Annotated in this window: 105 protein-coding genes, 1 tRNA gene, 14 pseudogenes and 1 other annotated feature (2 of these 121 cut by a window edge); of the genes and pseudogenes, 47 read left to right on the top strand and 73 right to left on the bottom strand. The window is 67.6% G+C overall.

Features of this window, described 5'->3' with window-relative positions; all coding sequences use genetic code 11:
- The 3 genes and pseudogenes from nudC to QP165_RS08760 form a co-directional block, all read right to left on the bottom strand.
- Positions 1-715, bottom strand: a pseudogene (gene nudC / locus QP165_RS08750) (NAD(+) diphosphatase); it reaches 180 nt to the left of the window's first position.
- Positions 712-2,154 carry a serine hydrolase domain-containing protein gene (locus QP165_RS08755; RefSeq protein ID WP_333995212.1) on the bottom strand — a complete coding sequence of 481 codons (1,443 nt, stop codon included), beginning with the start codon at positions 2,152-2,154 and terminating at the stop codon, positions 712-714. Before QP165_RS08755 ends, nudC begins: the two are co-directional and overlap by 4 nt.
- Positions 2,155-2,165: 11 nt before the next feature.
- On the bottom strand, positions 2,166-3,197 hold the full coding sequence (locus QP165_RS08760; RefSeq protein WP_443019274.1) for an A/G-specific adenine glycosylase: 1,032 nt from the start codon (positions 3,195-3,197) through the stop codon (positions 2,166-2,168).
- A gap of 26 nt (positions 3,198-3,223) precedes the next feature.
- Here QP165_RS08760 and QP165_RS08765 point away from each other — a divergent pair, with 26 nt between their 5' ends.
- The 6 genes from QP165_RS08765 (at position 3,224) to QP165_RS08790 (ending at position 10,413) form a co-directional block, all read left to right on the top strand.
- Positions 3,224-3,814 (top strand): DUF721 domain-containing protein, encoded by a 591-nt coding sequence (locus QP165_RS08765; protein WP_056018983.1) that lies wholly within the window; start codon positions 3,224-3,226, stop codon positions 3,812-3,814.
- Positions 3,815-4,477, top strand: coding sequence for a DsbA family protein (locus tag QP165_RS08770; protein WP_333995214.1), 663 nt, complete (start codon positions 3,815-3,817; stop codon positions 4,475-4,477). It abuts the gene before it with no gap.
- A 20-nt stretch (positions 4,478-4,497) separates the two neighbouring features.
- Positions 4,498-5,232 (top strand): thioredoxin domain-containing protein, encoded by a 735-nt coding sequence (locus QP165_RS08775; RefSeq protein WP_056017388.1) that lies wholly within the window; start codon positions 4,498-4,500, stop codon positions 5,230-5,232.
- Positions 5,233-5,454: 222 nt separating this feature from the next.
- On the top strand, positions 5,455-8,853 hold the full coding sequence (locus tag QP165_RS08780; protein ID WP_333995216.1) for a chromosome segregation SMC family protein: 3,399 nt from the start codon (positions 5,455-5,457) through the stop codon (positions 8,851-8,853).
- A gap of 70 nt (positions 8,854-8,923) precedes the next feature.
- Positions 8,924-9,109, top strand: a complete 186-nt coding sequence (locus tag QP165_RS08785; protein ID WP_056017394.1) for a hypothetical protein — start codon at positions 8,924-8,926, stop codon at positions 9,107-9,109.
- Between the two features lie 59 nt (positions 9,110-9,168).
- The gene (locus tag QP165_RS08790; RefSeq protein WP_056017397.1) at positions 9,169-10,413 is read left to right on the top strand and encodes a putative DNA modification/repair radical SAM protein; all 1,245 of its coding nucleotides are present in this window, start codon (positions 9,169-9,171) and stop codon (positions 10,411-10,413) included.
- Between the two features lie 122 nt (positions 10,414-10,535).
- Here the strand turns inward: QP165_RS08790 and QP165_RS08795 are convergent, their stop codons facing one another.
- Positions 10,536-10,658: a hypothetical protein gene (locus tag QP165_RS08795; RefSeq protein ID WP_333995219.1), complete on the bottom strand. Its 123-nt coding sequence runs from the start codon at positions 10,656-10,658 to the stop codon at positions 10,536-10,538.
- Between the two features lie 57 nt (positions 10,659-10,715).
- Between QP165_RS08795 and QP165_RS08800 the strand changes: the two genes are divergently transcribed.
- Complete coding sequence (locus QP165_RS08800; protein WP_333995221.1) at positions 10,716-11,309, top strand: glutamine amidotransferase-related protein; 594 nt, start codon at positions 10,716-10,718, stop codon at positions 11,307-11,309.
- Here the strand turns inward: QP165_RS08800 and QP165_RS08805 are convergent.
- From QP165_RS08805 to QP165_RS08815, 3 genes are all read right to left on the bottom strand, one after another.
- On the bottom strand, positions 11,306-11,656 hold the full coding sequence (locus QP165_RS08805; protein ID WP_056017403.1) for a response regulator: 351 nt from the start codon (positions 11,654-11,656) through the stop codon (positions 11,306-11,308). The two genes, QP165_RS08800 and QP165_RS08805, sit on opposite strands and share 4 nt — an antisense overlap.
- A 110-nt stretch (positions 11,657-11,766) precedes the next feature.
- The gene (locus QP165_RS08810; protein ID WP_333995222.1) at positions 11,767-12,114 is read right to left on the bottom strand and encodes a hypothetical protein; all 348 of its coding nucleotides are present in this window, start codon (positions 12,112-12,114) and stop codon (positions 11,767-11,769) included.
- On the bottom strand, positions 12,115-13,602 hold the full coding sequence (locus QP165_RS08815; protein WP_333995224.1) for a PAS domain-containing protein: 1,488 nt from the start codon (positions 13,600-13,602) through the stop codon (positions 12,115-12,117).
- Positions 13,603-13,792: 190 nt separating this feature from the next.
- On the opposite strand from QP165_RS08815, the gene QP165_RS08820 reads away from it, so the two are divergent.
- Positions 13,793-15,445: a L,D-transpeptidase family protein gene (locus QP165_RS08820; protein WP_333995226.1), complete on the top strand. Its 1,653-nt coding sequence runs from the start codon at positions 13,793-13,795 to the stop codon at positions 15,443-15,445.
- 27 nt (positions 15,446-15,472) lie between these two features.
- On the opposite strand, the gene uxuA is transcribed toward QP165_RS08820, so the two are convergent.
- Together uxuA and QP165_RS08830 are read right to left on the bottom strand one after the other, a co-directional pair.
- A complete protein-coding gene (gene uxuA, locus QP165_RS08825; RefSeq protein WP_333995228.1) occupies positions 15,473-16,627 on the bottom strand; it encodes a mannonate dehydratase in 1,155 nt (384 codons plus the stop codon).
- A gap of 220 nt (positions 16,628-16,847) precedes the next feature.
- On the bottom strand, positions 16,848-19,868 hold the full coding sequence (locus QP165_RS08830; protein ID WP_333995230.1) for a TonB-dependent receptor: 3,021 nt from the start codon (positions 19,866-19,868) through the stop codon (positions 16,848-16,850).
- A 671-nt stretch (positions 19,869-20,539) separates the two neighbouring features.
- Here QP165_RS08830 and QP165_RS08835 point away from each other — a divergent pair.
- Positions 20,540-22,519 carry a beta-L-arabinofuranosidase domain-containing protein gene (locus QP165_RS08835; protein WP_333995232.1) on the top strand — a complete coding sequence of 660 codons (1,980 nt, stop codon included), beginning with the start codon at positions 20,540-20,542 and terminating at the stop codon, positions 22,517-22,519.
- Positions 22,520-22,593: 74 nt separating this feature from the next.
- On the top strand, positions 22,594-23,253 hold the full coding sequence (gene bluB, locus QP165_RS08840) for a 5,6-dimethylbenzimidazole synthase (protein WP_333995234.1): 660 nt from the start codon (positions 22,594-22,596) through the stop codon (positions 23,251-23,253).
- A 46-nt stretch (positions 23,254-23,299) separates the two neighbouring features.
- Here the strand turns inward: bluB and QP165_RS08845 are convergent, their stop codons facing one another.
- The 10 genes from QP165_RS08845 to QP165_RS08890 all read right to left on the bottom strand — a co-directional run bounded on the left by QP165_RS08845 (position 23,300) and on the right by QP165_RS08890 (position 32,199).
- Positions 23,300-23,950: an SOS response-associated peptidase family protein gene (locus QP165_RS08845; protein WP_056017415.1), complete on the bottom strand. Its 651-nt coding sequence runs from the start codon at positions 23,948-23,950 to the stop codon at positions 23,300-23,302.
- A gap of 3 nt (positions 23,951-23,953) precedes the next feature.
- Positions 23,954-24,301: a hypothetical protein gene (locus QP165_RS08850; protein ID WP_333995236.1), complete on the bottom strand. Its 348-nt coding sequence runs from the start codon at positions 24,299-24,301 to the stop codon at positions 23,954-23,956.
- Positions 24,302-24,337: 36 nt separating this feature from the next.
- Complete coding sequence (locus QP165_RS08855; protein ID WP_333995238.1) at positions 24,338-24,832, bottom strand: GAF domain-containing protein; 495 nt, start codon at positions 24,830-24,832, stop codon at positions 24,338-24,340.
- 83 nt (positions 24,833-24,915) lie between these two features.
- On the bottom strand, positions 24,916-25,086 hold the full coding sequence (locus QP165_RS08860; protein ID WP_200916162.1) for a hypothetical protein: 171 nt from the start codon (positions 25,084-25,086) through the stop codon (positions 24,916-24,918).
- 191 nt (positions 25,087-25,277) lie between these two features.
- Positions 25,278-25,781, bottom strand: coding sequence for a TIGR02594 family protein (locus QP165_RS08865; protein ID WP_333995241.1), 504 nt, complete (start codon positions 25,779-25,781; stop codon positions 25,278-25,280).
- Positions 25,782-26,099: 318 nt separating this feature from the next.
- The gene (locus tag QP165_RS08870) at positions 26,100-26,876 is read right to left on the bottom strand and encodes a winged helix-turn-helix domain-containing protein (RefSeq protein WP_333995243.1); all 777 of its coding nucleotides are present in this window, start codon (positions 26,874-26,876) and stop codon (positions 26,100-26,102) included.
- A gap of 123 nt (positions 26,877-26,999) precedes the next feature.
- Positions 27,000-27,962, bottom strand: coding sequence for a GMC family oxidoreductase (locus QP165_RS08875; protein ID WP_333995245.1), 963 nt, complete (start codon positions 27,960-27,962; stop codon positions 27,000-27,002).
- A gap of 11 nt (positions 27,963-27,973) precedes the next feature.
- Positions 27,974-28,615, bottom strand: a complete 642-nt coding sequence (locus QP165_RS08880) for a GMC family oxidoreductase N-terminal domain-containing protein (protein WP_333995247.1) — start codon at positions 28,613-28,615, stop codon at positions 27,974-27,976.
- Positions 28,616-28,837: 222 nt separating this feature from the next.
- Positions 28,838-29,461 carry a response regulator transcription factor gene (locus tag QP165_RS08885; RefSeq protein ID WP_333995249.1) on the bottom strand — a complete coding sequence of 208 codons (624 nt, stop codon included), beginning with the start codon at positions 29,459-29,461 and terminating at the stop codon, positions 28,838-28,840.
- Positions 29,458-32,199, bottom strand: a complete 2,742-nt coding sequence (locus tag QP165_RS08890) for a sensor histidine kinase (protein WP_333995251.1) — start codon at positions 32,197-32,199, stop codon at positions 29,458-29,460. The genes QP165_RS08885 and QP165_RS08890 overlap by 4 nt, the downstream gene beginning before the upstream one ends.
- A gap of 485 nt (positions 32,200-32,684) precedes the next feature.
- On the opposite strand from QP165_RS08890, the gene QP165_RS08895 reads away from it, so the two are divergent.
- From QP165_RS08895 to QP165_RS08935, 10 genes and pseudogenes are all read left to right on the top strand, one after another.
- On the top strand, positions 32,685-33,041 hold the full coding sequence (locus tag QP165_RS08895) for a hypothetical protein (RefSeq protein WP_333995252.1): 357 nt from the start codon (positions 32,685-32,687) through the stop codon (positions 33,039-33,041).
- A gap of 292 nt (positions 33,042-33,333) precedes the next feature.
- The gene (locus QP165_RS08900; protein ID WP_333995253.1) at positions 33,334-33,951 is read left to right on the top strand and encodes a response regulator transcription factor; all 618 of its coding nucleotides are present in this window, start codon (positions 33,334-33,336) and stop codon (positions 33,949-33,951) included.
- Positions 33,952-34,089: 138 nt separating this feature from the next.
- The gene (locus QP165_RS08905; RefSeq protein WP_333995254.1) at positions 34,090-34,656 is read left to right on the top strand and encodes a VOC family protein; all 567 of its coding nucleotides are present in this window, start codon (positions 34,090-34,092) and stop codon (positions 34,654-34,656) included.
- A 140-nt stretch (positions 34,657-34,796) separates the two neighbouring features.
- Entirely contained in the window at positions 34,797-35,540 is a 744-nt protein-coding gene (locus tag QP165_RS08910) for a DoxX family protein (RefSeq protein WP_333995256.1), read from the top strand.
- 63 nt (positions 35,541-35,603) lie between these two features.
- Positions 35,604-35,798 carry a hypothetical protein gene (locus tag QP165_RS08915; RefSeq protein ID WP_333995257.1) on the top strand — a complete coding sequence of 65 codons (195 nt, stop codon included), beginning with the start codon at positions 35,604-35,606 and terminating at the stop codon, positions 35,796-35,798.
- A gap of 93 nt (positions 35,799-35,891) precedes the next feature.
- Positions 35,892-36,785, top strand: coding sequence for a LysR family transcriptional regulator (locus QP165_RS08920; protein ID WP_333995259.1), 894 nt, complete (start codon positions 35,892-35,894; stop codon positions 36,783-36,785).
- A gap of 172 nt (positions 36,786-36,957) precedes the next feature.
- On the top strand, positions 36,958-38,019 hold the full coding sequence (locus QP165_RS08925; RefSeq protein ID WP_333995260.1) for a class I SAM-dependent methyltransferase: 1,062 nt from the start codon (positions 36,958-36,960) through the stop codon (positions 38,017-38,019).
- A 246-nt stretch (positions 38,020-38,265) separates the two neighbouring features.
- Positions 38,266-38,559 (top strand): annotated as a pseudogene (locus tag QP165_RS19995) (LysE family translocator); the annotation flags it as partial.
- A gap of 103 nt (positions 38,560-38,662) precedes the next feature.
- Positions 38,663-38,821 carry a hypothetical protein gene (locus QP165_RS08930; protein ID WP_333995262.1) on the top strand — a complete coding sequence of 53 codons (159 nt, stop codon included), beginning with the start codon at positions 38,663-38,665 and terminating at the stop codon, positions 38,819-38,821.
- A 17-nt stretch (positions 38,822-38,838) separates the two neighbouring features.
- A complete protein-coding gene (locus QP165_RS08935) occupies positions 38,839-40,191 on the top strand; it encodes a DUF418 domain-containing protein (protein ID WP_333995264.1) in 1,353 nt (450 codons plus the stop codon).
- 83 nt (positions 40,192-40,274) lie between these two features.
- Here QP165_RS08935 and QP165_RS08940 read toward each other — a convergent pair whose 3' ends face one another.
- Together QP165_RS08940 and QP165_RS08945 are read right to left on the bottom strand one after the other, a co-directional pair.
- Entirely contained in the window at positions 40,275-41,624 is a 1,350-nt protein-coding gene (locus tag QP165_RS08940; RefSeq protein ID WP_333995266.1) for a cytochrome P450, read from the bottom strand.
- A 261-nt stretch (positions 41,625-41,885) separates the two neighbouring features.
- Positions 41,886-42,311: an Ohr family peroxiredoxin gene (locus tag QP165_RS08945; RefSeq protein WP_333995268.1), complete on the bottom strand. Its 426-nt coding sequence runs from the start codon at positions 42,309-42,311 to the stop codon at positions 41,886-41,888.
- A 310-nt stretch (positions 42,312-42,621) separates the two neighbouring features.
- Here QP165_RS08945 and QP165_RS20000 point away from each other — a divergent pair, with 310 nt between their 5' ends.
- Together QP165_RS20000 and QP165_RS08950 are read left to right on the top strand one after the other, a co-directional pair.
- Complete coding sequence (locus QP165_RS20000; RefSeq protein WP_443019275.1) at positions 42,622-42,984, top strand: UrcA family protein; 363 nt, start codon at positions 42,622-42,624, stop codon at positions 42,982-42,984.
- A gap of 125 nt (positions 42,985-43,109) precedes the next feature.
- Positions 43,110-43,643 (top strand): MerR family transcriptional regulator, encoded by a 534-nt coding sequence (locus QP165_RS08950; RefSeq protein ID WP_333995269.1) that lies wholly within the window; start codon positions 43,110-43,112, stop codon positions 43,641-43,643.
- On the opposite strand, the pseudogene QP165_RS08955 reads toward QP165_RS08950, so the two are convergent.
- The 4 genes and pseudogenes from QP165_RS08955 to QP165_RS08970 all read right to left on the bottom strand — a co-directional run.
- A pseudogene (locus QP165_RS08955) lies at positions 43,572-44,401 on the bottom strand (alpha/beta fold hydrolase). The gene QP165_RS08950 and the pseudogene QP165_RS08955 sit on opposite strands and share 72 nt — an antisense overlap.
- Before the next feature lie 160 nt (positions 44,402-44,561).
- Positions 44,562-45,329 (bottom strand): response regulator transcription factor, encoded by a 768-nt coding sequence (locus QP165_RS08960; protein WP_333995270.1) that lies wholly within the window; start codon positions 45,327-45,329, stop codon positions 44,562-44,564.
- Positions 45,330-45,388: 59 nt separating this feature from the next.
- A complete protein-coding gene (locus QP165_RS20005; RefSeq protein WP_443019361.1) occupies positions 45,389-45,847 on the bottom strand; it encodes a GMC oxidoreductase in 459 nt (152 codons plus the stop codon).
- Between the two features lie 243 nt (positions 45,848-46,090).
- Positions 46,091-47,010 (bottom strand): annotated as a pseudogene (locus QP165_RS08970) (GMC family oxidoreductase); the annotation flags it as partial.
- Between the two features lie 113 nt (positions 47,011-47,123).
- Here QP165_RS08970 and QP165_RS08975 point away from each other — a divergent pair.
- On the top strand, positions 47,124-48,212 hold the full coding sequence (locus tag QP165_RS08975; protein ID WP_333995276.1) for a GAF domain-containing protein: 1,089 nt from the start codon (positions 47,124-47,126) through the stop codon (positions 48,210-48,212).
- Between the two features lie 102 nt (positions 48,213-48,314).
- A complete protein-coding gene (locus QP165_RS08980; protein WP_333995277.1) occupies positions 48,315-49,190 on the top strand; it encodes an alpha/beta fold hydrolase in 876 nt (291 codons plus the stop codon).
- Here the strand turns inward: QP165_RS08980 and QP165_RS08985 are convergent.
- On the bottom strand, positions 49,172-49,687 hold the full coding sequence (locus QP165_RS08985) for a MarR family winged helix-turn-helix transcriptional regulator (protein WP_333995278.1): 516 nt from the start codon (positions 49,685-49,687) through the stop codon (positions 49,172-49,174). The two genes, QP165_RS08980 and QP165_RS08985, sit on opposite strands and share 19 nt — an antisense overlap.
- Positions 49,688-49,807: 120 nt before the next feature.
- On the opposite strand from QP165_RS08985, the gene QP165_RS08990 reads away from it, so the two are divergent.
- The 3 genes from QP165_RS08990 to QP165_RS09000 all read left to right on the top strand — a co-directional run bounded on the left by QP165_RS08990 (position 49,808) and on the right by QP165_RS09000 (position 51,529).
- Entirely contained in the window at positions 49,808-50,233 is a 426-nt protein-coding gene (locus tag QP165_RS08990) for an Ohr family peroxiredoxin (RefSeq protein ID WP_333995279.1), read from the top strand.
- Between the two features lie 190 nt (positions 50,234-50,423).
- Positions 50,424-50,753: a nuclear transport factor 2 family protein gene (locus QP165_RS08995; protein WP_333995281.1), complete on the top strand. Its 330-nt coding sequence runs from the start codon at positions 50,424-50,426 to the stop codon at positions 50,751-50,753.
- A complete protein-coding gene (locus QP165_RS09000) occupies positions 50,750-51,529 on the top strand; it encodes an SDR family oxidoreductase (protein ID WP_333995282.1) in 780 nt (259 codons plus the stop codon). Before QP165_RS08995 ends, QP165_RS09000 begins: the two co-directional genes overlap by 4 nt.
- Before the next feature lie 55 nt (positions 51,530-51,584).
- Here the strand turns inward: QP165_RS09000 and QP165_RS09005 are convergent, their stop codons facing one another.
- Positions 51,585-51,980 (bottom strand): winged helix-turn-helix transcriptional regulator, encoded by a 396-nt coding sequence (locus QP165_RS09005; protein ID WP_333995283.1) that lies wholly within the window; start codon positions 51,978-51,980, stop codon positions 51,585-51,587.
- Positions 51,981-52,067: 87 nt separating this feature from the next.
- Between QP165_RS09005 and QP165_RS09010 the strand changes: the two genes are divergently transcribed.
- Complete coding sequence (locus QP165_RS09010; RefSeq protein ID WP_333995284.1) at positions 52,068-52,643, top strand: FMN-dependent NADH-azoreductase; 576 nt, start codon at positions 52,068-52,070, stop codon at positions 52,641-52,643.
- Positions 52,644-52,720: 77 nt separating this feature from the next.
- Here QP165_RS09010 and QP165_RS09015 read toward each other — a convergent pair whose 3' ends face one another.
- Complete coding sequence (locus QP165_RS09015) at positions 52,721-53,500, bottom strand: alpha/beta fold hydrolase (protein ID WP_333995286.1); 780 nt, start codon at positions 53,498-53,500, stop codon at positions 52,721-52,723.
- Positions 53,501-53,788: 288 nt separating this feature from the next.
- Between QP165_RS09015 and QP165_RS09020 the strand changes: the two genes are divergently transcribed.
- The 4 genes and pseudogenes from QP165_RS09020 (at position 53,789) to QP165_RS09035 (ending at position 57,780) form a co-directional block, all read left to right on the top strand.
- Positions 53,789-54,757 (top strand): alpha/beta fold hydrolase, encoded by a 969-nt coding sequence (locus tag QP165_RS09020; protein WP_333995288.1) that lies wholly within the window; start codon positions 53,789-53,791, stop codon positions 54,755-54,757.
- Positions 54,758-54,962: 205 nt separating this feature from the next.
- A pseudogene (locus QP165_RS09025) lies at positions 54,963-56,164 on the top strand (N-acetyltransferase).
- Between the two features lie 864 nt (positions 56,165-57,028).
- Positions 57,029-57,250, top strand: a complete 222-nt coding sequence (locus tag QP165_RS09030) for a phage integrase central domain-containing protein (RefSeq protein WP_333995289.1) — start codon at positions 57,029-57,031, stop codon at positions 57,248-57,250.
- A gap of 293 nt (positions 57,251-57,543) precedes the next feature.
- Positions 57,544-57,780, top strand: coding sequence for a hypothetical protein (locus QP165_RS09035; protein WP_333995290.1), 237 nt, complete (start codon positions 57,544-57,546; stop codon positions 57,778-57,780).
- A gap of 235 nt (positions 57,781-58,015) precedes the next feature.
- On the opposite strand, the gene QP165_RS09040 is transcribed toward QP165_RS09035, so the two are convergent.
- Both QP165_RS09040 and QP165_RS09045 read right to left on the bottom strand, forming a co-directional pair.
- Positions 58,016-58,654, bottom strand: coding sequence for an NUDIX hydrolase (locus QP165_RS09040; RefSeq protein ID WP_333995291.1), 639 nt, complete (start codon positions 58,652-58,654; stop codon positions 58,016-58,018).
- Positions 58,647-60,206 carry a hypothetical protein gene (locus QP165_RS09045; protein WP_333995293.1) on the bottom strand — a complete coding sequence of 520 codons (1,560 nt, stop codon included), beginning with the start codon at positions 60,204-60,206 and terminating at the stop codon, positions 58,647-58,649. The genes QP165_RS09040 and QP165_RS09045 overlap by 8 nt, the downstream gene beginning before the upstream one ends.
- A 495-nt stretch (positions 60,207-60,701) precedes the next feature.
- Here QP165_RS09045 and QP165_RS09050 point away from each other — a divergent pair.
- Both QP165_RS09050 and QP165_RS09055 read left to right on the top strand, forming a co-directional pair.
- A pseudogene (locus QP165_RS09050) lies at positions 60,702-61,250 on the top strand (IS3 family transposase); the annotation flags it as partial.
- Positions 60,863-60,979, top strand: a sequence feature (AL1L pseudoknot). Its footprint overlaps the pseudogene before it by 117 nt.
- A 642-nt stretch (positions 61,251-61,892) precedes the next feature.
- The gene (locus QP165_RS09055) at positions 61,893-63,689 is read left to right on the top strand and encodes a calcium-binding protein (RefSeq protein ID WP_333995295.1); all 1,797 of its coding nucleotides are present in this window, start codon (positions 61,893-61,895) and stop codon (positions 63,687-63,689) included.
- A 695-nt stretch (positions 63,690-64,384) separates the two neighbouring features.
- Here QP165_RS09055 and QP165_RS09060 read toward each other — a convergent pair.
- Positions 64,385-64,585, bottom strand: a complete 201-nt coding sequence (locus QP165_RS09060) for a hypothetical protein (protein ID WP_333995297.1) — start codon at positions 64,583-64,585, stop codon at positions 64,385-64,387.
- An 86-nt stretch (positions 64,586-64,671) separates the two neighbouring features.
- Between QP165_RS09060 and QP165_RS09065 the strand changes: the two genes are divergently transcribed.
- On the top strand, positions 64,672-64,932 hold the full coding sequence (locus QP165_RS09065; RefSeq protein ID WP_333995299.1) for a hypothetical protein: 261 nt from the start codon (positions 64,672-64,674) through the stop codon (positions 64,930-64,932).
- 82 nt (positions 64,933-65,014) lie between these two features.
- Here the strand turns inward: QP165_RS09065 and QP165_RS09070 are convergent.
- Positions 65,015-65,107 (bottom strand) — tRNA-Ser (locus QP165_RS09070).
- 158 nt (positions 65,108-65,265) lie between these two features.
- Between QP165_RS09070 and QP165_RS09075 the strand changes: the two are divergent.
- Both QP165_RS09075 and QP165_RS09080 read left to right on the top strand, forming a co-directional pair.
- Positions 65,266-66,016 (top strand): annotated as a pseudogene (locus QP165_RS09075) (DUF1134 domain-containing protein).
- Positions 66,017-66,258: 242 nt separating this feature from the next.
- The gene (locus tag QP165_RS09080) at positions 66,259-66,609 is read left to right on the top strand and encodes a hypothetical protein (RefSeq protein ID WP_333995301.1); all 351 of its coding nucleotides are present in this window, start codon (positions 66,259-66,261) and stop codon (positions 66,607-66,609) included.
- Between the two features lie 236 nt (positions 66,610-66,845).
- On the opposite strand, the pseudogene pyrC reads toward QP165_RS09080, so the two are convergent.
- A pseudogene (pyrC, locus tag QP165_RS09085) lies at positions 66,846-67,879 on the bottom strand (dihydroorotase).
- Positions 67,880-67,961: 82 nt separating this feature from the next.
- Here pyrC and ygfZ point away from each other — a divergent pair.
- On the top strand, positions 67,962-68,711 hold the full coding sequence (ygfZ, locus tag QP165_RS09090; protein ID WP_333995302.1) for a CAF17-like 4Fe-4S cluster assembly/insertion protein YgfZ: 750 nt from the start codon (positions 67,962-67,964) through the stop codon (positions 68,709-68,711).
- A gap of 551 nt (positions 68,712-69,262) precedes the next feature.
- On the opposite strand, the gene QP165_RS09095 is transcribed toward ygfZ, so the two are convergent.
- From QP165_RS09095 to QP165_RS09185, 19 genes and pseudogenes are all read right to left on the bottom strand, one after another.
- Entirely contained in the window at positions 69,263-70,384 is a 1,122-nt protein-coding gene (locus tag QP165_RS09095) for an OmpA family protein (protein ID WP_333995304.1), read from the bottom strand.
- A 118-nt stretch (positions 70,385-70,502) separates the two neighbouring features.
- Complete coding sequence (locus QP165_RS09100; RefSeq protein WP_333995306.1) at positions 70,503-71,024, bottom strand: DUF2793 domain-containing protein; 522 nt, start codon at positions 71,022-71,024, stop codon at positions 70,503-70,505.
- Positions 71,021-73,258 carry a GTA baseplate fiber-binding domain-containing protein gene (locus QP165_RS09105; protein WP_333995308.1) on the bottom strand — a complete coding sequence of 746 codons (2,238 nt, stop codon included), beginning with the start codon at positions 73,256-73,258 and terminating at the stop codon, positions 71,021-71,023. Before QP165_RS09105 ends, QP165_RS09100 begins: the two co-directional genes overlap by 4 nt.
- A gap of 1 nt (position 73,259) precedes the next feature.
- Positions 73,260-73,685 carry a peptidoglycan endopeptidase gene (locus tag QP165_RS09110; RefSeq protein WP_333995310.1) on the bottom strand — a complete coding sequence of 142 codons (426 nt, stop codon included), beginning with the start codon at positions 73,683-73,685 and terminating at the stop codon, positions 73,260-73,262.
- Positions 73,682-74,491 (bottom strand): DUF2163 domain-containing protein, encoded by an 810-nt coding sequence (locus QP165_RS09115; protein ID WP_333995312.1) that lies wholly within the window; start codon positions 74,489-74,491, stop codon positions 73,682-73,684. The genes QP165_RS09110 and QP165_RS09115 overlap by 4 nt, the downstream gene beginning before the upstream one ends.
- A gap of 201 nt (positions 74,492-74,692) precedes the next feature.
- A pseudogene (locus QP165_RS09120) lies at positions 74,693-76,983 on the bottom strand (DUF2460 domain-containing protein).
- A 129-nt stretch (positions 76,984-77,112) separates the two neighbouring features.
- On the bottom strand, positions 77,113-77,676 hold the full coding sequence (locus QP165_RS09125; protein ID WP_333995314.1) for a tail tape measure protein: 564 nt from the start codon (positions 77,674-77,676) through the stop codon (positions 77,113-77,115).
- Complete coding sequence (locus QP165_RS09130) at positions 77,669-77,863, bottom strand: phage tail assembly chaperone (RefSeq protein WP_333995316.1); 195 nt, start codon at positions 77,861-77,863, stop codon at positions 77,669-77,671. The genes QP165_RS09125 and QP165_RS09130 overlap by 8 nt, the downstream gene beginning before the upstream one ends.
- A complete protein-coding gene (locus QP165_RS09135) occupies positions 77,863-78,177 on the bottom strand; it encodes a gene transfer agent family protein (protein ID WP_333995318.1) in 315 nt (104 codons plus the stop codon). The genes QP165_RS09130 and QP165_RS09135 overlap by 1 nt, the downstream gene beginning before the upstream one ends.
- 249 nt (positions 78,178-78,426) lie before the next feature.
- Positions 78,427-78,834, bottom strand: coding sequence for a phage tail protein (locus QP165_RS09140; protein ID WP_333995319.1), 408 nt, complete (start codon positions 78,832-78,834; stop codon positions 78,427-78,429).
- Positions 78,835-78,848: 14 nt separating this feature from the next.
- Entirely contained in the window at positions 78,849-79,232 is a 384-nt protein-coding gene (gene gp17, locus QP165_RS09145; protein ID WP_333995320.1) for a tail completion protein gp17, read from the bottom strand.
- Positions 79,229-79,576: a head-tail connector protein gene (locus QP165_RS09150; RefSeq protein WP_333995321.1), complete on the bottom strand. Its 348-nt coding sequence runs from the start codon at positions 79,574-79,576 to the stop codon at positions 79,229-79,231. Before QP165_RS09150 ends, gp17 begins: the two co-directional genes overlap by 4 nt.
- Before the next feature lie 109 nt (positions 79,577-79,685).
- Positions 79,686-80,699: a phage major capsid protein gene (locus tag QP165_RS09155; protein ID WP_333995322.1), complete on the bottom strand. Its 1,014-nt coding sequence runs from the start codon at positions 80,697-80,699 to the stop codon at positions 79,686-79,688.
- Between the two features lie 236 nt (positions 80,700-80,935).
- Positions 80,936-81,273: pseudogene (locus QP165_RS09160) on the bottom strand (HK97 family phage prohead protease).
- A gap of 113 nt (positions 81,274-81,386) precedes the next feature.
- Positions 81,387-81,704 (bottom strand): DUF6127 family protein, encoded by a 318-nt coding sequence (locus QP165_RS09165; protein WP_333995323.1) that lies wholly within the window; start codon positions 81,702-81,704, stop codon positions 81,387-81,389.
- Positions 81,704-82,824 (bottom strand): annotated as a pseudogene (locus QP165_RS09170) (phage portal protein). The gene QP165_RS09165 and the pseudogene QP165_RS09170 overlap by 1 nt, the downstream one beginning before the upstream one ends.
- Before the next feature lie 360 nt (positions 82,825-83,184).
- Complete coding sequence (locus QP165_RS09175) at positions 83,185-84,507, bottom strand: DNA-packaging protein (protein WP_333995324.1); 1,323 nt, start codon at positions 84,505-84,507, stop codon at positions 83,185-83,187.
- A gap of 10 nt (positions 84,508-84,517) precedes the next feature.
- On the bottom strand, positions 84,518-85,042 hold the full coding sequence (locus tag QP165_RS09180; protein WP_333995325.1) for a hypothetical protein: 525 nt from the start codon (positions 85,040-85,042) through the stop codon (positions 84,518-84,520).
- Between the two features lie 139 nt (positions 85,043-85,181).
- Positions 85,182-86,051, bottom strand: coding sequence for a 3-hydroxyacyl-CoA dehydrogenase NAD-binding domain-containing protein (locus QP165_RS09185; protein ID WP_333995326.1), 870 nt, complete (start codon positions 86,049-86,051; stop codon positions 85,182-85,184).
- 90 nt (positions 86,052-86,141) lie between these two features.
- On the opposite strand from QP165_RS09185, the gene QP165_RS09190 reads away from it, so the two are divergent.
- Positions 86,142-87,278, top strand: a complete 1,137-nt coding sequence (locus QP165_RS09190) for a DUF1176 domain-containing protein (RefSeq protein WP_333995327.1) — start codon at positions 86,142-86,144, stop codon at positions 87,276-87,278.
- 129 nt (positions 87,279-87,407) lie between these two features.
- Here the strand turns inward: QP165_RS09190 and QP165_RS09195 are convergent, their stop codons facing one another.
- From QP165_RS09195 to ispG, 4 genes are all read right to left on the bottom strand, one after another.
- The gene (locus QP165_RS09195; RefSeq protein WP_333995328.1) at positions 87,408-87,884 is read right to left on the bottom strand and encodes a GNAT family N-acetyltransferase; all 477 of its coding nucleotides are present in this window, start codon (positions 87,882-87,884) and stop codon (positions 87,408-87,410) included.
- A complete protein-coding gene (locus tag QP165_RS09200) occupies positions 87,881-88,549 on the bottom strand; it encodes a DMT family transporter (protein WP_333995329.1) in 669 nt (222 codons plus the stop codon). Before QP165_RS09200 ends, QP165_RS09195 begins: the two co-directional genes overlap by 4 nt.
- Positions 88,546-88,782 (bottom strand): hypothetical protein, encoded by a 237-nt coding sequence (locus QP165_RS09205; protein WP_333995330.1) that lies wholly within the window; start codon positions 88,780-88,782, stop codon positions 88,546-88,548. The genes QP165_RS09200 and QP165_RS09205 overlap by 4 nt, the downstream gene beginning before the upstream one ends.
- Before the next feature lie 528 nt (positions 88,783-89,310).
- Positions 89,311-90,450: a flavodoxin-dependent (E)-4-hydroxy-3-methylbut-2-enyl-diphosphate synthase gene (gene ispG, locus QP165_RS09210; protein WP_333995332.1), complete on the bottom strand. Its 1,140-nt coding sequence runs from the start codon at positions 90,448-90,450 to the stop codon at positions 89,311-89,313.
- Positions 90,451-90,565: 115 nt separating this feature from the next.
- Between ispG and QP165_RS09215 the strand changes: the two genes are divergently transcribed.
- The 4 genes and pseudogenes from QP165_RS09215 (at position 90,566) to QP165_RS09230 (ending at position 94,307) form a co-directional block, all read left to right on the top strand.
- Complete coding sequence (locus tag QP165_RS09215; protein WP_333995333.1) at positions 90,566-91,087, top strand: DUF1993 domain-containing protein; 522 nt, start codon at positions 90,566-90,568, stop codon at positions 91,085-91,087.
- A 238-nt stretch (positions 91,088-91,325) separates the two neighbouring features.
- Positions 91,326-92,507, top strand: a complete 1,182-nt coding sequence (locus QP165_RS09220; RefSeq protein ID WP_333995334.1) for an acyltransferase family protein — start codon at positions 91,326-91,328, stop codon at positions 92,505-92,507.
- 8 nt (positions 92,508-92,515) lie between these two features.
- Positions 92,516-93,445, top strand: coding sequence for an isoaspartyl peptidase/L-asparaginase family protein (locus QP165_RS09225; RefSeq protein WP_333995335.1), 930 nt, complete (start codon positions 92,516-92,518; stop codon positions 93,443-93,445).
- Positions 93,442-94,307, top strand: a pseudogene (locus tag QP165_RS09230) (S1/P1 nuclease). Before QP165_RS09225 ends, QP165_RS09230 begins: the two are co-directional and overlap by 4 nt.
- Before the next feature lie 158 nt (positions 94,308-94,465).
- Here the strand turns inward: QP165_RS09230 and pal are convergent.
- The 9 genes and pseudogenes from pal to QP165_RS09275 form a co-directional block, all read right to left on the bottom strand.
- Positions 94,466-94,994, bottom strand: a pseudogene (gene pal / locus QP165_RS09235) (peptidoglycan-associated lipoprotein Pal).
- A 52-nt stretch (positions 94,995-95,046) separates the two neighbouring features.
- Positions 95,047-96,432 (bottom strand): Tol-Pal system beta propeller repeat protein TolB, encoded by a 1,386-nt coding sequence (gene tolB, locus QP165_RS09240; protein WP_443019276.1) that lies wholly within the window; start codon positions 96,430-96,432, stop codon positions 95,047-95,049.
- A gap of 182 nt (positions 96,433-96,614) precedes the next feature.
- Entirely contained in the window at positions 96,615-97,679 is a 1,065-nt protein-coding gene (locus QP165_RS09245) for a cell envelope biogenesis protein TolA (protein ID WP_333995337.1), read from the bottom strand.
- A 22-nt stretch (positions 97,680-97,701) separates the two neighbouring features.
- Positions 97,702-98,139, bottom strand: a complete 438-nt coding sequence (gene tolR, locus QP165_RS09250) for a protein TolR (protein WP_056017509.1) — start codon at positions 98,137-98,139, stop codon at positions 97,702-97,704.
- A 42-nt stretch (positions 98,140-98,181) separates the two neighbouring features.
- Positions 98,182-98,874, bottom strand: a complete 693-nt coding sequence (gene tolQ, locus QP165_RS09255; RefSeq protein ID WP_056017512.1) for a protein TolQ — start codon at positions 98,872-98,874, stop codon at positions 98,182-98,184.
- The gene (locus QP165_RS09260) at positions 98,871-99,332 is read right to left on the bottom strand and encodes a YbgC/FadM family acyl-CoA thioesterase (RefSeq protein ID WP_333995338.1); all 462 of its coding nucleotides are present in this window, start codon (positions 99,330-99,332) and stop codon (positions 98,871-98,873) included. The genes tolQ and QP165_RS09260 overlap by 4 nt, the downstream gene beginning before the upstream one ends.
- A gap of 147 nt (positions 99,333-99,479) precedes the next feature.
- Entirely contained in the window at positions 99,480-100,298 is an 819-nt protein-coding gene (locus QP165_RS09265; RefSeq protein WP_333995339.1) for a hypothetical protein, read from the bottom strand.
- Positions 100,299-100,453: 155 nt separating this feature from the next.
- Positions 100,454-101,473 carry an NAD(P)H-dependent flavin oxidoreductase gene (locus tag QP165_RS09270; RefSeq protein ID WP_333995340.1) on the bottom strand — a complete coding sequence of 340 codons (1,020 nt, stop codon included), beginning with the start codon at positions 101,471-101,473 and terminating at the stop codon, positions 100,454-100,456.
- Between the two features lie 221 nt (positions 101,474-101,694).
- Positions 101,695-102,948 (bottom strand): aspartate kinase, encoded by a 1,254-nt coding sequence (locus QP165_RS09275; protein ID WP_333995342.1) that lies wholly within the window; start codon positions 102,946-102,948, stop codon positions 101,695-101,697.
- Between the two features lie 52 nt (positions 102,949-103,000).
- On the opposite strand from QP165_RS09275, the gene ubiG reads away from it, so the two are divergent.
- Together ubiG and QP165_RS09285 are read left to right on the top strand one after the other, a co-directional pair.
- The gene (gene ubiG / locus QP165_RS09280) at positions 103,001-103,741 is read left to right on the top strand and encodes a bifunctional 2-polyprenyl-6-hydroxyphenol methylase/3-demethylubiquinol 3-O-methyltransferase UbiG (protein WP_333995343.1); all 741 of its coding nucleotides are present in this window, start codon (positions 103,001-103,003) and stop codon (positions 103,739-103,741) included.
- A 200-nt stretch (positions 103,742-103,941) separates the two neighbouring features.
- Positions 103,942-105,438 carry a DUF2029 domain-containing protein gene (locus QP165_RS09285; protein ID WP_333995344.1) on the top strand — a complete coding sequence of 499 codons (1,497 nt, stop codon included), beginning with the start codon at positions 103,942-103,944 and terminating at the stop codon, positions 105,436-105,438.
- Here the strand turns inward: QP165_RS09285 and QP165_RS20010 are convergent.
- The 3 genes and pseudogenes from QP165_RS20010 to QP165_RS09305 all read right to left on the bottom strand — a co-directional run bounded on the left by QP165_RS20010 (position 105,323) and on the right by QP165_RS09305 (position 107,985).
- Positions 105,323-106,510 (bottom strand): annotated as a pseudogene (locus tag QP165_RS20010) (glycosyltransferase). The gene QP165_RS09285 and the pseudogene QP165_RS20010 sit on opposite strands and share 116 nt — an antisense overlap.
- 18 nt (positions 106,511-106,528) lie before the next feature.
- Positions 106,529-107,074 (bottom strand): DUF2141 domain-containing protein, encoded by a 546-nt coding sequence (locus QP165_RS09300; RefSeq protein ID WP_056017524.1) that lies wholly within the window; start codon positions 107,072-107,074, stop codon positions 106,529-106,531.
- On the bottom strand, positions 107,071-107,985 hold the full coding sequence (locus QP165_RS09305) for a hypothetical protein (protein ID WP_056019022.1): 915 nt from the start codon (positions 107,983-107,985) through the stop codon (positions 107,071-107,073). The genes QP165_RS09300 and QP165_RS09305 overlap by 4 nt, the downstream gene beginning before the upstream one ends.
- A 298-nt stretch (positions 107,986-108,283) precedes the next feature.
- Between QP165_RS09305 and QP165_RS09310 the strand changes: the two genes are divergently transcribed.
- Positions 108,284-109,357 (top strand): glycosyltransferase, encoded by a 1,074-nt coding sequence (locus tag QP165_RS09310; RefSeq protein WP_333995347.1) that lies wholly within the window; start codon positions 108,284-108,286, stop codon positions 109,355-109,357.
- On the opposite strand, the gene QP165_RS09315 is transcribed toward QP165_RS09310, so the two are convergent.
- The 5 genes from QP165_RS09315 to pyrE form a co-directional block, all read right to left on the bottom strand.
- Complete coding sequence (locus QP165_RS09315; protein ID WP_333995349.1) at positions 109,320-110,426, bottom strand: AI-2E family transporter; 1,107 nt, start codon at positions 110,424-110,426, stop codon at positions 109,320-109,322. The two genes, QP165_RS09310 and QP165_RS09315, sit on opposite strands and share 38 nt — an antisense overlap.
- A gap of 1 nt (position 110,427) precedes the next feature.
- On the bottom strand, positions 110,428-111,411 hold the full coding sequence (lepB, locus tag QP165_RS09320; RefSeq protein ID WP_082445792.1) for a signal peptidase I: 984 nt from the start codon (positions 111,409-111,411) through the stop codon (positions 110,428-110,430).
- On the bottom strand, positions 111,408-111,830 hold the full coding sequence (acpS, locus tag QP165_RS09325; RefSeq protein WP_333995351.1) for a holo-ACP synthase: 423 nt from the start codon (positions 111,828-111,830) through the stop codon (positions 111,408-111,410). Before acpS ends, lepB begins: the two co-directional genes overlap by 4 nt.
- 138 nt (positions 111,831-111,968) lie before the next feature.
- Complete coding sequence (locus tag QP165_RS09330) at positions 111,969-112,697, bottom strand: pyridoxine 5'-phosphate synthase (RefSeq protein WP_056017535.1); 729 nt, start codon at positions 112,695-112,697, stop codon at positions 111,969-111,971.
- Positions 112,694-113,278, bottom strand: coding sequence for an orotate phosphoribosyltransferase (gene pyrE / locus QP165_RS09335; RefSeq protein WP_333995353.1), 585 nt, complete (start codon positions 113,276-113,278; stop codon positions 112,694-112,696). The genes QP165_RS09330 and pyrE overlap by 4 nt, the downstream gene beginning before the upstream one ends.
- A gap of 343 nt (positions 113,279-113,621) precedes the next feature.
- On the opposite strand from pyrE, the gene coxB reads away from it, so the two are divergent.
- A protein-coding gene (gene coxB, locus QP165_RS09340) for a cytochrome c oxidase subunit II (protein ID WP_333995354.1) crosses the window boundary here: on the top strand, positions 113,622-113,665 show its 5' portion. Its footprint extends 1,165 nt past the window's final position; 44 of the gene's 1,209 nt are visible here — the first part of the coding sequence; the start codon lies at positions 113,622-113,624; its stop codon lies off the right edge, out of view.

Consider the following 113,665-nt stretch of genomic DNA (forward strand, 5'->3'; position numbering starts at 1 on the left):
GATCATCAGCGACGACGGGAACGGCCAGGGCTGGCTCGCGACATAGCGGACGCGCCCGACGCGCACGCCGGCTTCCTCGGCGATCTCGCGCGCGACCGCCTCCTCGATCGATCTCGCCGGGTTCGAGAAACCCCGCCAGCGCCGAATAGCGTCCCGGCGGCCAGCCCTTGCCGCGCCCGAGCAGCGCACGCCCGTCATGCTCGGCGATCATGATCACGACCGGATCGACGCGCGGGAAATGCTCGGCGCCGCATGCCGGGCATTTGCGCGCCCAGCCGCCGCGGAAGACCGCGGTCGCGCTGCCGCATTTCGCGCAGAAGCCATGCCGGACATGCCAGTCGATCACGCTGCGCGCCGCGGCATAGGTCGCGGCCTCGCCCGGCGCGAGGCTGCCCAGCACCGCCATCAGCGCGGGCGACCGCATCGCCGGTGCGGTATCGACGCGCATCCCGGCAAGCAGCGCGGTGAAATGGGGCCGCCCGCTCTCGTCGAGCCCGAGCAGGATCGGCTCGGCATCGTCGGGCAGATGCGCGAGCGACGTCCATTCGAGCCGGCCATCGTCGGTCACCGCAGGCATCAACCCGTCGAGCACCAGCAGCCGCGCCCGCCAGTCGCCGCGCGCCGCCGCGAGCGCTTCGGCATCGTGACGCAGCGCATCCGCCCGATCGAGGGTCCCGCCGGTGAAACCCGGTATCACGTCACTCGCCAGACTCATCGTTGCGTTCCTGCCCTCATTCCAGCTCCCATCGCAGACCTCGGTCCCGCCGCCCGGTCAGCGGCCGCGGCGCGTACCGCGACATCGCTGAACAATGCTGCGACGACCTCGTTGCGCAGCGGCCATCGCTCGCCGGGAAAATAATTGACCATCACGGTGCCGCGGACGTGCCGCACCGGATCGACCCAGCCGATCGTCCCCGCCGCGCCGCCCCAGCCATAGGTGCCCTTCGACGCGCCGCCCGGCACGTCCGCAAGATAGACCGAGCCGCCCGCGCCGAAGCCCATCGCATTGCCCGCCGCGCTTGCGCCGTTGCCGGTGCCGATCCCCCCGAAGCGCACGCCCTTGGGCAACAGGTTCGACATGCCGAGCGCGACGGTCTCGGGCTTCATCACGCGGACGCCGTCGAGCGTGCCCCGTGCGTCGAGCATGTGCAGGAACCGGTCGTAATCGCGCGCCGACATCACCAGCCCCGCACCGCCATAGGGAAAGCTCGGCGCCTGGAGGAACACCGACGTCGCGGCGGGGTCGAGCGGCGTGCGCGTGTCGCCGACGAACGCATAGTTGGTGGCCAGCCGCTTCACCTGCCCCGGCGGGACCCTGAAGAAGGTCGAGGTCATCTTGAGCGGCGTGAACATCCGCGTCTGGAGGAACCGCTCGAACGGCATCCCGCTCGCCACCTCGATCACCCGGCCCATCACGTCGAGCCCGATCGAATAGCTCCACCGGGTCCCCGGTTCGGCGACCAGCGGCAGCGTCGCCGCGCGGTTGGCGAACTCCTCGAGCGAGGTCGGCCGGACCTGCGCCATCTGCGTCTCCATTGCCGCATTGACCGACATCGGCAGGACCCCGCGCCGCTCATATTCCTTGAGCAGCGGCCCCTTCACGTTGATGCTGTAGCCAAGCCCGGCGGTATGCGTCAGCAGCATCCGGATCGTGATCGGCGTCGTCGCGGGCCGTGTCGCCAGCGACGTGTCGGGGCTCGTCGCGACGGTCATCGTTTTAAACGCAGGGATATATTTGCTCAACGGGTCGTCGAGCCCGAGCTTGCCGTCCTCGACGAGCATCATCGCGGCCATGCCCGTGATCGGCTTGGTCATCGAATAGACGCGCCACAGCGAATCGGCGTCGGCGACGGGCTGCCCCGTCCCGTCCGCGATCGCGCCGCTCGCGGGGAACAGCGTCGGCCGGTCGCCGATCCCGAACGCACCGACGATCCCGGGCATCTTGCCGTCGCGGACATAGCCGTCGAACAGCCGCTCGACCTTGGGCAGCACCACGCGTGCAGGGTCGCCGGCGCGTCCGGTCACGGCGACGTCGCTGCGGCTGGCGGTACGCGCGGCCTGCGTCTGGCCCGCCATCTGACCCTGCCCCGCATACAGCGCGGTCGTTGCCACCACGGCGAGTCCGCCCGCCGGGATCCAGTGCGAAAGCTTCATTGCCGCCCTCCCTATCGTGTCCGTACCGCCTTGGCGGCCTTCAAGAAAACGGTCGGCAACCCGGCTGTGTCCAGCGCGTCGATGCTCCACCATTCGCCGGGTTGATGCGCCTCGACCTGCGCCACCGCAAGCGCGAGTTCGAGGTCGAAATGCGTGAAGCCGTGCACGACGCGCTGCTCGAGCATCTGCCAGTCCGCCTGCGCCGGCGCCTCCTCAAACCCCGGCGGCGCGTCCGCCCAGGGCCCCGTCGGCAGCGCGCGCATCCCGCCGAGCAACCCCGTATCGGGCCGCCGCACGAGCAGCACCTGCCCCGCGCGCTCGAGCCAGAAGATCGTTCCGTAACGCTGCGGCTTGGCCGCCTTCTTCGCCTTGACCGGCAACCGCTCGGGCGTGCCCTGCGCATAGCCGTCGCAATCGGCGCGCAGCGGGCACAACAGGCATTTCGGGCTGCGCGTCGTGCAGATCGACGAGCCGAGGTCCATCATCGCCTGCGCGAAGTCGCCCGCGCGCGCATCGGGCGTGATCGTGTCCGCGGCCGCGCGGATCGCGGGCCGTGCCGCGGGTAGCGGCGTCTCGATCGCGAACAGCCGCGCGACGACGCGCTCGACATTGGCGTCGACCACCACCGCACGCTCGCCGAACGCGATCGCCGCCACCGCCGCCGCGGTATAGGCGCCGAGCCCGGGCAGCGTGCGCAATTCGGCCTCGGTCCGCGGAAACACGCCGCCATGCTCGGCGACCACCACCTTGGCCGCGGCGACCAGGTTGCGCGCGCGTGCATAATAGCCAAGCCCTGCCCATGCGGCCATCACGTCGGCGTCCTCCGCGGCTGCCAGGCTCGCGAAATCGGGCCAGCGCGCGGTCCAGGCGAGGAACCGCGGCGTGACCGCGGCGACCGTGGTCTGCTGGAGCATCACCTCGGACAGCCACACGCGGTACGGATCGACCGGGTCGCCCGGCCTCGCGCGCCACGGCAGCTCGCGGCGATGCCGGTCGTACCAGTCGAGCAGGGCGTCGGCGACGGAAGAGCGCTTGGCGTTCACGCGCCGCCTATGGCATGGGGATTGCGATGAGCAACCCGTCCGGCACCAGCATCGACGAAAACGGCCCGGCGGCGACCGGCGCGCGCGCCGCGCCCAAGCGCAAGGCCGCGCCGCGCAAGCCCAAGATCGACGCCGATGCCCCCCGCGCCAACCGCTCGCGCGCGGTCGCCGAGCTGCTGCCCGCGATCGGCGGCGCCGCGTTCCGCCGCTTCGGCTTCGTCCAGTCCTCGGTCGTCAGCCGCTGGCCCGAGATCGTCGGCGAACGATTCGCCGGCGTCAGCACGCCCGAATCGATCCGCTTCCCGATGGGGCAGAAACAGGACGGCGTCCTCACGCTGACCGTCCGCGGCGCGCATGCGCCGATGATGCAGCACGTCATCCCCGAGATCACCGAGCGCGTGAACCGCTTCTTCGGCTATGCCGCGGTCGCGCGCATCACGATCCGCCAGGGGGAGGTCGCCCGCCCCCGCGTCAAGGCCGCGCCGCCCGCGATCAGGACGGTGCCCGCCGACCTCGGACAGAGCCTGAAGGGGATCGCGGATCCCGAGCTGCGCGCGGTCCTCGAATCACTAGCCGCCGGCGTCGCCTCGACGAACGGCCTTCCCAGGATCAGCTGAATGCGCCTTCTCTTCGCGTTTCTCGGTTTCGTTCTCCTCACCGCCGCCACGCCAGCGCAGAAGGCGCCCCCCGTCGCCAGGACCGCGAGCGGCACCTATGTGCTCGGCAGCCCGACCGCGCGCGTGAAGCTCGTCGAATATGCGAGCTACACCTGTTCGCACTGCGCCGATTTCTCGACGCAGTCGCAGGCGGTGCTCAAGGGCCGGATGATCGCCTCGGGTTCGACCAGCCTCGAATTCCGCCACATGATCCGCGACCGGCTCGATCTCGCCGCGGCGGTGCTCGCGCGCTGCACCGGCCCGCGCGGCTTCTTCCCGACCTCCGCCGCGATCTTCGCCGCGCAGCCCGTCTGGCTCAAGCGCGGGATCGAGTTCCAGGAGGTGAACGCCGCGCGCATCGGCCTCTACCCGCGTCCCGCGCAGCTCAGGGCCTATGCCGATGGCGCGGGGCTGACCGATCTGGTCAAGGCGCGCGGGCTGTCGTCCGCCGCGATCGACGCGTGCTTCGCGGACGGTGCGGAGGTCGACCGGATCCTCGCGATCACCGCCGCCGCGCCCGCCGAAGTCGATTCGACGCCGTCCTTCTTCATCAATGGCAAGATCGTGCCGCATGGCGGCTGGGCCCAGCTCGAACCCGCGCTGCGCACCGCCGGCGCCCGTTAATTTCGTTGGAGTATCACCGCATGAAGCTCGTATCCGCCCTCGCCGTCCTGCCGCTCGCGCTCGCCGCATGTTCGGGTGGCGACACGTCGAACACCACGCAGGCCGCAGCCCCCGTCGCCGCGGCGACCGCACCCGCCGGCCAGAACTGGGCCGAGACCGTCGTCAAGACGCCCGAAGGCTATTTGATGGGCAACCCCAACGCCCCGATCAAGCTCGTCGAATATGGCGCGCGCTCGTGCCCGACCTGCGGCGCGTTTGGCCGCGAGGCGTACAAGCCGCTCACCGAGACCTATGTCTCGACCGGCAAGGTCAGCTTCGAATTCCGCGACTTCCTCGTCCACGGCGCGCCCGACGTCGCGCTGACATTGCTCGGCCAGTGCGGCGGCACCGCGCCGTTCTTCCCGATCCTCGAGCAGATGTACCAGAACCAGAACGCGTTCCTCGACAAGCTCCAGACGATGCCCGCCGCGCTGCAGCAGAGCCTCGCCAACCTGCCCCCGACCGCGGTCGCCACCAAGCTCGCCGAGCACATGGGCGCGATCGACTTCGTCAAGCAGCGCGGCATCCCCGAGGCCAAGGCGCGCGCCTGCCTCGCCGACCAGAAGCAGCTCGAGGTCATGGCCAAGCCGACCGAAGACGCGATGCAGTCGGGCACGGTCACCGGCACGCCGACCTTCCTGCTCAACGGCAAGAAGCTCGAGAACGTGCTGTCGTGGAGCGAGATGGAAAAGGCGCTCAAGGCCGCCGGCGCCTGACCCCGATACTGCGCTGACGATCCTCCCCCGCCAGGGGGAGGTGGCAGGCGCAGCCTGACGGAGGGGGCGGACGCGGAACAAGGGTTTTCCTTCCCTCCCCTTCGTCACTCTCGCCCCCCGGCGGGGAACGATCGCCAGGACCCAAAACCTCCACCGCAGATATCCCCTCGGCACAACCCGCCGGCTGAGCTACCGTCGCCACCCCAGGGGAGAGCGCGCGCCGTGCAGATCAAACGCCTCCGCATCACCGGGTTCAAGAGCTTCGTCGAACCCGCCGACCTCCGGATCGAACCCGGGCTGACCGGCGTCGTCGGGCCGAACGGCTGCGGCAAGTCGAACCTGCTCGAGGCGCTCCGCTGGACGATGGGCGAGGCCAGCGCCAAGTCGCTGCGCGGATCGGGGATGGAGGACGTCATCTTCGCGGGCACCGCGACGCGCCCGCCGCGCGATTTCGCCGAGGTCTCGATCCTCGCCGAGATCGCCGGGCCGACGGGGGTCGACGAATGCGAGGTGGTCCGCCGGATCGAACGCGGCGCGGGTTCCGCCTACCGGATCGACGGCCGCGACGTCCGCGCGAAGGATGTCGGCCTGCTCTTCGCCGATGCCGCGACCGGCGCGCACAGCCCCGCGCTGGTCAGCCAGGGCCGGATCGGCGCGGTGATCGCCGCCAAACCCGCCGATCGCCGTGCGATGCTCGAGGATGCGGCGGGGATCGCCGGGCTGCACGTCCGCCGCAAGGACGCCGAGGCCAGGCTGCGCGCGACCGAGGCCAATCTCGCCAGGCTCGACGCGGTGATCGCCGACCAGGACGCGCGCGTCGCCGCGCTCAGGCGCCAGGCGCGCGCCGCCGACCGCTATCGACAGCTTTCCACGCAGATCCGCGTCGCCGAAGCCAGGCTGGTCTTCGCGCGCTGGCACGAGGCCGCGGCCGCCGCGGATGCCGCGCGGCTGGCCGCGGCGGTCGCCGATGCGCGCGTGTCCGACGCCGCGGCGGTCGAGCGGACCACCGCCGCAAACCGGCTCGACGCGGCCGCGGCGGTCGCCTCCGCGCGCAGCGCAGCGCTCGCCGCGCGCGACACCGCCACCGAGACGGGGCACGCGCTCGCAAGCCTGCGCACCGAACGCGCCGCGATCGACCGGCAGCTGACCGGGCTTGCCGACGCACGCCGCCGGATCGCGGAGGACCGCGCGCGCGAGGGCAGTCTCGCGCGCGATGCCGCCGATGCGCTCGCGCGGCTCGCGGACGAGACCACCGCACTCGATGCCGCGATCACGCAGGCTACCGCTGCGGTGCCCGCGCTCGACGCCGCGCAGGTCGAGGCCGAACGGCGCGCGCGCGATGCCGAGGTCGCGCTCGCGCAGGCGATGACGCGTCATGCGGGCGACGCCGCCGAGACGCGCGTCGCCGCCGCCGCGCTCGCCGCCGCCGGCGCGCGCGCCGATCGTGCGGCACGCGACGCGGCGCAACTCGGCGCAGCGCGCGCCGCGCTCGGCGATGCCGCCCCGATCGAGGCCGAGCGCGACGCCGCCGCCGCTGCGCGTCTGGCGGCAATCGAGGAGGCCGCCGCGGCGCGTCACGCGCTCGGGCAGGCGGAAACCGACGAGCGCGACGCGATCGCCGCGCGCGATGCCGCCGAGTCCGCGCGCGCGACCGCCCGCGCGGACCTCACCGCGATCGACAGCGAGGCGGCCGCGCTCACCCGTGCGACGCAGCGCAGCGGTCGCGACCGCCTGCTCGACCACGTCACCGCCACCCCCGGCCACGAACGCGCGCTCGCCGCTGCGCTCGGCGACGATCTCGACACGCCGCACGCCGCGTGGACGGGCGCCACGCCGCGCGCCGACGACCCGACCGCACCCCCGGGTGCGACGCCGCTCGCCACCCAGGTCGACGCGCCCGCGGTGCTCGCGCGACGGCTCGCGCAGGTCTTCGTCACCGAAGTCGACGAGGGCGGCCCGCTCGCGGTCGGCCAGCGGCTCGTCACGCGCGACGGCACGCTGCGGCGCTGGGACGGGTTCGTCGCGACCGGCAGCGGCGCCGCCGCGGCCGAGCGGCTCGAACGGCTCAACCGGCTGCACGCCCTGCAGGCCGCGCGCCCCGCCGCGGCCGACGCGGTCGCGACGCGCGACGCCGAACGGAGCGCGATCGATCATGACATCGCCGCCGCCCGCCGCGCCGCGCAGGACGCGCGGACGCGTCTTGGCGCGGCGGAGACGCGCGTCCGCGATGCGCAACGCACCGAGGACCGCGCCGCCGCCGCGCTCGAACGGCTCGTCGGGCAGCGCGCCGATCTCGACCTGCGCGCGCACCGCATCGACACCGAACAGGACGCCGCGCGCGCCGAACAGCGCGCGGCCGACGCCGCGGTCGCCGCGCTGCCCGACGCCCGCGCCAGCGCCGACGCGGTCGCCGGGCTCCACCGCACCGCCGAGGCGTGCCGCACCGCGGTCGCGCAGGCGCGCGGCGCACGCGGCGCGCTCGACCGCAGCCGCGCTACCGACCGCGAACGCCTCGCCGCGGCGCAGGCCGACATCCGCAGCTGGCGCGCACGCGCCGGCGAGGCGGCCAAGCGGATCGGCGCGATGGACGGGCGCGAGGTCGACCTCGCGCGCGATGCCGACCGGATCGCGGATCGCCCCGCCGCGCTCGATCGCCAGCTCGCCGCGCTCGATGCGGACAATGCCGCCGCGCGCGCGACCGCCGATACGCTTCACGCCGCCGAACAGGCCGCAGACGCCGCGCTGCGCACCGCCGAGGACGGCCAGCGTCTCGCCGCCGAGACGCTCGCCACCGCGCGCGAGAACCGTGTCGCCGCGGCCACGCGCGCGGACAATCACGAGCAGCGCCGGATCGAGGCGGGACGCGTCTCGGGTCAACGGTTCGAATGCCCCGCGCCGCTGCTTCCCGAGCGTCTCGGCTTCGCCGCCGCCGATGTCCGATCGCCGGAGGACGAGACGCGCGGGTTCGAACGGCTCACGACCGAGCGCGAGCGGATCGGCGCGGTCAACCTCATGGCCGATCGCGAACTGGCAGAGCTCGAATCCGCATCGGGCGGCAACGCCGCCGAACGCGCCGAGCTGGGCGAGGCGGTCCAGCGGTTGCGCGGCTCGATCGGCACGCTCAACCGTGAAGGCCGCCAGCGGCTGCTGACCGCCTTCGCCGCGGTCAACGATCATTTCCAGCGGCTGTTCGGGACGTTGTTCGACGGCGGCGCGGCGCATCTCGACCTTGTCGATTCGGACGATCCGCTCGAGGCGGGTCTCGAGATCCTCGCGCAGCCGCCCGGCAAGCGGCTGCAATCGCTGACATTGCTGTCGGGTGGCGAACAGGCGCTCACCGCCGTCGCGCTGATCTTCGCGCTGTTCCTCACCAATCCCGCGCCGATCTGCGTGCTCGACGAGGTCGACGCCCCGCTCGACGACGCCAATATCGACCGGTTCTGCGCGCTGCTCGACCGGATGGCGCGCGACACCGCGACGCGGTACCTCGTCGTCACGCACAACGCCGTCACGATGAGCCGCATGCACCGGCTGTTCGGCGTCACGATGATCGAGCCCGGCGTCAGCCGCCTCGTCTCGGTCGACCTCCAGGCCGCGACCGGTCTCGTCGCGGTGGCGTGATCGCGGTGGCGTGATTGCGGCCGCACCCGGATTCTTCCCAAACCCCGCCGACCTGCGATATGCTCGCGCGATGTTCCTCGACGACTCGACGATCTGGCCGCGCAAGGACGACCTGCCGCCGCGCAAGCCGGTCTTTCGCCATGAACGCGCGCTCAGCCGCCTGCTGCTCGGCTATGCACTCGCGTTGCTGCTCCTGCCGATCAGCCTTGGCAGTTTCGTCGATGCGATCCGCTATGTGATCGGGTTATTCGACTAATCACAATAGGTTGATCCCGATCAATCGACAGCGTGCCTTCCGGAACGTAATGCGAACGGATGGCGCAGCTCGACACCCGCGAGAAACTCGAGATCCTCGCCGATGCGGCGAAATACGATGCGTCCTGCGCCTCGTCGGGCACCGCCAAGCGCAATTCGAAGGACGGCAAGGGGCTCGGCTCGACCGAGGGGATGGGGATCTGCCACGCCTATGCGCCCGACGGCCGCTGTATCTCGCTGCTCAAGATCCTGCTGACCAACAGCTGCATCTTCGACTGCCATTACTGCATCAACCGCAAGAGCTCGAACGTCCGCCGCGCGCGCTTCACCGCGAAGGAGGTCGTCGACCTGACGATCGCCTTCTACAAGCGCAACTACATCGAGGGGCTGTTCCTCTCCTCGGGGATCATCGCCTCGTCCAACTACACGATGGAGCAGATGGTCGAGGTCGCGCGCAGCTTGCGCGAGGATCATCATTTCCGCGGCTATATTCACCTCAAGACGATCCCCGACGCCGATCCCGAGCTCGTCCACCAGGCGGGGCTCTATGCCGATCGCCTGTCGATCAACGTCGAGCTGCCGACCGCCGGCGGATTGAAGCGGCTCGCCCCCGAAAAGGACGGCGTCCGGATCGAGACCGCGATGCGCGAGGTCAAGGCATCGATCGTCGACGGCAAGGACGCCAAGGCCAAGTACAAGTCCGCGCCACGCTATGCCCCCGCGGGCCAGTCGACGCAGATGATCGTCGGCGCCGACGCCGCGACCGATGGCGACATCGTGCGCAAGGCCTCGACGCTCTACGACCGGTTCGGTCTGCGCCGCGTCTATTATTCGGCGTTCAGCCCGATCCCCGATGCGAGCGCGGTGCTCCCGCTGCAACGCCCGCCGCTGATGCGCGAGCATCGGCTCTACCAGTCCGACTGGCTGATGCGCTTCTACGAGTTCCAGCCGCACGAGGTGGTCGCCGCCGCGGACGATGCGACGGGCATGCTCCCGCTCGACATCGACCCCAAGCTTGCCTGGGCGCTCAAGTTCCGCGGCGCGTTCCCCGTCGACGTCAACCGCGCGCCGCGCGAGATGCTGCTCCGCGTCCCCGGGCTTGGCGTGAAGGCGGTCAACGGCATCCTCACCAGCCGCCGCTGGCGCCGGCTCCATCTCGCCGACGTCGCGCGGCTGACGGTGTCGGTCGCCAAGCTGCGCCCGTTCATCATCGCCGAAGACTGGCGTCCGGTCGCGCTGTCGGACCGCGCCGAGCTTCGCCCGATCGTCGCGCCGAAGCCGCGCCAGATGGAAATGTTCGGCTGACGCCGCCGTCCACCGCGCTCGCGAGAAGGATTCCGATTGCCCCATTTCCTCGTCGCCGAAAGCGAGACCGCGGATCAGCGCGACGCGCGTCGCCGTCACGCGGGCAAGAGCTCGGGCGAAACCTACGCCGCGACGCTCGAACAGCTTCGTCCCGATGCGCGGATCACGATCGTCGCGCCCGCCGACGATGATGCGGGCCAGTTCGACGCGGCGGCGTTGCGCGCGTTCGATGCGGTGTTCGTCACCGGATCGCCGCTCCACGTCTATGACGACACCCCCCGGTCCGCCGCCAGCTCGCGTTCATGCGCGCGGTATTCGCTTCGGGCACGCCGTCGTTCGGATCCTGCGCCGGGCTGCAGCTCGCGGTCGCCGCGGCGGGCGGCCGCGTGCGCAAGATGCCCGAGCGGATCGAGGCGGGCGTCGCGCGCCGGATCACCGCCACCGCCGACGGCCGTACGCACCCGCTGCTCGCGGGTCGGGCACCGAGCTGGGATGCGCCCGCAATTCACGGCGACGAGGTCGAGCAGCTTCCCGACGACGCGACCTTGCTCGCGAGCAATGCGGTGACCAGCATCCAGGCGGCGGAGATCCGCCATGACGGCGGCGTCTTCTGGGGTGTCCAATATCACCCCGAGCTCGCCCCGCGCGAGATCGCGATCGCGTTGCGGCGGCAGGCCGACGATCTCATCGAAGCGGGGTTGGCCGAAACGTCGGACGATGTCGAACGCCGCGCCGCCGAGCTCGACGCGCTGCATGACTCGCCCGACCGCCGGTCGCTGCTATGGGCGCTGGGGGTCGACCGCGAATTCGCGCACGAGGCCAGCCGCCGCCTCGAACTGACCAATTTTCTCGATCATTTCACGCCGAGCCGCGCGCGCGACGCGGGAGCGGATTAACGCGGCGCGAGCCGCCGGAACGTGTCGACCACTACAGCGTCGTTCACCGGCTTGTTGAGGATGACCATCGGCGGCGCAAACGGAATGCAATCCTCGGGCGTCCCCGTCACGAAGATCACGGGCAGGTCGCCATACTGCGACAGGATGCGTTGAACGGCGGCGGGACCGGTGCCCTCGAGCAGCTTGACGTCGGACACGATGATGTCCGGACGGCGGTGCCGCGCCTGCTCGATCGCGGCATCCTGCGTATCCGCCTGCGCGATCGAGGTCGCACCAGCCTGCTCGATCAGGCAGATGATATGATCGGCGATCAGCCAGTCATCTTCGATTACGAGCGCATGGCACATTGGTGTTTCCCGGCATTACAGAGGCTTCCAACGAAGCGCCGCTCGCAACGGGCCCGATAAAAGCGGACCGGTCCTGTAAATAAGTTCATTCGGGCGTCACGCCCCTCCGTTCAGCGCACCGCGCCCCCCGCATCGGGGGCGATCGATGCGAACCAGTCGGCATAGGGCGTCGTACGTGCAAGATGCCGGTTCAGGTCGGGCGCGCCGTCGTGCCACCAGACGGGCCCGCGCTCGCCGAGCTGGCGCTTGGCCGCATCGACCGCGGCATGCGCGGCGCGCTCGCCCTCCGCATCGCCTGCCTTGCGCGTACGCGCCACGTCGCGGCGCGCGTCCATCAGCGCCGCGACAAATTCGCTTCGCGCCGCCTCGGACAGATCCGGGTTCGCCGTACGCCACAGCCGGCCTCGAACGACGATATAGCGGCCGTCGGGCGTCGAGAGCGGCGCGGGCTTCGCCATTCAGAGCGGCGCGTCGATCGTGAAGACGACGCCCGCCGGCGCATAGTCGATCTTCGCCGCGCCGCGCAGGTGCTGCGCCAGCACGCGTTCGATCATCCGCGACCCGAACCCCGTCCGCGTTGGCGGCGTCACGACGGGGCCGTTCTCCTCCTCCCACCGGAAGGCCAGCCGCCGGCCCTGGTCGCCGACCACGATCCGCCATGCGATCGTCACATGCCCGCTCGCGACCGACAGCGCGCCATATTTGCTCGCATTGGTCGCGAGCTCGTGAAGCGCCATCGACAGCGCGAGCGTCACGCGCGGCTCGAGCGACACCACCGGCCCCGCGATCGTGAACAGCCGCCCCCGGCCATCGTCGAACGGCGCCATCACCCCCGCGACGATGTCGCCCATCGTCGCGCCCGCCACCTCGTCGCGCAGCAACAGGTCGTGCGCGACCGCGAGCGACCCGATCCGTGCGCCGATCGTGTCGCGCGCCTCGTCCATCGATCCGGCATCGCGCAGCGTCTGATTGACGATCGCGCTGACCGTCGCGAGCGTATTCTTGACGCGGTGTGTCAGCTCCCCCGCGAGCAGCGCGCGGTGCTCCTCGACGCGCTTGCGCTCGGTGATGTCGGTCGAGAAGCCCGTCATCGACAACGGCGTCCCGTCCGCGCGCTGCAACAGCTCGCCGCGGATCGCAACCCAGCGAACCTCGTCGCCGGGCGTCACGATCCGGTATTCGATGTCATAGTCGCTGCCGTCGCGCAGCGTCGCCGCGATCGCATCCAGCACGCGCGCCAGGTCCTCGGGATGGATCGCCGCCTGGAACTCGTCATAGCCGAATACCGCATCGGCATCGCGACCGAACACCGCCTTGCATCCCGCAGACGCGTTGAGCAGCTGCGCGCGCGGTTCGAACGTCCATGCGCCCAGCCGCCCCGCACGGAGCGCGAACGCGAGTTGCGCCGCGCTGTCCGCCAGCCGCGCCTGTGCGTCCGCGGCATCCGCCTCGAGCGCCTTGTGCTCGGCGATCAGCTGGACGAGCCGGTCGCGTTCGAGCGTCACGTCGTGCTGCGACGCGATGAAATACCGCGCCGTGCCCGCAGCATCGAACACCGGCGCGACCAGCAGCCGGTTCCAGAACGCGCTGCCGTCCTTGCGGTGGTTGAGCAGGTCGATCTCGATCCGCGTCTCGCACGCCACCGCGTCGCGCAGTGCGCCGACATCGCGCGGATCGGTGAGCGGGCCCTGCAGGAACCGGCAATTGCGCCCGACCACCTCGTCGCGGCGATAGCCGGTCAGTCGCTCGAACGCCGCGTTGACGTAGATGATCGGATTGTCGTCGAGCGCAGGATCGCTGATCGCCATCGCAAGGTTCGAATCCTCGAACCCCGCGACGAACGGATCGGTCCGGTCGAGCGACTGCTCGAACGCGGCAACGGCGCACGCATGCACCATCGCGCCATCGGCCTGCCGCAGCGGCGAACGGTTCTCACTCTGTTCCAAATCGATCCGATTGCTACCGATAGTGTCCGCGCGTCGCAAGTCCCTGATACCGTACAGAGCTTTGGTCGGACGCCCGCGCGTACCGTGCGCAGGCGACGATGCGGGGCGCGACACCGGGCGAGACAGGGGCACGACAGCGAAATCTGGGCGTGGATCTGACCCGATGCGCGATGTCGCACGTTCAATAGGTATGACATCACGACCCTTACGCGCCCGGCCCTCGCTTGCCCGGCATGCGCTTGGTGCCGCCGCGGTGCTGCTGCTCGTCCCGACGGCCCCCGCCCCGGCAGCCATCGCCGCGGCGACTGCCCAGAAAAAGGCGACCGCGCGCGCCAAACCGCCCGCCGCCAAGAGCAGTGCGCCAAGCCTCCCCGCGATCGAGGGCGGAACCGCGGTGATCGACAAGCAGGCGGTCACCGACGCACCCGCGCGCGCGCTTTATGCGAAGACGGGCTGGCACGCTCTCTGGTCGGCGGGCAACGCCGCGGCGCTCGACCGGATCCTCGCCGACCGCGCGCGTCACGGGCTCGACCGCGTCGCGTTCCTGCCCGAGCAGGACTCGGGCGTTTCCGGCGGCAGCGCGGCGGCGGACGAGGATATCGCGCGGACGCGCGCCGCGCTCGACTATGCCGCGGCGCTCGCACAGGGGCGCGTCGATCCGGCGACGCTGCACGACGTCTACACGCTGCCGCGTCCCAAGGTCGATCTCGTCGCGGGCCTCGCGCGCGCACTGGCGGCGAACGCGCTGCCCGCCTGGTTCGACGGCCTCGCGCCGCAGGATGCGGACTATGCCGCGCTGTCCGCCGCCTATCTCGCGTTCAGCGCAAAGGCTGCGGTCGCCTCCCCCACCATCGCGATCCCGTCGGGCGTGATCCGCGTCGGCATGCGCGATCCGCGCGTCGCGACGATCGTCGAGCAGCTGGTCGAGAGCGGCTACACGATCGCCGCGCCCGATATCGCCGCGCCCCCGCCGCCCGGCCAGACCGCCGCCCCGACGCTCTACACGCAGGCACTCGCCGACGCGGTGAAGGGGTTGCAGACCGATTACGGCATTGCCGCCGACGGCGTCGTCGGTCCCGACACGCTCAAGGTCCTCAACCTCGGCGCGGGCGACCGGGCACGCTCGCTCGCGGTCGGGCTCGAGCGGCGGCGCTGGCTCGCACGCACCGCGCCCGCGACGCGGATCGACGTCAACACCGCCTCGGCGCAGCTTCGCTACTACCGCGACGGCGTGCTCGTCGATCAGCGCAAGGTCATCGTTGGCGAACCCGGCCGCGAGACTCCCGGGCTCTCGTCCCCGATCTATCGCCTCGTCGCCAACCCGACCTGGACCGTGCCCAAGTCGATCCAGAACGGCGAAATGGCCAATGTCGGTCCCGACTATCTGGCCGAGCACAACATGGTGATCCGCGACGGCTGGATCGTCCAGCAGCCGGGGCCGAGCAACGCGCTGGGGCTCGTCAAGTTCGACATGGCGAACGACCAGGCGATCTATCTCCATGACACGTCGGCGCCCGGGCTGTTCGATCGCAGCCAGCGACATCTCAGCCACGGCTGCGTCCGCGTCGAGGATGCGTCGGGATTCGCACAGATGCTCGCGGACGATGCGGGTGTCGCCGACGCATGGCAGACCGCGCAGATGTCGGGCGAGATGACGTTCGTCCCGCTGCCGACGCGCATCCCTGTCCGGCTGCTCTATCACAACGTCTATGTCGGCGATGACGGCCGCGTCGCGTTCCGCACCGATCCTTACGGCTGGAACGACCCGGTCGCCGAACGTCTGGGCTTCGCGCGCGCCGCCGCCAATCGTGCCGAGGCCAAGGCGATCGATATCGGCCCGTGAGCGTGCGCCCCTGAGGCTCCGGCGACCCTAGCGATAGGTCATCCCGCGTTCGAGCCCGCGCAGCTCGGCCAGCCCGCGCAACCGGCCGATCAGCGAATAGCCCGGGTTGGTCGTCTTGGTCAGGTCGTCGACCATCTGGTGGCCGTGATCGGGGCGCATCGGCAGCGACTGCCCGGTGCGCGCCTGCAACGCGACGATCTCGGCCATGATCGCGGGCATGTCGGCATCGCCCTCGAGGTGCGGCGCCTCGTGGAACGCGCCATCGGGCTCGCGCTGGACCGAGCGGAGGTGGAGGAAGCCGATCCGGTCGCCGAGCCGTCGGACCATCCCGGGCAGGTCGTTGTCCGCGCGCACGCCGAACGATCCGCTGCAGAAGCACAGCCCGTTCGCGGGCGACGGCACCGCGTCGAACAGCGCGGCGACGTCCGCCTCGGTGCTGACGACGCGCGGCAGTCCGAACAGCGGAAAGGGCGGATCGTCGGGATGGACGACCAGCCGGATCCCCTCCGCCTCCGCGACCGGGCACACCGCCTCGAGAAACGCGACATGGCTCGCGCGCAGCCGCTCGCTGTCGATATCCGCATAGGTCGCGATACAGTCGAGCAGTTCGGGCGAGCTGAAACTCTCCTCGCTGCCCGGCAGCCCGGCGATGATCGTCCGCTCGAGCGTGACGCGCGCGGCCTCGTCCATCGCGGCGAAGCGCTGCTCCGCCCTTGCGACGACGGCCGCGTCATAGTCGCTCGCCGCACCGGGACGCCGCAGCATGTGGATGTCGTACGCCGCCAGCGCCTCGAGCTCGAACCGCAACGCGCGCGCGCCGTCGGGCAGCGACCACGCCAGATCGGTCCGCGTCCAGTCGAGCAGCGGCATGAAATTATACGTGACGACGTCGATCCCGTGCGCTGCCAAGTTGCGCAAGCTCGCGACATAGGCCTCGATCAGCCGATCCCAGTCGCGACCGCGCGTCTTGAGCCCTTCGTCGACCGGCAGGCTTTCGACGACCTTCCAGTCGAGCCCCGCCGCTTCGATGATCCGGCGCCGCTCGGCGATCGCCGCCTCGCTCCAGACCGCGCCGTTCGGCACCTCGTGCAGCGCGGTGACGACGCCGGTCGCACCCGCCTGCCGTATCGCGCCGAGCCCGACCGGGTCGTTCGGGCCGAACCACCGCATGGTCTGGGTCATTCTCATTGATCGTCTTCCTGCTGTCGATGCGCGCCTGTCGCCATGCGCGTCTTATAGCATAGCAGGCTGATTTGGCATGACACTTGTCAATTTTCTGACTGGCCAATTTGTTATCTTGATTGACTCCGCGTCGGCGGGCCCCTCCCCCGCTGATCCCCGCCGCACGCTTGCCGATACGGTCGTCGGGCCGCCACCGGCCGCCCGACGACATCGCGCTCGCCTAGAAGGTCCCGCGCAGGCCGATCAGGAACTGGCGTCCCGGCTTGTACTGCGTGAACGTCGCGTTCTCGAACTGGAAATAGGAGCGCAGCGTCGCATCGGTGAAGTTCGCCACGTTGATCGTCAGCTGCGGCGCGCCCGCAATCCCGAAGATCTTGTCGAGGTCGAACGACGACGAGAAGTCGTAGGTCGTATAGTCCGTCCCGAACAATGCCGCCGACGGGATGCCGTTCTGCGCCGCGCCGCTGTTCTGCGCACCCTCCCGCGACGTCGTCGCGACGCGCAGCATCACGCCGTTCTTTTCGTAGAAGCCGGTGATGTTGTACGTGAACGGCGACACGCCGAACGCGGTGGCGGGGCCGTCGCTGCGCTGGTCGACGATCGTCGCGTTGGCGTTGAAGCCGAAGCCCGTGACGCCGATCATCCGCGTCAGGAAATCGAGCGGCTGGACCCACTGGAATTCCAGCCCGTTGATCGTCAGCTTGTTGGGGACGTTGACCTGCGACGTCACCTGCACCTGCGCGACGGTCGGACCGCCACGCGAGTTCAGCGCGATCTGCTGCGTCGGGTTCAGCGTGTCGTAGGTGATGCCGTATTGCGCGAGTTCGGCGAACGCGACCGTGTTGATCGCGGTGTTGGTGAAGCCCTCGATCGACTTGCGGAACGCGTTGAAGCTGATCACGCCCTCGCGGCCGGTATAATATTCGAAACCGAGGTCGAGGTTGGTCGACAGATAGGGCTCGAGCGCGGGGTTGCCGATGCTCGCCTGATCCGCCGAGGGTGCGCCGAAATTGACGCCGGGCAGCTGTGCCGACGGATCGGGGCGCGTCAGCGTCCGCGACCCGGCGACGCGAACGACCGCCTGCTCGCTCAGATCATAGGCGAAGGTCGCCGCGGGCAGCCATTCGGAATAGGCGTTGCGCGTCGACACCATGCTGACGATGTTGGGATAGCGGCTGCCATCGGGCAGGCTGCCGCCGGCCGCGGGCGTGTTGCGCGGATCGGGAAGCGAGACGCGCCCGGTGATCTGCTGGATCGTGTTGACGTAACGCAGCCCGAGGTTGAAGCGCAGCATGTTGCCGCCCAGCTCCTGCGCGCCGTTGACCGTGGCGAACGCCGACTTGACGATCTCGCGGATCAGGCCGCCGCTCGCACCCGTGTTGGCGCCGCCGCTGTCAGGCGCGCTGTCGTGGAAGGACTGATAGTTGGTCGCCGCGGCGAACGCCGGCCAGTCGACCGTGACGAACCCCGCAGGCCCCGGCGTCAGATAGCCCGGCGCTGCGGCATTGGGCACGAGCGACCCGCCATAGGACAAAGGACCGGCGACGTCCGTGGTCGCCCCCGTCCCCAGACCCGGATAGGTCGGATACCCCGCGGGCACGACGCCCGGCGCGTTCAGCCCTTCGCAGGGCGGCTGCGTATTGGGCGACGGGACGAACACGCTCGGATTGTTGCCGCAGACCGCATTCTGCCACGCCTGGCTGTTGTCGAACCCGCGGATCCGCCGCGACACGTCGTCGAACGCGCCGCCGACCTTGATGTTGAGCGCCTTGTCGCCCCAGGTCAGGTCGCCGCGCGCGCCCTTGCTCTTGTTGAGCCGGCGCTCGTCGGAGATGTTGACGCGGCTCCCGGGATTCCACCCGAAATTCGCCGGATCGTTGAGGTCGAGGCCGCTCGTGATCGTCGGCATCCCGCCGGTGTTCGAATAGGTCACCGTATTGCCCACGCCCAGCGGGGTCGTCATGCCGACCGTCGGGCTTTCGCGGTGGAAGGTCGATCGCGCATAATTGCCCTGCAGCGAGGCCTTGAGCGTCGGCGAGATTTCCCATTCGCCCCCCGGATTGACGCTGAACAGCTTGGTCGTCTCGGTATAGGGGCGGAATTCGTTGAAGAACTGCGCGTTGGCGAACGTGCCGCCGGTCACCACGCATCCGACCGTGCAATCGGCCTTGTCGAACGTCAGGTTGGTCGGGATCACCGCGCCGTTGCGCACGATCCACGCCATGTTCTCGCGGATCAGCTCGTTCTTCTTGTAGCCGTACAGACCGTCGATGTAGAAATGCAGCGTGTCGGTCGGCTGCCATTCGGTGCTGACGATCGCGTTGATGCGGTCGCGCGGGCCGCGGATGCTGGTGGTGCGCCCGAGGCGCGGCAGCAGCGCGTTGTCGATCTGCTGGATCGTCGCGCCGGGATTGTTCGCGAGCAGGAACGCGCGGTCGATCGGCGTGCCCGCGACCAGCCCGCCGCCGGCGCCCGCCGGCACTACCGCCGGGATCGTCCAGTTGCCGCCGCCCGTCGTGTTGCACCCGCTTGCGGCGCCGCACTGCGCCGCGGTCAGCGCGGGGTTGGTATAGCCGATCGTCTCGAACCCGCGCGTATCGGTGAACAGCCGCTGCGCCGACACGCCCGCCAGGATGCCGAAGCGTTCGGTGCGCCAGCTGCCGATCAGCGCGCCGCGCGCGCCGATCCGGTCCTCGGGCGACTGGCGCGTGCCCTGGACGTTATAGTTCAGGAACCCCGTCGCGCGGTCGAACGGCCGCGCCGACCGCAAGTCGATGTTACCCGCCGCGCCGCCTTCGAGAAGATCCGCGGTATAGCTCTTGTTGACCGTTAGCTTGGTGAACAATTCGGTCGGGAAGAAGCTGAGGTCGACCGAGCGGTCGGTGCCTTGCGCATCCGTCGCGCCCGACGATGCGACCGCGATCGTCGCGCCGTTCAGCGTCACGTTGGTGAAGTTCGACCCCAGCCCGCGGATCGCGACGTTGGTGCCCTCGCCCGTCACGTCGCGCGTGATCGTGATGCCGGGGATGCGGTTGAACGATTCGGCGATGTTCGTGTCGGGGAACTTGCCGATATCCTCGGCGAAGATCGAGATCGGTGAACCCCGTCGACGCGCGCTTCGCGTCGGTCGACTTGGCCAGGCTCGAGCGATAGCCGGTGACCACGATGTCCTCGGTGGGCGTCCCCTGCGTCGTGTCGGTCTGCGGCGCGGGCGGCGTCGCGGGGCCGTTGTCCTGACCATTTTCCGGCACCTGCTCCTGCGGCGGCGGGACCGTCTGCGCGCTCGCGGCCGACACGCACAGCGCGGCCAGCGTCGTCGCGCACAACAGCGCGCCGCGGGACAGATGCGGCAATGTCTTGCGGGCGGGCTTCGACTTGGACGTCATGATCGGGATCCTCTCTGGAACCTCGCTGCCGTGCGTTGGACAGGAGGCAAAATCGTCGGCGGCTGGTCGGAAAGTTCAGGGTAAGCGGGGTGGACGGCCGGGGGGCTGCACGAACCGATCAGGCCGCGCGCCGACGGTCATGACGCGGTCGCCCGGGGGCCCCGGGGGAATCGTCACGACACGCGGGCAACCGGCAGGAGCGATGCGCTCCCGCGTTGCGACTAGAAGAATTGCGTAGCACCCAAGTCATCCATCCCTCGTCATGCCTGCTTCACACAGATCGTTGATAGCGCTACCTCGGCGATAGTTGTCAGCAAGTCAATATGCTTTGGTTAGGCCAATTCGCCCCGACCTGTGAGGGCGCCTGCCGATGTGCGCGCTACCGTTTTGAGCGTCGTTACCATCCGGCAATCGCGTCCGGATCGAACACGGTCGCGTCGACGCGCCGAACGACCGCGGTGGATCGGCGCCCTTCCCTCTCGCCCGCATCCTGCTATCACTCCGACAAAAGCGTTGGAGAATGCAGATGATCGACACCCGAGTTGCAGGGCGAAAAGCAGGGCGACCCGCAGGCGGATCGCGTCGCGCCTTCCTCGTCAGCGCAGGCGCGCACGCGCTGATGGCGGGAACGATGCTGTCGACCGCGCGCCCTGCAGCGGCATTTGTCGCGGACAGTAGGGCGGCCATCCCGGCGGCCAGGCTGCGCGCCTTCGACCTCGCCGACGTTACCTTGTCAGACAGCCCGTTCCTGCATGCGCAGCACAAGACCGAGGCGTATCTGCTCGCGCTGCAACCCGACCGGCTGCTGCACAATTTCCGCGTCAACGCCGGGCTGAAACCGAAGGCGCCCGTCTATGGCGGGTGGGAATCCGATCCGCTCTGGGCGGACATCAACTGCCACGGCCACACGCTGGGGCATTATCTGTCGGGGTGTGCGCTCGCCTATCGCTCGACCGGCAAGCGCGAATACAAGCGCCGGATCGATCATATCGCGCGCGAACTCGCCGAATGTCAGCAGGCCGCGGGGTCGGGGCTCGTCTGCGCGTTCCCCGACGGCGCCGCCTTGCTCGCGACGCATCTGCGCGGCGATCCGATCACGGGCGTGCCCTGGTACACGCTGCACAAGGTCTTTGCGGGCCTCCGCGACGGCGCTTTGCTCGCGGACAGCGCACCGTCGCGCGCGGCGCTGTTGCGGTTCGCCGACTGGGCGGTGGTCGCGACGCGGTCGCTCGACGACGCGCAGTTCGAGACCATGCTCGAGACCGAACATGGCGGGATGAGCGAGATCTTCGCCGACCTCTACGTCATGACCGGCAACGCTGACTATCGCCGGACCGCGGAACGCTTCGCGCAGAAGGCGGTGCTGGCGCCGCTCGCCAAGGGTCGCGACACGCTCGACGGGCTGCACGCCAACACGCAACTGCCCAAGATCATCGGCTATCAGCGGCTGTGGGAGGTCACCGGAAAATCCGACTACCACGACGCGTCGCGCTTCTTCTGGCGGACGGTCGCGCTCACCCGGTCGTTCGCGACGGGCGGGCACGGCGACAACGAACATTTCTTCCCGGTCGCCGACTTCGCGTCGCATGTCTTCTCCGCCAAGGGATCGGAGACCTGCTGCCAGCACAACATGCTCAAGCTCACGCGCGCGCTGTTCCTGCACGATCCGCAGGTCGCCTATGCCGATTATTACGAGCGCACGCTCTACAACGGGATCCTCGCGTCGCAGGACCCCGACAGCGGGATGACCACCTATTTCCAGGGCGCGCGGCCGGGCTATATGAAGCTCTATCACAGCCCCGAAGACTCGTTCTGGTGCTGCACCGGCACGGGCATGGAAAACCACGTCAAATACCGCGACTCGATCTATTTCCACGACGACGACGCGCTCTACGTCAACCTGTTCATCCCCTCCGCGGTGACGTGGAAGGACAAGGCGGCGCGCGTCACGCAGACGACGCTGTTTCCCGACGTTCCGACGACGAGCTTGCGCTGGACATCCGCCCGCCCGACCGTCGCGACGATCAAGCTGCGCCATCCGCGATGGAGCCGCACCGCGATCGTCCTCGTCAACGGCACCGAGGCCGCGCGCTCGACCCGGCCCGGCAGCTATGTCGACGTCGCGCGCACCTGGCGCAGCGGCGACACGGTGGAACTACGGCTGGCGATGGACGTCGCGGTCCAGCGCAACCCGGTCGCCCCCGACATCGTCGCGTTCACCTATGGCCCGCTGGTCCTTGCCGGCGCGCTCGGTCGCGAGGGGCTGGCCCCAGGCGCAGACATCATCGTCAACGAACGCAAATACGGCGCGTATAACGACACCCCGTTCACCGCGCCGACGCTTCCCGCCATGCCGAACGACACCCCCGGCACGCTCACGCCCGGCACGCGTCCGCTCGAATTCACGACGCGATCCGCCGACAACCAGCCGGTCCGCCTGATCCCCTATCACCGCATCGCGCACGAACGCTACGCGACCTACTGGCAGCTCACCCCGCCCGTCTGACCGCGACCGGTCCGCGCGCGACCGGCGCGGCGGTGGATTGGATGCGTCGCGCCATCCCGCTAGACCGGCACGCCATGCCCCCCGCCCCGCCTCCCGCCCCTCTCGCCGCCCCCGAGTTCGATGCCGGTTTCCGCCATCAGCTCGACACATTGTTCGCGTGGCGGCGGGATGTGCGCCGCTTCCGTCGCGTGCCCCTGCCGCCCGGCGCGCTCGATCGCGTGCTGGGCGCAGCCGCAACCGCGCCGTCGGTCGGGCTCAGCCAGCCCTGGCGCTTCGTCACGGTGGAATCCCTCGACCGCCGCGCGGCGGTGCGCGCGGATTTCGTCGCATGCAACGCCGCCGCCCTGTCCGCGCAGGACGACGCACGCAGCGCACGCTATGCCCGCCTCAAGCTCGCAGGCCTCGATCAGGCGCCCTGCCATGTCGCGGTGTTCGTCGAACCCGATCCGGAACAGGGCCACGGGCTCGGTCGCGCGACGATGCCCGAAAGCGTCGCCTTCTCGGCGGTCATCGCGATCCACACGATCTGGCTGGCGGCGCGCGCCGAGGGCATCGGGCTCGGCTGGGTATCGATCCTCGACCCCGCGCGCATGACGCACATCCTCGACGTGCCCTCCGCGTGGCAGCTCGTCGGCTATCTCTGCATCGGCTATCCCGAAACCGACGGCGTGACACCCGAGCTCGAAACGGCGGGATGGGAAACGCGACGCGCGCTCAGGGTCATCGCGCGCTAGGTCGCGTAGCGGGTGACCGCACCGACCGACCGCGACACCGCGCGGGTTACGCCGCCAGCGTCCGCGTCGGAAAGACCGGACCGCGCACCTGCATCCGATCCGCACGATACGGCCGTTGCAGCGCCAGCACGTCGTCATAGCTGCCCGTCAGCCAGCGGTCGTGATCGTCGGGCCGCAGGATCGTGATCATCGCCTTGGGATGGATCGGCGCGACCAGTTCGTTCGCGTCGCACGTCACCATCGCGAAATAGCGCTGCTCACCGACCTGCCGCCAGAACCCGGCGATCGCGAACACCGGCTGATCGGTGACCGAGAACCACATCTCGCCCTTGATCGGCTTCTTGCCGTCGCCGAGGTCGGTCGGCTCGCGCGCCCATTCGCAGAATTCGGTCAGCGGGATCAGGCACCGGTTGGCAGGATCGCTCACCAGCGAACGCCATTGCGGCAAATGGAGCGTGCGGACGTTGGTCTGCGCGACCTTGCGCCCCGCCTGCTTGGCCTGCCCCGCAAGGACGTCCCACTCCATCACGTCGACACCGCGCCGCGCGCCCTCGTCGCGCACGACATAGGCGCGGCCGAACGGCCGAAGCTCTTTCGGATCGAAGCGGTTGTCCATCGGCTTGTCGGTCAGCCATTCGCCGCCGAACCGTTCGAAGATCGTATCCGGCTCGCCGCTGAACCGCGCGCGGTTGCACATCGATCAGTTGCCGGGGCTGCGGCGCTTGATCTCGCCGAGCAGCGCCTCGGCGACGGGATGCCCGATGTCGCCGCCGGTCTGCTGATACGCACTCGCCAGCTCGGTGTCCGACGCGGCGCTCAGCAGCGCCTCGACGCGCGCGCTGTACGCGTCGGCTTCGCCCGCCGCCGCATCGGCCGCGTCCTCGCTGGTCACGCCGGCCGCGTCAGCGGGCGCGTCACCGGGCGCGGGCGCGTGCGCCATCACCGCATTCTCCTTGAAGATGTCGAACGCGTCGGCCGCCTCGCTGCGCTGCTCCAGCGCGATTTCGAGAAGCGTGAACAGGTCGAGCGGGGATGTGGTGTTTTCCATGCGCCGACCTAAGCCGGTTTTGCGACGTCAGGCAAATTACGCGTCGGTCGACGGCGCGGCGGCGGGGCGCCGCTGCGACACGATCTGCGCGACGCGGTCGGCAAATTGCTTGAGCGTCGGCACGATGTCCGCGCGCGCCAGCTTGCGCGGATGCGGATCGATCGCGCACAGCGTCCCGTAGAACGAGTTGTCCGACAGGACGATCGGCAGCGAGACATAGCTCTTGAAGCCATAGAGCGCGGGCGCCGGATGGCTGTTCCACCGCGGATCGGCGGAGACGTCGTCGATGACGACCGCATTGCCGGACTCGCGGATGTCGTTGCAGATCGTCGTCGAGATGCGCAGCTCGTCCCCCGGCGACATGCCGAAGTCGATCTGGTCGAGCACTTGGCACGCGATCCAGCGCGCCTCGGTCACGCGCGCGACCGCGACGAATCCCATCCCCGTGAGCGCCGCCACCTCCTCAAGGATGCGGCGTATCTCGTCATCGTCGCCAAAGCGCGCGGCATCCGCGGCCAGTTCGTCGAACATAAGCTGGTCCCCCGCGCCGACCATAGCCCAGCCCGCGGGTTCTGACGACTCTTGGCGCACCCGGGCGCCGCCGCGAGCGGACGTCAGCGGCGGCGATACCGGGGATCGGGCGTGATCGCCTCGATCTTGTCGAGTTCCGCGATCAGATCCGCAAACCCGTCATCCGCGTCTTCGTCCGCGGCGACCGAGAACAGGCGATGAAACCCCGACCCCAGGACGTCGAGATCGCGTTGGGTCAGGAGACCAACAGCCACGATACGGTCTTTCGTCAAAATCCATCTCCCGGCGTAGATGAAGGCAACGGGCGACCGACGATTAAGTGCCTTCCCTATGTGGCGCGCGCCGACAATGCACGCGCACAGGCCGGCGTACGCAACAGACGTGTTCCCCAAGGCGCGGGCCGGCAGCTGCGACAAGTCGTAACTTTTACTTGCAGCACATGCCCTCACACTTCGTCGGTGGAGATCGGCTTCCGCGCGACCATCTGCACCGGTTTGCCAATGACAGGGCGGCCGTGTGGCCACCGCCGCGCGATGCACCGGTCTTTCGCGACCCTCGCAATCGTGACGGCATCGCCCTGATTGCCACCAAGGACATGATACGCAGCGGCATCCTCACCAACGTAGAACCCCACATGGCCACCGCCTGGACGCGCGAACACGAGCACTGCGCCCGGTGACAGGCGGTCAGGACGAAGGGCCTGCCCCCATGTCGACCACGACGTCGCGCGGACCGCGATCGCGACCGGTTCGATACCGTCTTCTTGCAGGCAGTAGGCGACGAACACGCCACACCACGGCACGCTGTCCGCGTTGTACACTAGGCCGAGGACCTTTGTGCCAAGTCGCTTCGCCCATCCAAGGATCGTTGCATTGTTGGCTGCCCCAGCAGCCTCCTTGGTCCCGAGCTTGGCTCGAGCTGCCTTCAGCCACTTCGGCTCTGTCGCCACACTATTCGCCTCTGATACTTACGCATGCGCAAGGAGCCCACCGCGACGGTTGAACGCACGGCGTTACAGCATTCGTTCCACCACAGGCCGCATCGCTGCCGCCAAGCCGTTTGCCGACCATCAGCCGAGCCAGCCGCCAACATCCGAAGACGAAAGACGTGCCCGCCCCACGCATGCTGGCGTGGTGCACGGGCGGCCACACCCCAGGCCATGCCACTAAATGACCGGTGCCCGTTTTTCTCGATAAAGCAGCCTGCCAGTGCTGATCGCTGCACGACCCTCGTGGCACCATGAAACGCGGCCCGCATGCTCATGATCTCAATGCAGGTTCTCGACATGAGCATCCAGCGTATAGCCGAGGCCGCGATCGGTTTTGATCAACCCTGTCCCGCTTGGATCCGCCGCGAGCTTGCGTCTCAACCTGAGTATCTGAACGTCGATGCTGCGGTCGTAGATATCTTCGTGCGCCCTCGTCGCGCGCATGAGCTGAAGCCTTGAAAGGGTACGCCCCGGCATTTCCAATAGCGCGACCAACAGTGCGTATTCTTTCTTGGTGAGCCCCACCAGAACCGCGTCCGGCGACGTCAGCTCGCGTGTGGCGTGCAGCAGCTCCCAGCCGTTGAACCTGTAGCCGCCGCGCAGCGACCGCGCACCAAGCCGCCCGAGTTCCTGGCGGCGAAGGACTGCCCGTGCCCTGACGAGCAACTCATGAAGGCTCAGCGGCCCGCTGAGAAAATCGTCCGCACCAAGCTCGAGACCGATAATCCGGTCGGCATCGACCTGATGGCCGTCGGCGTACAATATCACCGGGACGTTGGAGCGTCGGCGGATCTGGTTCAGGATGTCCAGGCCGTTGAACGTTCCGAGCCGTGAATCGAGCATGACGAGGCTCAGCGATTGCGCCTGGATGTGGCGCGTGACTTCGAGAGCACCGCAGCCGAGCGCGGTGCAGCGCTGGTCGACCAGATACGAAACGATGGCGTGACGACGCGCCGTATCCTCCTCGACGACGAGGACGCGACCCATCTGGGCCGATGGAGCCGGCAACGGCCCCGGTCGCGGGCCGAAGTCGGGCGTGGTGGGCGAGCGGTACATCGGGCAAACTCCCTCTCGTGCAAATGCCAGCCCTCGCGATTGGCGTTGCGCAGCAGCGGCGCGAGGGCGGGATAGCCATCCCCTTTTGCCGGGATCCGGAAAACGGCGTCGGCGAGCGGCGCATTACAACTGGTGCAGTGCCCGTATCATCTCGGCGGCACGCTCACCGATGATCGCGCACGGGGCTTGGGTGTTGCCCGTCGTGATACGCGGCATGATCGAGCCATCGGCGATGCGCAGCCCTTCAATCCCGTAGACCTTGAGCGAAGCGTCGACGACGGACATCGCGTCGCGGCCCATTTTGGCGGTGCAGCTCTGGTGCCAGTAGGTCACCGCCGCATCGCGGATGTACGCTTGCATTGCGCCGCCGTGCAGGTTTCCCGGCATGACCTCGTGCTTGACGAAGGGTCGAAACGCCTGCGCGTTGCCAAGCTCGCGACACAGCGCGACGCAGTTGGCGGCGGCCTGCACATCGCGCGGATCGGACATCATGTTCGCATCGATGTCGAGCGGCGCCAGCGGATCTGCGTTGCGCAGCCTCAGTCGCCCGCGGCTCTTGGGCTGGGCGAGGCCGGCGAACATCGTCCAGCCATGGTCCGGGACGCCGAGCGCCGCAGTCCGCTCGCTTGGTACTGGGAACTCGACCTGGCAGAACAGCAGGTCCGGCGCATCGAGGCGCGGATCGCTTTTCCAGTAGAGCGACGCCTCGCTCCCGCTGTTCCGCGGCGCGATCGGTTCGTTATATTCCCAGGTGCAGCCGAACGACACGTGATCCTGGAAATTCTGTCCGACCCCGGGCAGGTGCTCCACGACCGGAATGCCGACGCGGCTCAGTTCGGCCTGGTCGCCGATGCCGGAATGCATCAGCACCTTCGGCGTCTGTATCGCGCCCAGCGACAGCACCACCTCGAGCCGCGCGCCGATCACCAGGCGTTCGCCGCCGCGTTCGAGTTCGACGCCCGTTGCGCTTTTGCGATCCAGGATGACGCGTCGCACGATCGTATCGGTCAGCACCGTCAGGTTGGGACGATCCAGCATGGGCCGGACATACGCACGGAAAAGCGAATGGCGGCGCCCTTCGCGCACCAGAACGTCGGTTATCGCGGCGCCCCCGCGCCTTCCATCATGCGCCCGTTCGCGCTGTCGAACGTCGGGATGCCGAGCTCGCTGGCGGCGCTCAGCATCGCCTGTGCGACCGGGCTGGGGTCTGGGGAAGGCTGGACCCAGACCGGCCCGTCAGTGCCGCGATAGGCGGGATCCGGCGTGCCTTGCCAGTTCTCGATGCGCCGATAGATGTCGAGGACGTTGGCGTACTCCGAGTCGCTGTCGCCCGCCTCGGACGCGAAATGATCCCAGTCGCTGCGATGGCCACGCGCCCACAACGTCACGTTGACGCTGGATCCGCCGCCAAGGACCTTGCCCATCGGCATCGCCAGCGAACGCCCGTTCAGATGCGGGTTCGGGCTCGCCTGAAAGTCCCAGACCCGGTCGCTCGTCAGATTGGTCGGCCACAACCCGGGATCCAGCACCGCCTCGAGCTCGTCGCTCCCGCCGGCTTCGACGAGCAGGACCTGGACGTCGGGATTTTCGGCCAGCCGGGCCGCGACGACCGAGCCCGATGCGCCGGCGCCGCAGACGATGAAGTCATAGGCCGGCTTCAGCTTGGCCGTCAGGTGCGCCTGGTTGGCGTTCGCGCGTTCCTGAAATGCACGGTCTTCGTGATGCGTCGCGGTCGCCATTGCGTCACTCCCTTGAATCCATCGGCTCGCGACGATGATTGTGAGCGGGAGCGAGTTGGCGGCCAATCGTGCCGGACGTGTCGGTAGGGCACCTGAACAGGAGGGATAATGGGCGTGGTTCGCTGCTGGGACGGGGTTACCCTGTCCCTGGGTATAGGCTGATCGATCGCCGACCGCCTGGTCCGGCTGCGCTTCGCGGCGACCGGTGCGACCGGGGGCCTGCTATAAGCGGATAATCCCGCGCCTGAGCGCCGTCGTCACGGCCTGGGTCCGATCGCCGACGCCCAGTTTCTGAAATATCGTGCGGAGATGGGCCTTTACGGTCTGTTCGGACACCGACAGTTCCCGCGCCACGACCTTGTTGGCCTGCCCGGCGGCGACGAGCGCCAAAATGTCGATTTCGCGCGGGGTCAATGAGTCTTCGGCAGCGTGCATCGCGATGTCCTGCGCGACGTCGGCGGGTATGTAGCGCCGGCCGGCATGCACCGTGCGAATTGCCGTGAGCATTTCGTCGATCAGCGAGCTCTTGAGCAGATAGCCGCGCGCGCCGGCCTTCAAGGCTCTCACCGCCTGAACGTCGCCGTGATAGGTCGTGAGCACGACAATATGTGCATCGGGCGCCCGGGCCCGGATCAGCGCGATCGCCTCGATCCCGTCCATCACGGGCATTTGCAGATCCATCAGCGTGACGTCCGGGCGCAGGCGGTCGAACTGCGCGATCGCGTCGGCCCCATGCTCCGCCTCCCCGACGATCTCCATGTCCTGCTCGGGCGCCACGATCCCGGCAATACCCTGACGCAGCAGGATGTGATCGTCGACGACGAGGATGCGGATCGACGCCGTCACGAGAAGCGCTTTCGCGCGGCACGCAGAATGGCGCGAGGACGCTTCAAGTACCGCACCGGATCATCGCGATAGGCCGCGCGTCGCGGCACGACGAGCGCCACTTCGGTCCCGTCGCCCGCGCGGCTTGTAACCGTGAGCCGGCCACCGATCCGCTCGGCGCGCTCCCGCATGCCGCGCAAGCCGAAATGTCCCGGTCGCTCGCCGTGATCGAGTATATCCCCGGGGATCCCGACCCCGTCATCGCGAATGGCCAGGCTCACGCCCCCGCGGTCCCAGACCAGCAGGACGTCGACCAGATTTGCCGCCGCATGCTGCTTGATGTTGCGCATGGCCTCTTCGCCTATCCGGTGTATCTCCTCGAGCACGAGCGGGTGGATCTCGCGTGGAGTCCCTTCCACGTTCATCTGTATCCGGGGGCCGCGATGATCCGCAATGCCGGCGGCGCTTTCGAACACCGCACGTGCCAGATCGCTCGCCGCGCCCTGCGACCGCAGGTCGAGGACCCGGTCCCGACCCTCCACCAACACCGCTTGGGCGCGCTTCAGGGCTTCGTCGAGTGGTTGTCGCGCGGCCGGATCGGGCACGCGGTTCACCCCTGCCTTGATCTGCAGCATCAGACCCTGGAACCCCTGCAGCAAGGTATCGTGCAGCTCGCGCGCGATACGCTCCCGCTCGGCGATGCGGACGTTAAAACGATTTTGCAGCTGTGCCGTCACTTGCTTCAGCCGCAGGAGATAGAGCACGACGAGGATGCCGACCACGCCGAGGCCGATAAGCAGTTTGAACCAGACCGATTGGACGAATGTAGGTGGGATGGTGAAGTCGAGCGTTGCGCCGTCCCTGTTCCACACGCCGTCGTTGTTCGCCGCCATCACCCGGAAGCGATAGCTCCCTGGCCCCAAATTGGTGTAGAACGCCTCGCGCCGCGTCCCGGCGTCAATCCAGTCTTCGTCCATGCCTTCCAGCCGATAACGGAACCGGACCCTGCTCGGTATCGACAGGCTGAGGCCGGCATATTGGATCGCCAGTCGCGACGTGCCGCTGGCCAACGTCATAGTGGTAGGATCGCGATATCGCGCTGCTCCCACGGTGATGGCCCGGATCGAGACCGGCGGCGGCAACGGGTTTCGCAGCAGCCGGGCGGGATCGATCGACACCACGCCGCCCGTCGTCGCAAACCAGAGCCGCCCGTCGCCGCCCCGCGCCGCATCCCTGTATCCATCGCGGACATAGACATTGGGAACGCCGTCCTCGAGATTCAGGATTGTCGCGCGCAACGGCGCCCGGGGATCGGTGAACGCGCGATCAAGGTCCGACGACGACACACCGGCTAGGCCGGCTCTTCCGATCAGCCATGTCTGACCAGCGGAAGTCTCCACGATCCCAGAAGGCGCTATCAGCCACGGAAACCGGGCCGCGTCCACCGTCTGCAGGCGTCCATCGACCACGCGTGAGATGCCGAACTCTCCCCCGAGCAAGGTGCGACGAGCGCCGGAATAGGCGGTGCTCAGATCGTCGAGGCCCGCACGAAGGATGGTCGCCGCGTCTCTGCCCGAACGGTCCAGCCGGACGAGGCCGCCCGAGGCAAGCACGGCAAGCGGGCGCCACGCCTGGTCGGGAACGAGGAACCGCCGCGATCGATCGGGTCGCGTGGGGAGAAGATGGTCCCATCGGCCGGAGGAGTGCCGAATGCGCAACCCCGTGCGGCTCGCCAGAAGCAGGCTGTCGGCGTAGTCGACCACGCAACCCTGCCAATCCCGTTCCGCGGGAACCGCGACACGCGCGATGCCGTTCGCCCCGATACGGAGTGCCGCGCCTGTCTGGATGGCCCAGATGGTGCCGTCGGGTCCTTCGCACAGATCGTGCGTCTCGCCGCCCGCGCCCGCAATGCGCTGCGGCCCGCCGCCTGGCGCGATCGAGAACACGCCGTCGGCGGCGCCGACATACACATTGCCGTTCCGCACGCCCAATAGCGCGTATCCCCAGGGGCCCGGAACGCCCACTTCCGACGAAACGGCCACGTTGGCGCTGCGAAACCGATCGAGACCCAGGCTGGTCCCGACCCAGATATTGCCTTCACGGTCCTCCAGAACCGACTGGCTGGCGTCAGAGCTCAGCCCATCCTTTGCCGTGAAACGTTCGATGCGTTCGGTGTCGCGCTGCTCGCCCCGTGCCGCCGGCGCCCGCATGCGAAAGATGCCGGCAGCGTTCACGCCCCACAGATTGCCGTCCCGGTCGAAGCCCGTATCGAACCCGCGACGCGCGCCGGGCGTCGGTACCGTGCTTCGGGACGCGGCTGGCGACGCCGTCAGTATCCGGCTTCCGCCGTCGTCGGAAAGCCATATCCGTCCGCTCCGGTCTTCACTCACCGCTGCGTGCCCGGCAGGCGTGCCCATCCTTTCGAAGCGTCTCGATCCCTTGCGGAGCAGCAGGATCGCATCCAGCGTCGTGACCCAGAGTGCCCCGTCTCTCGCCGCCGTTACGTCGATCACCCAGTCGTCGGGCAACCCCCAGTTCGCACCGATTTCCGCCCAGCGTCCATCCGCACGGCGGAGCAAGGCGTTGCCCTTCCGGCCGGCGGCCACCCAGATCGCGCCGTCTCGCGTCTGTGCGAAGCGCATCGTGAACGCGTCGGTCTTGGGGACATTGGCCTCCAGACGCAGCGCACCGTCTCGATAGGTCGCGAGGGCACCGTTCTCATACCCGACCCAGATCGTCCCGTCCCGCGCGCGGAGCAACGCGGTGGCGCGCCAGCTGTCGGCGCGCGGTGCGCGCAACGGGATGTGTTCGAAGCTGACCCCGTCGAAGCGATAGACGCCGGACGTACTGGCGATCCACAGATAGCCGTCAATGCTCTGCGCCAGCGCGTAGATGCTCTGCGGGGCACCCTCCGCGATCGTCCAGCGTGTATGTTTGTACTGATGCAGGTCCCGTGCGGGATCGAGAGCGACCGCCGCTCCAGGTACGAGCATGACCAACGCAGCGGCAAAGCCCCATCGCCGGGCCGCCGCGGTTCCACTCGCTCTCCGCATGACCGGCCCGTCGACACGCCCCATCGTTTTGCCCCCGCCTGTTTTGTCCCGCCCGCTTCGATCCGCCCGCTTCGGTCCGCCCGCCAATCGGATACCCCGACCGCAGGACGCTTCCACTCCCCAAATGGCGCAGCGAACTATAACCCATATCGGGATGCCGGGCAGCCAATAGCTCGACTACTGCCCAGCGGATGCGATCAATACTTTCCAAATTCCCCGATGGCCGCGTCGGCGCGGGGCTCTTGCTGCTGCGACTGTCGGCGGCGATTTCGATCCTCGCCACGCCGGTACTCATCGAGGCAACTGCCCGCTCCTGGATCGTCACGCTCCTTGCAGTCGGCCTCCTCATCGGACTGTGGACGCGGATGGCGGCGGTCCTGTGTCTCGCACTGCTGATAGTCGTCCTGCTGAGGAGCCCAACGCCAACCGGCGTCGCGGCACAGGTCCTGCAGATGGCGGCGATAATGCTGTCGGGTGCCGGTGCGTATTCCACGGATGCGATCATGTTCGGCCGCCGAACGATCGTTCTAGGCAGCGGGCAGGACTAGGTTTGCCGACTGCAGGTAGCACGAGCGCGTCCCCCAGATGGGGAACGCGTCGATAGATGCGCTGGGGATTTGGCGGTCCGGCACCGCGTGCGACAATGCCGGTCGGCAGGAGGCTGCTGCAGGGAGTGATGGGATGAGCCAGGCAATCGCATGGTCGAAGGTGGAGACGAGGCCAGGACCCCGCCTGCCCTTCGGGAACGGCGCAGGGACCGGATGCGGGCCGTTCGGCATGTCCGCCGTCTCGGAGCAATCGCTCGCGCCCGAGACGGAAGAAGACGCCGAGGCTCTTGTCGTGGTCGTCGATGACGATCCGGTGATCCGCGAACGCATCGTCCTGCTTCTGGGGTCGGTCGATATCGAGGCCGTCGCCTTCGCGTCGGGCCGCGCGATGTTGCAGGCGGCCCTTCCCGATCGCCCCGGATGCTTCATCCTCGATGTCCGCATGCCCGGGCTCAGCGGCCTCGACCTCCAGCAGATCCTCATCGCCAACGACGTCGGCCGGCCGGTCGTCTTCCTTACCGGTCACGCGGATATCGCGATGGGCGTGCAGGCCATGAAGCTCGGCGCCGTCGATTTCCTCACCAAGCCATGCCGCGATCAGACCCTGCTGGATGCGGTCGCCCTGGCCACGGGCCACGACCGTCGGCGCCGCGCGGCGGACAAGGTTGCGCGGCGGCAGGCAGACCTCGTTGCGACGCTGACCCCGCGGGAACGGCAGGTCCTGCAGGCGGTGGCGATCGGGCGGCTCAACAAGCAGATCGCGCATGAGCTTGGCATCAGCGAGATCACCGTGAAGCTGCATCGCGGCAATGTCATGCGCAAGCTCAGTGCCTCTTCGGTCGGCGACCTGGTTCGCCTGTGGGAATGGCTCCCCCGGCAGGTCCGCGAGGCGTCGCTCGCCACGGCCTGATCGCATCAAGTCCGAACGAGGATGTCGCCGCAAGCGCTGACTACCGCCGTAGGCATTCGCCGTACCGCCGTGACCGTGCCGTAGCGCGGTGCCGATACGCCGGGCCGACCGGCAATCACGCCGACACGGGAGTTTCTCATGAATACGGACCTTCTCGACAGGCGGGCACCGTCGGAGCCGGCGATCGCCTTCTCCACGCGCTTGCACCACACGGCCTATGTTTCCGCCGATCAGGAGCGCACGCGTCACTTCTACGAAGACGTGATCGGCATTCCGCTGACCGGCTTCTGGATCGAACGCGAGACGCTCGGTGGCGTCGTGCATGAGTTCAGTCTGGCGCTCTATGCCCTGGCCGACGGCTGCGCGCTGTCCTTCTTTAATTTTACCGATGCCGAGCTTCAGGCGCGCAATGCGGCGAAGAGGCAGGGGCTGTTCGTCCATCTTGCGTTGCAGGCCAGCCGGTCCGAACAGGATGCGCTTCGCGAACGGCTAGAGCAGGCCGGCTTTCAGGCGATGGACTTCAACCATGGCTATGCGCGTTCGCTCTACGTCGAAGACCCCGACGGACAGATGCTCGAATTCTGCGAGGAACCCGACGGTATGGACGGCGTCACCGCGCAGCAGCGGACGGTCGCGCATCAGACACTGCGTCGCTGGCAGGCGGGCGACCGAGCGGTCAACAATGTCCTGATCCGTCAGGATTGACGATGTGGCAGGCGGCTACGGGCCGCCTGCCACGCCCCGGTGGATCGTGGCGCCGCGATCACGGGCTTGGCCCTGCGGCTATACCGGAGCGTCGGCGGTGATGGGCGGCCTGGCGTTTCAAACGTAGTCGATCGCCACCCATGCGTCGTTTCGCCGTCGCGACCGAAACGCATGACGGCGCGATGACCACGGATCCACAGCCTGCCCGTACCGAGCGGTGCACGATCTTGAGCTTCCTGATCGATTCCCTGGCGCTCTACGCCGCCGCCCAATACCCGACCGCGGAATCGGTGGAGCTGGCATCGCTCATCCGCACCCGTCACGCGCAGCAGGCGACTGACCGAAACCGGCAACCAGCCGTCAAGCGGTGCAGCCATCGAGCCCCCGCCCTCTGGAGATCGTCAATGAACAATGAGATGAAACGGTTTTTACATCATCCTGCGCTTGCACTATTGGCAAGAGTCGCTCTGACTTTCCCATTTTGGGGAAGCGGCGTTACCAAGATTCTATATTTCGATTCCGCCATCGCAGAAATGACGCAATTCGACCTGCGCCCCGCAATAGTGTTCAGTGTCGCCACGATAGCCGTCCAGCTACTCGGATCGATCCTGATCATTGCAACCCGGCTCGCCTGGCTGGGTGCGGGCGCACTTGCCGTATTTACGGGCCTGACGGTCATACTGGTCCACCACTTCTGGTCGCTGACCGAGGAGCCGTTTCGGACGATCGCCTTCCATACCGCGACGGAGCATGTCGGGATCATCGGCGGGCTGATTGCGATCTCGATCCTCGGGGCTCGTCGCCCCCGGCCAAGCGGAATTCGCACGGAAGCACGGTACCAAGCCGCCTCGACTACCGATGAAACCCCATGCACCTTGCATTGAAGCACGATGTGAACACCATCGATGCAGGACATCGCTACTAGCGTATCAGATACGAGGCGTAGCATGACCAACAAAGCAAAGATTGCCTTTTTCGTATTGGCATCATTGACAATGATGATGCTTTTAATGTCGTTGCTGTCGGCTTTCCCGAGGCATGTACTCGCTAATTCCTCTGCGCGGATCGTTTGCTATTTCTGGCATCAGATGCAGACCGATGAGGATCGCTACCTTCAAACCTGCTCCACGACGACGCCGTGAACGTACCGGAGAAGTAAGTCGCGTGCGCGATACACAAACGTCAGGTGCAGGCGCGGACTTGATCGGCATCGCAAAGCCGCCGAAGATGGCAAGATGTATCGGGAAGGGCTGACAGATCTGACGGCGATCATCGCAATCGCCAAGCGCGGATCATTCCGCGCCGCAGCCCGCGATCTGGAAATGTCAGCCACGGCGCTGAGCAGTGCCGTGGCAAAGCTCGAGGCCAGTCTTGGCGTTCGACTGTTCAATCGAACGACGCGCAGCGTGTCGCTTACCGATGCCGGACGCCGCTTCGTCGAGCAAGTCGGGCCTGCGCTGCAGGAGATCGCGCACGCCATGGAGACCGTCCGCTCGCAGCAAACGGTCCCCGCCGGTACGATCAGGATCAATGCCTTTCCGACCGCGGCGCGTGCGATCATGGCGCCGCTGATCGTCGCGTTCGTCCGCCGCTACCCGCAGGTTCACGTCGATATCGTCACCGAGGGGCGCCTCGTGGACATCGTCGCCGACGGCTTCGACCTCGGCGTCCGTGAATCCGCGCTGATCCCCAGCGACATGATCGCGCTGTCGCTGCGCCACCCGCAGAGGTTCGCCGTGGTGGCCGCTCCCGGCTATCTCGACCACCATAGTGCGCCGCAGGTTCCTGCGGATCTGCTCGAGCACCGCTGCGTTCGCGTGCGCCTGCCCGACGGCTCGCTCTACCGGTGGCAGTTCCGGCAAGGGGACGCGATCGCCCAGATCGACGTCGAGGGCCCCGTCACCGTCGACGAGGCAAGCATCGCCCGCATGGCGGTCATCGAGGGTCTTGGCCTCGGCTTCCTGATGGAACAGGACGTCCACGACGATCTGGAATCGGGCCGCTTGATCCGCGTCCTGGAAGACTGGACGCCCCCGTTCGGCGGGCTCTGCCTGTACTATCCCGGGCGCCGCAACCCGTCCGCCGCCTTCAGGGCGTTTCTCGATCTGGCTCGGGAACTTTGCGTATGACGACGTGGCGGAGGCGTCACTGCGTTCCTGCCGTACCGAGCCCTGCTACGGATAAACGGTAACAGGCAGCACCCGGTATTTCGACCGTAACGTCGCATGCGTATTGTGAAGCCCGTCGGTGACACGTCTCCCCGCATGACGGCGATGACAATCAGATCATCCGAGGCTTGCAATGTACGAACGCGTCATGGAACCGGAGCCGGGCATCGGTCCGGCCCGTTGCGATTTACGGCGACATCGTGCGGACACCATGGCCGCCACGCCGCCGATGATGGAGGCCTATCTCAGCATGATGCGGGCGTCGGCACTCATCGCCGCCGAACGCATTGGCCTGTTCGAAGCGCTTGCAGGGGGATTCATGGCGCCGGACGCGCTTGCGCACAGGTTGGACGTCAGCGAGATCGGCCTCGGGCGCTTGGCGGATCTGCTCGTCGAGACCGGCCATCTCGAGCGGCGCGGCACTTCTCTGGGCAATACGCCCGCGACCATGCGCTGGTTCACGAGCCGTGGCGAAGTGGATTTCAGCGCCGGGCTTGGCTGGACGGCGGACGCGTGGACGATCATGAGCGAACTCCCCGATGCCGTACGACGCGGGGCGCCGGTGCAACTGCTGTGGGACAGGATGGACGCGGATCCCGCGCTCGGGATGCGCTTCTCGCGCTACATGCGCGCCTTCGCCGAGCATCTGACGCCTGACCTGCTGCGCCTGGTCGACCTGCCCGCCAACGCGGCACGGCTGCTGGATCTCGGCGGTTCGCACGGGATCCACGCAACGTCACTGTGCCAGCAATATCCACAACTTCACTCCGTCATCATCGATCTCGAAAGCGCGCTACGGGATACGGGGACGAGCATCGATGCGATGGGATTTGGTGACCGCATCTCAGTTCGCCCTGCCGATATCCGCGCGTGCGATTGGGGCGGAGAGTATGACGCCATCCTCTACCTCTCGGTGGCGCACAACCTGTACGCGCACGAGAACCAACGTATCTTCCGGCACGCGCGGTCGGTGCTGCGGCCCGGCGGCAAGCTGATCATCCACGATTATCCGCGGGAGACGACGCCCGCCCTGTTCGGCGCTGCATTCGGCCTCACGCTTATGGTCGAAACGGGCACGCGTGCTTTCACTTACGCGGAGCTGTGGGACATGCTCACGAAGTCCGGATTCTCCACCATCGCACGGCATGTTCTCCTCCCGGCGGAAAAGGGAACGATCATCATCGCGCAGGCCTGATCGGTCGACGTCTACGGCGGTTTCCACACCGGCTCGTGGCGCCCGGCACTCTTAACGCCGGTTACACCTGCAGTCTGCCAAGACGCCAGTGAAGCACATCTGACACGTAGCGATGCCAATTCACGCACGACACCGACGGCCCAACCTGGGCCCCGAACGTGAGAAGTGGCGATGTCGACGCAAACCTACGCAGCCTTCCTGGTGACGGCGACCCTCCTGACCATGGTGCCCGGGCTGGACACCGCGATGGTGCTACGCTCCGCGACGGCCGATGGTTCTCGCGCCGGAATGGCGACCGGGCTCGGTATCGCCATCGGATGCCTGTGCTGGGGCGCGACTGCGGCTTTCGGGTTGACGGCGTTGCTCGATGCCTGGCCGCTCGCGTTCGAGGGGCTCCGGTGGACCGGTGCGATCTATCTCGGCTGGCTCGGTGCCCAATTCCTGCTGCATCCCCGGATCGCGCTTGCGACCGATGAGGAGGTCGGCCGGGCCGCGACGATCTTCGGCGCGACCCGCCGAGGCTTCACCACGAATATCCTCAATCCCAAGGTCGGCGCATTTTATCTGACGCTGCTGCCGCAATTCGTACCCGCCGGCGATGCGAACCAGGCTCGCGCGCTCGTCTCTGGCCGCGATTCACGCCGTGATCGTCATCATCTGGTTCTCGATACTCGCGGTCGTCACCGGCGGCATCCGCCCGTGGCTCCGACGCCCCGGCGTCGTCCCCACGCTCGACCGCGTCACCGGCGGCATCCTGGTGCTGCTCGGGATCCAGCTCGCGGTCCTGCGCCCACAAATTTAGGAAGGTCCACGCTCCCGATGGCAAGCATCACGAGTCCACCACGTTTCGCCAAGGACCAGCCAGGGCCGTCCCCCGCTCCTATTGCGACGGCCGATCGCCTTGCCTCGCTGGACGTGCTGCGCGGGGTCGCCCTGCTCGGTATTCTGGTCGTCAACGTCCAGCTCTTCTCGGGCTCACCCAGCGTCACGTTCAACATGCCGCTGCGCGTGGTTGCACAGACCGGCACGCACCCCCTTGCCGATACGCTGGCGATGGCACTGCAATGGCTGTTCTTCGAGGGGAAGATGCGCGCGCTCTTCTCGATGCTGTACGGGGCGGGTTCGATGCTTCTTCTGGACAGGCTCGAAAAACGCCGCGGCACCGGACGCGCCGCTGATATCTTCCATCGACGGAACATGTGGCTGCTGCTGCTTGGCATGGTCCATGGCGCGCTGATCTGGAGCGGCGACGTCCTCCTCTTCTACGCCTCCCTGTCGTTGCTGGCGCTCTATCCGCTTCGCCATCTGAGCAGCCGGCGGCTAGTACAGATCGGGTTGCCGCTGGCGCTGGCAGGCGGGACGTTCGGCATCTACACCCTGCTGGACGTCGGGACATCGGCGACGACCGCACGACTGGAGCAAAGCGCGCAGGACGCCATCGGCAAGGGGGTGAGCCCCGGCCCCGCCGAGACCGCGGCGCTTGCCAATGCGCGCATCGCGCGCGTCCGGCAGCTGAAGTCCCTCTCCAAGCCTTCGGATGCACCCTCGTCCTATCTCGCCAACCTCCCGGCGAACGCCGCCGGCTATCGCGGGTTCGTCACGGCAATCTTCGGCTCGGGGTGGATCCTTGAAACGCTGGGACTGCTGATCGCCGGCATGGGCCTTCTCAAATCCGGCTTCCTGACGGGCCGTCTGTCGACCGCGTCCTATGTCAGGATAGCGGTAGCTGGATACGCGATCGCGATTCCGATCGTCCTTGTCGGGCTGCTCCAGTCGAGCCGCTATGGGTTCAGCAGCAGCGTCACCACCGTCTGGATGATGCTGCCCTATGAATGCCAGACGATCGCAGCCGCGCTGGCGCATGCCTCCGTCATCGTCCTGATCGTCAAGCACGACAGGGTCCGGCCGCTCCAGCGCGGACTGGCAGCAGTGGGCCGGATGGCCTTGACCAACTATGTCCTCACCAGCGTCGTCTGCCAGGCGCTATTCGTCTGGTTCGGCCTTCTCCCCTATGGCGGCCTCGAACACTATCAGTTGCTTCTCGTCGCATTCGGCGTGTGGGCACTGAACATCGTGGTCAGCCTCGTCTGGCTCCGGGTCTTCGCCTTCGGTCCGCTTGAGTGGCTTTGGAGATCGCTGACCTATTGGAAGCCACAGCCTTTCCTCGCCTAGGGGCGGACAGCAACCGCATCCCGCCCACCCCTACCTCACGCCCGACCCGGGCCAGATCCCAGGCGCCCGCGTACGGCGTGGCCTCAGCGCCCAGCGCCGCGTTCGGGGATACGCACCAGCAGTTCGGGGTAGCCGTGAATGAAGGTGGAAAGCGTCCTTACCGGCGGCTGCACGACATCGATCCGGGGGAAGCGCAAGAGGATTTCCTCCCACAATGTCCTGATCTGCAGGTCCGCGAGCCGCGCGCCGATACACCGGTGGACGCCGAGGCCGAAGGCCAGCTGGCGCCGCGCATTGGGGCGTCCCAGGATGAAATCGTCGGGATCGGGGAAAACCGCGTCGTCGCGATTGGCCGACAGATACCAGAGAATGACCTTGTCGCCTTTCCTGATACGCTGCCCCCCAGCGACACGTCCCGCATCGCGGTTCGCCGCATATGCGCGAGCGGAGTCTGCCAGCGCAACACCTCCGGGGAGAGGCCTGCCACCGCGCCCGGCAGCCGGAGCTTGTCCAGTTCCCCGGGAAATCGGTCGAACGCAACGACGCTGCCGCTGATGCTGCTGCGGGTCGTGTCGTTTCCCCCGACGATGAGCAGCACGATATTGCCGTAAAGTTCCGCGCGCGGCATGCCGCGTGTTTCCGGGCGCGTCGCGAGCATCGAGATAAGGTCGTTGCCGGCGGGAGCACGCAGCCGCGCCTCCCAGATCGAGATCGAACGTGTCGAAGCATTCCTTCATCACGCCCAGCTTGCTCTCCATCGTCGGAAAACCGGGGCTGCCGGGCAATGCCACCATCGCCTCCGACCAGCGGATCAGGTCGCGGGATCGCTCGAGCGGATATCCCAGCAACGACGCCAGGGTACGCGCCGTGAGTTCCACCGAAACCCGGTCGACCCAGTCGAACGGCTCGCCGATCGGCAGACCGTCCAGTATCTCCTGCGACCAGGCTCGCACCTGCGGCGCCATCTCGGTCAGCCGCTGCGGCGAAAAGGCCGGTGCGACCACTTTTCTCTGCGGGCCATGCCGTGGCGGGTCCATCGCGATGAAGGACGGAAAGAATTGCGGGTCGTTCGGATGCGCGGCGATCGTCACCCCGCCATTGAAATGATCCGAAGAGAATGTTTCGGTGTCGAGTTCCACCCGTTCCACATCGCGATGCCGGGTGATCGACCAATAGGGCCCGTACACGCCGTCGGAGCAGTAATGAACCGGGGCCTCGCGGCGCAACCGCTCGAAGTATTTCGGCGCCAGCCCGAGCTGGAACAGCTGCGGTCTTGCGACGTCGATCCGTTCGATCGGCAACGTCGCGAGCTCCTGTTCATAGATGCCGGCGTCGTCCAGTTTCCCGCGGTCCAGATACATGCGTGATCTCCCAAAATTGGGGGTCAGGCATGTGAGGGAGCCGCTACGTGACGATGTCGTCACGATGTGCATCTGTTACGCCGGCAGCCGATCCTTCCTTGAATACAAGGACAGGCACTGCCCCGATCAACGGGGAACGGGAGGGCACGCCGGGATTTTGGTCACCGGCGCGCCTGTCGCGCCTTTTGGCGTCGACACCCCATCCAGCACCGTCCTGCGGAGATGGGCCTCCCGATCACTCCTGTGGCACTGGTCCGCGGCGCGCTGACTTCAATCCCGCGCGATCAGGTTACGGCCGTCGCAGACTAGCCGACCTTGGCCGATTCTGCGGGATCAGGCTGCGAGCGAGACGCGAACGTCGAGGCCGTTCCGGGCGAGGTGCGAATAGGGGCACACGATGTGCGCCTGTTCGATCAAGCCATGCGCAACGTTCGCCGGCACGTCGGGGAGGCTGACGGTAAGCGCCACGTCGAGACCAAAGCCCTCGCCGTCATCGCGCTTCCGGATACCGACCGCCGCCGCAACACTGCTTTGTTCGTCGAGCGGAATTCTATGCTCGCCGGCGACGAACCTGAGCGTGCTCAGAAAGCACGCGGAATATCCCGCAGCGAACAGTTGCTCGGGACTGGCGCCTTCGCCACCCGTCCCGCCCAGCGCCGCCGGGACCACGAGCCCCACGCTGAAGCTACCGTCTGAATCGGACGTGACATCGGCCCGGTCTTTCGTCGAAATTGCCTTGGCACGATACAAAATGCTCATCGCAACACCCTTGGTTCAACACGATGATCTAGATGCGGAATGCGATCCGTTGTCGACGCGGGTTTGACTGCAATTGTAGTCGAGCGGCGTCATCTCTGACGATACCGCTTATGCCTTGGCGTGCTTCGGAACGTCGAAATCCGATTGCCCAAAGATGGCTTCTCCAGGTCCGGTTTGAGGAGAAAACGGGAGCCAACGCAGGCGCGTTCAACGGTAACATATCTGCGCGATCGTGTAGCCACCATGAAAGACTAGGCCGGCACTGTCTGCCTGCTGCCCGAGACGGCAGCGGGGAACGACAAGGTGCTCCATGCATAGGTACACGATCAGGTCATGCGTACATTGGCCCTTTTTACTCCTGCTTTACGTCTCCATCGTCATGTTTGGCGGGCAATCCGCCGCGATCGGGCGGGGCGTCGATCCTTCGCGGCGGGTCTCGACCGATGATCTCGACCTGACTTCTCGTCAGAGCCGGATCGAACTGGACCACCGCATTCGGGCGGCGGCGCGCGACGTCTGCCGCGACCGGCCAGCCCCGTTATCCGCAATGCAAAGTATGGAAGTCCAGAGATGTACGCGGGACGCTATCGGCGGTGCCGAAGCGGCGCGGATGCGGCTTATCGCGCGCGCGCACGCGGGTTTACCCGCCGGGGCAGACGTGCATCGGGGCTGAAGCACTCGCTAGGCATCGGGTATGACCCGCCCCGGAAGTCGCTGTGTCTCGATCAGCCGACGCCTGCTCAACCAGATGCGCGCACTCCTCGCCCGCTACCAATATTGCACCGACGAGCTTTGATCATGGACGATAGTGTCGATCTGAAAGGAATCCAGGAGGTTGCCGACCTGTTGTCGGTAACGCCGAGAACGTTGCGGTTCTATGAGGAGAAGGGGCTGATAAGACCGCTCCGCATCGGCGCCGTCCGCGTCTATCGACGGTGTGAGATCGTCCGGATCCGGCTGGTCCTCCGCGGCAGATCAATGGGGTTTTCGTTGACCGAGACCGCCCGGTTCCTCGACCTGTACGACGCAGATCCGCGGCATCCGGAGCAGGTGCGCACGCTGACGGGAAACATAGGGCATCGCATCGCGGAGTTGCGGCAGCAGCGCGAGGCGATCGATCAGACGCTGACGGAACTGGCGGCGCTCGAAGACGGGGCGCTCAAACGCCTCCATTCGCCCGCCGCGGAGAGATGCGCACCGACGTCCAGCGCTGTGGCGATGGAAGGGGCGGACCCTGGCCCGCCCCTTCCGACGGCAAGTTCAGCGACGCACGAAGGCGAGCAGATCGGCGTTGATGACGTCCGGATGCGTCGCGGCCATGCCGTGCGATAGTCCGTCATAGGTCTTCAGCGTTCCGTGCTTGAGAAGCGCAAGCATTCTCGGCGCATGGTTCGCAAAGGGGACGAGCTGGTCGTCGGTGCCGTGCATCACCAGCACCGGAACGTCGATCGCCTTGAGATCCTCGGTGAAATCGGTCGCGGAGAAGGCGGTGATGCAATCATAGTGCGCCTTTGCGCCGCCCATCAGACCCTGACGCGACCAATTGTCGATCAAGCCCTGGCTGACCTTGGCACCGTCCCCGTTGAAGCCATAAAAGGGACCCGACGCGATCTCGCGGTAGAATTCCGCGCGGTTGGCGATCAACGCCGCGCGAAACCCGTCGAACAGTTCGGCGGGCAGCCCCCAGGATTGGTGTCGGATCGCAGCATCATCGGCGGCACGGCGCCCAGCAGGACCGCCTTCGACACGCGGCCTGCATCGGCTCGGGCGACGTAGCGCGCGACCTCGCCACCGCCGGTCGAGTGGCCGACATGCACCGCGTTCTTCAAGTCCAGCGCGTCCGCAAGGCTGATCACGTCTGCGGCATAGGTGTCCATCTCGTTGCCGACGTCCGTCTGGCTCGATCGGCCATGGCCACGACGGTCGTGCGCGATCACCCGATACCCTTCGGCGAGGAAGACCAGCATTTGATTGTCCCAATCGTCGCTCGAAAGCGGCCAGCCGTGGTGAAACATGATCGGCTGCGCATCCTTGCTGCCCCAGTCCTTGTAGAAAATCTGCGTGCCATCCGTCGTGGTGATCGTCGCCATCTTGCGTCTCCTGCGTTCCGCCCGGCCTCGTGCCGCTCCCTCGCCGGTGTAGAGGAATGGTCGCAGGCGATCGCTCGGCGAAACCGACAAATGGTTAAGGCTGAAACACGTTTCGGGCTTGTCTTACCGCAGTGCAGTCCGTCGATCGGATGAGGCGCGGCTAGAATAGCGGCTCGACGGCTGCATCGAAGATATAGCCGAAATTGCGGTCCGTGCGGATCAGCTGCGATTGACCCGCCACGGATTCCAGCTTCCGTCTCAGCCGCAGGACCTGGACGTCGATGCTCCGATCGAAAATGTCTTCGTGGGGCCGGGTCGCGCGCATCAATTGCAGGCGCGACAGCGGGCGGCGCGGCGCACCGAGAAAGGCGAGCAGCAGCGCGTAATCGTTCTTGCTGAACGCTACCGGTTGCCCTTCCGGGTCGATCACGGTTCGCGTGCGACGGCGCAATTCCCAGCCATCGAAGCGATACCCGCCGCGCTGATCCGCGGAGAAATCGTGCGCCGCGCCATGACGCCGGAGAATGGCCCGGCCCCGCGCCAGCAACTCGCGCGGGTTCAACGGCTCTCCGACGAAGTCGTCGGCGCCCAGTTCCAGGCTCATCACGCAGTCATAATCGTCTCTCGGCCCGCTGCTCATCATGATGATGGGAATGTCCGACTGCGCGCGGATACGACGGAGCACCTCGAATCCGTCGATCGGCTCGAGCTGCACGTCCAGCAGGAGCAGGTTGTAGCGGTCGGTTTTGAGCAGAGCCGGTGGCGGCATCTCGCTCATCGCCACGGCACGGCATCGCTGACGGCCCAGATGCGCGACGAGCCGCTCGCGCCGCTCGCGATCGCACGTCACGATCAGGATTTCCAACGGCTGCGTGGCCTGGATCGGCGGAGCGCTGCTCGCCCAGCTTGCAATGTTCGTATGAAGCACGGGAAGACTCCCTATGAGCCGCCGGGTCCATCGTCGCGATGGACCCGGCGCGGTTATGTTCAGAGACCGTGCGCTCGGCGTAGGACTTCGCCCGCGCGTTCACCGATGATGGCACAGGGGGCCTGGATGTTGCCCGTCGCGACCCGCGGCATGACCGAGGCATCCGCGATCCGCAGCCCCTCCACGCCGTAGACCTTCAGATCGGCATCGACGACCGACATGGAGTCGCGCCCCATCTTCGCCGTGCAGCTCTGGTGCCAATAGGTCACCGCGGACTCGCGGATGAACTGCGTCATCGCCTCGCCCTTGAGCGGTCCTGGCAGCGACTCGCCGACGACATAAGGCCGGAAGGCGTCGGCATTGCCGAGGTCGCGGCACAGTTCGACGCACGCCCGCGCCGCATCCATGTCGGCAGGATGCGAGAGCACGTTCGCGTCGATCTCGACAGGCGCATTCGGGTCGGCACCGGTCAGCCGGATGCGGCCCCGGCTTTCGGGTTGGGCGAGGCCGGCAAACATCGTCCAGCCATTGGCGGGCACGCCCCGCGCCGCGGTCCGCTCGCTCGGCACCGGAAACTCGACCTGGCAGAACAGGAGATCGGGCGACTCCAGTTCCGGCCGCGTCTTCCAGTACAGTTTCGCCTCGTTGCCGCTGGCGCGCGGAGCGATCGGCTCGCGATATTCCCAGATGCAGCAGAACGCGGTGTGGTCCTGCAGATTGGCGCCCACGCCCGGCAGGTGTTGCACCACTGGCAGGCCGAACCGCGTCAGTTCCGCCTGGTCGCCGATACCCGAATGCATCAGCACCTTGGGCGTGTGGATTGCGCCGAGCGACAGGACGACCTCGGACCGCGCGCGGATCATGACGATGCGGCCGTCGCGTTCGATCTCCACGCCGGCCGCGCGGCGCCCCTCGAAGACGACGCGGCGCACGATCGCGCGGGTCAGGACGGTCAAGTTGGGCCGGTCCATGAACGGGCGGAGATAGGCGCGAAACAGCGAGTGGCGACGCCCGTCGCGCACCAGCATGTCGGTGAGCGCCGCGCCGCCGGGCCCCTCCATCATCGCGCCATTGGGATTGTCGAAGCGGGGGATGCCGATTTCGCCCGCGGCGTCGAGCATCGCAAGCGCGATCGGGCTGGGATCGGTCGCGGGCTGCACCCAGACTGGCCCCCGGTGCCGCGATATTTGGGATCGGGCGCGCCCTGCCAGTTCTCGATCCGGCGATAGATGCCGAGCACCGACTCGTAACCCCAGGCGGCATCGCCGGATTCGGCCGCGAAATGATCCCAGTCGCTGCGGTGTCCGCGCGCCCAGACCATGACGTTGATGCTGGAACCACCCCCCAGCCCCTTGCCCATCGACATCGGCATCGTCCGGCCGTCGATATGCGGGTTCGGTACCGCCTGAAAGCCCCAGTCGCGCTCGCTGCCCAGGTTGGTCGGCCACTGCGCGGGATCGAGCACGCTCTCCGCCTCATCGTCGCCGCCGGCCTCGATCAGCAGGACGTGCGCATTCGGGTTCTCCGCAAGCCGCCGCGCGACGACCGAGCCGGATGAACCGCCACCGCAGACGATGAAATCATAGTCCGCGCGCAAGCCGGCGGTCAGCCGTGCCTGATTCTCCTGCACCCGCCGGCCGAACGCGACCGGATCCTCAACATCGATATCGCTCATGGTCATTCCTCCATCGTGGAAAACGCCATGTATCAATTCTATCAGATTTATCAATTCTATCTTTAATAGATAATTTCGGATGTTTGCGCTACGATGGTTGCCCGCTAGCTGGACTCATGATGAGCAAGACCGACAAGGACATTCTGACCACCGCGGACACGGCAAAACTCCTGGGCGTTTCGGTGCGCACGGCGCAGTTGCTGATCGAGGGTGGGACGGTTTCGTCGTGGAAGACCCCGGGCGGGCACCGGCGGGTCTATCGCGCGGACGTGATGGCGCTGATCGAAAGCGGGGAGCGGACCGAACCGCCGTCCCGATCCGCGACCGTGGTCGTGATCGGCGCCGCCAGCCGCTTGCCAATCTACGCCGGACAGTTCGCGCAGGTGCCCGAATGCACGACCGAAATGTATGAGGACGTGCTCGCGGCGCTGGTCGCCGTCGGCTCGATCCGGCCGCACATGGTCGTCGTCGATGCGGGTTCGGAGGGCGCACTGCGCAGTGCGTTGCTGCACAGCCTGGCCAGCAACCCCTTGCTCGCGACCAGCAAGATCATCGTCGTGGCGACACCGCCGGGCCTTTCGTCCCTTCCCGATCGGGTGGCACAGGTGCCCGATGTCGCCAGCGCCGTCGCGGCGGTGCGCGCGTCACTGCGCGACGACCAGAGCTTCACGCTGGACGATGGTGAACTGGGTTTCCCGATTGCGCTCAACGAGCGGCAGCGGCTGGTCGCGCTCGAGCGCGCGGGGCTGGTCGACACGCTGCCCGAAGAGGCGTTCGATCGACTGACGTGGCTCGCAGCACAAAGCCTCGACGCCCCGATCGCGCTGCTGACGCTGCTCACGCCCACGCGGCAATGGTTCAAGTCCAAGATCGGCCTCGATTTGACCGAGACGCCGCGCAGCTGGGGGTTCTGCAATCACACGATCCTGCAGAAACAGGTGTTCAGCGTCCCTAACCTCGCGGAGGATCCGCGATTTGCCGATAATCCTGCGGTGAAGGGCGAGGGTGGCTTTCGATTTTATGCCGGCGCCCCGGTCCTTGACCAGGACGGTTTCGTGGTCGGATCGCTTTGCGTCATCGACCGCAGTCCCCGCGTGATCGACGAACGCGGAGAGCGTATCATCATGGCGCTGGCGGCGCTCGCGTCGGACGAGGTGCGGCTACGCGCGCTCGACCGAAAGCTGCGGACGACGCACGCGCGACCATGAGCGCACCCGACTTGCTACCGGCGTAACCCGTCCGGCGTGCCGGGCAACGCGATTGCAGCGCTGGCGGCTCACCTCGCTCCTCCCGAAAAGCAGGAGGTTGGCGTGGGTGGATTGGTAAGCGCGCATCCGGACAGCAAGGCGGTGCAGCTGTCCAGCGGTCGCATGTCCGTGATAGATCAGGGGCACGGACTCCCCGTCCTGCTCGGTCACGGGTTGCTTTGGGGCCCCGCAATGTGCGTCCCGCAGATCTGCGCGCTCCGCCCGCATTGCCGGGTGCTCGTGCCGGAACTGTGGGGCCATGGCGGATCCGGTGCGCTGCCTCCCTCGACGCGCAGCCTGGCCGATATCGCCGACCACATGATCGAACTCCTCGACGCACTGCACATCGAGCGCTGCGTCGTCGTGGGATCGTCGATCGGAGGGATGTGGGGCGCACATCTGGCCGCGCGTGCGCCGCAACGCGTCGCCGGGCTGGCGATCATGAACAGTTTCCTCGGCCCGGAGCCGAAGGCGCAGCGGACTGTCTATGCGGCGCTCCTGGATCGCGTGGCCGAAGAGGGCGCGATCAGCAGCCACGTCGCCGACCTGATCGTGCCGCTCTTCTTCGGTTCCGACATCGCGCGGCGCGCGCCCGAGCTACCACACGAATTCCGGCGCCGATTGTCCGGCTTCACACCCGACCAGCTGCGCCGCTCGATCGTCCCGCTAGGACGGCTTCTCGTCGACCGGCGGGATGCATTGCCGATCCTTTCACAGATCGAAGCGCCGACGCTCGTCCTCGCCGGCGCGAACGATCGGGTGCATCCTGTCCATGAGAGCAGGATCATGACGGCCCTGCTGGAGTGCGGCCTGACGGTCGTGGCGGACTGCGGGCACACGGCGACGCTTGAGCAACCCGGGCGCGTCAACGCCGCACTGCTCGACTTTCTCGGTCGCCTGGCCTGGACGCAGGAAATCGATCAGCGTGCGGCCGGCTGATCGGCGACGACCGCTCCGTCTTCGACTGGCTCGACTGCTGTCCCCCACCGTCCGATCTGTTCGTAAAGCGTGTCGCGCAGATGCCGGATCTGCTGATTGAGCGCGTCGAGCTCGGACGGGGTTCGACCCGAGGCTTTCAGCAACCCGGCGTTGAGGCAAACCGCCTGGGTCCGCAGCTTCGTCCCTTGCGACGTCAACGAGATGATCACCTGTCGCTCGTTGTCCGGGTTGCGCAACCGCTTCACGAGCTCGGCCGTCTCGAGTCGCTTCAGCAGTGGCGTCAGCGTGCTCGACTCGAGCGCGAGGTGTTGCGCAATCGTGCCAACGGTCTGCGCATCTTCCCGCCACAGGACGTTCATGACCAGATACTGCGGATAGGTCAGGCCCAGTTCGTCCAGCAACGGCCTATAGAGTCGCTGAATCGCCATGCTCGCCGAGTAGAGACCGTAGCACAGCTGATCTTCCAGTTGCTGGGGGCTTGGCGCGTGCTCGGTCATCGTAGACTCCGTTGTTCAAACCACTGACATATATCGTGATAATGTTTTTCTGGACAAGACGCCTGGCCTTGCATATTTATGTATCGCGATAACGGTTGCCGCAATTTCTGGAGATAGACGATGAAGACGCTTTACCGCACGCGCGCAAACGTCACCGGCGGCCGGACCGGCATTGCCACGGTGGCCGACGGTTCGCTGAGCCTTGCCATCGCAACGCCAAAGGAACTGGGCGGGGCGGGAGGGCCTGGCGCCAATCCTGAACAGCTGTTTGCTGCCGGCTATGCCGCCTGCTTCCTCAGCGCGATCCGCTATGTCGCGGCTGGCCGCAAGCTGCGCATCACCGATGAAGCGCGCGTCTCTGCCGATGTCGGCATCGGGTCCCGGGAAGACGGTCGCGGTTTCGGGCTCGAGATCGCACTGGAAATTTCACTCCCCGATATCGATGCCGCGACCGCCGCCGACCTGGTCGAGGAAGCGCACGTGGTTTGCCCCTATTCGCACCTCGCCCGCAACGGGGTCGACGTTCGTCTCTCCATGGCCGCCTGAGCCTCGCGCTTAGGGGAGGATCTGACGATCCCCCAAATGCAGAAGATTATCCCGCCTTACGCGATGTGACGTCCCGTTTCGTCCCGATTATCAAGACGGCGGTCAGTCCCTAATTTCCAGTCATAGCGAGTGCCGGCAAAGCGATCGGCAGAGCACGTTTGGATCAACGGGACCGGACAAGGAACACGCCATGACAATATATCTTCCAGCGCCAATCGCCGGCTATTTCGATGCGGACAAGGCCGGCAATGCCGATGCGGTCGCAGGCTGGTTCACCGAGGACGCCGTCGTCAAGGATGAAGGCAAGGACCATCACGGACGCGATGCCGTGCGCGCCTGGAAAACCGGCGCCTCGAAAGCGTTCACTTACACCGTCGAACCGTTCGCGATGCTAAGCGACGGCGACCGAACGATCGTGACCGGCCATCTGACCGGCGACTTTCCCGGCAGTCCCGTCGATTTGCGCTATGTCTTCACGCTGTCGGGCGACCGGATCGCCGCACTGGAGATTCGGGCATGAGCGCGTTCCTCGATCTCGGCGGCAAGCGCGCCCTCGTCACCTCGGGCACCCGCGGAGCCGGCGCCGCGACGGTCGCCCTCCTCCGCGAGCTGGGCGCGCGCGTTCTGACGACCGCCCGCGCCCGCCCCGACGACCTGCCCGCCGAACTGTTCGTGGCGTCGGATCTGACCACCGCCGAAGGCTGCGCCGCGCTGGCGGCGGCCGCGCAGGAGCGACTGGGCGCGATCGACATCATCGTCCACATGCTCGGCGGCTCATCGGCGCCCGGCGGTGGGTTCGCGGCGCTCGGCGATCGGGATTGGGAAACCGAGCTTGCCATGAACCTGATGCCGGCGGTCCGTCTGGACCGTGCGCTCGTGCCAGCCATGGTCGCGCGTGGCCAGGGCGTGGTCGTGCATGTGACGTCGATCCAGAACCGGCTGCCGCTGCCCGAGGCGACGACCGCCTATGCGGCGGCCAAGGCCGCGCTCTCGACCTACAGTAAGAGCCTGTCGAAGGAGGTGGCCCCCCGCGGCGTTCGCGTCGTGCGCGTGTCGCCCGGCTGGATCGAGACCGAGGCCTCGGTGCAGCTCGCCGAGCGGCTGGGCACACAATATGGCGGCGGCGTGGAGGCGGGCAAGCAGCGCATCATGGAGTCGCTCGGCGGCATCCCCCTCGGCCGCCCCGCGCATCCGGACGAGGTCGCCAGCCTGATCGCGTTCCTCGCGTCCGATCGCGCCGGGAGCATCACGGGCACCGAATATGTGATCGATGGCGGCACCATCCCGACCGTCTGAAAGTCAGGTCGCCTCCGCCATGCGCGGCACGAGCGTTGAGCCGGAGGCGACCGGATCATGCCCGCAAATCGCGCGCGTCGAAGGCGGCCCGGTTCGCGTCGAAGGTGGCTAGGTTCGCGTGAACCCATTCTCCCAGCGCCATCCCCTGCGCGGCCAATGACTGGCCAAGCGGGGTCAGCGCATATTCGACCTGAGGCGGCACCGACGGATGAACGGTCCGTGTGAGGACGCCGTCACGCTCGAGTGAACGCACCGTCCGCGTCAGCATCTGCTGCGAGATCCCGCCGACCGCGCGGCGCAGCTGGTTGAAGCGGACGGGCCCCGCCTGCAACGTCACCACCACCGGCAACGTCCAGCGATCGCCGATCCAGGCGAGGTGCCGTGCGATGACCGTGCAGGACTCTGCGTGCCGATCGCCCGACAGGTCCCTGCCGGAAGCAGTCATATCCATCTGACCTAGTCCTAAAAATATGCGTTCTTGGCGCCTCTGGCGGGTGCCCATAGCTAGCCGGGGACACCATCCAATTGGAACAGCCCCATGAAAATCCTGCATCTCGACTCGTCAATTCAGGCCGATACCTCGGCCAGCCGTCTGCTGTCCGCGGCCGTCGTCGATCGGCTGCGTGCCACGCACGACACGACGGACCTGGCCTATCGCGACCTCGCGATCGCGCCGCTCCCACACCTCACCCTGCCCGGCCTGGCGACCGACCTTGCGGCGACCGTGCTTGACGAGTTCCTGGGCGCCGACATCGTGGTGATCGGCGCACCCATGTATAATTTCGGCATCGCTACGCAGCTCAAGTCGTGGTTCGACCATATCCTCGTCGCGAACAGGACATTCCGATACGGCGAAAGCGGGGTCGAGGGGCTGGCCGGCGGCAAGACGGTGATCGTCGCCATCTCGCGCGGCGGCATCTATTCAGACGGGCCCGCGATCCCGAACGAGCATGCCGAGAGCCATCTGCGCGCGATGCTGGGCTTCATCGGCATTACAGACGCGGTCTTCGTCGTTGCCGAGGGCGTCGCTTACGGCCCGGCACAGCGCGAAGCCGCCTTGCAGGAAGCACAGGCAAAGATCGACCGGCTCCTGCCGCTTCCCGTCGCTGCATAGACCCCGCTCCATTAAAGGGCGGGGCACGTTGCTGGTGGAGGGACCGCCGCGCGAAAACGGGCGGCGGCCCCTTGCACTTACTTGCGCGCTGCTAGCGTCGTGCTGCGCGCATTCTTCGCGGCGGTATCGATGACATCGGCAACAGCCTTGGGCTGCGTCAGAAAGACGACGTGGCTGCCCTTCACTTCCGTGGTGATCGCGCCGATCCGGCGCGCCGTGCTGCGAAGCAGCTTGGGGTCGATCGCACCGTCCTCGGTCGCGACCACCGCCCAGCTGGGCTTGGTTTTGAACGCCGCGAAAGTCACTTTCGCCTTCAGCGCAGCCATCGCAACCGGAACCTGGCTGTCGCGCAGGAATGCGCCGACCGCCTCGCTGGTATCGGCGGCAAACCCCGCCTTGAACTTCTGCTTGTTGAGGAACGCGAAGCCATCGGCCGTTTCTTCGGGGACGAAGTTGGGCGGCGGTGCGACTTCGGCATACTGGTCGAACGTGGACGTGCCGACTTCCGGCGCGAAAGCCGCAACATAGACCAGGCCCACAACCTTGCTGTTGCCGCCCGCCTGCGTGATGACGCTGCCACCATAGCTGTGCCCCACCAGGATCGTGGGCCCGTCCTGTTGCGCCAAAACCCGGTTCGTAGCGGCCACGTCGTCGTCGAACGACGTCAGCGGGTTCTGCACGATGCTGACATGATACCCGCGCGACGTCAGTTCCTCATAGACGCCTTTCCACCCCGATCCGTCTGCAAAGGCGCCGTGTACGAGCACGACGTTCTTGACGGTCTGGGCATGCGCCGCGCCGGAAATGCCGACGGTTGCGGCGGCGGCGGCGGCGGTGAGAATGGCTCTGCGGATCATGATGACTGCCTCCTTTTGTTTGTCGCGATATCGTTTATTGCAATACGTTTATTGCCGATGACGGATACCGCCGTCCAGCGGTTATTATTATCGCAGTAATGTTTCTTGAACCGGGTTCAGTTCTCCCGGCAAGCCGCGCCCCGCCGAGCCCGCACCGTGACGTTCCGGAGCGCGGTACCACTGCGGTCGTGTCACACCTGCCTCGTCGAAGCATAAGAGATACGATCCAAGCAGAAGCGATACAATTGCAAGCACCGCGATTGTATTGCAGCTGTAACGGTCTTGAACTTGAGACCGCCTTATCCCGATGCAACGGCGAAGTCGCATTGTAGCCGATGCCCGATTACGCGTCGGGTAGCGATCCTTACATTCAGGAGTTCTTATGAAACGACCTCATGCGACGTTGTTCGCGATTGTGATCGCCCTAACAGCCAATGTTTCTGCTGCCGGACCTCAGCCGGCGCAATCCATTCCGGCCGTTCCCGCCTTGCCCGTCCTGGCGTCCGAGGGCGCGGTGGTCAGCGCAGGCGCCAGAATCTGGTTCGGCACCGTCGGCAAGGGACCCCCATCATCCTGCTGCATGGCGGGCTGTCGAGCAGCCGCGGATGGGGCGCGCAGGTGCCCGCGCTGGTCGGTGCAGGCTACCGCGTCGTCCTCATCGACAGCCGCGGTCATGGCCGCAGTACGCTCGGAACCCGGCCGCTCAGCTACGAGCTGATGGCACGCGACGTGACCGCCGTGATGGACGCGCTCGCGTTGCGTCGCGCCGCGATCGTCGGCTGGAGCGACGGCGCGATCATCGGGTTGGTCCTAGCGATGCGCAACAGTCGTCGCGTCGACCGACTCTACGCGTTCGGCGCGAACATGGACCAGCACGGCGTCCGGGACGGTGCGGCGCAGGCGCCGATACTGCAGGACGTCGGACCACGGCTCGCTGCCGACCATGCCGAGTTGTCGCGTGACCCGCAGGGTTTCGCGACACTGCATCAGGCGGTGCGAACGATGCAAAGGACCCAACCTGATTATCGCGCGTCGCAGCTTGCCGCGATCCGGGGTGTCCCCGTCACCATCGCCGACGGGGCGCAGGACGAGTTCATTACTGCAGCGCACCCCGCGTATCTGGCGCGGGCGATTCCGGCCGCGAAGCTAGAGATCTTTGCCAACGCCGGCCATTTTGCACCTTGGCAACATGCGGCAACGTTCAATCGGGCGCTTCTCGCGTTTCTCGGGAAAGGCGGGCGACCGTCATCCAAGTGACGTGGCGGGCCGGACAGGATCTGCCACGCAGATCGTCGTCAGCCGCCGCTGCGGTCGAGAATCTTGCAGCGGTAACGCCCTGACGTCGGTTCACTACCGCTGCCACCCTCATGTTTCGGAAGAAACCCGGCAGTCCTTTCCAGGAATGCCGCTGGACGCGCATCAGACGAACACCCTTCGCGAAACATTCAGCGGACGCTGCATGATGTCGCGAAGAACTCCTCCCGTACTTACAGTCCAGCAGCAAGGATGCGACTTGAGCAACCTGACCATTCATCTCGTCACCACCGCGCGCGATCGCAAGACGTTCGTCGCGCTCCCCTATCGGCTCTATCGCGACGATCCCTACTGGGTGCCGCCACTGAGGGGGAGGCCTTGGCCAACATCACGCCCGAAAAGAACGGCTGGTTCTCGCACGCCGAAGCGCAACTGTTTCTCGCCTGCGAGGGTGACCGTGTCGTCGGGCGCATCTCCGCGCATATCGATACGCTGGCGCTGACCATGCCGCCCGCTCAGGGGTTTGGACCGGGCGTGGGGCAATGGGGCCTGATGGAGGCGGAGCGCGAGGACATCTTCCGCGCGCTTCTGGCGCGCGCGGAAAGCTGGCTGCGCGACCGGGGCATGACGCGCGCGCTCGGCCCGATCAGCATGTCGATCTGGGAAGAACCGGGCCTTCTGGTCGAGGGATATGATCAATCCCCGACGATCCTGATGGGACACGCCAGACGCGCATATGGCGGCTGGATCGAGCGCGCGGGGTACAGTGCTGCCAAGCAGCTCCTGACGTTCGAACTCGACATCACCAGGGCGTTTCCAAGGATCGTCCAGCGGATCATCGGTGCCGGCCAGGCCGACCCCCGCATCCGGATCAGGGACGTCGACAAGTCGAGGTTCGACGAGGAAGCAGCGATCATCCTCGCGATCCTCAACGACGCCTGGTCGTCGAACTGGGGCTTCGTGCCACTGACCGAACCCGAAATTCGCGACGTCGGGGTCAAGCTGAAGCCGATCGTCTTCAACGATCTCATCCAGATCGCCGAATATGACGGCAAGCCGGTGGCCTTCATGATCACGCTGCCGGACATGAACGAGGCCATCAAGCCCCTCAACGGCGCGTTGCTCCCGTTCGGCTGGCTCAGGCTCCTGTGGTGGCTCCGAAAACCGAAGGTGCGCACGATGCGCGTTCCGCTCATGGGGGTTTCGAAGGCGCTTCAGGCGTCCCGGCTGGCCGCGCAGCTCGCCTTCATGATGATCGAGAATACCCGCCGCACCGCGGTCGAGAATTATGGCGCGACCCGCAGCGAGATCGGCTGGGTCCTCGACGACAATCAGGGCATGCGCTCGATCGCGGAAACCGTCCGCGGGGACATCAACAAGATCTACACCATCTACGGCAAGCGCCTGTGAGCGACATCTGGCAATCCACAACGGCTGGCCTTCCCGAAGCTTCAACCCGAAAACGCCTCACGGTGGACGGAAGACATCGAACCCACTCGCCTCAGGGGTGCTGACGCGATCCAGCGCGAGCGACTGTCCGGCTCACCCAGGTCGGCATCAGCAGGTGCGCGAGTTTCGCCTGCCCCCGGGGAGCAACTGACCGGGACCAACATCGTCGCGCTCGACGCGGGTGCGCCTTCATAGGGCGGCGGTACGCGACGGGGATGACGCATGCAGCTGGGTCCGGCCGAAGAGTCAGGTCCGGCGCCGCAGCGGGTCCGTCAACGCCCAACGGATTAGCAATGCGTGACAGCTGTAAAAGTGCGGGCAAGCCAGCGCGCGTAATTCACCTCGAACTGCCATCCAGGCGGATAGTCAGAACGGATGAGGCGGGTGGCGGGCCTCTCTAGGCCGTGCGCCCGTACGGCTGACGCGCTTGTCCCGTCATTGGTGCCCCGCAAGGCTCGCTGCTCTTGATGCGAGAGGTCGAGACGACGAGGTCTGCCGATCCCGAACTTCGCCCGCACCTCCGCGCGATGCGCCTAGTCGCGGACGAACCCGGCTTGCAGCTTGGCAAACCTGCCGAAGTGCTCGTGCAATATCGCGACGCCCGCGCGCCATCGCAGATAGCGAAGCGATCGCGAACGGACTTCGCGCTTGTCATGGCAAAACATCGAAGGCGCCGACCGTGCATTGATTACCCGGGCGTCAATCGGCCCGTTGCCTCACCTGTTTCCCTGACTCTGGGCCCTGACCTGGAAGTCCGTTTCTCTGGCCAAGGCGCGCGAGAAAGATGCAGCGACGCGCAAGCAGCTTAAGGCCGGCGAAGACCCGGTGGCGGCCAAGAACGCTGCACGGAAAGGTGTTGTGGCGCTGCCGACGCTCCGTGATGCTGCCCAACAGGCTCACGGTGAGCAGCAGGCCGGCTGGCGCCATCCAAAGTACCGCGCGCAGTGGCTACCGTCGCTGGAGGCGTATGCATTCCCCAGATTGGGCGGGGAGACGGTCGACAAGATCGACGGGCCAAGGATCCGCGACACGCTGCTGCCCGTCTAGCACGACAAGTCCGAGACCACGCGACGGGTGCGCGAGCGCATCGGCGCGGTGCTCGACTGGGCCTATGCCAAGGGCATCGTGCTATCGAGGCTTCTATGTGCTCGCTGTCTAAAGGACTGCCACATCAACCCCAGAGAGATGGCCACTTCGCCACGCCGCCCTACGGCCAGCTGCCGGCGCTGATGCAGGCGCCTGGTAATACCGAGGCATTGGCCGTTTCGCGCTCCAGTTTCTGATTCTCACGGCCGGACGATCGGGTGACGCGCGGGGCGCGAAGTGAGGGCGAGATCGACATGGCGGCGGCGATCTGGACCGTTCCGGCCGAGCGCATGAAAGCCGGCAAGCAGCACCTCGTGCCGCCGTCCGCGCCCGCCCTGGTCATCCTGAAGCGCATGGCTGAGGTCGCGTTGGACGAGTTGGTGTTCCCAAGCATCACCGGCAGCGCCATTGATACTGAGAGCTTGGGCAAAGGGCGGCCCAGCGCGCTGACGCGCATGCCGGTAAACAACCAATGCCTGACACGACCCTGACGACGGTGTTGCGCAGCCCCGGCGCGGTCGACCAAGGGTGCACGGCATGAGGTCGAGCTTCCTCGACTGGGCAGCCGAGTAGACGGCGTTCCCCGGCAATGTAGTGGAGTCGGCGCTGGCCCACACGATAGGTAACAATGTCGAGGCCGCGTACCGCCGCCCGGATTGCTTCGAGAAACGGCGTGGGCTAATCGACGTTTGGGCGTCATATGTAGTGGTTAGAACTGCAAATACATCAATTGCCAAAGCTTCGTAAATGCCCGCGCAGTCTTGCTCGGGACGCTGCGGCAATTGTAAATCCGTCTTCCACTGTTCCGTCTCTGATAAGCGCCTCCAACTCCGCGAATGTGACGAAGATATGCCCGACGCCGGGTTCGGTGACCACTGCTTGAGGACTCGGCATGTCGGCACAGAACAACTCAACTTTTGATGCAAGTATCCCACTGTCTGGCGTGTACTCGCCTAGCGAGATCAGTTCCGAGCACCTCAGCCCTGTCTCTTCGGCAAGCTCTCTTATCGCCACGTTTCGCGGTGCCTCGTTTATCTCGGCAAATCCCCTAGGGATTTCAAGTTGCGGGCCAGGAATAGCATGTCTATACTGACGTAAAAGCAACACTCTGCCGTTGACAATTGGAAGTATAGCCGCCCCGGTACCGGCTATCGGCTTCGATAATATTCGGATATATCCCGTCTCATCACCTCCTGGAGTACGAACATAGTCCCGAACTACGCAGACGAATGCATCCTCGTACACCACTCCTGATATTTCAGGAACTGGATATAGTATTGCAAAACCAGCCTTGTCCGTAGAAATGAATAATTCCGGATGCTGCTGCATCAGCGCAAGGTATTTGGCAAACGAAGACTCAATCATAAGCTGGCATATCTATACTTGAGCAATGCCCTTTTGCTGCCGTATCGGCACTATCGCTGAGTATTTCTTTAGCACTCCGTCGGTAATGCTGCTCGATGAAAAGAGCTACCTCGGCGCCTGTCGCCGAGGGATCGGCAAGTTCAAGTCGCGGCAGTCGATTCATGACCAGAGGCATTGCATGACCGATCGCCACATCGATTTGCTGGCGCCCCTTGCCAAGCGCCTTTTCCTTCAGTTCATCCAAGGCTTCATCGGCGACGAGCCCAGCAAGCGCACTACCTGCCACGATCGCGGTATCAATGCCTGCTGCGAACGCAAGTGCGCCGGCGCCGCTGACAGCAAGTTTCGTGGCCTGCCCAATTAGCACCTTCATGCCGCGCTGGTACACTTTCGCTAGGGGGCGGGATGATCCCGACCAGCCATTAAGGAAATTGGTAACAATAACCTTGCCCAACGCTTCAGCATCGCGATTAAAGGCCGCAACACGCTCCTGCATCTCGTCGACGAGCACCCTTCCCGAGGAGGTCGGGTTCTGCGCTAGTTGAGCGGCTGTGCTAATGTGCTGGCTCCACTCGGCTGTGAGCCGGATGGCCCGAATATCTTGAACGGTGAGCACATCAAACAAACCAATGTATCGATCAAGAATTGTTTGTGTTTTTAATGCCTCATGCACCCGCACTAACAGCGCTGCGGCCTCCTCTACGCTAACGATTGCCGCAATGTCTCCACTCTCTGATAATACAGATCTACTTGGTGAATCAGTCGGCGTGATAGGCTCTATACTCGTTGCATCAGATAAAGTGGTATTATATATTAAATCAACTATTTGCTTAATTTCACGCGCAAACGGCTTGTACGTATCAATCATCGTGTTCGAAAGGTCAGACCCATTCACGATAATCAGTCTTTTGTAGATGTCGGATCTTCGAACTACGCCTTTGCTTGCAATATCGTCCAACGTAGGACAAAATACCTCTCGAAGATAACGCGCGCTCTCGCCGACATCGTTGGATTTCGGTACGAGTGAAGCCAGAACATTCGCACCCGTGATGCCGAACATGGTCAGCCGCCTGGTAAACCGATCTGTAATTCTGACGCGAATTGCGTCTAGGTTCGCGGCGTCAGATTCCCAGGAGAGGCGAGCACATGTTACATGCGTATCTTCTAAAACACCGGACCAGTGCTTCATTTGCTCGATAGGCACGGTCCCTTGCTTTTGCGCTAGCTCCATTCGAGGGGAAGCATCGTCATGTAGAAATGCGATGATGTCGCCGCTGTGAAGAAGCTGCTTCAGACCTGCCCGGTCGGCACCTCGACCCCAGAGGAGGGAAAGTGCGTCCGAATTGGCGAGGTATGAGCGGTTCACAACCAGTCGCGAACTAGAGAGTATGGCGCGTTTGAACTCAGTGGCGGCGAGCTCGCTGGTTGCTGACCGTCGGAGTAGCCCCTTTGAGTAGAGATCAGACGTCGGGAACCACTGATCGTCCAGACAAAGCGGTGCCGCCGCCCCCGTCCCGCGCAGATCAGCCGTTTCGATGCGAGTGAACGTCAAATGGGCAACTCCGCAATGGGGACAATCGACACGACGTAAGCGTGCCAGTGGAGGTACCAAGCAACAATCCCTTAATTGCTTTGCACAGCACTGGCAGCCCTCCGTTGGAGCCGGGATCGGTTTGGGGCATGCCATCAGGCGACTACTGTCATTTTAAGATCGAAGGATCAGTTGGGGCTTATTGCGCAGCAGTGACCCGCTGCCGACCACCCATTGGTAAGGGATGGCTTCGTCAACCCAAATGCAACGAAAGTGCCAGAAAGCCAGGGTGCAGGACCCCGACAAACCGTTGCGTTGTTACCCGCTTCCACGACTGAGCAGTTGAACCGCCCCAGGCTTGTCGGAGGCTCCAACTCCGGAGAAGGTGGAGCCATGACGAGCAAGACGACGAACAAGTTTGCGCCCGAGGTGTGCGAGCGCGCTGTACGAATGGTTTTCGACCACGAGCGGGATCATCCGTCCAGGTGGGCGGCTATGGTGTCGATCGCCTAGAAGATGGGCTGCGTTCCGCAGACACTGCATGAGTGGGCGAAAAAGGCCGAGATCGATAGCGGCAGACGCGCCGGCGTCCCCGCTGAGGTTGCCGACAAAGTGAAGGCGCTGAAACGCGCGGTTCGCGAGCTGTGGCAGGCCAACGAGATTTTACGCAAGGCGTCAGCATATTGTGCCCGGACGGTGCTCGACCGGCCGTTCCGGCGATGATCGCGTTTATCGACGATTACCGCGGTGCCTATGGAGTTGAGCCGGCCTGCCGCGTCTAGCCGATCGCCCCATCCACTTACCACGAGCGCGTCACGCCTGTCGCCGGGGCGCGGCAGAATTTGGCCCTCAAGCCCAAGATCGCCCGCGTGTTCGCAGACAACTTTGCGACGTATGGCGTGCGCAAGGCCTTGGGTACAGATGATGCGGGCGTGCTTTGCAGTCGCGCGCCGTACCGTGGAACGGCTGATGTGCGAAATGGGCTTCGCAGGGGTAATCGGGGGCAAGCCGATGCGCACGACCATCAGCGACAAAGCTGCGCCGTGCCCGCGCGATCACGTCAACATGGCGCAGCTTCGAAGCTGTCGAATATGCCACGCTCGAATGGATTGACTAGTTCAAGCATCGTGCTCGAATCCGTCGGCAACATCCCGCCTGCCGAAGCCGAAGACCAACATTATGCCGCCACAGACATCATCGGCATGGCGGCATGACTTACACCGAAAGGCCTCGGGCAGACCCGGCGCAGTTCATCGTCCCTTCTCATCAGCAGACTTTAAGCCAGGCATTCCATTCGCAACCGCATAATCTAAGAGCCCAACTCATGGTTGGAATTAGGCAATACGTCGCCTCATTCGCCTGATGGATGAAGGCATGATCCAGAATTCGGACGATGCGATCGAGGTCTACCAATCCTTTGCCTGACGCCGGCAACCCTGAGAACTGGCGTCGGGTCGCCGTAGCATTCGACGCTGTCGTTTACGCCCGCGAGTAGTAAAATCGCGGCGACTGCGATTGCCGCTGCGCATTGCCAGTTTGAACCCGGTTCTCATCCGGGTCCGCTTCCGGCGTTTCGTAGCGGATTATCCATTGTGCATTGGCATCGGGCAATATGCGAATTTCTGGTTCATTAATATTTTATTCGAACTTCGGTGTAATATGGCTGAGATATGTAGGAATCGTACTCGCTAAAGCGTTGAGGTACTAATGGCCGTTATTGTTGCGCAACTATCGAAAGCTTTAGATTTGCTGGAAACGGCAATTTCTAGCGCCTTGGTCCCTTCAATTGTTGTGCGAAGCCCGAGCGAAATCATCCTAAATTTTGATTATGGCTTCGTCGATGAGATTTACGGAACTGGGTTCTTCTGGGACGATGAGACTGGGGTCACCACAGGTACCGTAGACCGCATTGTCGAACGTCGTGAAGGCGAGCTGACCTTCACGATATCCGATATTTCAGTACCGTTGGAAAACCTGCTTACCTGGTTTGAGCAAGGTGACTGGCAAGCTTTCAATCAATACATCCTCAATCGTGCAGATCTTGTTATAGGCTCCGACTCTGGAGACCGACTTCATACGTTCGCCGGTAACGATATTGTAGTCGCAAACGGCGGGGACGACGAAATTGATGCCGGATCGGGCAACGATTACATCGATGCAGGTAGCGGCGATGATTCAGTGTACGCTGGCGATGGTAATGACTCCTTGGACGGAGGCGTCGGTGGTGCTGACGAGTTGTTCGGCGGTAATGGAAATGATACCGTCAGTCATGCCTCGTCTGGACAGGGCGTAATCGTAGACCTTCAGGCCCAGAGTACTTGGGACGGCGTTGCCAGCGACAGGCTGGATAGTATCGAGAATGCCATTGGCTCTCGGTTTGACGATCAACTTTGGGGCAACAACGGCAATAACGTTCTGGACGGCGGAGCAGGCGGTTCTGACGACCTGTTCGGCCGCGGCGGCAACGATACTACCAGCTACGCCTCGTCTGGACAGGGCGTAATCGTGGACCTTCAGGCCCAGAGTACTTGGGACGGCGTTGCCAGCGACAGGCTGGATAGTATCGAGAACGCCATTGGCTCTCGGTTTGACGATCAAATTTGGGGCAACGAAGGCGATAACGTCTTGGACGGGGGAGCAGGCGGTTCTGACGACCTGTTCGGCCGCGGCGGTAACGATACTGCCAGCTACGCCTCGTCTGGACAGGGCGTAATCGTGGACCTTCAGGCCCAGAGTACTTGGGATGGCGTTGCCAGCGACAGGCTGGAGGGTATCGAGAACGCCATTGGCTCTCGGTTTGACGATCAAATTTGGGGCAACGAAGGCGATAACGTTCTGGACGGGGGAGCAGGCGGTTCTGACGACCTGTTTGGCCGCGGCGGTAACGATACTGCCAGCTACACCTCGTCTGGACAGGGCGTAATCGTGGACCTTCAGGCCCAGAGTACTTGGGACGGCGTCGCCAGCGACAGGCTGGAGGGTATCAAGAACGCCATCGGCTCTCGGTTTGACGATCAAATTTGGGGCAACGAAGGCGATAACGTCTTGGACGGGGGAGCAGGCGGTTCTGACGACCTGTTTGGCGGCGCTGGCAATGATACTGTCAACTACGGTTCGTCCGACCGCGGTGTAGCCATCAACTTGGACAGCCAGCGCACTTGGGACGGGCTTTATACCGATCGGCTTCAGGGAATAGAGAATGCGACAGGATCAGCGTTTGCCGACGTGATTTACGGATCGTCACAAAGCAACAAATTTACCGGCGGCGCAGGCGCCGACCTTTTCGTTCTCGGATCGTCATGGGGGCACGATGAGATATCGGACTTTAATCAAGGCGAGGATAAGATACAAATTTCGGTCGATATATTTACCGACTTTGACGATGTAATGAACAGTATTTATAGCGCCAACGACTATACCGTAATTCAGGCCGACCCTAACAACACCCTGACGTTTGGCATCGCCGCGCACCTACTAAGTTCGTCTGACTTCCTGTTCGTGTGACGTTCGCTCACAGCCTGCGACCGGCCGAAGCCCGGCGTGGCTTGGGGCTTAATAGCCCTTAAGCCGAACTTATAATTCGAATTTAGCAATGCGGCGCGTCATTCGCCTGATGAATGAGACGACCTTTCAGATCTTGGACGAGGCTATGGGGGTGCTTCAGTCCATGGCGAGACGCCGGCATCGGTTGGGGCAAGGCAAAGTGCGTCCGACGACCCAGCGCTGGGGAGAATGACGAAGCCTGCTAGGTCGAAACGCTAATGATTTTGATCGTCAGCCGATCAATGAGCGCGACTGCTGCTTGAAGCAATTGCCCAGTAATAATGCCGATCGTGTCTGTTCATGTGTGCCGCTTGCCCCGTCGTATTCTTGCCCGCGTCGTATCCGCGAGGCCCACCCGCCTCGGTGGTCTTGATCAACTGGCTATCATAGCCATCTGCGATCGGTGCTAGCGTGCAACCCTCCGAAATTAGCACCCACGCTAACGGCGCGGAGCAGATTACGCCGAAGATGCCGTTGTCGCGCATGCTGTAGAAATGGTACTGCGCAGTTGTGAAATCTGAAAAACTCTTGGCCAGCTGCCCAAGCGATGCTCGAGGATCGGCCCAAGAACTGCCACTCATACGCGAGTTTGCTGTTCGTGTGATCGCAAATAGTTTTGGTATCGACAACCCTACTAAAGAGCATCGAGGGCACCTTCACGAATTGCGTTGCTGGAAGCGGGCGATCGGCAAGGTAATGGTTGAGCGGATCATGTCCGGCGAAAAAATGCCTGATAAGACGCCATCGATGTTCCGATGTTCCGATGGTCTACTTTCAGGCACGGGATCGGCCGACATATCCAGCGCTTGAAAACATGCGCACCAGCGCAGGCCAAAGGAATCGACGGACTGCTGCACCTGGAATACCGTAGCGCGGACGGGCCTCATAGCGCTTCGCTCTACACTTGATTTCTGGCGGGAGCGCGTGATGTTTGATCTTGAACATGGCCTGTTCGGTCATAAAGATGGGTCAGTTGAGACAGCGCGATACCGGTTTGATGCGCGGCTTCTTTCGCAACATGCTCCTCAACGGCGAACTGCGAATGTGGGAGGCGGAGTCTGGCGCCTCGATATCACGGCTCGATCCTCTCATTTCTGTGAACTGCTTTCTCGACCTCGACGCAAGCAATGCAACTATCGCGGAGGCAGGGGCCGAGCTTGATCGACGGATAGTCGTTTTCGAAAAAGCACGACGATCAAGCTAGGCCACCGTGCAGGAAAAAGCATAGGAATGATTTGCCGAATTTCATCAAAATGCCGTTAACTCAACGGCTTGCACGATGAAATTGGCGGAGACGGAGGGATTCGAACCCTCGGTACCAGTAAACCCGGTACGGCGGTTTAGCAAACCGCTGGTTTCAGCCACTCACCCACGTCTCCGGCTGCAGCAGGTGCGGGGCTATAGCGGGGGTCTGCGCGGGGGGCAACTGGTGTTGCACGGTGTTCGAGCGTGAAATCGACTCTTTCCGCCGTTTCATTCATTGCGGGGTCAGGCCCGGATTGGTTAGCTGGGCATTCACGTATCGGGGAAGATCATCATGCGCAGTTTCTGGCTCGGGCTCGGCGCCCTCGCCGCGTCGATCGCGAGCAGCGCGCCCGCGCAGGTTCGCACGATCGACCCCAATCAGGCGATCGACGGCGATCTCGCCCCGCAACAACGCGCGCAGGCGGACACGCGCGCGCAGCCGTCGCCGCGCTATCCCGAGCAGCCCGCCCCGGTCGAACCCGTCGAATCGCCCACCCCGTCGCAGGTCGCACCCGCGACCGGTGCCCAGACGCGCGCGGAGGCGACGATGAGCGCCGCCGACACCTATGAACGCGACGACCTGCTCGCGGCGGGCGAAGGCGTGTTCGGCAAGGGCGCAGCGGGGCTCGGCGGCATCCTCGAGAAGATCCTCAAGGACCAGGGCCAGCCCAACGCCTATATCGCGGGGCGCGAGGCGTCGGGCGCGTTCATCCTCGGCGTGCGCTATGGCTCGGGGCTGATGAACCACAAGGTCGAGGGCGAGAAGCCGGTCTACTGGACCGGGCCGTCGGTCGGGTTCGACGTCGGCGGCGACGCGAACAAGGTCTTCGTGCTCGTCTACAACCTCTACGATACCGAGGAGCTCTACAAGCGCTTCCCCGCGGTCGAGGGCCGGCTCTACCTCGTCGGCGGATCTCGCCGCGACCTATCTGCGGCGCGGCAACGTCGTGCTGATCCCGATCCGGCTCGGCGTCGGCTGGCGCGCAGGCGTGAATGTCGGATACATGAACATCACCCACAAAAGCCGCTGGCTGCCGTTTTAAGGCGCAGGTGGGCAGCCGGCCACGCCCGGCTGACTCCACCAAGCCCGGCCGGCGGCGCGTAGCGCCGTCCGACGACGCGGGCTTTGCCCGCGACGCGGCGCCGCCCCCGCCAAACACCCCTCACCCCCCACAACCCTGGGCTCCCGCCTCCGCGGGAGAACAGCGTGTACGGCGGGCCTCCGAGCACCTCCTGCACCAGCGCCCGGTAGCGCCCACCCCCACAATCCCCTACCACCCCCGCCATGGCAAAACCCGACCGCCTCGCCCGTCTCGACGCCCAGCGTGAGGATCTCGAAACCGACTACCGCGCGACGCTGATCGCCGCGCTCGAAAAGACCGCGGGCGGTTCGCTCGGGCTGTTCGACCGCAGCAGCGACCGCCGCGTCCGCACCGCGATCGCCCCGACGATCGACGCGCTGCGTGAAATGGGCACCGAGATCGACGCGATGCGCGACCGGCTGATGCTCGACCCGTTCGCGCTCCACCGCGACTTCTTCGCCGCGCGCGGCCCGGTCAGCGCGAGTGCGCCCGGCGAGCAGAAGGAGGCACGGCTGTGGCTGGAGCGGCTCGCGCAGGAGGATCCGGCGAACTAACCCCCACCGTCAGGATGATGAAGACAGGGGACACAAAACACCTCTCCCCGTGGGGGAGAGGGAGGGGCCCACGCAGAGCGTGGGAGGGTGAGGGCAATTGAGGCTCGAACCCCCACCCACGACCCCCACCGTCATCCTGACGAAAGTCAGGATCCAGAGCCGGGCAGGACAACGCATGTAACCCTGGATCCTGACTTTCGTCAGGATGACGGGAGAAGGGAAACGGACGGCGCGCCTTAGCCCGCGAAACGCCACCCCGCATCGGTCCCCGCGAGGAACGGCACGACCGCCGTATCCCCCTCCCCGACCCGCTCGGGCACGATCACGCTCTCGCGCACCAGCGTCACCGTGCCCTCGTTCAGCGGCAACCCATAGAAGCGCGCGCCATGTTCGGACGCGAACCCCTCGAACCGGTCGATCGCGCCCTCCGCGTCGAACACGCCGAGATACGCCTCGAGCGCGAACGGCGCGTTGAAGATCCCCGCACAGCCGCAGCCCGATTCCTTCGCGCCCACGACATGCGGCGCGCTGTCGGTGCCGAGGAAGAAGCGCGGGCTGCCCGACACCGCGGCCTTGCGCACCGCGAGCCGGTGGGTCTCGCGCTTGAGCACGGGCAGGCAATAGGCGTGCGGCCGAAGCCCCCGTCGAACAACGCGTTGCGGTTGATCAGCAGATGCTGCGGCGTGATCGTCGCGGCGATCGGATGGTCCGCCTCGGTCACGAACGCCGCGGCCTCCGCGGTGGTGATGTGCTCGAGCACGATCTTCAGCGCCGGATAGTCGCACGTCAGCGGCGTCAGGATACGCTCGACGAACACCGCCTCGCGGTCGAAGATGTCGATCGCCTTGTCGGTCACCTCGCCGTGGATCAGCAGCGGCATGCCGATCCGCTGCAGCGTCTCGAGCACGCCCGTCAGCGCGCGGATATCGGTGACGCCGTGCGCCGAATTGGTCGTCGCATGCGCGGGGTAGAGCTTGCACGCGGTGAACACGCCCTCGGCATGGCCGCGCTCGATCTCGGCGGGATCGGTGCCGTCGGTCAGATAGCAGGTCATCAGCGGCGTGAAATCGGCACCGCCGACCGCGGCGAGGATCCGCTCGCGATAGGCGCGCGCGGCGGCGATCGTCGTCACCGGCGGGGTAAGGTTGGGCATGATGATCGCGCGCGCGAACTGCCGCGCACTGTGCGGCGCGACCGCGTCCAGCATCGCGCCGTCGCGCAGATGGAGATGCCAGTCGTCGGGGCGGCGGATCGTGATGCTGTCGGTCATGCGCCCTCCTACCGACGCGCGGCAGGCGACGCCAGACGGTTGCGCGCCTTGGAAATCGCCCGGCGCGCACTAGGTGAAGGAGATGACCCAGACCGACAGCGCAACCCTTCTCGCCGACCGCGCGGTGCTGCGCATCGCGGGCGACGACGTCCGCGGCTTCCTGCAGGGGCTGGTAACCGCCGACACCGCACTGCTCGCGCCCGGCGCGCCCGCCTGGGCCGCATTGCTGTCGCCGCAGGGCAAGGTGCTGTTCGACTTCATCCTCTGGGCGGATGGTGCCGACGTGCTGGTCGATGCCGAGGCGTCGCAGGCTGATGCGCTGGCGAAGCGGTTGACGCTCTACCGCCTGCGCCGCGCGATCACGATCGCCCCCGATCCGCTCCGCGTCCACTGGTCGCCGACGGGGACTGAGGGCAGCCCCGACCCGCGGCTTCCCGCGCTCGGCCACCGCTGGCTCGCGCCCGCGGACGCGGCGGCAGGCGATGCGTCGCCCGCCTGGCACGCACACCGCCTGTCACTCGGCGTGACCGAAGGCGTCGCCGAGCTCGGCAATGGCGAGACGCTCTGGCTCGAATGCAACGCGCGCGAGCTGAACGGCGTCAGCTTCACCAAGGGCTGCTATGTCGGCCAGGAGAACACCGCGCGGATGCACCACCGCTCGAAGGTCAACCGCCGCCTCGTCGTCGCCCCCTTCACCGAACCGAGCAGCCGCACGCGCGTCACCTATCCCGACCTCGCGCTGATGGTCGACCACCGCCGCACCGACGCGCTGGGCGACGCGCGCGTTCCGGACTGGCTTGCGCCTTCGCTCGAGGCCGACTCCACCGGCTGAAGCGCCCCCACGCCCGGCATCCTGACGAAAGTCAGGACCCAGGGTCACGAACGCCGTCGCTGCTTGGCTCTGGATCCTGACTTTCGTCAGGATGACGGGAGGGGAGGTTATCGCTGCCGGGTTCCAGATCCTGACGTCCGCCCCGCGCAGGTAACGGCGCTGTCTGCTAAAGCGCGCCTCGCAGCCTAGGCGAACGACCCCAGCCCCGACCCCAACCCCGTCATCCTGACGAAAGTCAGGATCCAGGGTTACGAACGCCGTCGCTGCTGGACTCTGGGTCCTGACTTTCGTCAGGATGACGGGAAGGGGACGTGATGCCCGGCTTCAGATCGCGACATGCTAACGACAGCAACTCTCGCGCGTAGCGCAGCACCACACCGCCGCATTGCCCACGCCGCTTACCCCAAAAGGCTCCGCGCCTCCGCGCCTCCGCGCGAACCAAACTTCTTCCCCGCCAAGACCACCAGACAAAAGAAAAGGGAGGCCGGCTCTCGCCGACCTCCCCAATCCTAGTTCCGCATCCGACCCGAAAGGATCGGAAGGCAGAAGTCTTACTGGCCCGAACCCGGACCGTAGGTGACTTCCACGCGACGGTTCTGCACTTCGCGCACGCCATCGGCGGTGTCGACGCGCGGACGGCTCTCACCGAACGCTTCGGTCGAGATCACGCCATCCGGGATCGCATGCGACGACAGATAGGCGCGGACGCCGTCTGCACGACGCTGCGAGAGACCGACGTTGTACGATGCCGAACCCGACTTATCGGCGTGGCCTGCCAGCATGACCTGTGCGTTGCCGCACGACTGGTACTGCGTGACGGCGTTGTCCAGGATCGACGCAGCCTCAGGCGTGATGTCCGACTTGTCCCACTCGAAGAACACGATGAACGGACCTGGCGAGCAAACGACTTCGACCGGTGCTGGCGGCGGCGGCGGAGCCATGGGCTCTGGTGCCGGCGGCGGCGGCGGTGCGACTGGCTCTGCAGGCGCGCCGAAGTTGTAGGTCAGGCCGCCCAGGATGCTGTGCGAACGGTAACGACCGTCGAACACGCGGTTCGACACGTCGACCAGCTTGACGTTCTCGGCGTTGAAGAAGCGATACTTCAGCGTCGCGTCGACATGGTCGGTCAGCGGTGCACGGATACCGGCGAGGCCCTGATAGGCGAACACGGTGTCCGAGTCGTTCAGGAAGTCGCCACGGTTGTTGAGAGCGTAGTTCGCCTTGACGCGAGCAACACCGACACCACCGCCGACAAAACCCTGGATGCCATCGTCCGGACCGAAGTCCAGCAGGCCGTTCAGCATGAAGCTGAGCGCCGACGACGAACCGCCAGCGTAATCGTAGTTACCCGACGGTGCGTTCACGAGTGCGCCTGCACCGTTGAACGCCGGCGTGGTCGTGGTCGACGAGAAGCCGTCCACGGTTGCCTTGCGGTAGCCGACTTCGGTTTCGAGGCGGAAGCCACCGAAATCGTAGCCCATGACTGCATCGACGTCATAACCATAGTCATGGTCGACCGAAGCGGCGTTGTTGAGTGCACCGATGTCATAATCGATGTCTTCAACGATCATCGCACCGCCTTCGATGCCAACGTACCACGACTTGTCGCGGGCGAGGGCAGGAGTGGCGAGTGCGGTGGAGGCGAGTGCCAGAACGACGGCAAGCTTCCGCATATAAATCCCCTTTCATGAGTGTCACACGGACATCGCAAACTCCCTATCCTCCGCCTTGTTTCCACGCAAGCGAACAAAAACCGGGGGTGTTGCTGGAACGACACAGTTTCCGGGGTGTTTACGCGGCAATCAGCCCATGGTTCCGCAACGCGGCCAAGATGGCGCCGATCGTGACCCTCGCGGCGTCGTCGACGACACTGCCGCCGACGACGTCCGCGATCGCCGCGCCGCGGGCCTGCACCACGGGAACGCCGCCGATCACGACTCGCGCACCCGCGATGTCCGCCCCTGCCCAGGCGGTGCCGTCGAAGCGCAGCAGCATCGCCCGATCCTCGCACCACGCGGTCATCCCGGCGTGCGGCACCGCGAACCGCCAGCCGCCCGCGGTCCAGCCCGCGATCGCCTGCGCCTGCCCGGTCCAGTCCCCGCCCGGCGCCGCACCGACGATCCAGCACGCCCCCGGCGCCGGATCGACGGGCGGCACGCTCACCCCAGCCGCGACGACGCTCGCGTTGAGTACGATGTCGAGCAGCGTCAGCGCCTCGTTGTGCACCATCTCCTTCTGCGCCTGTCCGGGTTGCAGCAGCGGCAGCCCCAGCCGCGCGCTGCGATCCCCCGTCATCTCCGTGTCGATCGTCATGTCGCCCCTCCCGCTGCTGCCACCATGATCCGCGCTGGTGCGGACAATCCGAAGAGCCCGCGCTGCCGCACCTCGACCGCGACCGGCCCGGCCCCGCGCTCTGCCGCGGTGACGGTCACGCTGGATACGCTCGTCTCGACCGTCCGCACCGCGCCCGTCGCGGACACGATCCGCACGACATGGACCTCGGCGTCCTCGCCCAGCGGCACGTCGCCGCCATCGATCCACCGCCACCCCGCACGACTGCGCCGGATCCAGCGGACCGCGGCGTCGCCATTGCCGGCAAGCGCGACGCGGAGCCCGACGGGCGACGGCGGCAGCACCGACCGCCCGCCCAGCACGCAGCGTGCCTCGACCGGCTCGGTATCGCCGACCCCCGACGCGAGCACGCGCACCGTCTGACCGATCGCCGCGACGGGCAGGTCGATCGTCCGCATCGCATCCGCCTCGATCAGCACGAACGCGTCGCCCGGCGCCTGCGTGCCGATCGCCGCCTCGGTCCCGCGGCGCCCGCGCCACAGCCGCGTCAGCCGCCACCGCCCCGCGCCGACCGGGTCCGCACGCCCGAACTGGATCAGCTCGTCCCCCACCAGCGCGAGGTTGCGCCCCGCGTCGAGCCCCGCATCGTCCGCATCCGCGAGCAGCATGTCGGGCCGCGCGAGCACCACCTCGAACACCCCCGCGGCGTCGCACAGCAGCGCCCCGCGCGCCGCCGCGACCACCGCGATCCGCCCCATCGTCGCGGGCGCCGCGGTCGCTCCCGCTGTGACCCAGCTCGCGCCGTCGTCGATCGAATAGAGCAAAGCCGCCTGCCGCCACCCCGCACCGCTGCCGCCCGCCGCCACCGTCAGCCGCGGCGCCGCGAGCGGTGCATCCTTGAGCCCGGGCGTCTCGAACGCCGCCAGCCGGCTCGCGCCGATCACCGCATCGACCGCCGCCGCGACGCGCCCGCTGCTGCCCGCGACCGCGACCGCGACCGGCGCGATCTCGACCGGCGTCAGCACCAGCGTCGTGACCATCGCCTCGACCATCGTCTCGACGATCCGCCAGATCCCCGGCTCGGGGACGCCCGCCGCATCCGCGATCCGCACCACCGACCCCGGCGTCCGCGCCAGCCCGCCCGGCCCCAGCCGCACCGTCCGCCGCACGCGCTCCGCCTCGGCACGCGCCAGCACCGCCGCCGCGATCGTCTTGGCCGCCCCCGCCGACAGCACCGCGGCCAGCGCGATCCGCTCGTCGCGTCCGCCCGGCCCCGCACCAGCCCGCCGCACGCGCTGCAACCCCGTTTGATAGTCGCGCGCGGCGTCGTAATAGCCGATCGTCATCGTCCGCGGCACGCTGTCGCTCGCCGCGACCGCGCGCACCTTCATATCCGTACCCTGCCCATCCGCCCTCACGCCGGCATCGACGATCACCGGCAGGTCGCCCGCCGCGCTCGCGGGATCGCACAGCGTCAGCGCGCTTCCACGGGGTCCCGGCGCGAACCAGCCGCCCGCCGCCTGCGCCAGCGTCGCAAGCACCGCGCCGACGCTGCCGCCCGCCACCGCGAACCCGTCGAGCGTCATCGCCGCCTCGCCCGCCTGCTCCCCCGTTCCCTCCGTGACCTCCGCCGCGACCGCCCGCGCGATCGTCGCCACCCCCACCGAGCCCGCGTCGGCGATCACCTCGAAGGTCAGCGACGGGATCCGGTTGCCGTACGCCGCCAGCGCCATCTGCTCGAACACCACATAGGCGCAGCCGCGATAGGCGGGCGAAACCCCTGCGCCCTCCGCCGCCGCGATCAGCGGGTCGACCGCCTGCGTCTCGCCGCCCGGATGCAGCCGGAACCCGGTCGCGGTCTTGAAGTCGCCGCCCGCACCGCGCAGCAGCTTGCCCTCCGCCCAGATCCGCCCGACGCGCAGCACGCGCCGCGCCGACAGCAGCACCGCGAACGACGCGGCATAGCTGTACGTCGACACGCTCGGCTGCCCCTTGCCGCCGCCGCTGCGCGACCGCGTCTCGATCAGGTCGGTCGCCCAGATCACCGTCCCCGCGACGCGCATCGTCCCGAACAGCGCGGGGATCTGGCTGCCATAGGACGAGGTCTGCACCGCCAGTTCGGTCAGCCGCGGCCCCTCGCGCCGTCCCGGTCGCAGCACCAGCCCGTCGACCGACCGCCCGATCAGCGCGCCGATCGCACCGCCGATCGGCCCGCCCACCGCGCTCCCGACCGCGGTCAACACCAGTGTCGCCATGTCATGCCTCCCCCGATTGCACGGCCGGACGCCAGCATCCCAGCACCGGCTCCGCGACCGGTCCCGGCCGCTCGACCACGCGTTTCAGCACCGCATCCGCGTGGATGATCCCGCGCGCGCTGCGCACCGCGAAGTGAAGCTGCGCCGGCCCCGTCCGCAGCATCAGCACGTCGCCCGCCGCGCCCGCATCCCCACCCGCCCGCCGCGCCAGCACCCGATCGAGCCACGCCGCCACCGCGACCGGATCGCCGCCCCGCAGCGCATAGCCCGTCGGCACCGTGACGACGCACCCGCCCGCACGCAGCGCCAGCGCGACCAGCCCGACACAGTCGAGCCCCGTCGCCGCCGCGCGGCCGTGCAACCGGAACCGGCTCCCGACCGCGGCGAGCGCGGCGCGCTCGACGGCGGCGCCCGTCTCCGCGCTCATGCGCCGGGATACCGCGTCAGCAGGTCGATCCCCGGCAGATACGGCTCGCCGCGAAAATTCACCGCGTTCGCAAATCGGGTCGCGCACGTCGCAAGGCTCTTGTCGCACCCCTCGACCAGCTCGACGAGCGTCCCCGCCGCGACCGCGAACGCGGGCGCGCGCTGCAGCGTCACGCTGGCGCCCGCCGACGCGACGACCGCGCTCTCGAGACCGCCGTTCGCGCCGCCGAACCAGCGCAGCACCCCGCCGCCCCAGCCCCCCGCGACCGGCTCCGCGGTGTCGAGCGTCACGCCGCGTCCCGCGACCGCGACCACCCTGGCGAACCGCCGCCGCGCCGCCATCGCCACGCGGCACCGCGCATCGCCCAGCTCGGCGCGACATTCGGGCGACGTCTCCTCGACCACCGCGCGGTCGAGCGCGGCACCCGCCCCGCGCAGTTCGGCGGTGAAGCCGCTTTCCGTCAGCTCGACCGCGCCGATCTCTCCCCCGCCCAGCGCGAGTCCCGCGCCGCCCGGATCGGTCCAGTCGACCGCGAACACCGTCACCCGCGCACCGTCCCACCGCCCCGCGAGCAGATCGCGCGCGCCGATCGCCGCCGCGCTGAGCGCACCCGCAACGTCCATCGTGTCCGCCTCGAGCGCGCTCCCCCGCTGGATCGCCGACGGCGTCATCCCCGGCGCCGCGTGGTGGACCAGCCCGTCCACCACCAGGTCGCGGTCATGCGCGGTCAACCCCACCGCCACCCCGTCGCGCCGCTCCACCCGCCAGCACACCGCGATCGTCGCCAGCTCACCATCGAGAACCATGTGATATCTCCGAAAGGAGGACCCAGACACCGCCATCCCCACACCCGCGCACCCCCACCCCCGCGCACCCCCACCCCGTCATCCTGACGAAAGTCAGGATCCAGAGCCGCACAGGACAACGCTCTTGGCTCTGGATCCTGACTTTCGTCAGGATGACGGCGAGGAAGCTTTGGATCCCGCACGCCGACCGCAAGAAACCGACTATCCCTCGCGCACCTCGACCAAAGGTACCGACCCAGCGACCCCCGCCAGAAACGTCGCGCGCGCCACGCTCAGCCGGTCCTCGGCAAACCGCACCGGCACGTCGAACGCGAACCCGGCCGTCACCACCACCCCGACCGCGGGCGCGACATCGAGCACCACCCACCCCCCGGCCTCGACCGAAAAGCCCGCAGTCGCGACCCCGCCGACCGCGACCGACACGCTGCCCGCCACCGGCCGCGTGATCCGCCGCGACGCCGCGCCATAATATTTGACCAGCGCAAACCGCCGCTGCACCCCGTCGCCGACACCGATCCGCTGCCCGACCGCGTCCGCATCGAACGGATCGCGCAACCGGAACCCGCGCGCCGGCCCCATCCGCGCGCGAAAGAACGCGAGCAGCGCCGCGATATCCGCCTCGCTCCGCAACCCCGGTCCCACGTCATAGCTCGTCCGCGCCTCCGCCCAGGCCGCGTTGCGAGTCTCCGCACCCCCCGCACTCGTCAGGATCGCGGTGGAGAATCCCGGCGCCACCTCCGCCTCGCGCCCCAGCTCGAGCGGGAACAGCACGTCGTCGAACGCGTCCACATCATCCTCCCCATCGGTCTCGAACTGCACGAACCCGTCGCGCATCACCTGCGGCAGCGCCCAGACGAAAATCTCCGCCACGCCGCGCGCCCGCGCCACGCGCGCCGCCGCCGCGATCCGCCCCCATTCGGCGACCTGCGCCGCGCCGCGCCCGGGCGTCAGCACGAACCCCGACAGATAATGCTGCCGTTCGACCGGATAGCCCAGCCGCGCACCGACCAGCGCCACCGCGTCGGCCGAAGACGCACTGTCCCCCGCGGTCACCCAGTCATACTCCTCGAGCTGCAGCACATCGAACGCCGGCCACGCCCAGCCCAGCGGCATGTTCGCCCGCTTCGCCTCGGGCGCCGCGGCATCGAGCACCGTCGGCAGATAGGTGAGCAGATGCGCCACGCACCCGCCCGCCCCCGCCTCCTGCCGCGCCGCCGCCACCAGCGCCGCGGTCGACGCCGCCAGGCACGCCCCCGCCGCGTCCAGCGTCGCGATCTGCGCAGCGCTCTTCGCCCCCCGGATGCTCGCCATCGCCACCGGCGCGAACGCCGCGACCGCGCTCGCATCATAGAGGCACGGCCGCCCGTCGGGCATCACCCACCACCACGGCTCGCCGACCTGAAACCGCGCGCGCAGCCCCGCCGCGACGCCGATCGCCACGAACGCGCGCGCCACCGCCTGCAGATACGCCATCGCCCCGCCATGCGCCGGCGACAACAGCGTCGAGGGCGGCGCCCACCCCGTCAGCGCCGGCGCGCCATCCGCCGCGCGCTGTTTCCAGTCGTTCCAGCAATGCGCATCGAACAGCTCGTAGCTCAGCGACCAGATCACGTCATAGCCAAGCGCCTTCGCCCGCCGCGCAAAGTCCCGGTGCCACGCCGCGCACGCCGCGTTGAGCACGCCCCCCGCCAGCGACACGTAAAACCCGCCACCCGCTCCCTCGAGCCGGAAATAATGGCTCATCCCGACATAATGGACGATGCTCCCGCGGTACCCCAGGTGCAGCGCGTTGCGCAGCAACCGCGCGGGCGTCAGGTTATAGCTGTCGTCATAGCCGCTCGCGATCCGAAGCGCGTGTTCGGGCACCACCGCCTCGCCGATCGCCAGCACCGCGCCCGGCCCGTCGCACGCGATCGCGCTCCACTCGACCCAGCCCTCGTGCATCGCCGCCAGCGGCCCGCTCCCCGCGCCATAGCCCGGCGGCACCAGCGACACGAACATCCGGTCGATATCCCCCGCCCAGACGGGATCGCTGTCCGCGGGCAGGTCGAACCCGCCGACCAGCGCCGCGAAATCGAGCGTCACCACCGCGTCCTCGGGCGTCCCGACCGCATAATTCCACACCCGCACATACCAGGCGCGCGCTCGCCCCGCGGCGTCGCGCCCCTCGATCGTCAGCGTCGGGCCATGGATCGCGTCGAGCGCGACGACACCCCCGACCGCCACCGAAACCGCAGCCGACAGTCGCGAAAGTCGCGCGCGGTCTCATAGGCCAGTAACGGATGATCGAACCGATCCTCCGCCTCCCAGATCAGCCCGGCGAGATCGTCCTGCTTGTAGAACACCGCATCGACCCGCAGCGCATCCGGCCCCGTGGTCACCACCGACGCCATCATCGGCCGCGGAAAATCCACCGTCCAGAACCGCGGATCGAACCGCGACACCACGCCCCCGACCTGCCCCGTCCGCCCCGAACACAGCCAATGCCCCATGATGATCTCCAGATTCCAAGAAGAACGACAAGGGCAAGCGAGCCCAAAAACCCCTCTCCCCCCGGGGGAGAGGGAGGGGCCCGCGCGCCCTTGCGCGTGGGAGGGTGAGGGCAAGTGAGACTCCCCCCTTCACTCCACCGCCAAAGCCGCCCGAACCGCCCGCGCCACCTGCCGCCCCGACTGCGCCAGCACCCCCGGCGCCGCCCCCGCGGCCGCATTGACGGTAATCGCCACCCGCACCTCGCGCACCGCACCAGCACCGGCACCGGCACCGGCACCAGCCTCGATCCGCCCGCTGCTCGCCGGCACGAACATCTCCGGCCCGCGCTCGCCGACGACATAGGCACGCCCCGGCGACACCGGCCCCCCGGTCGCGCGCCCCGGCAGCCCGCCGAGCAGTCCGGCCAGCGCCCCCGCCAGACCGCCCCCGCCAAGCACCGACTCCACCCCGGTCTTCACCGCCGCCCCCGCAATCGCATCGAGCGCCGACACCGCCACCCCCTTCAGCTCCTCGAACCCGAGCGCCCCGGTCCGCGTCGCGCGCAGCAACGCGGCCTCGAGCCGCACCGCCGCGCGCTCCGCCCCCGCGCCCAGCACGCCGTCCAGCTCGCCGCGCATCGCCGCGACATCGCGCGCGAACGCCGCGTTATCCACGCGCACCCGCACCAGCGCGGGCTCCAGATCGTCATCCATCGGGAAAAGCCTCCTGCAACCGCGCGATCGCCGCCGCATCGGGCGGCGTCGGCGTGTCTCCCATCATCGCGGCGACCACCGCCCCCAGTTCCGCGGGCGTCGCGCGCCAGAACACGTCCGGCGCCCAGCCCAGCACCGCGCCCGCAAACCCCGCCAGCCGCGCGGCGCTCGCCGCAAAGCGCGTCATCACCGCCCCGCCAGGATCTGCCGCAGCAACCCGCGCAGCACCGGCGTCGCGGCGGCCAGCCCCGCCTCGACCACCGCCTCCCCCAGCCGCTCGCGCGTCAGCCCCTCAGGGGCGTCACGCAGGCAATGCCAGAACAGCGCGACCATCTCGCCGATCCCGAGCTTCCCCGCCGCCGCACGCTCGACGAGCGCGAACAACGGCCCCAGCTCGTCCTCCGCCGCCACCAGCGCCGCAAAACTCGGCCGCACCACGAGCGTCTCCCCGGAGACCCGAAGCGCCCCCTCCCCCCGCAAAGAATTCGCCACTTCGCTCATAAAATATCTCCAAAACCCCTCTCCCCCAGGGGAGAGGGAGGGGCCCACGCAAAGCGTGGGAGGGTGAGGGCAAGTGAGGCCAAGAACACCGCCCCCGCCCCCCGTCATCCTGACGAAAGTCAGGATCCAGAGCCGCAGAGGACGACGCCCGTGGCCCTGGATCCTGACTTTCGTCAGGATGACGGAAATGGGTCAGGATGACAGGACCGAAGGTGGCCGAAGATCAATGGATCCCCCGACCCGCAACCCTCACCCCGCCACCACCGCCCCCGAACTCTCGAGACTCAGCGTGTAGGATCGCTCCCCATTGAAATCCCCGGCATAATCCAGCCGCGACACGAGGAACTTGCCCGTCATCGTATCACCCCCCTCGAACGCCAGCCGGTAATCGTCGAGCACCCCCGTCAGCGCGCTCGCCTTGATCCTGAGCTCCGCCGCCGAGCCCGTGAACACCCCCGCCCCCGACACCGAGACGCTCCGCACCCCCGCCCCCGACAGCAATTGCCGCCAGCCGCCCGAATCCTTCGTCGTCACCACGATCGCCTCGCCGTTCACCGACATCTGCGTCGTCCGCAGCCCCGCGACCGTCGCATAGACGACCGGCGCCGCGCCGTTCCCGACCTTCAGCAGGAACGCGCTCCCCTTCTCCACCGCCATGTCCGTCTCCCCGTTCAGTCCTCGCGGTACATCCGCACCAGAAATTCGCTCGTCCCGCGCCACCGCTCGCCGACGCGCAGCACGCGCGACCGCACCAGCTGCGCGCGCACCAGCCGCCACCCGTCGGACAGCAGCGGATCGAGCCCCTCGACCGCCGCCTCCGCCGCGCCCAGCGCCGCGCGCAGCCGCACCGGCCGCTCGCCGCCGTCGTGCAAGGTCACCACCAGACGCCCCTCGCGCCCGCGCCACGTCACGCTGCTCCAGTCGCCCAGCACCGGATCCTCGACCACCGCATGAGGGATTGCCGCGCGCACCGGCGGCGCATCGAACACCGCGCAGTCGAGCACGTCCGCCAACCGCGCGACCACCCCCGCCTGCAACACCGCCCCCGCACTCACGCCGCCACCTCGGGACTCAACCGCATCCGCCGATAGGGCCGCCACAACGCCGCCACCGCCGCCGGCGGCAGCGCATCCGACTCGCGATGATCGAACAGATGCGCGGCGAGCATCGCCACGCCCTGCGCGACCGGCGCCGGCACCGCGTCCCAGTGCTCCGCCGCGCCGTCCCCCGCCACCCGCGCGACGATCGCCTCGCCGACAAACGCCTCGCAGAGCAGGATCGCCGTCGCACAGACCCGCCCGAGCAACGCGTCCTCCGCACTCCCCTCCAGCCGCAACACCGCCCGCACGGCCACCACCGCGTCCGCCACCACGGCCACCGGCACCCCCTGCTCACCCATAAAAGATCTCCAAAAAACCCCTCTCCCCCCGGGGGAGAGGGAGGGGCCCACGCACAGCGTGGGAGGGTGAGGGCAAGCGAGGCTAAAAACCCCACCCCCTCACACCCACTCAGCTCACCGAGAACTTCATCAGCTTGATCGCCTCCGAATTCGTCACGCACCCGCCGACCCGCTTGGTCGCGTAGAAATTGACGAACGGCTTGTTCGAGTAGGGATCGCGCAGGATCACCGTCTCCGCGCGCTCGGCGATCAGATACCCAGCTTTGAAATTCCCGAACGCGATTCCCAGCGCATTCGCCGCGATGTCCGGCATGTCCTCCGCCTCGATCACCGGATAGCCGAGCAACGTCGCCGGCTGCCCCGCGGCCAGCGAAGGCGCCCACACGAACGCCCCGTCGCTCGTCTTGAACTTCCTGATCCGCGCCAGCGTCGCCGCATTCATCACGAAGCTCGCGCCCTGCCGATACGGCGCGCGCAGCGCCTGGACGAGGTCGATCAGCCGCTCCTGCGGGCTCGCCGAGAAATCCCCCGCGGTCCCGCTCGCCAGATATTGCAGCGTCCCGAACGCCCGCACCCCGTCCGCGGTCGCCGCGGTTGGCTGAGTCAGGAACCCCTTGGGCCGCCCGCTGCCCGATCCGCCGACGAACGCCGCGCCTTCCGCCTTGGCGAATTCCATCGCGATCTCGCCCGCCAGCCACGCCTCGACGTCGAACGCCGCATCGTCGAGCATCGCCTGGCTCGCCGCCGGATTGGCATAGAGCTCGCCCGTCGGCGGCACGATCTCGACGAACACCGGCGTCGCCGTCTCGGGCCGCGCCGCATTCTCCGCCGCCCAGCCCGACGGCGTGCCCCCCGTCGTGACGAGCTTGCGATACCCCGCCGAGCCCACCTTCACGACATTGGCGATGCTCCGGATCGGCGAGATGCCTTTCAGCACCGCATCGATCTGCGCATCCACCTCGCGCGGCACCGCATAGCCGCCCGCATCGCCCGAGACCCCGGTAAACGCCTTCATCTCGATCGTCGCACCGCTCCGCACGAACCCCGCAAACGCACCCGAAGGCGCAGCCCCTCGAGCATCGGCCGATCCATCACGCTCATGTCCATCTCCCTGCCAAGACACAAAAAAAGGCGCCCCGAAGGACGCCCGAAAAACCGTGTGTGGGTGCAAAGCCCAAGGCGAGCACCACCCCTCGCGTCATCCTGACGAAAGTCAGGACCCAGAGCCCCGAGCGCCGTCCCCACCCCCTCGTCATCCTGACGAAAGTCAGGATCCAGAGCCCCAAACGCCGTGCCCTGTGGCTCTGGATCCTGACTTTCGTCAGGATGACGGGAATGGGTCAACATGACGGGAATGAGTCAGGATGACGGGACTGGGTCAGCACGACGCGCCACCCCCACCACCTCCACCCGAGCCAAACCCTGCATCGGCACCGCCACCAGACTCACCTCGACCAGCGCCACCCCCAGCACCTCCCGCCGCGCCCCCTGCCGAACCCGCACCGCCCGATACCCGACGGACAACCCAGCCACCGCCCCCGACCGCACCAGCCCCGCAAGCTCGGGATCCTCGACCACCCCCTCGACGCGCAACCCCCGCGCATCCTCCGCAACCGACGCCAGCACCCCCACCGCCCCCCGCGATGCTGCCACAACAACGGCACCACCCCGGCCCCGGCAAACGCCCCCCGCCGCATCACGTCCCCCGCGCGATCGACCACGTCGAACACCGCCGCATAGCCCGCAAACGCGACCCCGCCCCGTTCGTCCCGAGTAGCGGTCGAGCCTGTCGAGACGGCGTATCGAGGGATCACTTCAACCACGCCGCAAACCCCAGCTTCACCGCCAGCCCCGCCAGCAACACCGCCACGAACAGCCGCGCGATCCACCCCGCGACCGCCTTCCACACCGACCGTTTCGCATCGCGCCACGCCGCCAGCAGCTCGCGCAACTCGGCCACGTCCCCCCGCGCCCGCTCGTCGCTCAGCCCCAGCCGCGCCAGCGCGCGCGTCGCGCCCAGTTCGCCCGCCTCCTCCGCGATCGCGCGCAGCGTCACCAGGTCCGCCCCCCGCTCCGCCCCCTGCGCCATCAGCTGCGCCAGGACCTGCCCATCCATCGTCGTGCCCATCAGACCCCCTCCTTCACATCGAGCATCTGGCGCTTCTCCGCATCGCTCAGGAACGTCGCCGCGCTGACCATGTCCCACAGCCGCTCGCGGTCCTCGACCAGCGCCGGCACCCGGTCGAGATCGACGCGCAGCGCCGCCCCCTCGAACCAGCCCGACAACCCCTGCGCGATCCCCGTCAGCACGCTCGTCGCCAGCGGCAGGATCGCCAGCCGCCACAGCGCCCGGTTCGCCTCGCGGTAATTGGCGTAGCTATTGTCCCCCGGCAGCCCGAGCAGCATCGGCGGCACCCCGAACGCCAGCGCGATCTCGCGCGCCGCCGCGCTCCGCGTCCCCGCAAAATCCATGTCCGCCGGCGTCAGACTCAGCGCCTGCCACTTCAGCCCGCCCTCCAGCAGCATCGGCCGCCCCGCATTCCCGCTCCCCGCAAACGACGCCTCGAGCTCGCTTTTCAGCCGCGCGAACTGGTCCGCCGACAGCGCCGACCCGTCCCCCGGATCATAGACCAGCGCTCCCGACGGGCGCGCCGCATTGTCGAGCAACGCCGTGTTCCACCGCGCCGCCGCATTGTGGATCCCGACCGCCGCCGCCGCCGCGCCCAGGCACCCCAGCCCGTAATGATCGTCGACTGGATGAAACGCCTTGAGGTGGATCACCTGCGGCCGCACCGGATCCGCCGACAGCCGCGTAACCCGCGCGCCGACCGCATAGCGATACGCCGCCGGCCACCCGCCCGCATCCGCCTCGACGCTGACCCGCTCGGGCCGCAGCGCGTACAGCTCGGCCGCGCCGCCCTCCGCATCGCGCAGCACCTGGACATAGGCATTGCCGTGGAGCAGCAGCTGCGCCGCCACCGTCTCGATCAACATCTGCCCCCCGACCGCGCGGTGACGAGCGCGACCAGCGCCGGATCCGACCCGTCGAGCGGCGCCGACCCGACGCCCTCGACGACCAGCTTCACCGCGCGCTGCGCCACCGCATTCCCCAGATACGCCTCGCGCACCTGCGCCTCATACCCCCGCGCGCCTGCGACGCCGCCCGCCCCCGCCCAGCCAAGACTCCCCGCCCCCGACAAAGCCGGCCGCGCGCCCTCCCGCCCGGACTTCCACCCGAACAACCCCATAATACCCTCCCGAAAAAAGCCAGAACCGAACCCCCTCTCCCCCGGGGGAGAGGGAGGGACCCGCGCGAAGCGTGGGAGGGTGAGGGGTTTGAGGCTAAGACCGCCCGTCCCAACCACCCCTCACCCTCCCGTCGCCTAAAGGCTCCTCCTTCCCTCTCCCCCAAGGGGAGAGGGACCAAGAAACCCCTCTCCCCTCGGGGGAGAGGGAGGGCCCACGCGAAGCGTGGGAGGGTGAGGGCACGTGAGGCTCGAACCCCCACCCCCACCCGTCATCCTGACGAAAGTCAGGACCCAGAGCCAAGCAGCGCCACCCCCGCAACCCTGGATCCTGACCTTCGCCAGGATGACGGAAGGGGGACCTCAAACCACCCGCACCCCCACCTTGACCCGCCGCCGCAAGCACAACTCCGTCAGCGCCCACACCAGCGCATCCGCGCGATCCGGCGAGCGCCCGGGCCCCACATACCCCCCGCTCACTAGCCCGCAGAGTTCGTCCTCCAGCGCCGGAAACGCCCCGACATGAAACACCCGCCGCCCCTCGTACAACGTCGCCACCGGCTCCGCCCGCGCCACCTTTCCGCGGCTCGCATGCACCAGCCGCACCGGCAGCGCACAGTCCGCCGCCATCAGCACGCTGCGCACCATCTCCCCGCCCTGGTTGCACTCCGCGACCACCCGGTCCGCGCCATGCCGCGCCGCACAGTCCGCCACCGCGCGCGCCCAACCTTCCGGCGACAGGCCCGAAACGCTCGCATCCTCCAGCACATAGGCAAGATCGTCCGCCCCCAGCGCGACACACACGATCCCGCACGCATCGCCGCTGGTCCCCGCCGGCGGATCGACCCCCACGACGACACGCACCAAAGCGGGCAGCGCGAAATCCGCCCCGCACCGCTGCCGTTCGAGCAGGTCGCGCGTCCACAGCGCCCCCTCGACATCGTCGATCAGCTCGCCGTCGAGCTCCTGCCGCCCCAACCGAGTCCCCGCATAGGTCGCGGTCATCGCCGCGACGAACGACGCGGGCAGGAACGGATTCTCCCCCGTCCCCCCGCGCGATTCATACAGGTCCGGCAGCGCGAGCAGCCGCCGCAACAGCGGCACCGGCCGCGGCGTCGTCGTCACCAGCACGCGCGGCCGGTCGCCGATCCGCAGCCCCATCATCAGATTGTCCCAGGTCGCGTCGCCGTACCGCCACTTGGCCAGCTCGTCGCACCACGCCGCATGATGCTCGGGCCCGCGCAGTTTCTCGGGCGCCTCCGCCGAATAGACGAACGCGCGCGCGCCGCTGTCGAACACGAACTCGCCCGCGTCGCGTCGCCAGCGATAGGTCTCGCCCGCCTGCGCCACCGCGATCAGCCCGCTCTCGCCCTCGACCATCACCTTGCGCACGTCGTCCGCGGTCCCGCCGACCATCGCGATCCGCGCGCCCGGCGTCGCGCGCGCGACCGCGCTCACCCATTCGGCGCCTGCGCGCGTCTTGCCGAACCCGCGGCCCGCGCGGATCAGCCAGACATGCCAGTCCGCCTCGGGCTCGCGCTGCCCCGGCATCGCCCAGATCGCCCAGCTCTCGTGAAACGCGCGCAGCTCGGGCTCGGGCAGCGCGCGCAGCACCGCCAGCCGATCCGCCGCCGACAGGCGCGCGAGCCGCACGAGCAGCCCCCGGTCGAACAGGACCGGTGCCATCCCCCCGCGCTCACGACCCGTCCTCCGCCGCACCCGCCTGCCCGCGCCGCGCGATCGCGTCGAGCTTGGCGACCAGCGCCGCCTCGACCTCGGCGATCGTCGCGCGCTTGCACGACGGCCCCCGCCCGCCCGCCGCCGCATCGCGTCGCCGGAACCCCAGCGCCTGCACCGCCACCCGCGGATCGAAATGCGCCCCGCGCAACTCCGCCTCCGCATCCCCGTCAGCTTCAGCCTCAGACTCCGCCTCAGCTTCCCCCTCAACTTCCCCCAGCGCATAGGCAAGCAACCGCGCCTCGAGCGTCTCGTACGCCGCCTCGATCGCCGCCGCCCAGTCCGCCGCGAACACCGCGTCGCGCGCCTTCAGCGCATGCGCCCCGCGCGGCGCCATCCCGACCGCGCGCGCCGACGCCGCGACGTTGCACGTCGCCGCCAGATGCTCGAGAAACGCGACCCGCTTGGCGGGCGTCCAGCCGCCCTTGGCGGCCTTGCGTACCTGCAACCGGCCCCCAGCTTTCCCGCCCGCCCCCGCTCCCATGCGCCATCCCCCAAATGGATCGGGCCGGTCCGCCGCCGGGGGATCACCCCGACCGCGTCCGGCCCGACTCGCAATTCGTCATCGTTCCCGTTATGTGCCAGAACAGCGTGACGATGTCAAGGGTAGATAACCGATATGGTTAGCGCGTCGGCACCGGCTCCGTGCTCGAATAGTCGTAAAAGCCGCGCTTGGTCTTGCGCCCGAACCACCCCGCCTCGACATATTTGACCAGCACCGGCGCGGGCCGGAACTTGGGATCGCCCGTCCCCTCGAACAGCACGCGCGTGATCTCGAGGCACGTGTCGAGCCCGATGAAATCGGCCAAAGTCAAAGGCCCCATCGGGTGATTGAGCCCCAGCTGGCATGCCAGATCGATGTCGCGCACCCCCGCCACGCCTTCGCCGAGCGCAAAGCACGCCTCGTTGATCATCGGCATCAGCACGCGGTTGACGATGAACCCCGGCGCGTCGTTCGCGTGCACCACCTGCTTGCCGAGCTTTTCGGCGAACGCCTCGACCGCGGCGACCGTCGCGTCCGACGTGGCGAGCCCGCGGATCAGCTCGATCGGCCGCATGACGGGGACGGGATTGAAGAAATGCACCCCCATGAACCGCGCGGCGTCGGGCGCCGCCTGCGCCAGCCGCGTGATCGGGATCGACGAGGTGTTCGACGCCAGGATCGCGTACGCTTTCAACACCTTGCCGACCTCGGCGAAGATCGTCCGCTTGATCGCCTCGCGCTCGGTCGCGGCCTCGACGACGATGAAACAGTCGCCCATCTCGGCGACGCTCGCGACCGGTTCGATGTTCGCCAGCGTCGTCTCGCGGAAGTCGGCGGTGATCTTCTCCTTCTCGACCAGCCGCGCCATCGCCTTGCCGATCCCCGCCTTGCCCGCCTCGGCCTGGGGCAGGCCCATATCGGCCAGCAGCACGCGGTACCCCGCCTGCGCGGCGACCTGCGCGATCCCCGCGCCCATCTGTCCCGCGCCGATTACGCCGATCGTCTGCATCGCACTCTCCATCTCTATTGCCGGTTGTTCGACTATGACGTCGCCCCTATCGAAGCGGGACCGTCGCCGCCAGACCGGTCAGGAGGTCGCATGCGCTATCCAGTTCTCGTTTCGCTTCTGCTCGCTACGACGGCCTGCAGCCCCAGCGGCGACACCAGCGCGCCCAACGACGCCACCGTCCCGCTCGAAACCCCCGCGCGCCCCAAGCCGCGCCCGATCGCGCGCGGGGCGGGGCCTGAAGCTCCCGCCGAACCCGCGGTCGATTCGAAGGCACGCCCCCGCCCGACCGACACGCGCAGCTTCGGCGCCTGGGGAATCGCGTGCGACAACGGCGCCTATTGCACCGCGGTCTCGATGGCGCCCGACGATTCGAGTATCGCAGAGCTGTCGATCGTCATCGAGCGCGGCCCCGCCGCCGACGCGCCCGTCACGGTCACGATCGGCAGCCCGGGCGCGCCTGTGAAGCGCGTCGTGGTCGCGATCGACGGCACCCCGCTCGCCAGCGGCAATCCGGGCGACGACCAGCGCTTCACCGTCACCGGCCCGGTCGCGATGACGCTCGCCCGCCGCCTTGCCACCGGCACCGCGATGACCGCGCGACTCGACGGCCGGACGATCCCCGTCGTCATCACCGGCGCCGCCGCCGCGCTCCGCTATGCCGACGCGCAACAGGGCCGCGCGGGCACGCCCGGCGCGCTCGTCGCGACCGGCGACAAGACGCCCGCGACCACCCCGCCCGCACTCCCGACGATCCTCGCCGCCCCGCTCACCGACCGCCGCGCGCAGGCCCCTGCCGCGCCGCTCGTCGCACAGATGCGCCAGCGCACCGGCTGTGCCGCGGACGCGTTCGGCCCCGTCACCAACGAGACCCATGCGCTCGACGCGACGACCGATCTCGTCCTGCTATCCTGCGGATCCGGCGCGTATAATGTCATCACCCGCGCGCTGATCGTCCGCGACGGCAAGGCCAGCGAAGCGCCGTTCGACCTGCCCCCGCAATTCGGCGAACCCGGCGCCAAACCCGCGCTCGTCAACGCCGGCTACGACCCGAAGACCGGACTGCTCAGCTCCTACGCCAAGGGCCGCGGCATCGGCGACTGCGGCGTCGGCCAGGACTATGTCTGGGACGGCACCCGCTTCCGCCTCGCCGAAATGCGCAAGATGGGCGACTGCCGCGGCGCGATCACCTGGCCCGTCATCTGGCGCACCACCGTCGCCCGCAACTGAAGCGCCCCGTCCCCTTCTTCTCCCGTCATCCTGACGAAAGTCAGGACCCAGAGCCAAACAGGACAGCGCCAAGTAACTCTGGGTCCTGACTTTCGTCAGGATGACGGCGCCCGCGGCTGACCACGCCCCCTACCGCCCCGCCAGTTTCACCAGCGCATCCCCCGTCAACCGCTGGATCGTCCAGTCCTCCATCCCCACCGCACCAAGCTTGCGATAGACCGCGATCGCATCCGCATTCCAGTCGAGCACCGACCATTCGAACCGCGCGCACCCGCGGTCGACCGCGATCCCCGCCAGATGCGCGAGCAGCGCGCCGCCGACCCCCTGCCCGCGCGCCTCGGGCGTCACGTACAGATCCTCCAGATACAGTCCGCGCTTCCCCGTCCAGGTCGAGAAATTGTGGAAAAACACCGCGAAACCGACCGGTCCGGCAGTCCCGTCCGCGATCACCGCCTCCGCCGCGGGGGCATCCCCGAACAGCGCCTCGCCCAGCGTCGCCTCGGTCGCCTCGACCGCATCGGGCTCGCGCTCGAACGCCGCAAGCTCGCGGACGAAGCGCAGGATCGTGCCGGTATCGGCGCGGGTGGCGGAACGGATCTGGGTCATGCGGCGGCCTCCATCGACGTCTGCGCGATATCGCGCCGCCGCGCCGCATACAGGCACGCGACGACGATGACACCCGCGCCGCACGCGGTAAACGCCGACACCCGCTCGCCGAACACCAGATAGCCGAGCCCTGCTGCATAGACGAACGAGCTATATTCGGTCGTCGCGAGAAATCCCGTGTCGCCGTGCGCATAGGCCCAGCCGAGCAGCCACAGCGACGCTGTCGCCAGCCCCGCCGCGAGCAGCAGCCGCGGCCACGTCGCCGCATCGGGGACCACCGCGAGCCACGGCGCGGCGAGCGCGAGCGTCGCGGTGATCACCATCGCCTGGAAGAACGCGATCTCGCCCGGCCGCGCCGCCTGCGCCTGCACCCGCGCGATCACGAGGTTGACCGCGTACAGCACCGCCGATCCCAGCACCGCGGCGACCCCCGCGAGGTTCGCCGCCCCCGCCGCGCCCTCGCGGCCATGCCCGATCATCACGATCGCGACCCCGCCCAGCGCGACGACCGACGCGATCACGACCTTGCGCCCGACGCGCTCGCCGAGCGTGACGGCAGCGAGCAGCAACGCGAGGATCGGCGAGATGTAGGTGAGCGAAATCGCCTGCGCCATCGGCACGCGCGCCAGCCCCCAGAAGAACAGCAGCGCCATCGCCGCGGTCACCAACCCCTGGCAAGATGGAGCTTCAGCGCCCGCCCGCTCGGCCGCCCGCTCCGCCCGAGCTTCCACGCCACCGCCCCCAGCCCGACGCTCGCCATCTGCCGCCAGAGCAGCGCGTTGTAGACCCCGATCCCCAGCACCAGCGACTTCATCACCGCGTCCATGACGGAGAACAACCCGATCCCGAGCGCCGCGACGCCGAACGCCAGCGCAGGCGAAACGCTATGCCGCGTCACGCGGACCGACCCGCCGCCGAGAAAATGCCAATACCCATCCGCCCCGCTTAACCGGCAACATCCCCTGGCGCCATCATCGTCGGGGGCGGCGGTTCCCCCGCGAAAGCGGGGCCCAGAAGCCCCAACCGCACCGCCAATAATTCTCGCCCCCCGCCTAGGAGTAAGAACGGGACGCCCCCAAAAACCCCCGTCATCCTGACGAAAGTCAGGATCCAGAGCCAAACAGCACCACCCCCGCCACCCTGGATCCTGACCTGCGTCAGGATGACGAAAAGAGGAAGCTCCGCCCTCCATTCCCGTGCCCCGCGCGCGAGGCGCGATCACCCGCGCGCCCCTCCCCGCTCGTGCTGCGCGAAGTCGAAGCACCGCCAAAGCCGCAACGTTCGTCGCCCCCACCCCGTCATCCTGACGAAAGTCAGGACCCACAGCCAAGCAACACCACCCCCGCCACCCTGGATCCTGACCTGCGTCAGGATGACGGAAGGCGAGGACGGCACGCAGGACCGCCAACCGCCTGAAAGACCCCGCTTATTCCGCCGCCATCTCCGGCACCAGCGCCGCGACCGCCGCATCCGCCGCCTCGAGCTCCGCCGCCTTGGCCTCGACCAGCTTGACGATGTGGTTCACCATGTCCGCGTCCTGGACATGATGGTCGGTCACCCCCGACAGATACACCATGTGCTTGCCGTTGCCGCCGCCGGTGATCCCGATATCGGTCTCGCGCGCCTCGCCCGGCCCGTTCACGACGCAGCCGAGCACGCTGAGCGACATCGGCGTGCGGATATGCTGCAACCGCTCCTCGAGCGCCTGGACGGTGCGGATCACGTCGAACCCCTGCCGCGCACAGCTCGGGCACGACACGACGCGCACGCCGCGGTTGCGGATGCCGAGCGCCTTCAGGATCTCGAACCCGACGCGCACTTCCTCCTCGGGCTCGGCCGACAGCGAGACGCGGATCGTGTCGCCGATGCCGTACCAGAGCAGGCTGCCCATCCCGATCGCCGACTTGACCGTGCCGCCGACGAACCCGCCCGCCTCGGTGATGCCGAGATGCAGCGGGCAGTCGACCTGTTCGGCGAGCTGCTGATAGGCCGCGACCGCGAGGAACAGGTCGGACGCCTTCACCGCGACCTTGAACTCGTGAAAGTCATGGTCCTGCAGCAACTTGATATGATCGAGCGCCGATTCGACCAGCGCATCGGGGCACGGCTCGCCATATTTCTCGAGCAGATGCCGCTCGAGGCTCCCGCCGTTCACGCCGATCCGGATCGCGCAGCCATTGGATTTCGCCGCGTCGACGACCTCCTTCACGCGGCTCGCCGAGCCGATATTGCCCGGGTTGATCCGCAGGCACGCCGCGCCCGCATCCGCCGCCTCGAGCGCGCGCTTATAGTGGAAATGGATATCCGCGACGATCGGCACGCGGCTCGCGCGGACGATCTGCTTGAGCGCGCTCGTCGATTCGACGTCGGGGCAGCTGACGCGGATGATGTCGACGCCCGCCTCTTCGCAGCGACGGATCTGGTCGACCGTCGCCTTGATGTCGTCGGTCGGCGTGTTGGTCATCGTCTGCACGGTGACGGGCGCATCGCCGCCGACGGGGACGTTGCCGACCATGATCTGGCGGCTCGTACGGCGGGTGATATCGCGCCAGGGACGAAGGGACATGAAGATTCCTCGTGGGTTCACCGCCGTATATAGCGGCTGGAGGCGGCGAGCGAAACAACGCTGGCACATGCCGTCGCACGGCCATAGGTTGCCGCATCTCAGCGGAGCCCGATCGATGACCCTGTCCCTCTACGATGCGACGATCCCCTCCAACCTCCAGGTCCTGCGCGCGCTCGACGCGTTGCTCGACAAGGCGGAAGGCTTCGCCGCCGAGCGCGGGATCGACCCCGCCACGCTGATCGACGCGAAGCTCGCCGACGACATGCTCCCCTTCGGCTATCAGGTGAAGTCGTGCGTCGCGCACTCGGCGGGCGGCGTGCAGGGCGTCCGCGACGGCGTCTTCTCGCCCGACCGCAGCGCGTGGCCGACCGATTTCGCCGGGCTCCACGCCGCGGTCCAGGGCGCGATCGCGACGCTCGAGGCCTATGATCCGGCCGAGTTCGACACGCTCGCCACCGCCGCGACGAAGTTCGAATTCGGCAGCTATGTCATGCCCTTCACCGGCGCCAACTTCCTTTTGTCCTTCTCGCAGCCCAATTTCTACTTCCACGCCAGCATCGCCTACGCGATCCTGCGCGCGCAGGGCGTACCACTCGGCAAACGCGACTTCCTCGGCGTCCCCCGCATGGCCGCCTGAGCGAGAAAAACGCTCGCTCCGTACCCGCCCCGGCGAACCACCTCAAAATCCTCCCCCGCAAGGGGGAGGTGGCAGGCGCAGCCTGACGGAGGGGGCGGCAAGCACGAACTCCTGTTGCGCGTCCTCCCCTCCGACGCCTCAGGCGCCACCTCCCCCTGGCGGGGGAGGATGTAGAACCTTGAGCCCCCCCGACCGCCCCAAGCTTGCAGCCCCGTCCCCCGCCGCCTAGGGCGCTGCGATGACCCGGCATTACGGCATGGACTGGCTGCGGATCGGCGCCTTCGCCCTGCTGATCCTTTACCATATCGCGATGGTCTTCGTGCCGTGGAACTTCCATGTGAAGTCGTCGCATGTCGAGGACTGGGTGCGGTTGCCGATGCTCGCCGCCAACGCGTGGCGGCTGACGTTGCTGTTCGTCGTGTCGGGCTATGCCAGCCGCGCGCTGCTCCGCCGGTCGAGCGGCCCGGTCCGCTTCTTCGCGACGCGCTGCTACCGGCTGCTCGTGCCGCTCGCCTTCGGCCTCGTCGTCATCGTCCCCCCGCAACCCTGGGTCGAGCTCGTCACGCGGCACGGCTATGCGGGCGGCTATTGGACGTTCTGGACGCACGACGCGTTCCGCTTCGCCCCGCTCGACGGCCTGTGGCTGCCCGCCTGGAACCACCTCTGGTTCGTCGTCTATCTCTTTGTCTACACGACGGTCCTGACGCTCGGCGTCGCGCTGGTCCGCGGGCCCCGCAGCCTGCGCAGCCACCAGAATGTCCGCAGCCGCGGCGCGCAGCGGCTGTTCGACCGCGTCTTCGGCGGCTGGCTGGTGCTGGTCCTGCCGCTCGCCTGGCTGATCTTCGTCCATGGCTGGTGGCTGCGCATGGCGGGCGAGAGCCAGGCACTGTTCGGCGACTGGCTCGCGCACGTCACCTATTTCCCCGCCTTCCTGTTCGGCTTCGGTCTCGCGCGCTCCGAACCCGCGATCGCGGCGATCGCGCGGCTGTGGAAGATCGGCGCCGGGCTCGCGCTGCTCGGCTATGCGACGATCCTCGGGATCGAGCTTGGCTGGCCCGCGGGCGTCGCCACGCCGCGCTGGGTCTATACGCCCTACGGCATCGCGCATGCGCTCGAGCAATGGGGCGGGATCGTCGCGCTGATCGGGCTCGCCGAACGCCATCTCAACCGCGACCATCGCTGGCGGCCGATGCTGACCGAGGCGGTTTTCCCCTTCTACCTGATCCACCAGACGATCATCGTCCTCGTCATGTACGCGCTGCTCCCCGCCGGCCTTCCCGGCTGGGCGGAGTTCACGCTCCTGCTGGTCGCGACCGTCGCGGGCTGCTTCGCCTTCTACCGGATCGGCCGCAGGGTCGCCCCCTTGCGCCCGCTGATCGGGCTGCGTCTCCACCTTCGTCCCACCCCGCCAACCTTGTGAAAGCCCCCATGCCCCAACCCAACTGGACCCTCGTCATCCACGGCGGCGCGGGCAAGCTCGACCGCGAGATGCTCTCCGCCGACCAGGATTCGGGCGCGCGCGCCGGCCTGTCGCGCGCACTCGACGCCGGCTCCGCGGTGCTTTCGGGCGGCGGCACCGCGCTCGACGCGGTCGAGGCCGCGGTCCGCGTGCTCGAGGATGATCCGCACTTCAATTCGGGCCGCGGCGCGGTCTTCACGCATGACGGCGGGATTGAGCTCGACGCCGCGATCATGGACGGCCGTACGCGCGCCGCAGGCGCCGTCGCCGCCGCCACCGCGACGCGCAGCCCGGTCGGCCTCGCCCGCGCGATCCTCGACGACGGCCGCCACGTCTTCCTCGCAAGTACCGGCGCGGACGCGTTTTCGCGCGAGCACGGCCTCGAACAGGCGGAGCAGGACTGGTTCGCCACCGACGAACGCCGCCGCCAGTTCGCCGAGCTTCAGGCGAGCGGCGACATGTTCGACGTCGACATGAAATACGGCACCGTCGGCGCGGTCGCCTGCGACGTGCACGGCCATGTCGCCGCCGCCACCTCGACCGGCGGTGTCACCGGCAAGCGCTGGGGCCGGATCGGCGATTCGCCCGTCATCGGTGCTGGCACCTTCGCCGACGACCGCGCCTGCGCGGTGTCGTGCACCGGCTCGGGCGAGTTCTTCCTGCGCGTCGGGGTCGGGCACGAGATCGCCGCGCGCGTCCGCCTGACCGGCGAGCCGCTCCAGGCCGCGACCGAGGCGGTCCTCGCCGAAGTCCGCGCGCTTGGCGGCACCGGCGGCGCGATCGTCGTCGCCCCCGATGGCACCATGGCCTGGTCGTTCACCACGCCGGGCATGTACCGCGGCACCGCGTCCGCAAAGGGCGCGCGCAGCGTCGCCATCTACGCTAGTGAGACCCTATGATTCGCAAGTCCCTGACCGCGCTCGGCATCCTCGCCGCGACCGCGCTGACCGCCGCCCCCGCCACCGCCTATTGGGAATATGGCCACGAGACGGTCGCGCAGATCGCCTATGCCAATGTCGCGCCGCGCACGAAGGTCGCGATCCGCCGCATCCTCGCGCAGCAGGCGCTGCTTGACACCCCCGAATGCCCGGCCGGCACGATCGAAGAGGCAAGCGTCTGGGCGGACTGCGTCAAGCCGCTCAAGACCGCCGACGGCAAGTCGCGCTTCGGCTTTGCGTACAGCTGGCATTACCAGAATGTCGATGTCTGCGCGCCGTTCGACCTGACGCCTGCCTGCAAGGACGGCGACTGCGTCTCCGCGCAGATCGACCGCGACGTGACCTTGCTCCGCGACCGCCGGACGTCGCCGCACGACCGCGTCCAGGCGCTCGCCTTCCTCATCCACTTCGTCGGCGACCTCCACCAGCCGCTCCACGCGGGCGATCGTCATGACAAGGGCGGCAACGACGTGAAGACCGATTACGGCATCTACGCCCCCGCGCGGCTCAATCTCCACTCGGTCTGGGACGGCACGCTCGCCGAACGCGCGATCTCCGCGCCCCCTCGCTCGTCCGCCGCTACCCCGCCGCCGAACGCGCGCGCATCGCGGCCGGCACCGTCGCCGACTGGAGCCGCGAAAGCTGGCAGGTCGCGCACGACGTCACCTATGCGTCGGCACTGGGCGGCGACGCCTGCAGCCCCGTCCCCCCGCGCGTGAAGCTCGACGAAGCGACGATCGCCCGCATCGCCCCCGTCTCGCGCGAAGAAGTCCGCAAAGGCGGCCTCCGCCTCGCCAAACTCCTAGACAAGGCCCTCAGCTAAAACCCCTCTCCCCTCGGGGGAGAGGGAGGAGCCCATGCGCCCTTGCGCATGGGAGGGTGAGGGGAATGAGGCTCGGGACATGGATCCCAACGCCCCCTCACCCTCCCGTCGCAAGCGCTCCTCCTTCCCTCTCCCCCAGGGGGAGAGGGAAAAGGCCCTCAGTTCAGCACGATCGTAACCGCCCGGCGATTCTCCGCCCAGGCCGAGTCGTCCGACCCCTGCGCCACCGGCCGCTCCGACCCATAGCTGATCGTCGTCATCCGCGACGCCGACACGCCGCGTGCGGCGAGGTAATTCTTCGCCGAATTGGCGCGCCGGTCGCCGAGCGCGAGATTATACTCGCGCGTGCCGCGCTCGTCGCAATGCCCCTCGATCGTGATCCGGACATTGGGGTTGCGCGCCAGCCGCTCGGCCTGGCTGTCGAGGATCGCGCGCGCGGTCGGATCGATATCGTACATGTCGAGCGCGAAGTTGACCGTGTTGCTCTGCACCGAGCGGCGGAAATCGGCGTCCGACCCGGGCACGATCGCACCGTTTGCGCCGCCATTGGGCAGGCCGCCGGTCGGATCGACCCCCGCCGACAGAATCGACCGGCGCCGGCGGCAAGGTCGCGGGCCGCTTCTTGGCGCAACCGGCGACGGCGATCAGCGCGGTCGCGCACAGCAGCGTTGTCGTGAACTTGGCCATGTAATCTTCTCCCGTGATCGGAACATATTCGAACATAGATTGCAGAGTCGGTCTAGGGTCGCAGCGGACCCCAGGCCGGATCGGACCCGTCGAGCGGCGTCGGAATCTTGCGCTCGTTGACACCCGTCAGGTCGACCGACCACAGATCCGCCTTGCCGCCACCACCGCGTCCGGAGCGGAAGAAGTTGATCACGCGGCCGTTCGGCGACCAGCTCGGCCCCTCGTCCTGCCAGTCGTTGGTCAGCAGCTTCTCGCCCCCGCCGCTCGGGCTCATGATCCCGATCCGGAACCCGCCGCCGAGCTTGGTGAACGCGATCAGGTCGCCGCGCGGGCTCCACACCGGCGTCGCATAGCGCCCGCCGCCAAAGCTGATCCGCTGCTGGTTCGATCCGTCGGCGTTCATGACATAGATCTGCTGCCCGCCCGACCGGTCGCTCTCGAACACGATTTTCGATCCGTCGGGCGAATAGCTCCCGCCCGTATCGATCCCGGGCGAGTTGGTCAGCCGCTGCGGCGCGCCGCCCTGGCTCGACACGCGGTACACGTCGGTATTGCCGCCCTGTGCCATCGAGAACAGGATGTTGCGGCCATCGGGCGAGAAGCGCGGCGCAAAGGTCAGGCTCGCATTCTGCACCACGAGCCGCTGCCGCCCGGTGCCGATGTCATAGACATAGATCGCCGGCCGGTTGTTCACATAGCTCATATACACGATCGACTGCTGGTTCGGCGCGAAGCGCGGCGTCAGCACGATCGACTGGCCATTGGTCAGGAACCGGTGGTTCGCACCGTCCTGGTCCATGATTGCCAGCCGCTTGATGCGGCGGTTCTTCGGCCCCGTCTCGGACACATAGACGACGCGGCTGTCGAAATAGGCGCCCTCGCCGGTCAGTCGCGTATAGACCATGTCCGCGCATTTATGCCCCGCACGCCGCCAGTCCGACGGCGGCACGACGAACCCCTGCCGCGTCAGCTCGGCGCGCGACGACACGTCGTACAGATAGCAGCCGACGGTCAGGTTCCCGTCGCCATTCGCGCGGATGAACCCCTGCACCAGCGCCTGCGCACCCGTGCTGCCCCAGTAGTCGAACCCCGGCGCGGTGACCTCGGGAAAGCCGATCGCGCGCAGCTGCCCGGGGGCGAGCGGCGTGAACAGACCCGAATTGCGCAGGTCGTTGGTGACGATATCGGCGAGCTGCCGCCCGAGCACGTCGGTCGACCCCGCCGGTGTCGACACCACCGCGGAGGTCGGCATCACCGGCACCGCGATCGGCATCGGCGCGGAGATCCCGCCCGTCACGTCGACCACCAGCCCGCCGGCCTGATCGTCCGCCGCCGGCGCGCCCGCGGGCGCTGCCTGAGGTGCCGGCGCAGTCTGTGCGTTGACGGAGGCCGCGAATATGCAGGCCAGGACGCCAGCCGAGGCGAGAACCGCGCGCACCCGTACGCGACGCTCCACCCCGGCGAAGGCCGGGGCCCAATTGGGGGACATTGCTGACAAGGGTCCGCGCATCGTTAGTGAAGCCTCTCCTATTGGGCCCCGGCCTTCGCCGGGGTGGCGACGCGTATGCGGCGAGCCTGTGACGCGCAAACCGCTGATCGATCGGAACATAACGGACATCCTCATCCGGGAAGCTTGTAGCGCAGGCTGAATTTGCTCCAGCCATTCTGCACGTCATACAGGTCGTCGGGCAAACCGCGCAGCGGCGAACAGCCGGTAAACGTCGCGATCGCCAGGTCGTCGACGCGCGCGACATAGCGGCGATTCTCGTCGTCGACGCCGGCATGGTCGCTGATCGTCGGCCGCGCGGCAAGCGATCCGTCGCGATTGAGCCGCAGGTTGATCGTCACGCGGATCCGCTCCGCGCCCGGCCCCGGCGTCACCTGCCGGTTCGCGCAGGGCTGCACCTGGCGCAGGATCGCCGAGCCGATATTGGCCGCCGCCTGCGCGCCGAGCTTGGCTGCCTTGGGCGCCTCCGACTTGCTTGGCGACGGATCCGCCGACAGCCCTTTGAGGAAATTGTCGCCAAGCCGCGACCCGCGCGGCCGCGCCGCCTTGGCGTCCGCAGTCGACCCGCTGCCCTTGCTCGTCGACGGTTTCGCCGCAGTCGAGGACGACGACGAGGACGAGGATTTTGATGCCGAAGCCTTCGACGGCGCCGCACTCTTCGCAGGCGCGGGCTTGGCCGCAGGCTTCGCCGGCGCAGGTTTCGCCGGCGCGGGCTTGGCAGGCGCTGGCTTTGCAGGCGCGGGTTGCGGCTTGGCCACGGGCTTCGGCACCGGCGCAGGCTTTGCGACGGGCTTCGGCGGCGCCGGCCTGGGCTTGGCCACCGGTTTCGGCTCGGGCTTGGGAACGGGCTGCGGCTTGGGCGGCGCGGGTTTGGGCGGCGCCGGCTGGGGTGGCGGCGGTGCAGGATCGGGCTGCGGCGCGGGCTCCGCCTCGTCGGGCGCGGGCGGCGCGGCATCCTCGGGCGCGCCCTCGTCGGGTGCAACCGATTCGGCCGGCGTCTCGGCCGATTGCGGCGCGGTCGCCTCGAGCGCCACGTCGGGGACGAGGCTGATGTCGATCGGCTGCTGCTCGACCTTCGGCAGCTCGGGCGCATCGAGAAAGCCGACCGACAACAGGCCGAACAGCAGGACGTGCCCGGCGAGCGCGACGCCCAGCCCGATCTTTTCGGAACGATCCATCACGACAGGCCCGTCATCGGCATCAGTTCTGGTTGCCCTCGACCGTCACCAGCGCGACGCGGTTCAGCCCGGCGCGGTTCAGTTCGCCCATCACGCGCATCACGCGCCCGTAATCGAGCTGGCGATCCGCGCGCAGCAGCACCTGCGGCTCGTTGCCCACCGCGCGGCTCGCCGCGATCGCCGCCAGCCGCACGGGCAGCGCGTCCTCGCTAACCTGGTCGGTGTCGATGAACACCGCACCCGTCCCGTCCATCGAGATCTCGACCGGCTTCTGCTCCTGTTCCAGCGCCTTGGCGCGCGCGTCGGGCAGGTTCACCGGCACGCCCGCGGTCATCAGCGGCGCGGTCACCATGAAGATGATCAGCAGCACGAGCATCACGTCGACCAGCGGCGTGACGTTGATGTCCGCCATCGGAGCACGACGACCGCGGCCGCGCGACGAGGGAAGGTTCATCGCCACCTCACGCGCCTCGCACGGGCAGCGGACACGCCCCGACGCCGCTCATCGCGAGCCGTCCAGCTGGCGCGACAGCGTCGCGTGGAAGCCGTCGGCGAAGCGGTTCAGGCTCGCCTCGATCCGGTTGATGCCGTGGCTGAAGCGGTTGTACGCGATCACCGCCGGAATGGCCGCGAACAGGCCGATCGCGGTCGCGAACAGCGCCTCCGCGATCCCCGGCGCGACCACCGCCAGCGACGTGTTCTGCGCCGCCGCGATGCTCGTGAAGCTGCGCATGATGCCCCAGACGGTGCCGAACAGCCCGACGAACGGCGCCACCGACCCGACCGTCGCGAGCACGTTCAGCCGGTCCGACAGCCGGTCGATCTCGTGCGCGGTCGCCGCACCCATCGTCGTCGCCAGCCGCTCGCGCGTGCCGCTCTTGTCGATCGTGCCGCCCGCGGTCGATCGCCGCCACTCGGTCACGCCCGCCGCGAAGACGCGCGCGGACGGCAGGTCGGTCTCGCTCTCGGCCTTGTAGAACACGTCGATGTCCTCGGCCTTCCAGAAGTCGCGCTCGAACCGCACCAGTCCCTTGCGCGTCTTGCCGATCCGCCGCCAGAACGCGACGATCAGCGCCCATGTCCAGATGCTGGCGAGCAACAGCCCGATCATCACGCCCTTCACCACCCAGTCGGCCTGGAGGAACAGGTGGATCGGCGACAGCGTCGCGCTATCCATAGTCAGAACCGGATTCATGCTTCCCCCTGCCAGACAAGGCGTTCGTAGATGTCAGTCCATGCGCGTGGCTGGCGACGCGGCCGGCCGTTGGGGGCGATCAAGGCCGCCACCACGTCCGCCTCTGCCAAGACAACCCCGCCGCACATGACTCGTTGATGAATGGCCACGCTGGCCGCGCGGACCTGCGTGATCCGCGAGACGATCACCAGCGCGTCGTCGAGCCGCGCGGGCGCGGCATAGCGGATGTTGAGACTGGCGATCGCATAGGACCCCTCGCCCGCGTCGAACGCGGCGCGCTGGTCGATCCCGCCGACGCGCAGCATGTCCGACCGCGCGCGCTCCATGTAGCGCAGATAGTTGGCGTGATAGACGACGCCCGACAGGTCGGTGTCCTCGAAATACACGCGCAGCGCGAACCGGTGCTCGCGCCCCGCAAAGCGCCCTCCCGCCGGTTGATCCTGGTCTGCGTCCGCCATTCCCGCGGCTGTTAACCCAACCATCGCCGCGAAGAAAGCATTCGCGCGACACGTCCGTCATTTGGCCGTCGGTGGGTCCGGGGAATCACAGCCACGCCGCAGCGGCGATCGGGGCCGGACGTGGTCGCGCCCCGATCGGGAGATTAGTTATTGAAAGACGCTGGGATCGAGCTGCAGCTGCGGACGCGGCGCTGCCGGCGCGACGGGCAATGGCGGCTGCGAGACCGGCTTCAGCTGCGCCTGCAACCCGCTCGCGGGATAGGATACCGGCGTCGCGCGCGGGGCCGGCGTCATGCCAGTGGGCGCGACGGGGACCGCGCCGTTGCTCGCGAACACCACGCGCTGCGTCGCCAGCGGCTGCGTCGCGGTGCCGCGCCACGCGTCGAACGCGCGATAGAAATCGGTGAAGGGCTGCTCGAGCATCGGCAGCCGCGTCGCCGCAAAGCTCGCGAGCATCGGCCCCGGCACGCTCGCGCCCTCCGCGAGCACGCGCCCCGCCGCCTGGCAGAACGCATCGCGCGACGGCGACTGCGAGAAGAAATTGTACAGCCGCGTCATCGAATCGTCGTAGCGATCCTGCCAGTCGCCGCCGCCCGCGCGATATTCCGCCGAATAGGTCGCCTCGGCCTTCGCCAGCACGGGCTTCTGCGCGGCGAGCATCGCGTTATACCCCGCGACGATTACCGCCTCGTCCGCGCCCCGACACGCCAGCGCGGCGACGTTGAGCGCGGCGCGCAGATGCCAGATCTTCGCCGATTCGGTCAGGTTGCGGTTCGGCGTCGGATAGGTGCCGTCGGCGAGCACCGCGGGGATTTTCATCCCCGGAAACGCACCCTTGGGGAGCGGCGCTGCGACCGGCACCGGCGCGACCGGCGTCGGCGCGGGCGCTGCGACCTCGACGGGTTTCGAGGCGCACCCGGCGAGCAGGGCTGCGGTCACGGCTACCATCGCAAACTGACGCTTCATCGACTCAAGTCCTCGCTGTCCCCCGACAGATTCAGAACTGCCCCGATAAGGTTAACACGGTATAAACCCCGCGCACGCCCGCAACCCGAATGCGACGAACGGCATGATCGCAGCGGGTTATTGCAACAAATACCGCCCGGACGGCGTAGCGGCCGTCAGGCCGCGCGCGCCTCGAGCGCCGCCGCCGCCTGCGCCATCAGCTCGGCGATGATGTCCGCGACCGGCTCTTCCTTGGTGACCATGCCGACCGACTGGCCCGCCATCACCGATCCATGCTCGACATCGCCGTCGACCACCGCGCGGCGCAGCGCGCCCGCCCAGTAATGCTCGATCTGCAGCTGCGCCTCGCCCATCGCGACGCGCCCCTCGTCGAGATGCCCCGCGACCTCGCGCTGCTTGGCCGAGAACAGCTCGCCCGCCGCATTCTTCAGCGCGCGCACCGGGATCACCGGCAGCCGCGCGTCGAGCTGGACGCTGGCGATCGCATCGCGCGCCGAGGCACGGATGAACGCCTTCTTGAAATTGGCATGCGCGATCGATTCGGTCCCGCAGACGAACCGCGTGCCGAGCTGAACGCCCGCAGCCCCCATGTCGAGATAGCCCGCAATCGCCTCGCCGCGACCGATTCCGCCCGCGACGAACACCGGTACCATGTCGGCGATCTCGGGCAGCATCTCCTGCGCCAGCACGCTCGTCGACACCGGCCCGATATGCCCGCCGGCCTCCATCCCCTCGATCACCAGCGCATCGACGCCGCTGCGGATCAGCTTCTTGGCCAGCGCCAGCGTCGGCGCGAAGCAGATGACCTTGGCGCCGCCCGCCTTGATCGCCTCGAGGCTGCCCTTGGGCGGCAATCCGCCCGCCAGCACGACATGGCCGACCTTGTGCCGCGTGCACACCGCGATCAGCTCGACCAGGTCGGGATGCATCGTGATCAGGTTCACGCCGAACGGCTTGTCGGTCATCGCCTGCGTCGCGGCGATCTCGGCATCGAGCAATGCGGGCGTCATCGCCCCGCACGCGATCACCCCGAACCCGCCCGCGTTCGAGATCGCGGAGACGAGATTGCGCTCGCTCACCCACGACATCGCCCCGCCAAGGATCGCGACCTCGGACCCGAGGAATGCGGCGCCACGCGCCATCCGGCGTTGCAGCCGCTCAGTACCGATCGTCATGCATACATTCCCGTCGCGATTACAGTCGTCATCCCAGCAACCGCCGGGATCTCCCCGTGATAGCATGCGCGCTCGCTGCCACCACACCCGTCATCCCAGCGAAAGCTGGGATCTCCCCGTGATAGCGCCCGTCCTCGCCCCACGAGACCCCAGCTTTCGCTGGGGTGACGGCGCGGTCGTAACGGCGTTGGTAGCCACGACGTCACCGACGGCGCCCAGACTCAAGCCGCATCCTCGGCATCGAGCCCGTAAGCGGTATGCAGCACGCGCACCGCCAGCTCGGTATAATCCTCTTCGATCAGCACGCTGACCTTGATCTCCGACGTCGCGATCGCCTGGATGTTGATCCCGCGTTCGCCGAGCGTCGTGAACATCGTCGAGGCGACGCCCGCATGGCTGCGCATCCCGACGCCGACCACCGAAACCTTGGCGACGCGCGTGTCGTGGACCAGGCTCGCAAAGCCGATCGCGTCCTTTGCTTTGTCGAGCACGTCGAGCGTCCGCGCGAGATCCGCCGACGGCACGGTGAACGTCACGTCGGTCGAGCCGGTCGAATGCGCGACGTTCTGGACGATCATGTCGACGTTGATCCCCGCATCGGCGAGCGGCGCGAAGATCGCCGCGACCGATCCCGGGCGATCGCTGACCTGCGTCAGCGTGATCTTCGCTTCGTTCTTGTCATGCGCGATGCCGGTGATGAGCTGGCGTTCCATATCGTCGATTTCCTCTTCGCCCACGATCAGCGTGCCGCGGTGTCCGTCACTGGTATCGCCATCCTCGAACGAGGACAGCACGCGCACGCGCACATTCTCTTTCATCGCCAGGCCGACAGACCGCGTCTGCAACACCTTGGCGCCGACGCTGGCGAGTTCCAGCATCTCCTCATACGTCACCTTGCCGAGTTTGCGCGCACGCGGCACGATCTCCGGATCGGTCGTGTAGACGCCGTCGACATCGGTATAGATGTCGCAGCGATCGGCCTTCATCGCCGCCGCCATCGCGACCGCCGACGTGTCCGACCCGCCGCGCCCCAGCGTGGTGACGCGCTGGCCGTCCGCCACGCCCTGGAACCCCGGGATCACCGCGACGACGCCGTCCGCGAGGCTCGCATCGAGCGCGACCGTGTCGATCTCGCCGATCCGGGCCGAGCCATGCGCGTCCGACGTGTTGATCGGCAGCTGCCACCCGAGCCAGCTGCGCGCCTTGCAGCCCGCGGCCTGCAGCGCGATCGCGAGCAGCCCGCTCGTGATCTGCTCGCCGGCCGAGACGACGACGTCATATTCCTTCGCATCGTACAGCGACGACGCCTCGCGGCAGAAGCCGACCAGCCGGTCGGTCTCGCCCGCCATCGCGGAGACGACGACCGCGACCTCGTTGCCCGCATCGACCTCGCGCTTCACGCGCGCCGCGACGTTGCGGATACGTTCGATCCCGGCCATCGACGTCCCGCCGAATTTCATCACGATACGGGCCATGGGCAGCGTAAATCCCTTTGGGTCGAAGCGGCGGCCCTGATAGGTAGCGCGCATGATACTGGCAAGTGACCGCAACGTAAGCGCAACAATCGATCCGAAGGAAGCCGCGCATTTCGGCACGATGGCGGCCGACTGGTGGAACCCCAAGGGCTCGTCCGCACCGCTCCACCAGCTCAATCCGCCCCGCCTGCGCTACATCCGCGACCAAGTCGACGCGCACTGGCACGGCGACGGCGCGGGCTTCACCCCGCTCGCCGGCAGGACCGCGCTCGACGTCGGCTGCGGTGCAGGGCTGCTCTGCGAACCACTCGCGCGGCTCGGCGCCAGCGTGACGGGGATCGACGCCGCGCCCGAGAATATCGCCGCGGCAGAAATACATGCGGCGCAGAGCGGTCTCGCGATCGACTATCGCGCAGGCGGCGTCGAGGGGCTCGACGGCCAGTTCGACCTCGTCACCAGCCTCGAGGTGATCGAGCATGTCAGCGATCCTGCAGGCTTCGTCCGCGGTCTCGCGCGCGTGCTGGCAGAGGGCGGCCTGCTGATCCTGTCGACTCCCAACCGCACGCCGCTGTCGCGGCTCGCGATGATCACGATCGCGGAGGGCACCGGCCGCATCCCGCGCGGCACGCACGACTGGAACAAGTTCCTCACCCCCGACGAACTGACCGCCTTGCTGCGCGACGCCGGGCTGCGCGTCACCGACACGCGCGGGCTCGGCTTCTCGCCGGCGACCGGCTTCACGCTCAGCGATTCGACCAGCCTCGACTATTTCCTGACCGCGGTAAAAGCCTGAGCCGTTTCTCCCCACACCACCCCGGCGAAGGCCGGGGCCCAATTGGGAAGGCCGGGGTAACGCAGCGCTGAACCCGGCCATGACCGTCCCCCAATTGGGCCCCGGCCTCCGCCGGGTGGGACCGAAAAATGGAGCATAGCCCTCTCCACCCTCGTTCACCCGCGAAGGCGGGTGCCCAGACTGGACACCTGCCTTCGCGGGTGAACATCCTGTGGCTCGCAGCGCTGGCGATCCTCTTCATCACGCTCGCGCTCCTCCGCCCCGTCGACCATGACGAGAGCCAGTATGTCGCCGCGACCGTCCTCACCGCGCACGGCCTGCTCCCCTACCGCGACTTCGCCTATCTCCAGACCCCGCTCCAGCCCGTCCTCTTCGCGCCGATCGCACTGCTCGCCGGCACGCTGACCTGGCCCGCACTCCGCCTCACCAATGCACTGCTCGGACTCGCAACCGTAGCGTTCGTCCACGCCGCCGCGCGCCGCGCCGGCGCGAGCCCGGCCATCGCCCGCACCTGCGCCGCGTTGTTCGCGACCACCGATATCCTGCTCTTCAGCATCGGCACCGCGCGCAACGACGCGCTCCCCGCCGCGTGCCTCGCCGCCGCGCTCTGGCTGATCGCGCGCTCCGGCCACGACCGGCGCACCGCGCTCGCGATCGGCCTCCTGCTCGCCGCCGCGACCGCCGCGAAGATCTCCTACGCCTTCCCCGCCGCCGCCTACGGCCTCTACGCGCTCGCCCGTCCGCGCCACCGCCCCTGGCTCGTCGCGCTCGGCGCGCTCCCGGTCGCCGCGTTCGTCGCCTGGACCGTCACGCTCTCGCCCGGGGGCTTCCTGTTCGGCACCGTTCATTTCCCCGCAGCGGCACCCGCCGAATTCTACGCCGACCGCCCCTGGAAACTCTCGCTCGCCGCCAAGCTCGTCGACACGCTCAAGTTCCTGGCGCTCGGCGCAGCGCTGCCCGCCGCCCTGCTCGTCGTGCGCGCCGCGATCCACCGCCGCCGTGCAGCGCCGTTCGATCTGCTCGCGTTCGCCGGGCTCGTCGCCGCGCTGCTGCCCGTGCCGACGTGGCGCCAGTATCTCCTGCCGATGCTCCCGCCGCTGTTCGTCGCGCTCGCCCTGCTCTGGCAGGCCAGCCCCCCGGCGCGCGGCTGGCGGATCGCACTGGGGGTATTCGCGCTGCTCGGCCTGAGCCCGACGGTCGCAGCGTTGCTCGAACCCGGCCGCCTCTCGCTCGCCAGCGCGCTGCGCGAAGGGGCGATCCTCAGGGCGACGCTCGACGCACACCACGTCACCGGTCCGATCGTCACCTTGTCGCCCGAAATCCTGCCCGCGACTGGCCGCCTCCCCGATGCGCGCTTCGCCGCTGGCCCCTTCTATTTCCGCAGCCGCACGCTGCTCGACGAGGCTGCCGAGCGCCGCCTCCACGTCGTCGGACGCGACAGGATGCACTTCGCCCCCGGCACCCCCATCCTGACCGGCGCGGAAAACGCCGCGACCGCGGGCGACCCCGCACTCGACGCCGCGCTCGCTGCCGCGGGCGGCCGGGCCATTCCCGTCCCCGGCACGCGCTTCCGCCTCTATCTCACGCCGCCAGCCGCCGCTTCGCCGCCAGCAGCCCCGCATAATAGTCGACCAGTTCCACCGCATGCTCGCGGTCGGACCGGACATGCGCCGCCGCCACCACCGCCGCACGCCTGAGCATCGCCCGGTCGCACGCATAGAGCCGCGCGATCGCTTCCGCCGCCGACACCGCATCGCGCGCCGCATACAGCGCACTCGCGCGAGCGTCGGCGACCTCCGCGCAGCCCCCGTATCGGGCACGATCAGCGGCAGGCCCGACGCCATCGCCTCCGACGCGACCAGCCCGAACGGCTCGGCCTCCGACCCGTGGATCAGCGCGTCGCAGCTCGCCATGATCCGCGCCAGCCGCTCGCGGTCATAGACCGGCGCGAACATCCGCATGTGCGGCGATCCACCGATCCGTCGCGCGATCGTCGCGCTCTGGCTGCCCGTGCCGAGCAGGATCAGCCCGATCGGCAGCGTGGTTCCCGCACGCGCGACCGCGTCGACGACCAGCGGCCACCGCTTCTCGCCGTGGTGCCGCCCCAGCCCCAGCAACAACATCCCCTCGTCGGGCAATCCGCATTGCCGGAGCAGCCGTCGCCGCAGATCCTCGTCGCGCAGCTCGGGCGAGAAATGCCCGCGCTCGATCCCCAGCGGCATCGCCGCATCGATCCGCACCCCGCGCGCGCGCAACCGTTTCTCGAGCGCCGGCCCGTTGGTGACGACCGTGTCGAACTTCGCGAGAAACCGCCCCATATAGCGGCTGTACCAGGCAAAGCCCTGCTCGATCCGCTCATGACTCGCCAGGCCTGCGAACCAGCGCTGCGCATAGGCGGCGATATTGTCATTGTGCATGAAGAACGCCTTCAGCACGTCCCGCCCCCCGCGGCTGCCAGTCCCCGACGAACCATGCCGGCCGCCACGGCGAACAGCATTCGACGACGTCGGGATCGAGCGCGTCGAGCACGCGGTGGATCGCCGCGCGGTCCCAGAACAGCCCGTAATTGCGGTCGAACGGCATCCCCGGCGACTTGAGATAGATCACGCGCCCGCCGCCCGGCCGCTCTTCGACCCGGTCCTCGCGCCCCGGCGCCACGACGATCAGCTCGTGCCCCAGATCGGCGAGGATCCCCATCTTGCGATCGACATAGGTGCGAACCCCGCCACCCGTCGGCGAGTAGAATTCGTTGACGTCGACGATCCGCATCTCAGCCGCCCCACATCGTCAATCGCCCGGGATCGGCGCGAACCCGCCAAGCCCGCGCAGATATTGCGCGCGGATCGCGACATGCGTCACGCCCGTGCCGACCTCGACCAGCGCCTGCTCGACCTTGGGCCGCGAGCGGCCCAGCCGGTCGCCCTTGGCGAACCCTGCGCCGTCCGACCAGAAGCTGAACTTGTTCTTGCCGTCGCGGTCGTGCGTGAACAGCAGCGCATAGCGCCCGGGCCGCGGTACCGCGATGCACAGCACCGTCGGGCCGCTCGCGGGTGCCGCGACGCTGACGCGCCGGAACGTCTTGCCCGCGGCGATCAGGTCGCGGTCGTCATCGAGGAAATCGGCCTCGGTCGGCGGATAGAGCTCGAGCTTCAGATTGCCCTTTCGATCCTTCAGCCCGGTGATCGTCGCCTCGATCGCCGATCCGCCGCCGCGCTGGCACGCCGCCGCATCGCTGCCGAGCAGCTGTGCCTCCGCCGCGACCGGGATCATCGCCCCCAGCATGCCTCCCGCCAGCCCCACGACCGTCACCGCCGCCATCCTGAACCGCATCATCCGCGCGCCCTCGTCGCCACCGCATGCGCGCTGAATAGGATGATCAGCACGACATGCACCAGCAGCGTCAGCGCCGCGGTGAACGCGATCAGCTCGGACAACGCCTGGTCCTGCCCGATCAGCAGGATCGCGAAATTGGCGAACAGCAGGTCCTTGTTCGGCACCAGCGGCAACCGCGACACGAGCAGCCGCCCCGCGGCGAGGAACAGCCACATCGCGATCGTCACGTCCGGCATCGCGAAATGCCACGCGAGCGCGATCAGCAGCGACCCGCACATCAGCCGGATGCAGTGGATCATGAACACCCACCACAAGGTCGCGCGCGGCAGCGAGAAGACGCGCCGCGAGAAGATCAGGAACGGCAACGAGATCGCAAAGGTGATCCCTGCGGACCCCAGCACCGTCCGGAACATCTCGGGCGGCAACAGCTCGCGGCTCAGCGGCAGCGCGATCGCCACCATCGCCAGCGTGATGCCGTTGCCCGCGATCGCCGACAGGATCGTCACGTCCTTCACCGCGCCGAACGGCGACGCCACCATCTGCGCCTTCGCCCGCGCCCAGGCATAGAAATACGCGTCGCCCGAATAGCCGAACACCACCTCGTTCGCGATCCGCTTCTTGATCAGCGCGACCAGCCCCGCGACGGGTATCCCCCAGAGTCGGCGGAAGATGACATAGTCCCCGGTCGGCGGCGACATGTAGAGCAGCGCGAAACACAGATAGAATCGCGGATCGGACGGGACCGACCGCGACAGTCCGGCCAGCCCGTTCCCGAACAGTTCACGCGCCAGCCCGCCGATCATCGCGAGCGTCAGCACCGCGCCGATGATCGCGGGCCAGCGGCTGCGAAACGTCTTGAGCGGCTCGAGCCCGGCGATGTCGCCCCGCTCGGACTCCGCACCGAGGATCATCTGGCCGCCGCCCCCGGAGGGAAAGCCCGTCATACGCGTACGCATCGATCGATCCTCGACTTGACCCGCGCACCCGGCACACCCGGGCAGCCCACGCGGCGCCAATAGCCGCCCCGTCAGGCCGTTGCACGTGAAGATCGCGTCACCCGCCGCACCCCGCCGTCATCCTGCCGAAAGTCGCTCGCGGACTCGCCAGCAGCATCGCCCCGCAAGCCCTTGATCACGCCCGCGGACGCGGCAGGCGTTCGCCGAGCCCGCGCGCTCTCGCCATTTCCCCCGATCACGCCATCACGCGCCAATGGCGACCGCGCACCACATCCTGACCTATGCCGAGACGCTGTCGGGCGGCGGCGTCGAACGCGCGCAATTGCGGCTCACGCGCGGCTGGATCGCGCTGGGGCGTCGCGTCACGCTCGTCATCGACGATCCGACCGGCCCGCTCGCGGCCGAGATCCCGCCCGGGCTCGCGGTGATCACCGGCGCGGCGCGTGCGCTTCCGACGATCATCCGCACTCTCGCGCCCGACATCGTCTTCTGTCCGGGCAATCACTATACGGGGATCGCCGCGTGGATCCGCATCGCGTTGCGCGGCGCCTGCCCGCCGATCGTCGCCAAGATGTCCAACGCGCCCGCTCGCGGCGATCACGGTCCCGTCCTGCGTGCCGCGCACCGGTTCTGGCTCGCGCGTCACGCACGGTTTCTCGATCACCTCGTCGCGATGACCCCCGCGACCGCCGCGGAGGCGGCCGCCGCGACGCGCATGCACGGCCGCGTCAGCGTCATCCCCAACCCGCCGGCGCTGTCTGGTCCGGCTGCACCGGATCTGCCGTTGCCGCCCCGCTTCATCCTCGGCGTCGGACGGCTCGAACCACAGAAGCGCTGGGACCGTCTGATCGCCGCGCTGGACCGGATCGCCGACCGCGACACCGCCCTCGTCATCCTCGGCGAAGGCACGCTCCGCCCCGCGCTCGAGGCGCAGGTCCGCTCGCTCGGCCTCGACGCACGCGTCCATCTCCCCGGCCATGTCGCCGACCCGCTGTCGGTCATGCGCCGCGCACGCGTGGTGGCGCTGACGTCCACGTTCGAAGGCGTGCCGGGTGTGCTGCGCGAGGCATTGTCGGTGGGCACCCCCGTCGTCGCGACCGACTCGAGCCGGGCAATCCCCGAGATCGTCGACACCGCGGCGCGCGGCACGATCGTCCCGCGCGACGATCCCGATGCGCTCGTCGCCGCGCTCGATGCGTGGCTCGCGCCCGACGCGCCGCGTCCGCTTGCCGTGCCGCAACCCGGCGCCACCGCGGCCGCGCGTTATCTCGCGCTCTTCGATTCGCTCGTCAGGTCGCCCCAGCGGCCCCTGCCGCGTCTCCTTTAGCGTCCTCTGCCGCCTTCTCGTCCTCGCGATCCGACCGACGCTCCAGCGCGGTCTTGAGCATCGCGGTCATCGGGTCGGCCAGCGCCAGCCCGAGGATCCCGAACAGCGCGCTGGCGAGGATCTGCGCACCCAGCGTCAGCGCGGGCGGCAGGTCGACGGTCCGCTTGGCGACCATCGGCACGATCACGTACCCGTCGATCGTCTGCACGACCAGATAGGTGCCGATCGCCCAATAGCCGGTGTCGACGCCCGCGCTGAACCCGACCGCGACCATCAGCACGCCCGTCACGATCGCGCCTATATTGGGAATGAACGCGAGGATCCCCGCGATGATGCCGAGCAGCATCGCCATCGGCACGCCGCCGATCGCGAGCGCGATACCCGTCGCGATGCCCTCGACCGCCATGCCGAGCAACCGCCCGGCGAGCAGCCGCCGCATCGTGTCGCCCATCTTGGCCATCGTCCGCGCGAACTCGTCGCGCAGGTCGATCGGCACCATCCATTGCAGCCCGCGCGAATAGGTCCCGGGATCCATCGCGATGAACAGGCCGAGCACGAGGATCATGAACAGGCTGGTCAGCGCGCCGATCGCGGTGCCCACCCATGAGGTCACGCGTCCGACCGATCCCAGCGCCTCCTTGACGATCCCGTTGACGTCGGACGCACCCGGCATCAGCCCCTGCGTCGCGAGAAAGCTCGTGAAACGGGTCGCCTGCTGCTCGAGCGTCGAGCGCAGCTGCGTCGCCTGCTCGGTGACCTGCACCCCCGTCAGATAGAAGGTCCCGATCAGGAACGCGGCGACGCAGACGACGACGATCAGCAGCCGCCAGCCGCGGCCGATCGGCAGCACGCGCCCGAGCAGCCGCACGCCGCCGTCGAGCAGCGACGCGAACACGATCGCCGCGAAGATCAGCAGCAGCGGCTGGACGAGCACGATCGCCAGCGCGATCAGGCAGGCGAGCCCCAGCCAGATCGACGCGCGCTTGGTTTCCTTGCGCACGAACGGATCGCGCATCTCGACCGGGCTGGCCTCGTCGACGCGTGTCGTCACGCGGGCATCCTCGGCCATCTCAGTTGGCAGCGGCTGGGTGCAGCGACGTGCCCGCGCGGTCCGATCGCAACGACCCCCACCAGGTCAGCGGGTTGAGCGTCGCATCGCCATCGAGACTGAAGGTGATGAATTCGGCACGCCCGCCGAGATTCTCGTACGGCACCGGCCCGCCCAGCCCGAGCTGCGTCAGCGCGAACCGGCTGTCCGCCGACCGGTCGCGGTTGTCGCCCATCAGGAAGACATGGTCCGCGGGGATCGTGATCGGGCCATAATCGTCGCCCGGGCTCCACCCCAGCTCGATCGTGTCGTAGCGCCGGCCGTTGGGCAGCGTCTCGGTCACCGTCGGCAGGCGACAGATCATCGCGCCGTTCGCGCGCTTCTCGAGCGCGCCCGGATACTCGTCCTCGCTGCACGGGCTGTTGGTGTCGACCGGGATCAGCGTGTCGTGCATCGGCCCGCGTTTCACGGGCACGCCGTTCAGGATGACCGCGCCGCCGCGCACCTCGAGCCGGTCGCCCGGCAGGCCGATCACGCGCTTGATGTAATCATTGTGCGTCCCCGGCGGCGTCACGATCACGACGTCACCGCGCGTCGGCAGCGATCCGAACAGCCGCCCCTTGATGAACGGCATCTGCACGCTCCAGCTCTCCTCGGGCTGGCGGAGCACCACGCTCTTGAAGATGGCGAGCGGATCGGGGATCGTCGGCGACACGAACGACCAGCCATAGGCGAACTTGGTCACGACCAGCCGGTCACCGATCCGAAGCCCGGGCAGCATCGACTCGCTCGGGATATAGAATGGCTTGGCGATGAAGCTGTGAAAGCCCAGCACGACCAGGATCAGCCAGAAGATCCCCTTGACCTCGCCCCACCAGTCGGTGCCGCGCCGCTGCGGCGCCGCAGGGCCGACGGGCGGCGGAACGTCGCTGTTCGACGGCGTGGCGGGTGCCACCCCGACCTGCTTTTCGAGCGACTCATTGCCGTCCAACGCCGCTTCCTTCATCGATTCATATCCGCGGATAACAGGGGTATCGCTTCGATCACCACGAAAGCCTGCGCCCAGGGATGATCGTCCGTCATGGTCAGGTGTACGCGCGCGGCGTGGCCTTCGGGGGTCAACGCGTCAAGCCTCGCCTTGGCCCCGCCCGTCAGCGCGAACGTCGGCGCACCGCTCGCGGCGTTGACGACACCGATGTCCTTCATGAAGACGCCCGCGCGGAACCCGGTGCCGACCGCCTTGGAGAACGCCTCCTTCGCGGCAAACCGCTTGGCGAGCGTCCCCGCCTTGGTGAACGGCCGCCGCGCCGCCTTGGCCAGCTCCACCTCGGTGAACACGCGCTGCTCGAACCGGTCGCCGAACCGCGCGACCGACGCCGCAATCCGCTCGATATTGCACAGGTCCGACCCCAGCCCGATGATCATCGCGACGCCTGAAGTGGGAAGAAAAGATGTGTTCTCGCGAAGGCGCGAAGGCGCGAAGCAAGCGGGAGACGCGAGCCCAAGGCGATCTTCAGACTCTTCGCGCCTCCGCGCCTCCGCGTGAACACAGCCTTCCGAAAGCTACCGCGCCGCATCCATCGCCTCGCGCATCGTCCGAACCGCCTCGCCCAGCCCGACGAACAGCGCCTCGCCCACGAGGAAATGCCCGATGTTGAGCTCGCGCACCTGCCGGATCGCCGCGATCGGCGCGACATTGTCAAACGTCAGCCCATGCCCGGCATGCACCTCGATGCCGTTCTTCGCCGCGAGCGCCGCCGCATCCATCAGCCGCCGCAACTCCGCGGCGCGCGCCTCGCCCGCGACCTCGGCGTATAATCCCGTATGGAGTTCGATCACCGGCACGCCCAGCCGGACCGCGGCCTCGATCTGCCGCGCATCGGGCTCGATGAACAGCGACACGCGGATCCCCGCGCCGCCCAGCGTGTCGACGAGCCGCGCCATCCGGTCATAATGCCCCGCGACGTCGAGCCCGCCCTCGGTGGTCAGTTCCTCGCGCTTCTCGGGGACGATGCACGCGGCATGCGGCCGGTGCCGCAGCGCGATGCTCAGCATCTCGTCGGTCGCCGCCATTTCCAGATTCAGCGGGATCGACAGTTCGGCCGACAGCCGGGCGATATCGTCGTCGGTGATATGGCGCCGGTCCTCGCGCAGATGCGCGGTGATCCCGTCCGCGCCCGCCTGCGCCGCGACCAGCGCCGCGCGCACCGGATCGGGATACCCCGCACCGCGCGCGTTCCGGACGGTCGCGACGTGGTCGATATTGACGCCGAGGCGCAGGTCGCGGCTCATGCGGCGGCCCTGCTGCCCGGCTTGATCGCGGGGATCGCCGCCAGTTCGGGCGGCAGCGCGTCGGCCGCATAGGTCGGCACGTCGAGCCGGATCAGCGGGAAGAACGGCACGCCCAGGTCCGCCGCGCCGCTCGACCGGTCGACCAGCGCCGCCGCGGCGACGGTCATGCCGCCGGCCCGGCCGATCGCCGCGATCGCCTCCTTCGACGACAGCCCGGTCGTGACCACGTCCTCCATCATCAGCACGCGCTGTCCGGGCGAAAGCCGGAACCCGCGGCGAAGCTCGAACACGCCGTCGGGCCGTTCGAGGAACATCGCCTCCACCCCCAGCGCGCGCGCCATCTCGTGCCCGCAGATGACGCCGCCCATCGCCGGCGACACCACCGCGCTGATCGATGCGCGCAGATCGTCGGGTATCCGGGCGACCAGCGCCTCGGCGAGCCGCGCCCCACGCCGCGGATCCATCAGCACGCGCGCACATTGCAGATAGCGCGAACTCCTCAGCCCCGAGGACAGGATGAAATGCCCCTCGAGCAACGCCTCGGCAGCGCGGAATTCGGCGAGCACATCGTCTTCGGTCATCGCAGGTCGTCGCTCCAAACTATCCTGCGCTGATACGAGCGGAGCAGGGCCCACGCAACGGCCCCGCGCGGCCGCGCACGCGTCATCGTGACGAAAGTCGGCGCGCCGGAGCCATGCGAAGCCTCCCGAATACGGCGTTCGTGGCCTGCCTAACGCACCGGCCTGCAACGACAAATCACACAAACCCCGCACCTGCCGACGCACTGGGCTTGAGGCATTTGGTTCCGCGGCCTATAGCCAATGGTCAAAATGATAAGCAGACATCCGCGCGTCCGTGGTACGGGTTCGCAGTAAACCGGGGTCAAGAAAAACGATGCGCATACTGGGGATGAGAGGATTGGCGATGGCAGCAGGGCTCGCAATGGCGAGTCTTGGTGGTGTCGCAGG

It is taken from the genome of Sphingomonas sp. 22R3R2A-7 (assembly GCF_036856055.1).
GTDB lineage: Bacteria > Pseudomonadota > Alphaproteobacteria > Sphingomonadales > Sphingomonadaceae > Sphingomonas.

Excerpts from the sequence above, each read along its gene's own strand:
- QP165_RS08755 (WP_333995212.1), bottom strand. The coding sequence starts at position 2,154 with ATGAAGCTTTCGCACTGGATCCCGGCGGGCGGACTCGCCGTGGTGGCA.
- QP165_RS08765 (WP_056018983.1), top strand. The coding sequence starts at position 3,224 with ATGAGCAACCCGTCCGGCACCAGCATCGACGAAAACGGCCCGGCGGCG.
- QP165_RS08770 (WP_333995214.1), top strand. The coding sequence starts at position 3,815 with ATGCGCCTTCTCTTCGCGTTTCTCGGTTTCGTTCTCCTCACCGCCGCC.
- QP165_RS08775 (WP_056017388.1), top strand. The coding sequence starts at position 4,498 with ATGAAGCTCGTATCCGCCCTCGCCGTCCTGCCGCTCGCGCTCGCCGCA.
- QP165_RS08785 (WP_056017394.1), top strand. The coding sequence starts at position 8,924 with ATGTTCCTCGACGACTCGACGATCTGGCCGCGCAAGGACGACCTGCCG.
- QP165_RS08790 (WP_056017397.1), top strand. The coding sequence starts at position 9,169 with ATGGCGCAGCTCGACACCCGCGAGAAACTCGAGATCCTCGCCGATGCG.
- QP165_RS08800 (WP_333995221.1), top strand. The coding sequence starts at position 10,716 with ATGCGCGCGGTATTCGCTTCGGGCACGCCGTCGTTCGGATCCTGCGCC.
- QP165_RS08805 (WP_056017403.1), bottom strand. The coding sequence starts at position 11,656 with ATGTGCCATGCGCTCGTAATCGAAGATGACTGGCTGATCGCCGATCAT.
- QP165_RS08810 (WP_333995222.1), bottom strand. The coding sequence starts at position 12,114 with ATGGCGAAGCCCGCGCCGCTCTCGACGCCCGACGGCCGCTATATCGTC.
- QP165_RS08820 (WP_333995226.1), top strand. The coding sequence starts at position 13,793 with ATGACATCACGACCCTTACGCGCCCGGCCCTCGCTTGCCCGGCATGCG.
- uxuA (WP_333995228.1), bottom strand. The coding sequence starts at position 16,627 with ATGACCCAGACCATGCGGTGGTTCGGCCCGAACGACCCGGTCGGGCTC.
- QP165_RS08830 (WP_333995230.1), bottom strand. The coding sequence starts at position 19,868 with ATGGTCAGGACAACGGCCCCGCGACGCCGCCCGCGCCGCAGACCGACA.
- QP165_RS08835 (WP_333995232.1), top strand. The coding sequence starts at position 20,540 with ATGATCGACACCCGAGTTGCAGGGCGAAAAGCAGGGCGACCCGCAGGC.
- bluB (WP_333995234.1), top strand. The coding sequence starts at position 22,594 with ATGCCCCCCGCCCCGCCTCCCGCCCCTCTCGCCGCCCCCGAGTTCGAT.
- QP165_RS08845 (WP_056017415.1), bottom strand. The coding sequence starts at position 23,950 with ATGTGCAACCGCGCGCGGTTCAGCGGCGAGCCGGATACGATCTTCGAA.
- QP165_RS08850 (WP_333995236.1), bottom strand. The coding sequence starts at position 24,301 with ATGGAAAACACCACATCCCCGCTCGACCTGTTCACGCTTCTCGAAATC.
- QP165_RS08855 (WP_333995238.1), bottom strand. The coding sequence starts at position 24,832 with ATGTTCGACGAACTGGCCGCGGATGCCGCGCGCTTTGGCGACGATGAC.
- QP165_RS08870 (WP_333995243.1), bottom strand. The coding sequence starts at position 26,876 with ATGTACCGCTCGCCCACCACGCCCGACTTCGGCCCGCGACCGGGGCCG.
- QP165_RS08880 (WP_333995247.1), bottom strand. The coding sequence starts at position 28,615 with ATGGCGACCGCGACGCATCACGAAGACCGTGCATTTCAGGAACGCGCG.
- QP165_RS08895 (WP_333995252.1), top strand. The coding sequence starts at position 32,685 with ATGCGATCAATACTTTCCAAATTCCCCGATGGCCGCGTCGGCGCGGGG.
- QP165_RS08905 (WP_333995254.1), top strand. The coding sequence starts at position 34,090 with ATGAATACGGACCTTCTCGACAGGCGGGCACCGTCGGAGCCGGCGATC.
- QP165_RS08910 (WP_333995256.1), top strand. The coding sequence starts at position 34,797 with ATGCGTCGTTTCGCCGTCGCGACCGAAACGCATGACGGCGCGATGACC.
- QP165_RS08915 (WP_333995257.1), top strand. The coding sequence starts at position 35,604 with ATGACCAACAAAGCAAAGATTGCCTTTTTCGTATTGGCATCATTGACA.
- QP165_RS08920 (WP_333995259.1), top strand. The coding sequence starts at position 35,892 with ATGTATCGGGAAGGGCTGACAGATCTGACGGCGATCATCGCAATCGCC.
- QP165_RS08925 (WP_333995260.1), top strand. The coding sequence starts at position 36,958 with ATGTACGAACGCGTCATGGAACCGGAGCCGGGCATCGGTCCGGCCCGT.
- QP165_RS08935 (WP_333995264.1), top strand. The coding sequence starts at position 38,839 with ATGGCAAGCATCACGAGTCCACCACGTTTCGCCAAGGACCAGCCAGGG.
- QP165_RS08940 (WP_333995266.1), bottom strand. The coding sequence starts at position 41,624 with ATGCACATCGTGACGACATCGTCACGTAGCGGCTCCCTCACATGCCTG.
- QP165_RS08945 (WP_333995268.1), bottom strand. The coding sequence starts at position 42,311 with ATGAGCATTTTGTATCGTGCCAAGGCAATTTCGACGAAAGACCGGGCC.
- QP165_RS20000 (WP_443019275.1), top strand. The coding sequence starts at position 42,622 with ATGCATAGGTACACGATCAGGTCATGCGTACATTGGCCCTTTTTACTC.
- QP165_RS08950 (WP_333995269.1), top strand. The coding sequence starts at position 43,110 with ATGGACGATAGTGTCGATCTGAAAGGAATCCAGGAGGTTGCCGACCTG.
- QP165_RS20005 (WP_443019361.1), bottom strand. The coding sequence starts at position 45,847 with ATGTTTGCCGGCCTCGCCCAACCCGAAAGCCGGGGCCGCATCCGGCTG.
- QP165_RS08975 (WP_333995276.1), top strand. The coding sequence starts at position 47,124 with ATGAGCAAGACCGACAAGGACATTCTGACCACCGCGGACACGGCAAAA.
- QP165_RS08985 (WP_333995278.1), bottom strand. The coding sequence starts at position 49,687 with ATGACCGAGCACGCGCCAAGCCCCCAGCAACTGGAAGATCAGCTGTGC.
- QP165_RS08990 (WP_333995279.1), top strand. The coding sequence starts at position 49,808 with ATGAAGACGCTTTACCGCACGCGCGCAAACGTCACCGGCGGCCGGACC.
- QP165_RS08995 (WP_333995281.1), top strand. The coding sequence starts at position 50,424 with ATGACAATATATCTTCCAGCGCCAATCGCCGGCTATTTCGATGCGGAC.
- QP165_RS09000 (WP_333995282.1), top strand. The coding sequence starts at position 50,750 with ATGAGCGCGTTCCTCGATCTCGGCGGCAAGCGCGCCCTCGTCACCTCG.
- QP165_RS09005 (WP_333995283.1), bottom strand. The coding sequence starts at position 51,980 with ATGGATATGACTGCTTCCGGCAGGGACCTGTCGGGCGATCGGCACGCA.
- QP165_RS09010 (WP_333995284.1), top strand. The coding sequence starts at position 52,068 with ATGAAAATCCTGCATCTCGACTCGTCAATTCAGGCCGATACCTCGGCC.
- QP165_RS09015 (WP_333995286.1), bottom strand. The coding sequence starts at position 53,500 with ATGATCCGCAGAGCCATTCTCACCGCCGCCGCCGCCGCCGCAACCGTC.
- QP165_RS09035 (WP_333995290.1), top strand. The coding sequence starts at position 57,544 with ATGGCGGCGGCGATCTGGACCGTTCCGGCCGAGCGCATGAAAGCCGGC.
- QP165_RS09040 (WP_333995291.1), bottom strand. The coding sequence starts at position 58,654 with ATGATTGAGTCTTCGTTTGCCAAATACCTTGCGCTGATGCAGCAGCAT.
- QP165_RS09055 (WP_333995295.1), top strand. The coding sequence starts at position 61,893 with ATGGCCGTTATTGTTGCGCAACTATCGAAAGCTTTAGATTTGCTGGAA.
- QP165_RS09065 (WP_333995299.1), top strand. The coding sequence starts at position 64,672 with ATGGCCTGTTCGGTCATAAAGATGGGTCAGTTGAGACAGCGCGATACC.
- QP165_RS09080 (WP_333995301.1), top strand. The coding sequence starts at position 66,259 with ATGGCAAAACCCGACCGCCTCGCCCGTCTCGACGCCCAGCGTGAGGAT.
- ygfZ (WP_333995302.1), top strand. The coding sequence starts at position 67,962 with ATGACCCAGACCGACAGCGCAACCCTTCTCGCCGACCGCGCGGTGCTG.
- QP165_RS09095 (WP_333995304.1), bottom strand. The coding sequence starts at position 70,384 with ATGCGGAAGCTTGCCGTCGTTCTGGCACTCGCCTCCACCGCACTCGCC.
- QP165_RS09100 (WP_333995306.1), bottom strand. The coding sequence starts at position 71,024 with ATGACGATCGACACGGAGATGACGGGGGATCGCAGCGCGCGGCTGGGG.
- QP165_RS09105 (WP_333995308.1), bottom strand. The coding sequence starts at position 73,258 with ATGGCGACACTGGTGTTGACCGCGGTCGGGAGCGCGGTGGGCGGGCCG.
- QP165_RS09110 (WP_333995310.1), bottom strand. The coding sequence starts at position 73,685 with ATGAGCGCGGAGACGGGCGCCGCCGTCGAGCGCGCCGCGCTCGCCGCG.
- QP165_RS09115 (WP_333995312.1), bottom strand. The coding sequence starts at position 74,491 with ATGGTTCTCGATGGTGAGCTGGCGACGATCGCGGTGTGCTGGCGGGTG.
- QP165_RS09125 (WP_333995314.1), bottom strand. The coding sequence starts at position 77,676 with ATGGATGACGATCTGGAGCCCGCGCTGGTGCGGGTGCGCGTGGATAAC.
- QP165_RS09130 (WP_333995316.1), bottom strand. The coding sequence starts at position 77,863 with ATGACGCGCTTTGCGGCGAGCGCCGCGCGGCTGGCGGGGTTTGCGGGC.
- QP165_RS09135 (WP_333995318.1), bottom strand. The coding sequence starts at position 78,177 with ATGAGCGAAGTGGCGAATTCTTTGCGGGGGGAGGGGGCGCTTCGGGTC.
- QP165_RS09140 (WP_333995319.1), bottom strand. The coding sequence starts at position 78,834 with ATGGCGGTGGAGAAGGGGAGCGCGTTCCTGCTGAAGGTCGGGAACGGC.
- QP165_RS09150 (WP_333995321.1), bottom strand. The coding sequence starts at position 79,576 with ATGGGTGAGCAGGGGGTGCCGGTGGCCGTGGTGGCGGACGCGGTGGTG.
- QP165_RS09165 (WP_333995323.1), bottom strand. The coding sequence starts at position 81,704 with ATGGGCACGACGATGGATGGGCAGGTCCTGGCGCAGCTGATGGCGCAG.
- QP165_RS09175 (WP_333995324.1), bottom strand. The coding sequence starts at position 84,507 with ATGGCACCGGTCCTGTTCGACCGGGGGCTGCTCGTGCGGCTCGCGCGC.
- QP165_RS09180 (WP_333995325.1), bottom strand. The coding sequence starts at position 85,042 with ATGGGAGCGGGGGCGGGCGGGAAAGCTGGGGGCCGGTTGCAGGTACGC.
- QP165_RS09185 (WP_333995326.1), bottom strand. The coding sequence starts at position 86,051 with ATGCAGACGATCGGCGTAATCGGCGCGGGACAGATGGGCGCGGGGATC.
- QP165_RS09190 (WP_333995327.1), top strand. The coding sequence starts at position 86,142 with ATGCGCTATCCAGTTCTCGTTTCGCTTCTGCTCGCTACGACGGCCTGC.
- QP165_RS09195 (WP_333995328.1), bottom strand. The coding sequence starts at position 87,884 with ATGACCCAGATCCGTTCCGCCACCCGCGCCGATACCGGCACGATCCTG.
- ispG (WP_333995332.1), bottom strand. The coding sequence starts at position 90,450 with ATGTCCCTTCGTCCCTGGCGCGATATCACCCGCCGTACGAGCCGCCAG.
- QP165_RS09215 (WP_333995333.1), top strand. The coding sequence starts at position 90,566 with ATGACCCTGTCCCTCTACGATGCGACGATCCCCTCCAACCTCCAGGTC.
- QP165_RS09220 (WP_333995334.1), top strand. The coding sequence starts at position 91,326 with ATGACCCGGCATTACGGCATGGACTGGCTGCGGATCGGCGCCTTCGCC.
- QP165_RS09225 (WP_333995335.1), top strand. The coding sequence starts at position 92,516 with ATGCCCCAACCCAACTGGACCCTCGTCATCCACGGCGGCGCGGGCAAG.
- QP165_RS09245 (WP_333995337.1), bottom strand. The coding sequence starts at position 97,679 with ATGGATCGTTCCGAAAAGATCGGGCTGGGCGTCGCGCTCGCCGGGCAC.
- tolQ (WP_056017512.1), bottom strand. The coding sequence starts at position 98,874 with ATGAATCCGGTTCTGACTATGGATAGCGCGACGCTGTCGCCGATCCAC.
- QP165_RS09260 (WP_333995338.1), bottom strand. The coding sequence starts at position 99,332 with ATGGCGGACGCAGACCAGGATCAACCGGCGGGAGGGCGCTTTGCGGGG.
- QP165_RS09265 (WP_333995339.1), bottom strand. The coding sequence starts at position 100,298 with ATGAAGCGTCAGTTTGCGATGGTAGCCGTGACCGCAGCCCTGCTCGCC.
- QP165_RS09270 (WP_333995340.1), bottom strand. The coding sequence starts at position 101,473 with ATGACGATCGGTACTGAGCGGCTGCAACGCCGGATGGCGCGTGGCGCC.
- QP165_RS09275 (WP_333995342.1), bottom strand. The coding sequence starts at position 102,948 with ATGGCCCGTATCGTGATGAAATTCGGCGGGACGTCGATGGCCGGGATC.
- ubiG (WP_333995343.1), top strand. The coding sequence starts at position 103,001 with ATGATACTGGCAAGTGACCGCAACGTAAGCGCAACAATCGATCCGAAG.
- QP165_RS09300 (WP_056017524.1), bottom strand. The coding sequence starts at position 107,074 with ATGATGCGGTTCAGGATGGCGGCGGTGACGGTCGTGGGGCTGGCGGGA.
- QP165_RS09305 (WP_056019022.1), bottom strand. The coding sequence starts at position 107,985 with ATGATCCTCGGTGCGGAGTCCGAGCGGGGCGACATCGCCGGGCTCGAG.
- QP165_RS09310 (WP_333995347.1), top strand. The coding sequence starts at position 108,284 with ATGGCGACCGCGCACCACATCCTGACCTATGCCGAGACGCTGTCGGGC.
- QP165_RS09315 (WP_333995349.1), bottom strand. The coding sequence starts at position 110,426 with ATGGCCGAGGATGCCCGCGTGACGACACGCGTCGACGAGGCCAGCCCG.
- lepB (WP_082445792.1), bottom strand. The coding sequence starts at position 111,411 with ATGAAGGAAGCGGCGTTGGACGGCAATGAGTCGCTCGAAAAGCAGGTC.
- acpS (WP_333995351.1), bottom strand. The coding sequence starts at position 111,830 with ATGATCATCGGGCTGGGGTCGGACCTGTGCAATATCGAGCGGATTGCG.
- QP165_RS09330 (WP_056017535.1), bottom strand. The coding sequence starts at position 112,697 with ATGAGCCGCGACCTGCGCCTCGGCGTCAATATCGACCACGTCGCGACC.
- pyrE (WP_333995353.1), bottom strand. The coding sequence starts at position 113,278 with ATGACCGAAGACGATGTGCTCGCCGAATTCCGCGCTGCCGAGGCGTTG.